The sequence below is a fragment of the Oceanimonas pelagia genome, assembly GCF_030849025.1.
Classification (GTDB): Bacteria; Pseudomonadota; Gammaproteobacteria; order Enterobacterales; family Aeromonadaceae; genus Oceanimonas; species Oceanimonas pelagia.
The window spans coordinates 2,837,300-2,932,500 of sequence record NZ_CP118224.1 but is presented as its reverse complement, the minus strand read 5'-3'; the positions used below and the strand labels follow the sequence as shown (position 1 = coordinate 2,932,500).

Sequence of the window (95,201 nt, the reverse complement as noted above, 5' to 3'; positions counted from 1 at the left end):
TAGCGCCTCGGACGAATACTACTGGGGGTAGAGCACTGTTTGGGCTAGGGGGTCATCCCGACTTACCAACCCCATGCAAACTCCGAATACCAGTAAGTACTATCCGGGAGACACACGGCGGGTGCTAACGTCCGTCGTGAAGAGGGAAACAACCCAGACCGCCGGCTAAGGTCCCCAAGTTCTGATTAAGTGGGAAACGAGGTGGGAAGGCTCAGACAGCCAGGATGTTGGCTTAGAAGCAGCCATCATTTAAAGAAAGCGTAATAGCTCACTGGTCGAGTCGGCCTGCGCGGAAGATGTAACGGGGCTAAAATCAGGCACCGAAGCCGCGGATTCACGCTATGCGTGAGTGGTAGGGGAGCGTTCTGTAAGTCTGCGAAGGTGTGTCGTGAGGCATGCTGGAGATATCAGAAGTGCGAATGCTGACATGAGTAACGATAAAGGGGGTGAAAAACCTCCTCGCCGGAAGACCAAGGGTTCCTGTCCAACGTTAATCGGGGCAGGGTGAGTCGGCCCCTAAGGCGAGGCCGAAAGGCGTAGTCGATGGGAAACGGGTTAATATTCCCGTACTGACACACATTGCGATGGGGGGACGGAGAAGGCTAGATGGGCCAGGCGTTGGTTGTCCTGGTGAAAGGGAGTAGGTGGTGACTTTAGGCAAATCCGGAGTCACAACGCTGAGACCCGAGACGAAGGTACTACGGTACCGAAGTCATTGATGCCCTGCTTCCAGGAAAAGCCTCTAAGCTTCAGATGTGTGTGAACCGTACCCCAAACCGACACAGGTGGTCGGGTAGAGAATACCAAGGCGCTTGAGAGAACTCGGGTGAAGGAACTAGGCAAAATAGTACCGTAACTTCGGGAGAAGGTACGCTGGAGCGGGTGAAGTCCTTCGCGGATGGAGCCTGAGCCAGTCGCAGTGACCAGGTGGCTGGGACTGTTTATCAAAAACACAGCACTGTGCTAACTCGCAAGAGGACGTATACGGTGTGACACCTGCCCGGTGCCGGAAGGTTAATTGATGGGGTTAGCCGCAAGGTGAAGCTCTTGATCGAAGCCCCGGTAAACGGCGGCCGTAACTATAACGGTCCTAAGGTAGCGAAATTCCTTGTCGGGTAAGTTCCGACCTGCACGAATGGTGTAACCATGGCCACGCTGTCTCCACCCGAGACTCAGTGAAATTGAAATCGCCGTGAAGATGCGGTGTACCCGCGGCTAGACGGAAAGACCCCGTGAACCTTTACTATAGCTTGGCACTGAACATTGACCCTACATGTGTAGGATAGGTGGGAGGCTGTGAAGCGGTGACGCCAGTTGCCGTGGAGCCGACCTTGAAATACCACCCTTGTATGTTTGATGTTCTAACTTGGCCCCCTTATCGGGGGTGAGGACAGTGCCTGGTGGGTAGTTTGACTGGGGCGGTCTCCTCCCAAAGCGTAACGGAGGAGCACGAAGGTTGGCTAAGTACGGTCGGACATCGTACGGTTAGTGCAATGGCATAAGCCAGCTTAACTGCGAGACAGACACGTCGAGCAGGTGCGAAAGCAGGTCATAGTGATCCGGTGGTTCTGAATGGAAGGGCCATCGCTCAACGGATAAAAGGTACTCCGGGGATAACAGGCTGATACCGCCCAAGAGTTCATATCGACGGCGGTGTTTGGCACCTCGATGTCGGCTCATCACATCCTGGGGCTGAAGTCGGTCCCAAGGGTATGGCTGTTCGCCATTTAAAGTGGTACGCGAGCTGGGTTCAGAACGTCGTGAGACAGTTCGGTCCCTATCTGCCGTGGGCGTTGGATGATTGAGAGGGGCTGCTCCTAGTACGAGAGGACCGGAGTGGACGAACCTCTGGTGTTCGGGTTGTCACGCCAGTGGCACTGCCCGGTAGCTAAGTTCGGAATCGATAACCGCTGAAAGCATCTAAGCGGGAAGCGAGCCTCGAGATGAGTCATCCCCAGAGCTTCGAGCTCTCTAAAGGGCCGTCCGAGACCAGGACGTTGATAGGCAGGGTGTGGAAGCGCTGTGAGGCGTGCAGCTAACCTGTACTAATGACCCGTGCGGCTTAACCATACAACACCCAAGAAGTGTGAGACCTTGCAGGTCGAGACTACGAATTCTTCATCAAAACGCTTTTTCCGAATTAAAGTTTTATGCCTGGCGGCCATAGCGTTGTGGAACCACCTGACTCCATGCCGAACTCAGCAGTGAAACGCAACCGCGCCGATGATAGTGTGGCAGCTGCCATGTGAAAGTAGGTCACTGCCAGGCACCCAATACCAAAAGCCCTTCACCGATGGTGAAGGGCTTTTTTCGTTGCCGGAAACAAGAGTTTTACCTTGTTCAGTCAAGGAGAATTTCGGCAGAGCACCAGCCGCTGCCTTCATTTCATTGTGAATTTCCGTCGCTTGTTTCAGCCTGTCATTGTAGAGACCGTTGGTGCCCGGGAAAGTCCTCTCCTGACGCTATACTGTGTCCATATCGTGATGCAAGGCGCCATCCGGGCGGTTTGCAAGCCTGTAGTGTCTCGAATGCTCAGCTCCTTTATCTGTATACAATCTTTGCCGCTGATCGCTCTTTCTAAGGGGGATTACGTATTGTGTGTAAAGGGGGATATAGATCACATTGGTGCTAATTTTGTGTACAAAGATTTCACATCGGTATAACACTAATGTTTTTTTTGCGGTATTATCTAATTGGCTCCGCACTAGGCCAAAGCCTTAGAAGTGGAGACTGGAGGGTAGTGCCACCGTCTCGACAGGATGTTGGCCAATAATAAAATGGCGGCTCATTCATGGGGTCGCTCATTGGCAACGATTAACAAAGGGATCTGTTATGACCCAGGATGCAAAAACCGCACAAAGCAAAAATCACGATTTGCTTTATTCACTGCACGACAAACCCGGCTTTCTGCCGTCCACCTTTGCTGCCCTGCAGCACGTTCTGGCCAGCCTCGTCGGTGTGATCACTCCCACCCTGATTGTGGGCGGCGCGCTCGGGCTGGGAGAGCATGTTCCCTATTTGATCAGTATGGCGCTGATGGTTTCCGGTGTGGGTACCTTCATTCAGTGTCGTCGTGTTGGTCCTATCGGGGCCGGTATGCTGTGTCTGCAAGGCACCAGCTTTGCCTTCCTGACGGCGGTGCTTTCTGCCGGCTTTATTGTAAAAAGCCGTGGTGGTACCCCTGAAGACATTCTGGCCACCATCTTTGGTGTCAGCTTCTGTGCTGCCTTTATCGAAATTTTCCTGAGCCGCTTTGTGCACAAGCTGCAAAAAGTAATCACCCCTGTGGTGACCGGCACCATCATCATTCTTATCGGCATTCCGCTGATCAAGGTGGCCATGACCGACATCGGTGGCGGCTTTGGCGCCCTGAACACGGAGAACTTCGGTTCTCTCGACAACCTGCTGCTGGCGGGCATCGTGCTGGTGAGTGTGATCCTGCTGAACCGTTCCAAAAACCCCATGATCCGTCTGGCCGCGGTGGTTATTGGCCTGGCTTTGGGGATGCTGGCCGCCTTCTTTATGGGGCGTCTGGACTTCTCTCATATCGCCAGCCTGCCGGTCATTTCCATTCCGGTGCCGTTCAAGTTCGGTTTCCAGTTTGATTTGGCCGCCTTTATTCCGCTGGCCATCCTGTTCTGCGTGAGCGCGATGGAAACCACCGGTGACCTGACCGCCAACTCCACCATTTCCCGTGAGCCGGTAAAAGGCCCGGTTTACATCAACCGCATTCGTGGTGGTGTGCTGGGTGATGGTGTGAACTCCATGATTGCGGCCGTGTTCAACAGCATGCCGTCCACTACCTTCAGCCAGAATAACGGTGTTATCGCCCTGACCGGGGTAGCCAGCCGCTTCGTCGGCATCTACATCGCCGCCATCCTGTTTATCATGGGCCTGTTCCCCATCATAGGTGGTGTACTGCAAACCATGCCCAAGCCGGTATTGGGTGGCGCTACTCTGATCATGTTCGGCACCGTGGCCGTGGCCGGTATTCGTGTGCTGTCCCAGGCCAACCTGGATCGTCGCAACATGATGATCATCGCCATCTCCGTGGGCATGGGTATCGGTGTTTCCACTGTGCCGAATGTGCTGCAGGCCCTGCCGGACACCGTTGAAAACATTCTGAAGTCACCGGTTGCCATGGGGGCCATCACCGCCATTCTGTTGAGTCTGATCCTTCCCGAAGGTCCTGCCGAGGAAGAAGAAAGCGCCGCTGAAACCGCAGCCCAGGCTGACGACGGTAAAAAAAAATTAGGTGAGGTTGGTTAACGCTCACTATCTTATTGATGCCTGAACAGGCTCAATCCCCTGACGTACCTTCCCGGATTGTGCGTCAGGGGTTTTCACATCCGGGGGATGCCAACTTTCATTTGCAAATGGAGTAGAAAGTCTGATGCAAAACCCCAACACTCTCTGGATTAAAAACCCGCTTGCTACCCTGAACCTGGCCTGTGCCGGTGGTGTAGTTGTTTCTGGTAACCAAATCGTTGAGCTGGTCCCCGAAGGTCAGCAACCGACCACCCGCGTTGATGAAATCTTTGACGCCAGCCAGCATGTGATGCTGCCGGGTCTGATCAACGCCCACCATCACTTTTACCAGACACTGACTCGCGCCCATCCGGTGGCACTGAACAAGGAGCTGTTTTCCTGGCTGACCTCCCTGTACCCCGTATGGGCCAAGCTGCAGCCGGAAATGGTGGAAGTGTCTACCCAGATTGCCCTGGCCGAGCTGCTGCTGTCGGGCTGTACCACCGCCAACGATCACCACTACCTGTTCCCTCAGGGGCTGGAGCAGGCGATTGATATTCAGGTAGAGCAGTCTCGTAAACTGGGTGTGCGTGTGCACCTGACCCGCGGCTCAATGAGCCTCGGCAAAGATCAGGGTGGCCTGCCGCCTCAGTCCACGGTGCAGACCGAGGACACCATACTGACCGACAGCGAACGCCTGATCAGTCGCTACCACGATCATGCCGACGGCGCCATGGTACGGGTAGCCCTGGCGCCCTGTTCACCCTTTTCGGTCAGCGGCGAGCTGATGAAGGCCTCGGCCGAGCTGGCTGACAAACACAATGTGCAGCTGCACACGCACCTGGCCGAGACCCATGACGAGACCGAGTTCTGCCAGCGCATGTTTGGCATGCGTCCGGTGGACTATCTGGAATCGGTGGGCTGGCTAAACAACCGCACCTGGCTGGCTCATGGCATTCACTTCAACGAGGAAGAAATCGCTCGTCTGGGCAAGGCTGGCGTGGGCATCGCTCACTGTCCGTCTTCGAATATGCTGCTGGCTTCGGGCATGTGCCCGACCCTGGAGCTGGAAGCGGCGGGCTGTGCGGTGGGCATCGGCGTGGACGGCTCGGCGTCCAATGACGGCTCCAACATGATACTGGAAGTGCGACAGGCGCTGTTGCTGCAGCGACTGCGTTACGGTGCAAAACGTATTACCCATCAAAAGGTGATGGACTGGGCGACCCGGGGCTCGGCCGCCTGTCTGGGGCGTGACGATATCGGTGAGATTGCCGTGGGCAAACAGGCCGATCTGGCCCTGTTCCGGCTGCATGACATTCAGTTTGCCGGGGCCGGCGATCCCCTGGCCGCCCTGGTGCTCTGTGGCGCACAAAGGGCCGACCGGGTGATGGTGGCCGGCCGCTGGCGGGTGATCGACGGCACCATTGAAGGCCTGGACATAGAGGCCCTCAAGGCGCGGCAGCGGGCCCTGTCGGCGCAACTGCGCTGAATCGGGCGGATTAACCCTAAAAGAGTGCTTCGGCACTCTTTTTTATTACCCGCTACCTCACCGGTTACACTGACCTTTTTGCCGGTTTTGGGATAGAATCCCGGCTTTTGCAAATCGGGTTTCACTATGCGATGGGATCTCAAGGGCTGGGTTGGCCTGCAACTGCTGGCGGCGGCCCTGCTGCTTTCCTGGTGGCAGGGATACTGGCTTGAGCTGGATGAGGGGGTATTCTGGTGGTTTAATGAGCGGCTGGTGACGGTGCCGGGCTTTGCGGAGCTGGTGGCCTTTGTGAATCAGCGCTGGATAGACGGCGCGGTGGCCTTGCTGATGGCGCTGTTTGTATTTCGCCATGCCTGGCTGGCATCGGGACGTGAACGGGCACGCATCTGCTGTCTGCTGCTGATCATGGCTGCTAGCTTCTCGCTGCAGACCGCGGCAGGCAAGGCGCTGCCGGTGGAGCGGCCCAGTCCGACGCTGGTGTTTGAGCAGGCGGAACGGGTCAGCCGGCTGGTGCCGGATATCAGAGCCAAGGACGCTTCGGGCAGCTCGTTTCCCAGCGATCACGGTATTGGCTTTGCCACCTTTCTGCTGTTTGCCATTTACCGTTTTCCACGTCGTTATCTCTATGCCCTGGTGCCTCTGGTGCTGGCCCTGGCCATGCCCAGGGTGATGTCGGGGGCGCACTGGTTTACCGACTTCATCTGCGGCTCCCTGCCCCTGGCGCTGGTGACCGCCGCCTGGCTGTTTCACACCCCCCTGGCCCATTGGCTCACCGAAGCCCTGGTGGCGCCGGCGGAAAAACTGCTGCGGCGCTGGCATCTGCAGTGAATAACAGAAGGACGGCCAAAAGCCGTCCTTCTGTTTATCTTATTGCGGCAGATTAACCTGTTCGCTGCGGGGCAGAATGTCGTAATCGGCGATTACCGGCAGGCCTTCCAGCTGCCGGCGCAGCATGTCAAAGGCGGCAAAGGCCAGCAAGCGGCGGCGCATCAGCGGATCGCGAAAGTGCATCTGCAGGGTTTGTGCCTGACAGCCTTCAGGGGTCAGCAGCGCCAGTGGAATGCCCTGCGGGCCTTTGGCGCCAATGGCCAGGGTGGTGGCCCGGCCCGCGCCTTTCAGCCATTGCGCCAGCTCGCCGGCACTGTCGGGCAACCCGGCCAGATAATGGCCTTCAAACTCGGTGGTCAGGGTATGCAGGGTATCGGTCAGGCGGCCGCCGCTGGCATCCTCAAAGATCACCAGATCCCGATCGTGCAGTTGTGCCGCCAGCGCCTCGAATTTCAGCTCGTTGCGGGCCACCACATGGCTGCCGATTTGCTCCAGTAATTGCGTTTCGGCTTCGGCGATGGCGCTGCGGTCACGGGTGTCGATGATCAGTTTCAGCTCGATGGTGGGTGAGTTGGCCCGGTACCCCAGGGTAATGCCTGCCGGCCAGTTCAGGGTGTCGAGCCGGTCGCTCAGCCCCGATTCCGACAGCCCGAAGGTGAAGTAACGCCGCACCTGGCTCTGGCCCTGCTGACCCAGTCGGGTGCGCAGCCGGGGCAGAATCTCCTGATCCATCATTTTCTTCAGCTCCGACGGTACCCCCGGGGTAAAGAAAAACAGCGCCCGGTTGTGCTGCAGCGCAAAGCCGCAGGCGGTGCCGATGGGATTGTCCACCAGCTCGGCCCCCTCGGGCAGCATGGCCTGCTTGATATTGCTTTCCGGCATGGTGCGGCCGCGGCTGGCGTATTTTTCCTGCATCACCTTCAGCCACTGCCGGTTCAGCACCAGTGGCACGCCGGCGGCCTCGGCCATGGCCTCGGCGCTGATGTCGTCTGAGGTCGGCCCCAGGCCGCCGTTAACGATAACGATGTCGGCACAGTGGCTGCGCTGCTCAAACAGCTCCACCAGATCCGCCTTGTCGTCCCCCAGGGTAAAACGCCGGCGCACCTGCCAGCCCTGCTCCAGCAGCCGTTGTGACAGCCAGCCGGCATTGGTGTCGGTTATCAGGCCGGTGAGCACTTCGTCACCGGTGCTGACCAGTTCAATCACGGGTTCCATATGCAAATCCTTTAGAAAAGTTGTTTGAATTTTAACGTATCTTTTGCTCACAACCCATGAGGGAGATGACAAGCGACGGCCCTTATTGTAGATTTCTAGATGTCTAGACTTTTCTACCGTTGCAGTACATGGAGTAAGCACATGCCCATTCGAATTCCGGATCGCCTGCCGGCGGCCAATGTCCTGAGCCGGGAAAACATCTTCGTGATGACGGAGACACGCGCGATCAATCAGGATATACGTCCGATGCGGGTGTTGCTGCTCAACCTGATGCCCAAGAAAATCGAAACCGAAAACCAGCTGCTGCGCATGCTGTCGAACTCACCGCTGCAAATCGGTGTGGATCTGCTGCGCATCGACAACCGGCCGTCCAAGAATACGCCGCAGTCCCATCTGGAGCACTTTTACTACGACTTCGAGCAGATCAAGGATCAGTTTTACGATGGTCTCATCATCACGGGGGCGCCCCTGGGGCTGACCGACTTTTGCGATGTGGTGTACTGGGACAAGATCGAGCAGATCGTGGAATGGTCCAAGAGCCATGTAACCTCCACCCTGTTTCTGTGCTGGGCGGCCCAGGCCGGGCTCAAAATCCTCTATAGCCTCGACAAGCGTACCCGGCTGGAAAAGCTGTCCGGGGTCTACGAGCACCAGAACATGGGCCAGTTCGAACCGCTGGTGCGCGGCTTTGACGATGTGTTTCTGGCGCCCCATTCCCGTTACGCCGACTTTCCGCTGGAGCTGATCCGGGAAAAAACCAACCTCAAGGTGCTGGCCGGCTCCGAGCAGGTTGGCATGTATCTGGCGGTCAGTCCCGACCGGCGTCAGGTGTTTGTGACCGGCCACCCGGAGTATGATCCCGATACCCTGCATCAGGAATACATGCGGGATCTGTCGGTGGGCATAGAGCCCAACATGCCGGTGAATTATTACCCCGACAACAACCCGGACAACCCGCCCCGGGCCACCTGGCGCAGCCACGGCCACCTGCTGTTTTCCAACTGGCTGAACTACCATGTCTACCAGCTGACGCCTTACGATCTGAATACCCTCAGTGCCGCCGGCGACACCCTGACCAAGGACTGGGAAGACTGACTCTTCACCGGCCGGCCAGGGAGCCGGCCGGGCATTCCTGCCAGGTTGTCTTGACAGGCCCGCAGGCGTCGGCAAGAGTTATCAAGGCGCCGGTTTTGGTTTCAATGGAAACCCTTCTCATTATCACGAGGTTCATGGATGAACAGTGCTTTCTTCAGGGCCGGTGGCCGGCACCTTGTGCTTTGTGCCGGTGTTCTGCTTTCGCTTCCCCAGGCTCACGCCGACGATCGGGCCTCCGAGCTGACCTTTCTCACCTGGGGAGACTATATCGACGAAGGCGTGGTGGCCGATTTTGAAGCCGAGTTCAATGCCAGCATTCGGTTTGTTCATTTTGAGTCGGACGCGGCGCGCCACGAACTGCTGACCATTTCCGGCGTGCAGGGATACGATCTGATACTGGTGGACTCGGTTTCCAGAGCGCTTTATCAGCATCTGGGCTGGATCGGCGAGTTCGACCGTCAGCAAATCCCCAACCTGGGCAGGCTGCGACTGCCCGCACCCTCCGTGGGGTCGCACGGCAGCGATCTTTGTGTTCCCTATACCTGGGGCACTACCGGCATTGCCTATCGCACCGATCTGGTATCCGAGCCCGTTACCCGCTGGCAGCAGTTGTTTGAGCCCGCTGAGGAGCTGCAGGGGAAAATCCTGATGTCGGAAGCGGGCACCGAAGTGGTCGGCATGGCCCTGAAAGCCCTGGGATATTCCATGGCCAGCAGCGATCCCGATGAACTGGAGCAGGCCAGGCAGTTGCTGAATAAGCAGGCGCCACTGATTGCCGGTTATGCGCCGGTGGCGGTGGACTCGGCGGCCGCCAAGCTGGTGACCGGCGAAGTCAGTGCGGTGCTGACCTACAGCGGGGATGCCCTGATGCTGAAAGAGTTCCAGCCGAACATAGAGTATGTGTTGCCGGAAGAAGGGGGAGCGATATGGGCCGACTTTATCTGCCTGGGGGCTCAGCCGGAAAATGCCGAGCTGGCGCACCGGTTCATTGATTTTCTGAACCGGCCCGAGCAGTCTGCGCGCAACTCGCTGTATATCTACAGTGCCACGCCCAATGTGGATGCAGAAGCGTTGCTGCCGGCAGACTTTCTGACGGATCCGGTGATTTATCCGGATCGGGCCAGTCTGGATAAATCGGAGCATTATCGGGTCATTCCTCCGCGAATCGCCAGAATATACAACAACATCATGCAGGAAGTTCAGCAACTGAGCGAATAGCCATGGGGCTGGGAGGGGAGAGCGACGGATGCGGCTGAGATCCAGGATTGCGTGTTTGTTAGTTCCCTTATTGTTGCTGCAGGCCGCAATACTGATCGGGACTTCCTATCTGTTGTACCGGGATTACATCAGGGATCAGATGGAAATCCATGCGTGGGACTCGGTCACTCAGGTGGCCAACAAGTTCAGTGGCATGGTGGCTATTCTGGTGGCAGACACGAGCATCTTTGCCCGCAACCCGGTGCTGAACCGTTACCTGAAAACGGACGAGAACATCCGTGCCCACGTTATGTATTCGGTGTTGCATGATGAGTTCCAGTCCTTTCTGACGGCCTATCCCGACTACCGTGAACTGACCTTGTTGCTGCCCGACGGCGACGAGGAGATATCGCTGCGTTCGGACGGCACTGCCAGTATTCCCCGGAACCGGCAGTCCAGGCCCTATTTTCAGCAGATGGTCAATCAGAACCTGGAGGTGCTGACGACCGTTCAGCGCGAGCCCGACAGTGGCGAGTGGGTGCTGCTGTCCATTCGCCGGCTGCTGCATTTTGACCCCATTGAAAGAACGCGACAAACGGAAGCCCGGGTCAGTGGCTATCTGGTGCTCAAGTCGGTGCTGCGCCCCCTGGCCCAGCAGATGGCCAACAACCGCTTGTTCAGTCAGGGTTTCAGCCTGTTGCACAATGCCGAAGGCAGCCAGTTGCTGAGCGAAGGGCACACCCGGCTCAGTGCAACGGGATTGGGGGCCCTGGTGCAGGCGCTGAGCGGTACTGCGCAGGGCCGGATCAGCTATACGGAAGACGTCTTGCTTGATGACGACTGTTATCTGGTCGGGCAGACCGAATTGCTGCCGGGACTGTATTTCTCGGTGGGCTGGCCAGAGTCCGGGCTGAAACAGCTGTTGCTTGAGATGGGCATCAGTGCCGGCCGGGTAACGCTGCTGGTGATGCTGGTCACCATGGTGGTGCTGTTCTGGCTGTTAAACCGTATGTTGATTCGGCCCATTATGCGTCTGGGCCATGCGGCAGAGAGGCTGGGAAAAGGGGAGGAAGACTGGCATCTGCCATGCTCCGGGCGGGATGAACTGTCTGCGCTGGGGGGCACGGTCAGGGATATGGGGCAGGCGCTGTTACGGCAGCGTCAGGCGTTGCACGATATTGCCTACCGGGACAGTCTGACCCGGCTGCCCAATCGCCGTCGGTTTCTGGAAATACTGGAAAGCCACTATGACGCGGCCACCGGTGCGCCGCCCGCGATTGCGCTGATGTTCCTCGATCTGGATGAATTCAAGCATATCAACGACACCCTGGGTCATGAAACCGGGGATGTGGTGCTGGTGGAGGTGGCACGCCGCATGGAGCAGTTGCTGCGAGGCAGCGATGTTATCGGTCATGACGGCGCGGGGAGCGCTTCTGGCACCCTGGCTCGCCTTGGCGGCGATGAGTTTACCCTGCTGCTGACCGATATTGGCGAGCGGGAGCAGGCGGTGGCGGTGGCCGAGCGGCTGCTGGCGGCCTTTTCCCGACCCCTGATGGTGGCCGGAAAACCCATGCTGATAGGCATCAGCATGGGGGTGGCTCTGGCCAGGGAAACCGGAGACAGCGCCTCCGAACTGTTAAAGAATGCCGATGTGGCCATGTATGACGCCAAGCAGCATGGAAAAAACACCTACCGCTTTTTTTGCCCGGATGCAGCGCTTGCCTCTCTTAAACAGCTGGAGCTGAGGGACGATCTGCACCGTGCCATTTACCAGAAACAGCTGCGGCTGGTCTATCAGCCCCAGGTTGATGCCCGCAGCGGGCGACTGGCGGGCTGTGAAGCCCTGGTGCGCTGGAAACATCCGGAAAAGGGCTGGATTCCCCCGAATGTTTTTATTCCCATCGCCGAGCAGGCGGGCCTGATCGTGCCTCTGGGGCGCTGGGTCATGCTGGAAGCCTGCCGGCAGATCACGCTCTGGCAGTCCATGGGATATGAGGTGCCACGGGTGTCGGTCAATGTATCGTTCGTCCAGCTGTTGCGGGAGGATCTGCACCAAGTACTGCTGAGTTGCCTGGCGGCAAACCAACTCGGCCCCGACAGAATCAGTGTGGAGGTGACCGAGTCCTGCATCATGCAGGGAGTGGATGCTATTGACCAGCTGAAGCGCATTCAAAAAAGCGGTATTCGGGTGGCGCTGGATGATTTCGGGACCGGGTATTCCTCGCTCAGTGCGCTGAAAGGGCTGCCCATTGACGAGCTCAAGATAGATCGCAGTTTTATCAGCGAGATTGCCGAAGGAGACGACGCCCGCGCCATTGTGGCGGCCATTATCGCCATGGCCCAGCGCCTGGGCGTGGAAGTGGTGGCGGAGGGGGTTGAGAACGAGGTTGAGCTGAATTATCTCAGAGAGCGGGGCGCCGATATTATTCAGGGGTACTTTTTCGGCAGGCCCGTGCCGGGCAGCGAGTTCACCGGCTGGCTGGCAGACACGGCCAGCCATGCCGGTGAACATGCGGTTGCCATCTGAGATCGACCTGCCCGCCCACGGCCAGCGGGCGGGCCGTGATCAGTCGATGGGAAAACCGGCCTTTTCCGCCGCTTTGGCCTTGTTGATCATCGGGGTGATGGTCATGCCCTGCACGATAATCGAAAACAGCACGATGGCGTAGGTCATCATCAAAACCAGGTCGCGCAGATCCACCTGGCCGTCACTGCCCAGCTTCACGCCCGCCGGAATCGACAGCGCCATGGCCAGCGACAGGCCGCCCCGCAGGCCGCCCCAGGTAAGAATGCGCACCGAATACTTGTTGTAGCTGCGCACCCGGCGAAAGCCCACATAGGGCAGGGCCACGCTGGCAAAGCGGCCGGCCAGCACCAGCGGAATGGACAGCAGCACCAGGATCCAGGCCTGCCAGTGGAACTGTACCAGCAGCATGGCCAGGCCGATCAGCAGGAACAGCAGGGCGTTGAGGAACTCGTCCAGCAGGTGCCAGAAGTGATCCAGGTATTTCTGGCTCTGCTCGGAAAAGCCGGTGTAACGGGTCCAGTTGCCGATAATGATGCCGGCCACCACCATGGCCAGGGCGCCGGATACCCCCAGCACGTTGGCCATGGCAAAGCCGGCGGTGGGTACGCACAGGGTCATCAGCAGCTCCATGGAGCCGTCATCGGTGGCGCTGATCATGATGTGACACATCAGCCCCAGCAGGCCGCCGAAGATAATGCCGCCCACCGCTTCGTGGGTGAACAGCGACATCACCGAGCCGACGCTGGCCTCATTGCCGTTAAAGGCCACCGCGAAGATGGTGAGAAAGGCCACCAGGCCGATGCCGTCGTTGAACAGCGATTCACCTTCAATCTGAATGGCGATCTGCTCCGGTGCGCCCAGTTTCTTGACGATGGCCAGTACCGCAATGGGGTCGGTGGGGGAGATCAGGGCACCGAACAGCAGGCAGTAGATAAAGGGAATGGGAATGGCCGCCACATAGCCCAGCAGCCAGAGCCCGCCGGCCACCACCAGGGTGGAGATCAGCACGCCCACGATCACCAGTACCGAAATTTCCCATTTCTGGCTTTTCAGTGCCGGCAGATTGATGCCCAGGCCGCCGGCAAACAGCAAAAAGCCGAGAATGCCCTGCAGCAGAAAGGAGCCGAAGTCGACGGTCTTGACCACTTCCACCGCATGTTGCTGCAGTTCGGGCCAGGTGGTTTTGCCGAGGATCAGCATCAGAATGGAGATGGCGAGGGCGCCGGAGGTAATGGCAATGGTGGTCTGAATTTTCATGATGTACTGATTGACGAAGGCAATGGTGATCGCCATGGCCGCCAAAAAGCACAGAGTGTAATAAACGCTCATGTGAGGGCACTTCCGAAAGGTTATTTTATTATTTGCAAGCCGTGTCGGCCGAATATGTTCGGTCGCGCATAGTTTGCCCTATTGGCTGCGGCTTCACTAGCGGAAATACGGCTGATCCGTGTATTTTTCCGCCGGCTTCGTTCTTCCCCGGCGTCAGCCATGCAGATGGCCGGATTTCCGATTGGGCAAAGTGTGATAGCATGAACACCGCATACAGGAATCAGGTTGTAACAGGAGTCAGCAGTGTCCCGATCCCCCGTGTTTTCTCAGCTCGAACAGGCCCTGGCCGAACGCATTTTGATCATCGACGGGGGCATGGGCACCATGATCCAGTCCTACCGGCTGGACGAGGCCGCCTATCGTGGCGAGCGCTTTGCCGACTGGGCCAGCGATCTCAAGGGCAACAACGATCTGCTGGTACTGACTCAGCCCGAGATCATCGCCCAAATTCACAGCGATTATTTTGCCGCCGGCGCCGACATCATCGAGACCAATACCTTTAACGCCACCACCATCGCCATGGCCGACTACCACATGGAGCACCTGGCGGCGGAGATCAACCTGGAGGCGGCCCGGCTGGCGCGCAGGGTGGCCGATGAGTGGACTGCCAAAGAGCCGCACAAGCCGCGCTTTGTGGCCGGGGTGCTGGGCCCCACCAACCGCACCGCCTCCATCTCGCCGGACGTGAACGATCCCGGCTACCGCAATATCAGCTTCGATCAGCTGGTCGAGGCCTATACCGAGGCGGCCGGGGCGCTGATCGACGGCGGTGCCGATCTGCTGATGATCGAAACCATCTTCGACACCCTCAACGCCAAGGCGGCGGTGTTCGCCATCGAAGGGGTATTCGAGCAGCGTGGCCTGCGCCTGCCGGTGATGATCTCCGGCACCATTACCGATGCCTCCGGCCGTACCCTGACCGGCCAGACCACCGAAGCCTTTTATCACTCCCTGCGCCATGCCCAGCCTATCTCCTTTGGCCTGAACTGCGCTCTGGGCCCGGACGAGCTGCGCCAGTACGTGGCCGAGCTGTCGCGCATCAGCGAAACCTATGTTTCCGCCCACCCCAACGCCGGCCTGCCCAACGCCTTTGGCGAATACGATCTGGAAGCGGACGAAATGGCCGCTCATATTCGCGAATGGGCCGAAAGCGGCTTTCTCAACCTGGTGGGCGGCTGCTGCGGCTCCACCCCGGCACACATTCGCGCCATGGCCGAGGCGGTGGAGGGCCTGGCGCCGCGCAAACTGCCCGAGCTGCCGGTGGCCTGCCGGCTGTCGGGGCTGGAGCCGGTGCTGATCACCGCCGACAGCATGTTCGTCAACGTGGGTGAGCGCACCAACGTCACCGGCTCGGCCAAGTTCAAGCGGCTGATCAAGGAAGAGCAATACGACGAGGCGCTGGAAGTGGCGCTGCAGCAGGTGGAAAACGGCGCCCAGATCATCGACATCAACATGGACGAGGGCATGCTCGACGCCGAGGCCTGCATGACCCGCTTCCTCAACCTGATCGCCGGTGAGCCCGATATCTCCCGGGTGCCCATCATGATCGACTCGTCCAAGTGGGAGGTGATCGAGGCCGGACTCAAGTGCATTCAGGGCAAGGGCATCGTCAATTCCATCTCGCTGAAGGAAGGTGAGGAGAAGTTCATCGAGCAGGCCAGGCTGGTGCGCCGTTACGGGGCCGCCGTGATCGTCATGGCCTTTGACGAGGTGGGTCAGGCCGACACCCGCGCGCGCAAGTTCGAGATCTGCGAGCGCGCCTACCGCATTCTGGTGGACCAGGTGGGCTTTCCGCCGGAAGACATTATCTTCGACCCCAACATCTTTGCCGTGGCCACCGGTATCGACGAGCACAACAACTACGCGGTCGACTTCATCGAAGCGGTCAAGGACATCAAGGACAACCTGCCTCACGCCATGATCTCCGGTGGTGTGTCCAACGTGTCGTTCTCGTTTCGCGGCAACGAGCCGGTGCGGGAGGCCATTCACGCCGTGTTTCTCTACCACGCCATTCGCAACGGCATGGACATGGGCATCGTCAACGCCGGCCAGCTCGCCATCTATGAAGACATCGAGCCCGAGCTGAAGGCAAAGGTCGAGGCGGTGGTGCTCAACCTGAGCGGCGACGCCACCGAAGCCCTGCTGGAGGTGGCCGAGCGCTACCGCAACAGCGGCGGCCCGGCTAACGACGCCCGGGATCTGGAGTGGCGCAGCTGGCCGGTGAACAAGCGTCTCGAGCACGCCCTGGTCAAGGGCCTGACCGACTTCATCGAGGAAGACACCGAAGAGGCCCGCCAGCAGGCGGCCCGCCCGCTGGACGTGATCGAAGGTCCGCTGATGGACGGCATGAACGTGGTCGGCGACCTGTTCGGCGAGGGCAAGATGTTTCTGCCCCAGGTAGTAAAGTCGGCGCGGGTGATGAAGCGGGCGGTGGCCTACCTCAACCCCTATATCGAGGCCACCAAGGCGGTGGGCCAGAGCAACGGCAAAATTGTCATGGCCACGGTCAAGGGCGATGTGCACGACATCGGCAAGAACATCGTCGGCGTGGTGTTGCAGTGCAACAACTTTGAGGTGGTGGATCTGGGGGTGATGGTGCCCTGCGAGACCATTCTCAAGACCGCCCGGGAAACCAAGGCCGACATGATCGGCCTGTCGGGGCTGATCACCCCGTCGCTGGATGAAATGGTGCACGTGGCCAAGGAAATGCAGCGTCAGGGCTTCAAGATCCCGTTGCTGATTGGCGGCGCCACCACCTCCAAGGCCCACACCGCGGTCAAGATCGAGCAGAACTACGACGAGCCGGTGGTCTACGTATCCAACGCTTCACGCGCCGTGGGCGTGGTGCAGAGTCTGCTGAGTGAAACCGGCAAGCCGGCTTTTGTCGAGCGCCTCAACCAGGAATATGAAGTGGTGCGCGACCAGCACGCCCGCAAGAAACCCCGCACCCGACCGGTGACCCTGGCCGAGGCCCGGGCCAACAAGGTGGCCATCGACTGGGACGCCTACACCCCGCCGGTGCCGGCCAGGCCCGGTATTCACGAGTTTCACGATGTGCCCATCTCGGTGCTGCGGCAGTACATTGACTGGACCCCCTTCTTCCTCACCTGGTCACTGGCGGGCAAGTACCCGCGCATTCTGGAAGACGAGGTGGTGGGCGAAGAAGCCAAGCGCCTGTTCCATGATGCCAATGCCATGCTTGACAAACTGGAAGCCGAGGGCGAGCTGCGCTGCGCCGGCGTCATCGGCCTGTTCCCGGCCAACAGCGTGGGTGACGACGTGGAAATTTACGCCGACGAGAGCCGCTCACAAGTGCTGCATACCCTGCGCTTCCTGCGTCAGCAGACCGAGAAGAAGGACGGTTTTCCCAACTACTGCCTGGCCGACTATGTGGCCCCCAAAGGCAGCAAGCCCGACTACATCGGCGGTTTTGCGGTCACCGGCGGCATTGGCGAAGACGAGATCGTCAAACGCTACAAGGACGCCCAGGACGATTACAATGCCATCATGGCCAGTGCCGTGGCCGACCGGCTGGCAGAGGCCTTTGCCGAATACATGCACATGCGGGTGCGCCGGGAATACTGGGGCTATGCTCCGGACGAGGATCTCGACAACGAGGCGCTCATCCGCGAAAAGTACCAGGGCATTCGTCCGGCGCCGGGCTACCCGGCCTGCCCCGAGCACACCGAAAAGGGCACCCTGTGGCAGTGGCTGGACGTGGAAAAGCGTATCGGCATGAAGCTGACCGAGTCCTACGCCATGTGGCCGGGGGCGGCGGTGTCTGGCTTTTACTTCTCCTATCCGGACACCCGCTACTTTGCGGTGGCGCGCATTCAGGAAGATCAGCTGCTGGACTATGCCGCGCGCAAGGGCATGACCCGTGAAGAGGCGGAAAAATGGCTGGCGCCCAACCTGAGTGACTGAACATGACCAAAGGCGCCGGCGGCGCCTTTTTCGTAAAAATTTTTGTCCTTTTGTTCTGCCCCGGGCTCAAGGCATATATGCTTGATTATATAAAAGGATTTAATGCTACCGCAGCCAGCTAGGCCCTTCCGCATGTCGTCCTGTCGCCTGAGCATCAAGGTGGGACTGGACAGGCTTCGCGCCTTGGCGTAGCTTCTGCCGGTTTTCGTTCAATAGTGGGAGGAGGATCCCATGTTTGCTGTATTCCGCCCGGGAAAAACCATGGCCCACCTGTTTGGGCTGCTGTTGTTGGTTGCGCTGGCCGGACAGGCGCAGGCCAATCCACGTTATGCGGCCATTGTGATCGATGCGGAAAACGGCGCCGTGCTTCATGCCGCCAATGCCGATGCCAGTCGCTACCCGGCGTCGCTCACCAAGATGATGACCCTTTACCTGCTGTTTGAGGCCATGGAGCAGGGCCGCATGACCCTGGACACCGCCATGCCGGTATCGGCCCATGCCGCCTCCATGCCCCAGACCAATATTTCCCTTAAAAAAGGAGAAACGCTTCGAGTGCGGGATGCCATTCCGGCGCTGATCGTGCGTTCCGCCAACGATGTGGCGGTGGTGGTGGCCGAGGCCCTGGGCGGCAGTGAAAGCGCCTTTGCCCGGCGCATGACCGCCAAGGCCAAAGAACTGAAAATGTACAACACCACCTTTCGCAACGCCTCCGGGCTGCCCGACAGCCAGCAAATCTCCACCGCCCGGGATCTGGCCACGCTGTCGTTGCGGCTGATGAAGGACTATCCGGCCTATTATCATTACTTCTCCACCCCTTCGTTTACCTACAAGGGCCGTACCTACCGCAGCCACAACCGCATGGTGCAGAATCTGCCGGGTGTGGATGGCATGAAAACCGGCTATATTCGCGCTTCCGGCTTTAACGTGGCGACTTCGGCGTTGCGCGATGACCGCCGGGTGGTGGGGGTGGTGATGGGCGGCAGAACCGCCCAGTCGAGAGACAAGGAAATGGCCGGGCTGATCGATCGCAGCATTGGCCGCGCTACCCGGGTTGCCCGCACCTCCGGTGAACGCCTGGTGGCCAGCACCCGCACCGTTGCCCAGACGGTGACCCAACCGGTGCAGGTGCAGCGGGCATCACAGCCGGCGCCGCCGTCTCCGGTACGGCTGCAGCCCGCGGTGGCGTCCTTGCCCGCGGCCCAGTCCCCCACCGGCGATAACCTGGGCTGGGCGGTGCAAATCGGTTCCTTCCGCATGCCGGAGCAGGCTCAGGACCGGGCCTCCGACGCGGCCAGCCGGCTGGGTAACCTGGCCCAGGCCCGGGCGGCGGTGTCGGAAGTGGAGATCAGCAATCGCAAGCTGTTCCGCGCCCGTCTGGTAGGATTTGAAGAAAAGCAGGCCAGAAATGCCTGTCAGCACCTGTCCCGTCAGGGCATGGACTGTCTGGTGGTGCGGCTGTAACCGCTGCGGGCGGAACGGCACGAAAAAAGGGGCAACATCACTGTTGCCCCTTTTTCGGTCGTCCTGACGGCTCGATTCCGTGAACCTCATGGCTCCCTGCCATATCCCTGACTGCGTTTCACTCCGTGAAACCTTCCCCTTCCCGATCCGTCGGGGTGTCCTGGCCGTTCCTGACCGCGTGTCTTCCTGACCCGCTTTACCTCTTCAGTCCTGAAGGTGTCCTTGCCGCCTTCCTGGCGGTGTTCCTGTGCCGTTCCTGGCGGCCCTGTCTTCCCGACCGGGCCCGCTGCTTCCTGGCGGGAAAGATAATAACCCGGAGCGGCGCCGGCTCCAGCCGGCATACGCGCCTGCTCGGGTGGTCAGAATGGGGTAAAAAATAACAAGTTTTTGACTTTTAATGGAAATTTTATGGGGCTGGCGTCAATGGCGGGAGCACGAAAACGCATTGTCTGCGTGCAGCTTGAGAGATCTCGCACAGGGTGCCGGGCGTATTGTCAGCATTTTGCCTCGTGAGCCAGCAGCCAGCGTTTGCGCTCCAGGCCACCGGCATAGCCGGTGAGGCTGCCATTGGCGCCGATCACCCGGTGGCAGGGAATGAGAATGGGAATGGGGTTGCGGCCGTTGGCGGCGCCCACGGCCCGCACCGCCCGGGGGTTGCCGATGGCACTGGCAACCTCGCCATAACTGCGCTGCTCTCCCCAGGGAATGGTTAACAGCGCCTGCCATACTTGCTGTTGAAAGGCCGTGCCTGCCGGTGCCAGAGACAGGGTGAAACGTGTCAGTTGACCGGTGAAATAGGCGTTCAGCTGGCGGCAAGCTTCCGCCAGCAGGGGGGATGTCGGGGGCAGCACCGGCACGTCTTCGTCGAGAAACAGAATTCCGGTAATGGCTTGGGGTGATGCTTCAATGCGCAGCGGGCCACAGGGGCTGGGTAAAATACAGTGCATGGCGTGTTCCATGATGAAGAAACTTTCATGATTATATGACGGGAGCCTGAGACGTGGATCAGGACGAATACGTGATTTTCGCCGAGCTGGACGGGGCGTGCTTTGAACAGATTGTGGCGTCCCTGCAGGGACGCTTTGCGCGGCTGCAATTCGGTCGTCAGGGGGATGACTGGATCTGGCTGGAACATCGTCACGGTCGCATGGAGATCGACACCTTTTATTCCACCTGGCTTGAGCTGAAAGGCCGGCGAAGGGATTACGGCCTCGCCCGGGAGGTACTTGCCTGCCTGCAGCCGGCGTGGATTGAGCACATTTTTCAGCCGCCCAGAGTGGATGTGACCCGCTGATTCAGAGCCCGGCCAGAGGCCAGACGTCGTAGGCGGGCTCTTCATAGGGATGGGCGGCGCGCAGGGCGTCCAGGGCTTGCTGAATCAGGTGATCCTCACACACCAGCTCGATGCGCAGCTCCTCCACCCGCTCCAGCTCGCCGGTCTGGCCGATAAACGGGTTGGCGCCGGCCAGCGGGCGGAACTGGCCCCGGCCGCGAGTTTCAAAGCAGCACTGATCGTAGTCGCCAATTTTGCCGGCGCCGGTGGCGAACACCGCCTGCTTGACCGCTTCGGCATGGGACTCGGGAACGAAAAATACCAGTTTGTACATGATGCCTCCCGTGAAAAGTCTGTGAAATATACCATAAATACTTGCTGCAAAAGTGGTTTTATCCGGCGGGGAGGGGAATAATGAACTCTCCTGATGCGTGCGGAACCTCGTGATGAGCCAAGCAGATAACCTGATCCAGCGCCTGTTTTCGCGCCGCGCCGGCAGCCTGCTGCCGCTGGTGCTGCTGGGGGTGCTGACCGGCATTATCGCCAGCCTGGTGATGATGAGTTTTCTGTTCCTGCTCAACGCCACCCTGGGCGGCCTGAATGGCAAAAACCTGGAAGACTTTGAAGCCCTGACCTGGCACTGGCAACTGGGGCTGCCGCTGGCAGGCAGCCTGCTGCTGATCCTGCTCTACCGGCTGACGCCGCCGGCGTGTCAGTCGGTGGGGCTGGCCTATGTGCTGGAGCGGCTGCAGTTTGGCCAGGGCCGGATTCCGGCGGCCAATATCGGGTTTCAGTTTGTGGCCGCGCTCATTGCCCTGGGCTCGGGTCACAGCGTGGGACGGGAAGGCCCCACGGTGCATCTGGGCGCGGGCATTGCCAGCCAGATCGGCCAGCTCAGCGGGCGTCCGCCCAGCCAGTTGCGGCTGTTGCTCGGGTGCGGCACGGCGGCGGCCATTTCGGCGGCCTTTAACACGCCGCTGGCAGGAGTGCTGTTCGCCATGGAGGTGGTGCTGATGGAATACAGCCTGCTCGGCTTTGCGCCCATTATCGCCGCCGCCATTACCGCCTCGGCCCTCACCAATGGCCTGTTGGGTACGCACGCTATTCTGGAGCCGGTCAGCCTGTCGCTGGCCTCCTATCGGGAGTTGCCCGGTCTGCTGCTTACCGGACTCTGGGTTGGATTGCTGGCGGCGCTGTTTCAGCGGCTGGTGCTGGTATTTATTCGACTGCCGCTCACATCCCGTGCCGTTCGCCTGTTGCTGGCGGGCGCCATAACCGGGGGGCTGGCGCTGGTCACGCCCCAGATCCTCGGCTCCGGTTACGACACCATCAATCTTGCACTGAGCGACGGGCTGCCCTGGCCGTTGCTGCTGGGCATACTGGCGGCCAAGCTGCTGGCCACGGCGGCGGCCATCGGTCTGGGGGTGCCCGGGGGCCAGATTGCGCCCACCCTGATGCTGGGGGTGTGTGCCGGCAGTGTGGCCGGGGCCTTGTTGCCGGGTGCTTCCGATCCGGCCCTGTACGCCCTGCTGGGCATGGCCGCCATGATGAGCGCCGTGCTGCACGCTCCGCTGGCGGCCATCGCCACCGTGCTGGAGCTGTCCCTCAGTGCCGAGGCCATGCTGCCGGCCATGGTGGTGGTGCTGGGCGCCAACCTGCTGTGCCAGCATGGATTTCATCTGCCGTCCCTGGTGATCACCCAGCTTCGGGTGCGCGGCCAGGAGTTACAGACCCATCCGCTGCGCACCGCTCTGGCGCAGCGCTATCTGTCGGAGCTGGCCGACATGAGCCTGGTGGAGTGGAGCGGAGAGGGCGCCCCGCCCCGCAGCAAGGCCACGGCCCTGGTGGTGAAGCGGGATCAGCACTATTACCTGCTCAACCCTGCGCAGCTGGAGCAACGGATGGCGCCGGACACCCTCGACGCCTTGCTCACCCCGGAGCGCCGGCTGCAGCGGCTGGAGCGGGACATGTCGTTGCTGGATGCCCTGCGCACGCTGCAGGACGACACCGGCGCCGGTTTTCTGGTGCCGGTGCGTCGCGGCCGGGGGCTGGTGACCCGGGCCCGGCTGGTGCACATGCTGACCGAAGAAGGGGGACTGTATTGAGCAAGCACGAGAGTGGCTGGCAGCTCAGTGATGGCCGGCTGCTGCTGAATGGCGACTGGACCCTGGCCCACCACGATCGGCTTTACGCCGCGCTGGGCTCCCTGCCGGTGCGAGGCATAGTGGCTCTGGACGGCAGCGGGCTGACCCGGCTAGACACCGCCGGTGCCGGTCTGCTGTGGCAACGGCTGGGGGCACCCTTGCTGGCGCTGGCCCGCGAGGCCACCGGCCTGAGCGACGGCCAGCGGGCCCTGCTGCTGGCGGTGGCCGGGACCATGAGCGGCCGCGAGCCGGCGCCCGCGCCCCGGGCCCACTGGAGTGATGGCCTGGCCCGGCTGGGTGAATACGCCCATTCCGGCTGGCGGCAGGGCCGGCTGCTGCTTGGCTTTACCGGCCTGACCCTGAGCACCGGCCTGGCACTGGCGTTTCGTCCGCGCCAGTGGCGCCTTACCGCGCTGGTGGCGCAAATGCACCAGTGTGGTCTCAATGCGGTGCCCATTGTGGCGCTGCTGACCTTTCTGGTGGGGGCGGTGGTGGCCTTTCTCGGCGCCACCGTGCTGGCCAATTTCGGCGCCACCATTTACACGGTGGATCTGGTGGCCTACAGCTTTATGCGCGAATTCGGCGTGCTGCTCACCGCCATTCTGCTGGCCGGCCGCACCGCCAGCGCCTTTACCGCCCAGCTGGGCTCGATGAAGGTCAACCAGGAGCTGGATGCCCTGCGCGCCCAGGGGCTGGATCCGATTGCCCTGCTGGTGTTGCCCCGGGTGCTGGCGTTGTTGCTGACCCTGCCGCTGCTGACCGTTATCGCCATACTCAGCGGGCTGTTTGGCGGTGCCCTGGTGGGGGTGCTGTCGCTGGATATTGCCCCTGCGCGCTTTCTCGCCATCGTGCAGGAGGTGCCGGTGCGTCACCTGCTGGTGGGGCTGGGCAAGGCGCCGCTGTTTGCCATCCTGATTGCGCTGATCGGCTGCCTGGAAGGCTTCAAGGTAGCGGGCAGCGCCCGGTCGGTGGGGGAGCACACCACCTCCAGCGTGGTACAGTCGATCTTTGTGGTGATCCTGCTCGATGCCATCGCTGCCCTGTTCCTGATGGAGATGGGCTGGTGAGCGGGGCCGTCATACAGGTGCGGGATCTGCGCAACCGCTTTGGCCCCCAGGTGGTGCACGAACACCTGGATCTCGATGTGATCGAGGGCGAGATCCTCGGTCTGGTGGGCGGGTCCGGCAGCGGCAAGTCGGTGCTGCTGCGTTCCATCATCGGTCTGCACCGGCCCGACGCCGGCGAGGTGCGGCTGTGGCAGCAGGATCTGCTGACCCTGCCGGCGGCACAGCGCAGTGCCCTGGAGCGGCGCATGGGGGTGCTGTTTCAGAGCGGAGCGCTGTTTTCTTCGCTGACGGTGCTGGAAAACATCGCCCTGCCGCTGATCGAGCACGCCGGCCTGAGCCGGGCGCGGGCCAGTGAGCTCGCCGACATCAAGCTGGCGCTGGCCGGGCTGCCGGCACTGGCGGGGCAGCGCTATCCGTCCAGTCTGTCCGGGGGCATGATCAAACGGGCAGCCCTGGCCCGGGCGCTGGCACTGGATCCGCAGATCCTGTTGCTGGACGAGCCCACCGCCGGGCTGGATCCGGTGTCGGCGGCGGCCTTTGATCGTCTGCTGCTGACCCTGCGCGACGCTCTGGGGCTGACGGTGGTGCTGGTCACCCACGATCTCGACACCCTGTACGCCTGCTGCGACCGGGTGGCGGTGCTGGGGCAGCGGCGGGTGCAGGCGGCGGGCACGCTGGCCGAGGTGGTTGCCACCCAGGATCCCTGGATTCGGGATTATTTTCACGGCCCGCGGGGCAGGGCGGCGCAGCAGGCCGCTCGGGGCAACAAGGAGTAACCTATGGAAACCCGGGCACATCACGTGCTGATTGGTGCATTTACCCTGCTGGTGGCAGCCGCCGGCCTGGCCTTTGTGCTCTGGCTGGCCAAAACCGGCGACGAGCGCGAGCTGCGCCGCTACGATATTCTGTTCAGCGAGCCGGTGTCCGGGCTGTCGGTGGGCAGCCCGGTGCAATACAGCGGCATACGGGTGGGTGAGGTGGAGAGCCTGACCCTGAACCCGGAGGATCCGCGCCAGGTGCGGGCCCGGGTGCGCATTGCCACCGATGCCCCGGTCAAGACCGACACCCGGGCCCGGCTGGCCCTGGCCAACATTACCGGCGCCGCCAATATCGAGCTCAGCCACGGCTCTCCCGCCAGCCCCCTGCTGGCCGACGGCAGCGGGCAGATCCCGGTGATCCGGGCCGAGCCCTCGCCTCTGGCCCGGCTGCGGGTGAGCAGCGAGGAGCTGATGCTGAGCCTGAACACCCTGCTCGACAATGCCAACCGGCTGCTCACCCCGCAGAATGCCGCTCATGTCGGCCGCATGCTGGCCAGCCTGGACGAGGTCAGCGCCACCCTGGCGCAACAGCAGGGAAGCCTGAGCGAGGGGCTGAATGCCCTGGCCGGCGCCGCCACCCGGCTGGACGCCATGCTGGCCCGGCTCGACCGGCAACTGGCACAGCACGGCGAACCCATGCTGGCCGATACCGCTGCCACCGCTGCCAGCCTGCAGCGGCTGAGCGAACGGCTGGAGCGGCTGCTGGCGCAGCAGCAACCGGCGCTGGAAGCGGGCCTGCAGGGGCTGGCCGGGCTGGAGCCGGCGCTGCGGGAATTGCGCCGTACCCTGAGGGCGCTGGGGGACGTGACCCGGCAACTGCAACAGGATCCCGCCGCCACCCTGCTGGAGCGGGAATCCATGGAGGAATTCAAACCGTGATCAGAGGTGTTGTGATGCTGATGGCCCTGCTGGGGCTGGCGGGCTGTTCGGTGCTGCCGGCGGCGGAGCCGGTGAGCCGTTACCGCCTGCCGCCGGCGGCGCTGGTGCCGAGTGACGAGGAGGGGCGGCTCAACGGTCTGCGGCTGGCCCGGCCCAGGGCCAGCGGGGTGCTCAACGGCAACCGATTGCTGGTGCTGACCGGGCGCCAGTCCTACCAGGCCCATGGCGGTGCCCGCTGGAGCGCGCCGCTGCCGGAGCTGTGGCAGGACTGGCTGCTGGACGCCCTGGGACGGGATGCCCGCCTGGGGGGACTCAGCCGGGAAGACGAGGGCGTGCAGGCCGACTGGGAGCTGACCGGTACCCTGCGCGCCTTTGAAGCGGATCTGAGCGCCGGCCGGCAGGAAGCGGTGATTCGCTTTGACGCCCAGCTGCTGCGCACCGCCGACAGGCACATGGTGGCCAGCCGGCGCTTTGAGCAGCGCGAGCCGCTGGCAAACCTGCAGGCCGATGCCCTGGTGGCGGCGCTGGGCCGGGCCGCCGAACGGCTGGCGCCGGCGCTGAACGACTGGCTGCTGAGCCAGGCCGTGGCTGAATGACAGTGCGGCGCTGGGCAATGCTGGTGTTACTGGCACTGAGTGGCCAGGCCATGGCGGTGGAGCGGCTGACGGTGCGGGTGCTGGAGACCCTGCCTCACGACATCAATGCCTTCACTCAGGGGCTGGAGTGGCACCAGGGCCGGTTGTACGTGAGCACCGGCCTGTATGGCCAGTCCAGCCTGCGCCGGCTGAACGGACGCAACGGCGAGCTAGAGCTTCAAATGGCGCTGGCCGACAGCCTGTTTGGCGAGGGCCTGGCCCGGGTGGGAGAGCGGCTGGTACAGCTCACCTGGCGGGAAGGGCTGGCGCTGGTGTGGCGGCTGCCCGGGCTGGAGCTGGAAATGGCGCACTCCTATGAAGGCGAGGGCTGGGGCCTGTGCTTTGACGGTGACCACCTGTGGATGAGCGACGGCTCGGCCAGCCTGCAGCGGCGCAGCCCGGTGGATTTTTCACTGCAGCAACGGCTTGAGGTGCGTCTTGATGGCCGGTCCCAGCCCCGGCTCAACGCCCTGGCCTGCGCCGGGGAGCACATCTACGCCAATGTCTGGAAACAGGCGCGCATCCTGCGTATTCACAAGGCCAGTGGCGAGGTGGACGGGGTGATCGACGCTTCCCCCCTGTTGCCCCTGAGCGACCGGGTGGCGCACCGGGAAGCGGTGCTCAACGGCATTGCCCACAATCCCGAGACCGGTGAGTTTTACCTCACCGGCAAGTGGTGGCCCCGGCTGTTCCGGGTGCGCTTTGTTCAGGCGTCGGCGCCCGAGCCGGCCGACGCCGGATGGGCGGCCGCGTCCAGCGCCCGCTGAATGCGGTCGTCGTGCAGGCTTTCTTCCCTGGGGTAGTAGTAGCGGGCCCGTTGCAGCAGTCGCCGGGCTTCCTCGGGGCGGTCCAGATGGTGCAGGGCCAGTACCATGTTGCGGTAAATACCGGCCCTGGGGGTATGGCGCACAAATTCCCGGCCCCAGTCCAGGTAGGCCTGCAGCGCTTCGGTATCCTGCTGTGCTGCGGCCACCGTCAGCCGCAGCGACATGGCGCTGAACTCCAGCCGGCCCAGCCAGGCCAGGGGATTGCTGACCGCCAGCAGCAGTTCCGGCTCCTTGCCGCCGCCCCGTTCATATTGCGTGATCAGCCGAGCGCTGTGCAGCCCGGTGGCCATAAAGGGCACCACCAGCGCCGGGATCAGCAGGGCGCTAAAGCGTGCCAGCAAGCGGTGGCGATAGGGGGCTTCCCGCGGCGGCAGCAGGCGCCCGTCAATCCAGTACAGCAGCACCAGCAGGGCTACCCAGTGTGCCAGGGAATGGTAAAAGGGGTATTCGGTCTGGCTGTGCAGGGCGATGGGCCACACCAGCGCCGCCAGCGCCAGTGCCTGGCGCCAGGGCGCCCGGCACAGCCGCCGCCCAAACATCAGCGCTACCCCGATGATGGCCAGCACCGGCAGCAGGCCCCCTTCCACGCCCCAGAACAGCAGCTCGTTATGGGGATGATCCAGGTTGGGCTCCATGGGCGGCAGGGTGGCAATCTGCTCCCGCTGGGCGGCGTAAAATTCCATAAACTGGCGTTCAAAATCGCCGTAGCCGACTCCGGTCCAGGGGTGCTGGCCGATCAGCGCCAGGCTCTGCTGCCAGTAGTATTTGCGCACGCCCGGATCGCTGTAGACCTCGGCCCCCCGCTGCACTCCGTCCACCAGCGTCATGGACACCAGCGCCAGCGCCATGCCCAGCAGTACCAGCCCGAGCAGCATCAGGGTATCGCGGCGTCCTCGCTGCCAGCTCAGCGGCAACAGCAGCAGCACGCCGGTCAGACCGCCCAGCAGCCCTACCCGGGACTGCAGCACCACCAGCAGCAACGAGGTGGTGAGCAGCACGGCGCCCAGCCAGAGCCGGCGCACGGCGGGCAGCGGCCGTCTGTCTTCCAGCCACAGATACCAGGCCAGCATCAGCCCGGTGGCCATAAAACTGGCCATGACGTTGGGTTGCTGAAAAATGCCGTAGGGGCGGTTGGTTTTGGTGTTGTAACCAATGGGGTTGCCTGGCTCCAGCAGGTAGTACTGCACCAGCCCCAGCAGTATTTCCAGGGTCACCGCCGCCAGCAGCACATAGAGCAGGCGCCAGCGGCCGTGCTCGTCAAAGCGGCACTGCAGCAGGGCAAACCAGAACAGCAGGCCGCCGGCCAGCCCCGCCAGCCGGGGCAGGGCCCGATCCGCCAGCTCGGCGCCGGGATAGAGCAGGGGCACCAGCATCAGCGCAAAGGCCAGCCAGCACCCCAGATGAAACCGGCTCCAGACCACCGCCCGGTTGCGGGTCAGCTGCCACAGCCCCAGGGCAATCATCAGCGACACCAGCATCCAGCCGGTCATGTTGAACGGCAGATACAGGCCGGCGCCGCCAGGGTTGTGCATAAAAAAGTGCATGCCGCCCAGGGCCCAGGCGGCAAAACACCAGAAAAAAAGATAAGGCAGGGAAAGCCGGCTCATTCACGGGTCCTTGTGTTGTTCAGCGCCCATTGAGCATAGGCCGTAAAAAGCGGGCGGTGTGAGAATCCGGGTGTTCCGCCACCTGTTCCGGGGTGCCGGTGACCAGAATGCGGCCGCCGCCGCTGCCGCCTTCTGGACCCAGATCCACGATCCAGTCGGCGGTTTTGATCACGTCCAGATTGTGTTCGATGATCACCACGGTATTGCCGTGATCCCGCAGCCGGTGCAGCACCGTCAGCAGCAGCTGAATATCGTGAAAATGCAGACCGGTGGTGGGCTCGTCGAGAATGTACAGGGTCTGGCCGGTGTCCCGTTTCGACAGCTCCCGCGCCAGCTTGACCCGCTGGGCCTCACCGCCGGACAGGGTGGTGGCCGACTGCCCCAGACGGATATAGGACAGGCCCACGTCCATCAGGGTCTGCAGCTTGCGGGCAATGGCCGGCACCGGGGCGAAGAAGTCGCAGGCTTCCTCCACCGTCATTTCCAGCACCTCGTGAATGCTTTTGCCCTTGTACTGGATCTCCAGGGTTTCCCGGTTGTAGCGCTTGCCCTTGCACACGTCGCAGGGCACGTAAACGTCGGGCAGAAAGTGCATTTCCACCTTGATCACGCCGTCGCCCTGGCAGGCCTCGCAACGGCCGCCTTTCACGTTGAAGGAAAAGCGGCCCGGCTTGTAGCCCCGGGAGCGGGCCTCCTGGGTGCCGGAAAACAGCTCGCGAATGGGGGTGAAAATGCCGGTGTAGGTGGCCGGGTTGGAGCGGGGGGTGCGGCCGATGGGGCTCTGATCGATGTCCACCACCTTGTCCAGCCTGTCCAGGCCGTGAATGGCGGTGTAGGGGGCTGGCTGGCTCACCGTGGCCTTGTTCAGCTCCCGGTGCGCCAGCGGAAACAGGGTGTCGTTGATCAGGGTGGACTTGCCCGAGCCGGACACCCCGGTGACACAGGTCATCAGCCCCAGAGGTAATTCGAGGTTCACCTGCTTGAGATTGTTGCCGCTGGCCCCTTCCAGCTTCAGCCAGTGCTCGCCCACGGGGGTGCGTTGTGCCGGCACCGCAATGGCTTCACGGCCCGAGAGATAGGCACCGGTGAGGGATTCCGGATTGGCCATCACCTCGGCGGGGGTACCCTGGGCCACGATCTGCCCGCCGTGCACCCCGGCGCCGGGACCGATGTCGAGCACATGGTCGGCGGCGCGAATGGCGTCTTCATCGTGCTCCACCACGATCACGGTATTGCCCAGATCCCGCAGGTGGGTGAGGGTGGCCAGCAGCCGTTCGTTATCGCGCTGATGCAGGCCGATGCTGGGTTCGTCGAGCACATACATGACTCCCACCAGGCCGGCGCCGATCTGGCTGGCCAGGCGAATGCGCTGAGCCTCGCCCCCGGACAGGGTCTCGGCGCTGCGGGACAGGGTCAGGTAGTTCAGCCCCACATTCACCAGAAAGCCCAGCCGCTCGGTGATCTCCTTGAGGATTTTGTCGGCGATCTGCGCCTTCTGTCCGGCCAGTTGCAGCCCGGTGAAAAAGGCATGGGCCTCGCCGATGGCCATGTCGGACACTTGCGGCAGGTTGTGATCCGCCACAAACACGTGGCGGGCGGCCTCCTTCAGCCGGGTGCCGCCGCAGCCGGGGCAGGCCCGGTTGCTCTGGTACTTGGCCAGCTCCTCGCGCACCGAGTTGGACTCGGTTTCCCGGTAGCGCCGCTCCATGTTGTGAATAATGCCCTCAAAGGGATGCTTGCGCACCAGCACGTCGCCCCGGTCGTTCATATAGCGGAATTCGATGCTGGTGCGGCCCGAGCCGTACAGCACCGCCTTTTGCACCGGTGTCGACAGGCTTTCAAAGGGCGCCTCCAGATCGAAGTCGTAGTGGTCCGCCAGCGACTTGAGCATCTGGTAGTAGTAATAGCTGCGCTTGTCCCAGCCGCGAATGGCACCGCCGGCCAGGCTCAGCTCCGGGTTGGACACCACCTTGTCGGGGTCGACGATCTGCTGCACGCCCAGGCCGTCGCACTGTTCGCAGGCCCCCGCCGGGTTGTTGAAGGAGAAAATGCGTGGCTCCAGCTCGGCAATGGAGTGGCCGCATTCGGGGCAGGCGAAGTTGGCGGAAAACACCAGTGGCGCTTCCTGTTCGTCGTCCATGCTCACCACCGAGGCGATGCCGCCGGACAGCTCCAGCGCCGCCTCAAAGGACTCGGCCAGCCGCAGTTGCAGATCGTCCCGCACCTTGAAGCGGTCCACCACCACCTCGATGGTGTGCTTTTTCTGCAGTTCCAGTGCCGGCGGATCCGACAGATCGCACACCTCGCCGTCGATGCGGGCGCGAATAAAGCCCTGGGCGGCCAGGTTGTCGAGCAGCTTGCTGTGCTCGCCCTTGCGGTTGCGCACCACGGGGGCCAGCAGCATCAGCCGCTTGCCCTCGGGCTGTTCCAGCACCTTGTCCACCATCTGGCTGATGGTCTGGGCGGTCAGCGGCAGCTGGTGTACGGGGCAGCGGGGCTCGCCCACCCGGGCAAACAGCAGCCGCAGGTAGTCGTGAATTTCGGTAATGGTGCCCACGGTGGAGCGGGGGTTGTGGGAGGTGGACTTCTGCTCGATGGAGATGGCCGGTGACAGCCCCTCGATATGATCGACGTCGGGTTTTTCCATCAGTGACAGGAACTGGCGGGCGTAGGCGGACAGCGACTCCACGTAGCGGCGCTGGCCCTCGGCATAGAGGGTGTCAAAGGCCAGGGACGACTTGCCCGAGCCCGACAGGCCGGTGATCACGATGAGTTTGTCCCGGGGCAGTTCCAGGCTGATGTTTTTCAGGTTGTGGGTGCGCGCTCCGCGAACGTCGATTTTATCCATCTGCAGCTTGACCAAGTTTTAAACCAGACCGGCTAGTATGGCACTGGATGAATAGCCAGCCAAGAGCGCAACGGAGGGATTAATCTCGAGCGGTGCTCCGTGCTAAACTGCCGCTCTTTTGTGAACAATGACAGCGGAACCATCACTCATGAGCGATCAGCAAGGCTTCAGCCCGCGGGAGCGGCGGGCGTCCTTTACCCTGGCCAGCATTTTTGGCATGCGCATGCTGGGCCTGTTCATGATCATGCCGGTGTTTGCCCTGTACGGTAGCGGCCTGGAGGGCTATTCCCCCCTGTGGGTGGGCATCGCCATCGGCGCCTATGGTCTGACCCAGGCGGTATTGCAGATCCCCGCCGGCTGGCTGTCGGATCGCATCGGCCGCAAGCCGGTGATTTACGCCGGGCTGGCGCTGTTTGCTGCCGGCTCTGTGGTGGCGGCGCTGTCCGACTCTGTTTATGGCGTGGTGATCGGCCGGGTGCTGCAGGGCAGCGGCGCCATTGCCGGGGCCATACTGGCGCTGGCCGCCGACATCACCCGGGAAGAAAACCGCACCAAGGCCATGGCCATTATCGGGGTATGCATCGGCCTGTCGTTTGCCGCCGCCATGGTGGCGGGGCCGCTGCTGGCGTCCTGGTTCGGTCTGTCCGGGGTATTCTGGAGCACGGCGCTGCTGGCGCTGGTGGGGATCGTCATGGTGCGTCTCATGCTGCCGGACTCGGTGAGCAAGGGGCAGATCCGGGACGTGACCGCCGCTCCCGAGCTGTTCGGCCGGCTGCTGAAGGATCCGCAGTTGCTGCGGCTGGACTTTGGCATCATGCTGCTGCACATGACCCTGACCGCCGTGTTCGTGGCCTTTCCGTTGTCGCTGAAAGACGCCGGCCTGGTGGCCGAGCACCACTGGTGGCTGTATCTGCCGGCGCTGGGACTGTCGTTTGTGCTGATCATTCCCTTTCTGATCCTCGGCGCCCGGCGCAACATGAACAAGCTGCTGTTTCAGGCCTCCATTCTGGTGATGATGATGGCGCTGGTGCTGATGGCGCTGGGCCAGGGCCAGCTCTGGCTGCTGGCCCTGGCCATGGTGCTGTACTTTACCGCCTTCAACTTTATGGAAGCCTCGCTGCCGGCGTTTCTGTCGATGCTGGCGCCGGCGGGAGGCAAGGGCACCGCCATGGGCATTTATTCCACCAGCCAGTTTTTCGGGGCCTTTCTCGGCGGTGTGCTGGGGGGCCTGCTGTTCCAGCAGCTCGGCGGTCCCGGCGTGTTTTTGCTGGTGGCGCTGACCATGGTGCTGTGGTTCTGGCTGTCGGCGGGCATGGCCAATGTCAGCCGCGTGCGGTCTCATATTCTGCCCATCGGTGGTAATATAGAAAGCGAATCTGCCCGCAGTCAGTTGCTGCAGCGGCTGATGGCACTGCCGGGTGTGCACGAGGCGCTGATTATTCCCGACGAAAGCGCCGCCTACCTCAAGGTAGATGGCAACATTTTTGAACTGGATCAGGCCAAACGCCTGATCAACCTGTGAGTACGGAGCAAGTTATGGCCAATAGAGGCATCAACAAAGTCATCCTGATCGGGCACCTGGGTCAGGATCCCGAAGTGCGCTATATGCCTAACGGCAACGCCGTCGCCAACATTACCCTGGCCACCAGTGAAACCTGGCGCGACAAGCAGAGCGGAGAGCAGCGCGAGCGCACCGAATGGCACCGGGTGGTGTTCTTCGGCAAGCTGGCCGAAATTGCCGGAGAGTACCTGCGCAAGGGCTCGCAGGTGTATGTGGAAGGCCGGCTGCAGACCCGCAAGTGGCAGGATCAGGGCGGTCAGGACCGCTACACCACCGAGGTGGTGGTGGATCAGGGCGGCACCATGCAGATGCTGGGCGGTCGCCCGCAGGGCGCCGGTGGTGGCCAGGGCGGCTGGAACCAGGGCCAGCAGGGTGGCGGTCAGCAACAGGGCAACTGGGGCCAGCAGCAGGGCGGCGGCCAGTATGTCCAGCAGGGGGGCCAGTCCCAGTACGGCGGCAACAAGCCTCAGGGGCAGCCGCAACCGGCAGCCAAGCCCCAGAGCCAGCCGGTATACAACGAGCCGCCGATGGACTTCGATGACGATATTCCGTTCTGAGTTCGGAACGCGAAACGTTGTATCATCGGGGCCCCGCTCAGGCGGGGCCTTTTGCTGTTTGGGCGAGCCGATAAAACTGAACGATACTGAACAGAGGCGGGGTTGGGTTTCGCCTGAATCTTGCATAATAACAAACAGGAGATGCCGGCCACGGGTCGGCGGCAGGGACTGCGAATGAAATTCACCAATCAGTTTATTACCACCATCACCCTGTGTGTGCTGGCGGCGGTACTGATGGTGCTGGTGGGTGCCGGCATCAGCTTTTATCAGATGGGGGTGGCCTACCAGCAGCGCCAGGTCGATGCCGTGGTGCGCCTGGTCGACGAGGCCTGGCAGAGCGGCGCCGGGCGGCAGGCCACCCTGGAGCGCTGGCTGCCGGCCCTGCTCGACGTCAACGATATCATCGAATTTACGGTGCAGGACGACGCGGCGGTGCGCTACCGCTACCAGCAGGGACAGCCGCTGGCCGACAGTGAAGTGTCCCGGGAATACCAGCACCCTCTGCCGGGCGAGCCGGAGCTGCTGGTGCGGCTGGTGCTGCGTCCGCCCTTTTACGATATCGACAGCTCGCTGGCGGCGGTGTCGGGGCTGACCGGTGCCATCATGCTGGTGTTTGCCGGCCTGCTGTTCAGTTTGCGCTGGTTTCGCCGCCAGCTGCGGGGAGCCGAGCTGCTCGACCAGCGCGGCCGGCTGATCCTGGCGGGCCGGCTCAGCATGTTGCAGCACAGCCCCGGTGAGGAGTGGCCCCAGGCCGCCAGCCGGGCGCTGGACAAGCTGATGGGCGAGCTGAAGGAGGCGCGCAAGGAGCGCAGCCGTTTCGACACCTTCATTCGTGCCAATGTGTTTGTGGATCGCAAGATCGGCATCGGCAACCGGGTCTTCTTCGACAACCGGCTGGAAGCGGCGCTCAACGACTCTGCCAGTCATTCCGGCGCCCTGCTGCTGGTGGAGCTGCAGGATCTGGAGCACATCAACCACAAGCTGGGGCACGACCGGGGCGACGAGCTGCTGAGCTCGGCCTCGGTGTACCTGGGGCACCTGATCCGGCGTTATCCGGGCGCCCTGCAGGCCCGTTACACCGGCAACACCTTTGCCCTGCTGTTTCCCAATCTGGTGGAGAGTGAGGCGCTGGATGCGGCCCGCCAGGTGATGAAGCTGCTGCACCGGCTGCACTGGCCCGATACGGTGCGGGAGCCGGCGTTGTTTATCGGTGGCGTCTGCTTTCGCTTTGGCGAGCAGTTGCACCAGGTGGAGGAAGAAGCCGAGCTGGCCCTGCGCAGCGCTGCCCTGCAGGGCGGCGACGGTTATTTCATGTATTACAAGGGCCTGACCGAGGAAAGCAGCGGCAAGGGCACGGTGCGCTGGCGCACCCTGCTGAGCCGGCTGCTGGAGCAGGACGCGGTGCTGCTCGATCGCCAGGGCATTTACCGGGCCCGGGGCGGTGAGCCGGAAAGCCATGAACTGCTGGCGCGCATTCACGACGAGCAGGGCCGGGAGCTGGCGGCGGGGCATTTTCTGCCCATGGCGGAAAAATGCGGCCTGTTGCAGGAGCTGGATCGCTGCATCATGCTGCGCTGCCTGACCCTGCTGCAGGAAAGCGATCGCCGCGCCACCCTGGCCATCAACCTGTCGGTGGACAGCCTGCTCAACCGGGGCTTTCACCGCTGGCTGGTGTTTGAGCTGATCCAGCTGCCCAAGGCCCTGCTCAACGAGTTGGTGATCGAGCTGTCGGAAGCCGGTGTCAGCCGTCATTTTCAGGATCTGGTCAAGCCGCTGCGGGCGCTCAAGGCGCTGGGCTGCGGGCTGGCGGTGGATCATGCGGGTCAGGACGTGGTCAGTACCCAGTACATCAAGGACTATGATCTCGACTATCTCAAGCTGCATCCCAGCCTGGTGCGGGACATCGAAAAAAAGCCCAATAACCAGATGGCGGTGCGCAGTCTGCTGGGCAACTGCATGGGCAACCGCACACAGGTGATTGCCGTGGGGGTGGAAACCGAGGCGGAGTGGGAATGCCTGCAACAGCTGGGCGTGCACGCCGGCCAGGGCTATTATTTCTCCTGCCCCGAGCGCTTTGCGCTGGTCTAGCTTCTGGCGCCCTGCAGCCCGCCGGTATGCAGAAAAATCAGCCGGCTGCCGGGAGCGTAGTGGCCGGCTTCAATGTCCCGAAACAGGCCGAGCAGGGCCTTGCCGCTGTATACCGGCTCCAGCGGCACTGCCAGCGCCTCGCTTAATTCGGTGATGGCGGCCCGGTCTGCCGGGGAACATTTGGCATAACCGCCGCCGTGATGGTTCAGCCGCAGTTGCCAGCCGGGGTCATGGGCGGCGGGCGCGTACAGCCCGTGCACGGTGTCGGCAAGCCAGCCCTGGCCCTTGAGTACGGCGTAGCCGGTAACGCGGGTGCGGCCGGGGCGAGCCGACAGCAGCCCGGCCAGGGTGCCGCCGCTGGCCACCGGCAATATCAGCTCCTCGCAGGGGGGCAGTTCCCGCCACAGCTCGGCCACGCCGGGCAGGGCCAGGACGCAGCTGCCCCCTTCGGGAATGATGTAAAAGCCGGGATGGCGGGCGGCCAGCCCGGCGAGAAAGTCCGCCTCGTGGCGGCGGCGGTAGCTCTGCCGGTCCACAAATTCCAGCGTCATGCCCCAGGCTCGCGCATCGGACAGGGTGGGGTTGCCGGCGTATTCGGGCTCGCCCCGCACTATGCCTGCGGTGGGCACGCCCAGCGCCTGGCCGGCGGCGGCCAGGGCGTGCAGGTGATTGGACCAGGCGCCGCCAAAACTGAGCAGGCCGGCGGCCCGTTCCGACAGCGCCTGGCGCAACACATATTTCAGTTTTCGCCACTTGTTGCCGGAAATAAAGGCATGCAGCCGGTCGTCCCGCTTGATGTGCAGGGTCAGGCCATGATGGTCGAGCAAGGCATGCCGTACCGGCTGCAGCACGGAGGCGCCGGCCCGGTCGTAGAGCTGTTGCCAGCGATGCAGTGAAGGCACGGAAAGACCGAGAAAAGTAAAGTTCTGGCGCAAGTGTAGGGAACTTATCGATTTATTGAAACTCGTATTCGTTCGTGACCGGTTTCGCCCGGGGTTGCGCCTTGCGGGGGGCCGGTTGCGTTGGTAAAGTTAGCCGAATTTTCCGGTTTCTCAACCCAGGACCCCCTTCAGCATATGTTCAAGAAGCTCAGAGGCATGTTTTCCAACGATCTGTCGATCGATCTGGGAACGGCCAATACCCTTATCTACGTCAAGGATCAGGGCATAGTTCTGAACGAGCCCTCCGTCGTGGCCATTCGCCAGGAAAGAGCCGGTTCGGCCCAGAGCGTTGCCGCCGTCGGCCATGCCGCCAAACAGATGCTGGGGCGTACGCCCGGCAATATCGCCGCCATTCGTCCGATGAAGGACGGCGTGATCGCCGATTTCTACGTCACCGAGAAAATGCTGCAGCATTTCATCAAGCAGGTGCACGACAACAACTTTTTCCGCCCCAGCCCCCGCGTGCTGGTGTGCGTGCCCTGCGGCTCCACCCAGGTGGAACGCCGGGCCATCAAGGAATCCGCCCTGGGTGCCGGCGCCCGTGAGGTATATCTGATCGACGAGCCGATGGCGGCCGCCATCGGGGCCGGCCTGCCGGTGTCCGAGGCCACCGGCTCCATGGTGGTGGACATCGGTGGGGGCACCACCGAAGTGGCCATCATCTCGCTGAATGGTGTGGTCTATTCCCAGTCGGTACGTATCGGCGGTGACCGCTTTGATGAAGCCATCATCAATTATGTGCGCCGCAACTACGGTTCGCTGATCGGTGAGGCGACCGCCGAGCGCATCAAGCACGAGGTGGGCTCGGCCTACCCGGGCGACGAGGTGCTGGAAATCGAGGTGCGCGGCCGCAACCTGGCCGAAGGGGTGCCGCGCAGCTTTACCCTCAACTCCAACGAGATTCTGGAAGCCCTGCAGGAGCCGCTGTCGGGCATTGTCAGCGCCGTCATGGTAGCGCTGGAGCAGTCCCCGCCCGAGCTGGCCTCCGATATTTCCGAGCGGGGCATGGTGCTCACCGGCGGTGGCGCCCTGCTGCGCGATCTGGATCGCCTGCTGATGGAAGAAACCGGTATTCCCGTGGTGGTGGCTGATGATCCCATGACCTGTGTGGCCCGTGGTGGCGGCAAGGCGCTGGAGATGATCGACATGCACGGCGGTGACCTGTTCCATTACGACTGATGAATCGGGCCGGGTGACCGGCCTGCCTTTTTTGTGATGAAACCCATATTTGGTCGCGGCCCTTCCCTGCCCATTCGCCTGACCCTGGCGGTGCTGGCCAGCCTTGCCCTGATGGTGGCCGACAGCCGCTACCAGTCCTTTACCGATATCAAGCTTTACCTCAACTCCCTGGTCAGCCCGCTGCAGTACATGGCCAACAGTCCGCGGCTGTTGCTGGACTCCGCCTCTACCCAGTTGATGTCGCGCCAGGCGCTGCTGAACCAGACCGAGCGCATGGAACGGGAGCTGTTTCTGCTGCGGGATGACCTGCTGCGCCTGCGCCATCTGGAGCAGGAAAACCAGCGCCTGCGCGAGCTGCTGGGCTCGCCGGTGCAGCGCGACGCCCGGCGCATGGTGGCCGAGATCATGGCGGTGGACACGGATCCCTTTTCTCACCAGGTGGTGATCGACAAGGGCAGCCGGCAGGGGGTGTTTGAAGGCCAGCCGGTGCTCAACGAGCAGGGCGTGGTGGGCCAGGTGATCTCGGTGGGGCAGACCACCAGCCGGGTGCTGCTGATCACCGACATCAGCCACGGCATTCCGGTGCGGGTGGCGCGCAATGATTTGCGCGCCATTGCCAGCGGCAGCGGCCGGCTGGACCGGCTGGTGCTCGACAACATTACCCGCAATACCGACATTCAGGAAGGCGACGTGCTGCTCAGCTCGGGCCTGGCCGGGCGTTTTCCCGAGGGCTATCCGGTGGGTCGGGTCACTCACGTGGGCTATGAGGAAGGCCATGCCTTTGCCGATATTCGGGTGACGCCCTTTGCCGCCCTCGGCCGGGTGCGCTACCTGCTGCTGTTGTGGCCCGAGCCCAGGGTTACCGAGCCGGAACCGGCCACGGCCAACGACAAGGAGAGCTCATGAGCGCCTTTCCCCTGCGCAGTCGGGTGGGCATCATGGCCAGCCTGGCGCTGGCGCTGATGCTGTCGATTCTGCCACTGCCGGATCTGATCGCGCCGTTTCGCCCCGACTGGCTGCTGATCACCCTGATCTACTGGGCCATCGCCCTGCCGCACCGGGCCAATGTGGGCACCGCCTTTGTGGCTGGCCTGCTGCTGGATCTGCTGCTGGGCTCGGTGCTGGGAGTGCGCGCCCTGGCGCTGGTGATTCCGGTGTATCTGGCCGCCTCCCAGTTTCAGCGTATGCGCAACTACTCGGTGTGGCAGCAGGCCTTTGTGGTGGGGGGCCTGGTGATGCTCAACAAGCTGCTGATCTTCTGGACCGCCTACCTCAATCGGGATATCCAGGTGGATTACCACTACTTCTGGTCCATCGTCAGCAGCATGGTGTTCTGGCCCTGGATCTTTTTGCTGTTGCGCAAGTGCCGGCGCCAGTTTGCCCTGACCTGAGGAAACTCGATGACCACCGCCCTGTACCTGGCCTCGGCCTCCCCCCGCCGCCGTGAACTGCTGGCCCAGCTGGGAGTAAGCTTTGAGCTGGTGCGCCCCGAGGTGGAAGAGCGGCAGCGGCCGGGTGAGGCCGCCACCGACTATGTGCAGCGACTGGCGCAAAGCAAGGCGCAGGCGGGGGCGGCGCTGGCGCCGCGGCCGTTGCCGGTGCTGGGCGGTGACACCATCGTAGTGGTGGACGGCGAGGTGCTGGAAAAGCCGCAGAGTGAGGCCCACGGCAAGGCCATGCTGCGCCGGCTGTCGGGGCGATGCCATGAAGTGATGACCGCCATGGCGCTGGCCACCGGCGGCGGCTGCGAGGTGGTGCTGGTCACCACGGAAGTGACCTTTCGTGCCCTGAGCGAAGCCGATATCGACCGTTACTGGCGCACCGGCGAGCCCGCCGACAAGGCCGGTGGCTACGGCATCCAGGGGCTGGGCGGACGCTTTGTGGCGCGCATTCACGGCAGTTACAGCGCCGTGGTGGGTCTGCCGCTGGTGGAAACCGAGGCGCTGCTGCAGCGTGGCGGGGTGGTCACCGGCTGATCCGGACACCGGAAAACCGCCATTCTGTGTTAGCTTAAGACTTTCCCTACTTTCTCACTGGCGGAGCCATCATGTCTGCAGAGCTGATTATCAATATGACCCCGGCAGAGACCCGGGTCGCCCTGGTGGAAAACGGTATCCTGCAGGAAGTGCACATCGAGCGTCAGGCCCGGCGCGGCATTGTCGGCAACATCTACAAGGGCAAGGTCAGCCGGGTGCTGCCGGGCATGCAGGCGGCCTTTGTGGACATCGGCGGCGAGCGCGCCGCCTTTCTGCACGCCTCCGACATCGTGCCGCACACCGAATGTGTCGACACCCGTGAGCAGGCCCATTTTCAGGCGGGCAACATCGCCGAACTGGTGCGCCAGGGCCAGGACATCATGGTGCAGGTGGTGAAAGATCCGCTCGGCACCAAGGGTGCCCGCCTCACCACCGACATCACCCTGCCGTCCCGCTATCTGGTGTTCATGCCCGGCAGCGCCTATGTGGGGGTGTCCCAGCGCATCGACTCCGAGCAGGAGCGGGACCGGCTCAAGCGGCTGGCCGCCGAGCATGTGGATGAACAGGGCGGCTTTATCATTCGCACCGCCGCCGAGGGCATCGGCGAGCAGGAGCTGGCCCAGGACGCCGCCTTTCTCAAGCGGCTGTGGCGCAAAATCCAGGAGCGCCGGGGCAAGTATCCGTCCTGCTCCATGCTCTACGAGGATCTGCGGCTGGCGTTTCGCATCGTGCGCGATTTTGTCGGCGCCGAGCTGGATCGCATTCGTGTGGACTCCCGGGAAACCTGCGATGCCCTGCGCACCTTTGTGGACGAGTTTGTGCCCGAGCTGTCCGGGCGCATCGAATACTACCAGGGCAATGCGCCCATCTTCGATCTCTACGATGTGGAAAACGAAATTCAGCGCGCGCTGGATCGCAAGGTGGAGCTCAAGTCGGGAGGATATCTGATCATCGATCAGACCGAGGCCATGACCACCATCGACATCAACACCGGCGCCTTTGTCGGCCACCGTAACCTCGAAGAAACCATCTTCAACACCAACATCGAGGCCACCCAGGCCATTGCCCGCCAGTTGCGGCTGCGCAATCTGGGGGGCATCATCATCATCGATTTCATCGACATGTACGATGACGATCACAAGCGCCGGGTGCTGCACAGCCTGGAGCTGGCGCTGTCCAGGGACAGGGCCAAGACCAACGTCAACGGTTTTTCCCAGCTGGGGCTGGTGGAGATGACCCGCAAGCGCACCCGGGAAAGCCTGGAGCACGTGCTCTGTGACGCCTGCCCCGAGTGTAACGGCCGGGCCCGGGTCAAAACCGTGGAAACCGTCAGCTACGAAATCCTGCGGGAGATCCTGCGGGTCAACAAGGCCTACGACGCCGACAAGTTCGTGGTCTATGCCTCCACCGCCGTGGCCGATGCGCTGCAGGAAGACGAGTCCCACATGCTGGCCGAGCTGGAGGTGTTTATCGGCAAGCAGGTCAGGGTCAACAGTGAGCCCCTGTATAATCAGGAGCAGTTCGACGTGGTAATGATGTAGTGTTGAGACGCAGCCTGAGCTGGGCCTGGTTCGGCCTGGCCGCCGGCGCGGTGATGCTGGCCCTGCTGGTCACCCTGCTGCGCTTCGGCTCACCCTGGCTGGCCTCCCTGCAACAACAGTGGCTCGACCGGCTGCTGAGTGAACACCAGCTCACCCTGAACATCGGTGGCCTGGGGCTGGACTGGCAGGATTACGGGCCGGTGCTGGTGCTGGAAAAGGTGCGCCTGCAGCGCCCGGCACATCCGGATCTGACCCTGCGCCGGGCGCTGATCGACGTGCAGCTGTGGCAGAGCCTGCGCCAGTGGCGGCCGGTGCTCAACGAGGTCACCCTCGACGGCCTGCGGCTGCCGCTGGGTCCGTCGCAAAATCCTGAATCCGGCAACACCGATCTCGAGGCCCTGCGCACCCTGGCGCTGCAGGGGGTGGCCCGGTTCACCCTGGTGGATGCGCAACTGGAGCTGAACAGCCCGAACCGGCCGCTGCTGGCGCTGCATATTCCTTCCCTGCGCTGGCGCAACCAGCCCGGCCTGCATCAGGGCGAAGGACGTCTCGGTTTTGGCACCGGTGACGGCCAGCAATTTGTGTTCAAGGGCCGGCTGGAAGGCGACCCCGAGCACCTGAGCGGCGGCATTTACCTGCAGGCCGACGGCGTGGACGCCAGTCCGCTGCTGGCCCGGGTGCGTCCCGCCGATAAGGGCGTTGTGGCCGAGCTGTCGTTTGAGGCCTGGCTGGAGTGGCAGCAGGGTGAACTGCAGGCGGCCCTGCTCACCCTGGGGCGTAACCGCGCCGGCTGGGGTGACGGCCATACCATAGCGGTGGACGGCGGCCGCATTCAGTGGCAGCCCACCGGCAGCGGCTGGCAACTGGCCAGCAGCGACATCGACATCAGCGTCGACGGCGAGGCCTGGCCCCGCTGGCGGGTACGGCTTGATCGCCATGACGATCAGCTCAGTGGCTATCTGGACAGGCTCAGCCTGACCGATCTGGCGCTGCTGGCCCAGTGGGGCGAATACTACTGGCCCGGGGCGGCTCACCAGTTGGCCGGGATCGCCCCGGAAGGGCAGCTGGCGGGGCTGCGCCTTGCCGCCAGCGCCGATGGCAGCGACTGGCGGCTGGACGGTGAACTGCATGACGTCAGTACCCGGGCCTTTGGCTGGGTGCCGCAAACCCGGGGCATTCACGGTCGCTTTGCGGTGGCCGCCGACGGCGGCCGGCTGACCCTGACGCAGGCGGCACCGGCCGACTGGCAGTGGGACAAGGCCTTTCGCGCCCCCTGGCCCATTAAGGCATGGAACGCCGAGCTGCAATGGCAACAGCGGCCCGAGGGCTGGTGGCTGTGGAGCGACCGGCTGGAAATAGAGGGCGACGATCTGAGCCTGGACGCCTGGTTCAGCCTGCAATTGCCTGCCGGCGAGTCGCCTCTGCTCAGCGCCTCGGCCCGGGTGGATCTGCACCGTGCCGGCCGTGCCGGCCATTACCTGCCCGAGCCGGTAATGGGCACCCGGCTGGTGGACTACCTGCAGGGCGCCATTCGCGATGGTCATGCCGAGCACGCCGAGGTGCTCTGGTATGGCCGGCTCAACCGCTTTCCCTACCGCGACGGCAGCGGCATTTTTCAGGCCCGGGTGCCCCTGCGCGACGCCGAATTCCGTTTTGATCCCCGCTGGCAGCCGCTGACCGACCTCGATCTGGACCTGCTGTTTGAAAACGACGGCCTGTACATGCGCGGCCCTCACGGGCGCCTGGGCGAGGCCCGGGCGGAAAACATCGACGCCCGCATTGTGCCCCTCAACCGCAGTGCCCGGCTCAAGCTCGAGGCCGGTGTTGCCGGCGCCGGCGAGGCGGTGACCGCCTATCTGCAGAGCTCCCCCCTGGCCGGCTCGGTGGGCACCACCCTGAGGCAGGTGCAGGTATCCGGGCCGCTGACCGGCCGGCTGGGCCTGGATATTCCCCTGAGCGGTGGGCCCGTGGGCGTGCAGGGCGAGGTGAGCTTTGCCGGCAACGAGGTGCGGGTGGTGCCTCTGGCCATGCCCCTGAGTCAGGTGCACGGCACCCTGTATTTTGATGAAAAGCAGACGGAGCTGCAGCAGCTTAAGGCCCGCTGGCTGGGCCAGCCACTGACGGTGGAGTATACGGGCCGGGTGACCGAGGCCGGTTACCGGGCCGATATCGGCCTGGCCGGCCGGCTGCAGGCTCAGGCCCTGAGCCGGGCGCGGCCCCGGCTGGCCGGCCTGAACGGCGAGACCGGCTGGCAGGGCAAGGTCCGGCTGAACCTGACGCAGGGCACAGTGCATTACGAGGCCGATCTGGGTTCCAATCTGGCCGGCCTGGGCAGCCGTCTGCCCACTCCCCTGGGCAAGGCGGCACAGCGGGAGCGGCCATTACAACTTAGCCTGTCCGGTGATGTGACCCAGGCTCAGGCGCGGCTGAACCTGGCGCCGGATATTGATGCCGATGTCAGGCTGGCCTTTGCCGCCGACGGCGTGCATGTGAAGCGGTTGTGGCTGAACGCCGGCGGTGCCCTGGCCAAACCGCCCCGGGCACCGCTGGATGTGGCCGCGCACCTGGCCGAGCTGAAACTGGACGACTGGCTGGCTTTGGCCAGTGGCGGTGCCAATGGCAAGCAGGTTTCCGGGCTGGCGCTGCACTGGCCCGCGCGCTACCGGGCGCTGGTGCGGGCCGACCGCGGCGAGCTGTGGCGTCAGCCGCTCAGCGATCTGCGGCTGAACCTGAGCCCCGCCGAGGCGGGGCGGCAGCGGCTGGAAGTGAATGCCCGGCAGGCCAAAGGGGAAGTGGCCTGGGGCAATCACGAGCCGGTTACCGCTCGCTTTGAGCGCTTGTGGCTGAGCCCCGGGTTGGGTGAAAACGGGCCCGCGGTGGGCCGGTTGGCGCCGGCGCAGATACCGGCGCTGGTGTTTCGCTGCGACGACTGTCGCTGGCACGAGCTGTCCCTGGGCAAGGCCGGCTTTCAGCTGACCCCGCTTGCCGATGAAAACGGCGTGCAGCTCGACGATCTCTGGCTCGACGGCCCCCAGTTGCAGGGCCGGGCCCAGGGACGCTGGCTGCAGCATGAGGGGGGCGACATCAGCCGGTTGCAGTGGCAGGGCGGCGCCCGGTCGTTGCAGGCGCTGTGGCAGGCCATGGGCCGGTCATCACCGTTCCGGGACACCCAGGCGCTGCTGGAAGGGGAGCTGAGCTGGCCCGGATTGCCCTGGCAGCCGAACCCCGCCACCCTGAACGGCCGCGTCAGCGTGGAAACCGGCGCCGGCGTGCTCACCGGGGTCAGCGACAAGGGCGCCGGCCTGCTGTCGGTGCTGAGCATGGAGTCGGTGCTGCGCCGGCTGCGGCTGGACTTTCGCGATGTGTTTGAAGACGGTTTTTACTTTGACAGCATTACCGCTCACGGCGAGTTCAGCAACGGTGTGCTGCACAACGATGATTTTCTGCTGAAAGGCGCCGCCGGGGATCTGGCCGGACGCGGGCGGGTGGATCTGGCGGCGGAGCGGCTGGATTACCGCTTTGACTTTACCCCCAATCTCACCGGCAACCTGCCGGTGCTGGCGGCCTTTGCGGTGACCCCGGTGACCGGGTTGTATGTGCTGGCTCTGTCCAAGGTACTGGGCCCCGTGGTAGATGTATTTACCCGTATTCGTTACGGTGTGAGTGGCCCGCTGGCCAGCCCGCAGGTCAGCGAGCTGGGCCGGGAGCGAAACCGAATACGCCTGCCGCAAACCGACAAGGAGTGATGAATGGAACTGGTAGCCCTGCAACTGAATGCCGGCGCCGACTGGCCCGCCAACCGTGAGCGCATAGCGGCCCTGCTGGCGCAATTGCCCGCCACCCGGCCGCTGCTGGTGCTGTTGCCGGAAAACGCTGTGGCATTTGGCGGCCGCGAGGCGGTGCAGCGTGTGGCCGAGCCTCTGGGGGAAGGCCCGGTGCAGGACTGGCTGGCAGCGCAGGCGCAACGCCTGGGCATCTGGCTGGTGGCGGGCTCCCTGCCCACCCGTATTGACGGCAGCGACAAACTGCACACCAGTTGCCTGGTGTATGATGATCGGGGGCAGCGGGTTGCACACTATCACAAGCTGCACCTGTTTGATGTGGACGTGGCCGACGGCCACGGCCGTTACCGGGAGTCGGACAGCTTCAGCCCGGGCAGTGAACTGTGCGTGGTGGACAGTCCCTTTGGTCGCCTGGGCCTGTCTATCTGTTATGATCTGCGTTTTCCCGAGTTGTATCGCGCCCTGCGCGAGCAGGGGGCCGAAATTTTAATGGTGCCGGCGGCCTTTACCCGGGTGACCGGACAGGCGCACTGGCTGCCGCTGTTGCAGGCCAGGGCCATTGAGAACCAGTGCTACGTGCTGGCCGCCGATCAGGTGGGCGTGCACGCCGGCGGGCGTCAGACCTGGGGGCATTCGGTGATTCTGGATCCCTGGGGTGAGGTGTGTGCCTGCCTGCCCGATGAGGAAGGGCTGGTGTGTGCCCCCCTAGAGCGTGAACGCCTCGAGCGCGTGCGTCGTGACATGCCAGTGGCCCAACATGCCCGCCTGCGGGCGGTGTGGAGAGACAACGAATGAGTATTGAACAGATCAACCAAAGCCTGCTGGTGCCCAACGAGCTGGACATGGCTCTGCTGGATGCCCAGCTGGCGCGGCTCAGCCGCCACCAGATCGACTTTGCCGATCTGTATTTTCAGAACAGCGTGCACGAGTCCTGGGTGCTGGAAGACGGCATCGTCAAGGACGGCAGCTACAACATCGAGCAGGGCGTGGGGGTGCGCGCCGTGAGCGGCGAGAAGACCGGCTTTGCCTATTCCGACGAGCTCACCGCCGCCGCCCTGGATCAGGCGGTGAGCGCCGCCCGGGGCATTGCCGCTCACGGTGGCGACGGCCGTTTCAAGGTGGGCCGGCAGCAGCCGGTGACTGCCCGCTATGCGGGGGTAAACCCCCTCGACAGCCTGCCCCGGGAGCAGAAAATTGCCCTGCTGCAGCAGATGGACGCCTTTGCCCGCAGTCTGGATCCCGCCGTGACCCAGGTGATCGCCTCCATTTCCGGCGTGTACGAAGAGGTGCTGGTGCTGGCCACCGACGGTACCCTGGCCACGGATCTGCGCCCGCTGGTACGGCTCAACTGCTCGGTGCTGGCCGAGCGCAACGGCCGCCGTGAGCGCGGCAGCAGCGGCGGCGGCGGCCGCTTCGGCTACGACTATTTTCTGGAAGAGCTAGACGGCCAGCCCCGCGCCATGGGCTATGTAAAGGAAGCGGTACGTCAGGCGCTGGTAAACCTGGAGGCGGTGGACGCCCCCGCCGGCACCATGCCGGTGGTGCTGGGGGCCGGCTGGCCCGGTGTGCTGCTGCACGAGGCGGTGGGCCATGGCCTGGAAGGGGACTTCAACCGCAAGGGCTCCTCCGCCTATTCCGGCCGCATTGGTGAAAAGGTGGCGTCCTCCCTGTGTACCATAGTGGACGACGGCACCCTGTCCGATCGCCGTGGTTCGTTGACCATAGACGACGAGGGTACCCCCAGCGGCTATAACGTGCTGATCGAAAACGGTGTGCTCAAGGGCTATATGCAGGACAAGCTCAATGCCCGGCTGATGGGCATGGCGCCCACCGGCAACGGCCGGCGCGAGTCCTATGCCCACCTGCCCATGCCGCGCATGACCAACACCTACATGCTGGCCGGCGAGACGCCACCGGAAGAGATCATTCGCAGCGTGAAGAAGGGTATTTACGCCCCCAATTTCGGCGGTGGTCAGGTGGACATCACCTCGGGCCGGTTCGTATTCTCCGCCTCGGAAGCCTACCTGATCGAGGACGGCAAGCTGACCGCGCCGATCAAGGGCGCGACCCTGATCGGCAACGGCCCCGAGGCCATGAGCCAGGTGTCCATGGTGGGCAACGATCTGAGCCTGGACGCCGGTGTGGGCGTGTGTGGCAAGGACGGCCAGAGCGTGCCGGTCGGGGTGGGCCAGCCTACCCTCAAGCTGGATCGTATGACGGTGGGCGGCACCCAGTAAGCCGCCCCTGAAAGCAAAAAACGCCGGCATAATGCCGGCGTTGTTATTGGGAGCGCGGGTCTTGTCCCTGAATAGGGACAGCCTGCCCGCAAATTGCCGCGCAGCGGCAACCAGATTCTTACGGCTCCAGGTTTTGTTTCAGGTACTGGAACAGCTCCCGGTAGGCCTTGGGTGGCAGGCCGGCGGCCTGCTCCTTGCGGCCGGTGCGGGCGAGCTGGCGCAGTTTCTGCCGGTCCAGGCCACGGTGCTCGGCCAGCAGCGCGTCCACGGCCTTGTCGCCCTCGCGGATAAGCCTGTCCCGCCACTGCTCCAGCCGGTGAAAGTGGGCATTGACCACGGCGTTCTTCTGATCAAAGGCATTCAGCGCCTCGCGAATGGCGGTGACGTCGCGGCTGCGCATCAGCTTGCCGATAAACTGCAGGTGGCGGCGCAGGGCCTCGCGCTTGTTGGACAGCTTGTGCGCCAGGGCGATGGCGTCCTTCAGCTCTTCATCCAGCGGCACCTTGGCCAGATCGCTGGCCTTGAGCCTGACCAGGTCCATGCCCAGTTGCTGCAGGGCGTGGCTTTCCCGCTTCATTTCACTCTTGCTGACCCACTCGATGTCGTCGTCGTGGTCGGGATGGTCGTCGTGATGGCGCATGGCATTTCTCTTGCAGATCGTGGATTGCGATTATTCTACCAGCTTCTCCCAAGGGGCGCAGGGGTCTGTTATGCTAACTGCAAACGGAACCAGCGAATTCATTATGACTCCCGAAGAGATTCAAACCGAACAGCGCCAGCTTGAGCTGGCGGTAGAGCAGGCGCTGGAAAGCGCCAGACGCCTGGGTGCCGAGGCGGCGGAAGTGTCCATCAGCAAGCAGACCGGGCTGTCGGTCAATACCCGTAATGCCGAGCTGGAAAACATTGAATTCAACAAGGATGGTGCCCTGGGCATCGCCGTGTACCGGGACGGCCGCAAGGGCTCGGCCTCCACCTCGGATCTGCGTCCCGACGCCATTGCCCGCACCGTGGCGGCGGCGCTGGATATTTCCCGTTACACCACCGCCGATCCTCACGCCGGCCTGGCCGATGCCGATCAGCTGGCCTGGGAGGCGCCCGCGCTTGAGCTGTGTTTTCCCCGCGCCATGGAGCCCGCCGAGGGCATCGAGCTGGCACTGCGCTGTGAGCGCGCGGCACTGGGCCGGGACAAGCGCATCAAGCAGTCGGACGGCGCCAGCTTTTCCGCCAATGTGGGCATTCGGGTCTATGGCAACAGCCACGGCTTTATCAAGGGCTATGCCGGCTCCCGCTACGGCATGAGCTGTGTGCTCATCGGCGAGCAGGATGGCGACATGCAGCGGGAATACGGTTATACCTCGGCCCGCCACTTTGACGATCTGTGGGCGCCAGAAAAGGTGGCCGACGAGGCGGTGAGCCGCACCCTCGGTCGTCTGGGGGGCCGCAAGATCGGCACCACCCAGGCGCCGGTACTGTTTCATCCGGACGTGGCCTCGGGCCTGTTTGGCCATCTGGTGATGGCCATCAGTGGCGGCAACCTGTATCGCAAGTCATCCTTTCTGCTCGACGCCTGCGGCGAGCAACTGTTTCCCGACTGGCTCACCATTCATGAGCAGCCGCACCTCCACAAGGGGCTGGCCAGTGCTCCGTTCGACAACGAAGGGGTGCGTACCCTTGAGCGCAACATCATCGAAAACGGCGTGTTGCAGACCTACCTGCTGACCAGTTATTCGGCGCGCAAGCTGGGCCTGCCGGTCACCGGCCATGCCGGCGGTATTCACAACTGGACGGTGTCGAGCAGCGGCCAGAGCCATGACGAACTGTTGAAGCAAATGGGCACCGGCCTGCTGGTGACCGAAATGATGGGGCAGGGGGTGAACATCGTCACCGGCGACTATTCCCGGGGCGCCGCCGGCTTCTGGGTAGAGAACGGCGAAATTGCCTACCCGGTGGAAGAGATCACCATTGCCGGTAACCTGAAAACCATGTTCGCCGGCATTCAGGCCATCGGCACCGACGTGGAAACCCGCTCCAGCCTGCATACCGGCTCCGTGCTGATCGACAATATGAAGATTGCAGGACAGTAAAAACCGGGATCGGGGACGGGTGACTGGGGATTGGAACCCATACAGTCAGTCCCTAGTCCCGGTCAGTGCAACAGGATAAGTGTGGCCAGGCCGAGGAAGGAGAGCAGGCCCACGGTGTCGGTGATGGTGGTCAGGGCCATGGAGCCGGCCAGGGCCGGGTCGATATTAAAGCGTTTCATAATAAGCGGAATGCTGGCGCCGGCCAGGCCTGCCACCGACAGGTTGATAAACATGGCGGCGGCGATCACCAGGCCGATTTCCCAGCTGCCTTTCCACAGTGCCACCACCACCGAAATGGCCAGGGCCCACAGCATGCCGTTGATCAGCCCCACCAGGGCTTCCTTGGTGAGCAGCCAGCGGGCGTTGCTGTCGCCGATATGGCCTACCGCCATGCCCCGGATCACCAGCGCCAGGGTCTGGTTGCCGGCAATGCCTCCCATGGAGGGCACTATGGTCATCAGAATGGCCAGGGTGGCCAGCTGGGACAGGGTTTCCTCGAACATGTTGGACACGCTGGCGGCCACCAGCGCCGAGCCCAGGTTGATGGTCAGCCAGAAGGAGCGACGGCGGGCACTGGTGAGCACGGGGGCAAAGGTGTCCTCGTCGTCGTCCATCTTGGCCATGCCCATCATGGAGTGTTCGCCTTCCTCGCGAATGATGTCGACCACGTCGTCGATGGTGATGCGCCCCAGCAGCTGGTTGTTTTCGTCCACCACCGGCGCCGACAGCCAGTCGTGGCGTTCAAACAGGTTGGCGACGTCGGTGTCGGTCATGGTCAGGGGAATGGCTTCCACCGAGGTGTCCATGGCCTCCGCCACCGTGGTGGTGGGAGACTGCACCACCAGGCTGGCGAGGGAAATGTCCCCCAGCAGCCGGTTGTCGTTATCCACCACATAGAGGGTGTCGGTGCCTTCCGGCAGCTCGGTGTGCCGCCGCAGGTAGCGCAGCACCACATCGATGGTGACGTCCGGGCGCAGGGTGATGAACTCGGTGTTCATCAGCGAGCCGGCGGTGTCTTCCGGGTAGGACAGGGCCAGTTCGGCGCGGTGCCGGTCCTGCTCGTCCATTTCGGTGAGCACCTGATTGAACAGCTGCTCGGGCAGATCCCGAAGCACATAGGCCAGATCGTCCGACTCCATGTCTTCCAGGGCGCTGGCGAGTTTTTCCGGCTCCATCAGCCGAATAATGCCGTCGCGTACTTCTTCCGACAGCTCTTCCAGAATTTCACCGTAATCGTCGGGATCGATCAACTGCCACAGCACCTTGCGGCTGGGGCTGGGCGAGGCTTCCAGCAGCCAGGCCACGTCGCCCGGGCGCATTTGCTGCAGCATTCGGCGCACGTGCACGAACATGCCGCTGTTCAGCGCCTGGGTAATGGTCTCCAGGTGATCCGGCGTGCTGCTTTGTTCCTGTGGTTCTGTCATTCGGCGTCCGGCTGAGGGTTATTCCGATTCGTTGAAACGATCCGCCACCAGCCGGGCCACGGCGTTCATGGCCGCTTCCGCATCCGGCCCGTCCGCCACCACGCGAATGGCGTGACCCTGGGCGGTTTCCAGCATCAGCAGGCCCATCACGCTGTTGGCGGGGGCCTGTTTTTGCTGGTTGCACACGGTGACCTCGGCGTCGAACTGCTGGGTCAGTTGCACCAGCTGAATGGCGGCCCGGGCGTGCAGCCCCAGTTTGTTGACGATCTGCAGGTTGCGTTCAATTTTCGGCATGGCGTTTTTCCAGGGTGCGGTGGCGCAACTGCACGCTCTTGCCCAGTTGTGTAAAGACCCGGGCCAGCTGCTCGGCAATGAACACGGATCTGTGCTGGCCACCGGTGCAGCCGATGGCCACGGTGACATAGCTGCGGTTGTTGCGCTCCAGGTGGGGCATCCAGGTGATCAGCAGGTTTTCCAGCTGCCACAGGTATTTCATGACCTCGGGCTGGCTGCCCAGGTAGTCGGCCACCGGCTGATCCCGGCCGGTGTAGGGGCGCAGCTCGGCAATCCAGTGGGGATTGGGCAGAAAGCGGGCGTCAAACACGAAGTCGGCGTCCTTGGAGACGCCGTACTTGTAGCCAAAGGACTCGAACACCCAGTTCAGCTCCTTTTCCTTTTTGCCCAGAATGCGCTCGCGAATGATTTCGCTCAGGTCGTGAATGCTCAAGCTTGAGGTGTCGATGCGCAGATCCGCGTCCGACGACAGCGGCGCCAGCAGGTGGGTTTCCTCGCGAATGGCCTCGTCCAGGGTCAGGCTGTGGCGGGACAGCGGATGCAGCCGGCGGGTATCGCCAAAGCGGCGGATCAGCACCGAGTTGTCGGCATCGATGAAAATGCTGGAAAGCTGAACCTCATTCATGGCCCGTACTTCGGCCAGAAAGGCTTCCAGCTGCTCGGCACTGTCGGGCAGGTTGCGCACGTCTATGCTCACCGCCACCGCGCCGGGCTTGTCCCGGCGCAGCCGCACCAGCTCCGGCAGCAGCGCCACCGGCAGGTTGTCGACGCAGTAGTGGCCGAGATCTTCGAGCACCCGCAAGGCCACGGTCTTACCCGACCCGGAACGACCACTGACGATCACCAGCTGCATGTTGACTCCTCAGGCTGAAATCATGATCTGGTAGAGTTCTTCGTCGCTGCCGGCCTGACGCAATTGCCGGCATACCTGTTTGTTGCTGAGCTTCTCGGCGATCAGCGACAGGGTTTTCAGGTGCTGCTTGCATTCCTGCTCCGGCACCAGCAGGGCAAACACCAGGCCGACCGGCTGATTGTCGATGGCGTCGAACTCCACCGGCTCGGCAAAGGTGAGCAAAACGGCCGTCGCCTTGTTGTCGTTGCCGATGCGGCCGTGGGGAATGGCGATACCGTTGCCAATGCCGGTACTGCCCATTTTTTCCCGGGCCAGCAGACAGTCAAAAAGCGGCTGGCTGCCGATGTGGAGATGTTCGGCAGCCAGCTCGCTGATGATTTCCAGAGCACGTTTTTTGCTCGTGCAGGGAACCGCACTGCGCGTGCAGCCCCTGCTCAGTATGTCGGCGACTTCCATGGTTATTTTTGCTTGAGCTTCTCTTTGTGTTTGATGATCTGACGATCCAGCTTGTCGATGAGGCCATCGATGGCGGCATACATGTTTTCGTGCTGGGCGTTGGCAAACAGCTCGCCGCCGCTCACATGCAGCTTGGCCTCGGCGATTTGCTGCATTTTTTCCACATTGAGGATGACGTGCGCATTGGTGATGTGATCGAAATGGCGTTCCAGCCGGGAAAACTTGCTGTTTACATAATCACGGAGTGCATCGGTGATTTCGACATGGTGTCCGGTCAGGTTGATTTGCATAACGTCTTCCTTCTGTCGTTGCCTTTAAACCAGGCGTTTGCGCTGATTGGAAGGGGGAATGGCCAGTGACTCCCTGTACTTGGCGATGGTTCGCCTGGCCACCTGAATCCCCTGGTCGGCCAGCAACTGGGCGATTTTGCTGTCGCTCAGCGGCTTGGCCGGGTTTTCCGCCCCGACCAGTTTCTTGATCAGGGCGCGAATTGCCGTGGAAGAACACTCACCGCCATCGTCGGTGCCCACATGGCTGGAGAAGAAATACTTGAGTTCAAACACGCCTCTGGGAGTGTGCATGAACTTCTGGGTGGTCACCCGGGAGATGGTGGACTCGTGCATCTCCACCGCTTCGGCCACATGGTTCAGCACCATGGGCTTCATGGCCTCTTCTCCATGCTCAAAGAATGCCTGTTGTTGTTCAACAATACAATTGGCAACCTTGAGCAGCGTCTCATTTCGGCTTTCAAGGCTTTTGAGAAACCACTTGGCGTCCTGCAGGTGGTTGCGGATAAACTGGCCGTCCTCGCTGTTGCGGGGCTTGCTGGCCAGGGCCGCATAGGTCTGGTTGAGGCGTATTTTGGGCATGGCCTCGGGGTTGAGCTCCGCCACCCAGACGCCGCTGCGTTTGGTGACCACCACATCGGGGATCACGTATTCGGAATCGCCCTGAATGATACTGCTGCCGGGTCTGGGTTCGAGCTGCTGAATGAGTGCCAGCACCTCACGCAGTTCGTCTTCCTTGAGTTTGGTCTTGCGCTGCAGGCTGCGGTAGTCCCGGTTGCCGAGCAGGTCCATGTGCTGGGCCAGCAGATTGCGGGCCTCGGCCAGCCAGGGCGTGTCGGGGGGAAACTGCTCGAGCTGAATGCTCAGGCACTCCTGCACGCTGCGGGCGGCCACGCCGATGGGGTCGAAGTGCTGAATGCGCTTGAGTACCGCTTCCACCTCATCGGCCTCGATGCCCAGCTCCTCCGCCGATACCGCCTGCAGCAGGTCATCGATGCTGGCGGTGAGGTAGCCGGCGTCGTCCACGGCGTCGATAATGGCCAGGGCAATGGCCTGATCGGTGTCGCTGAAGGGGGTCAGGTTCATCTGCCAGGTCAGGTAATCCTGCAGGCTCTCGGTGGTTTCGCCCTGGTAGACGGTGTCTTCCAGCCCTTCCGGCAGGCCCGCGCCGCCGCTGACCGGAGAGGCGGTGTACACCTCTTCCCAGCTGGTGTCCATGGGCAGCTCTTCGGACAGCTGGTTGCGCTCCATGGCGGTGTCGGAGGCCATCTGCTCTTCGTTGCGGTTGTCGTCAACCCTGATGCTGTCCGGCTCTTCCTGCTCCAGCAGGGGATTGCTGTCCAGTGCCATCTGGATTTCCTGTTGCAGTTCCATGCTGGACAGTTGCAGCAGGCGAATGGCCTGTTGCAACTGGGGGGTCATGGTCAGCTGCTGGCCCAGGCGTAACTGAAGAGTTGGCTTCATTTCGTTGCAGCATCCTTCCTGATAAACCGCATTGCGGTGCCGTCAAAGGCTGAATTGTTCGCCGAGATAGACCTTTTTGACCTGTTCATTGGCCAGGATTTCCGCCGGCGTGCCGGCGGCGATGCGGTGGCCATGACTGACAATATAGGCTTTTTCGCACACGTCCAGGGTTTCGCGTACGTTGTGGTCGGTGATCAGCACACCCAGGCCCCGATCCTTCAGGTGCAGAATGATCTTCTTGATGTCTATCACAGAAATGGGATCCACACCGGCAAAGGGCTCGTCGAGCAGAATAAAGCGTGGATCTGCCGCCAGCGCCCGGGCGATCTCCACCCGCCGGCGCTCGCCGCCGGACAGGCTCATGCCCAGGCTGTCGCGAATGTGGGTGATGTTGAACTCTTCCAGCAGCTGTTCCATTTTCTCGTTACGGCCGTCGGCGTTGAGATCCTTGCGGGTCTGCAATACCGCCATCAGGTTGTCGGCCACGCTCAGGCGGCGGAAAATGGACGCCTCCTGAGGCAGGTAGCCAATGCCGGCGCGGGCGCGCGCGTGCATGGGCTCGTGGCTGATGTCCTGGCCGTCTATGGTGATGCTGCCCGCATCCCGTTGCACCAGGCCCACTATCATGTAAAAGGAAGTGGTCTTGCCGGCGCCGTTGGGGCCGAGCAGGCCCACGATCTGGCCGGTGTTGACGGTCAGGCTGACGTCGGCCACCACCTTGCGGCCCTTGTAGCTTTTCTGCAGCCCACGCGCTTTCAGTATCGCCATGCTCAGTTGTTATCCTGCTTGTCGAACTCCTGCACCTGGTCGGGCAGGAAGATGGTGGTGACCCTGTCCTTGCCGCCCTGGCTTTCGGCTTCCATCTGTTCCTTGTCGATAAAGTAGCGAATGCGGTAGCCGGTGACGATATTGTCGTTCTGCTTGAGCTTGGCGTCCCGGATCAGGGTGATGGTACGGGCACGCATGTCGTAGTGAATTTCCCGGGCCTCGGCATGCACCGGCTTGCCGTTGTTGAGGATCTGCTCATAGGTGGCCGGGCTGCCCTTGGCGGTCATCGACTGCAGGCCCTGCTCGTTGCGGATCACCACCAGCTCGTTGGCACGCACGTCTATACTGCCCTGCTTGACCACCACCTTGTCGATAAAGGTGACCTTGTTGTCGGCCAGCTCTACCAGCTGACGGCCGGCGTCTATGGTCACCGGCTGGCGAAAGTCGCTGTCTCTGGCCTGTGCCTGACCCAGGCCCAGCAGGCCGCCAAGACTAAGGATTGAAATAAGTTGCCCGGGTTTCATTCAGTAATTCCACCGTTTGTTGATCCAGCTTGCCTCGCAGGCCCGTGCCTTCCGCCTGGTATTGCGGGCTTTCCAGCCGCACTCTCTGGTTGGAGCGCAGTCGATTGTTGATAAAGTCCATTTCCAGATATTCGGTGGTCAGGGTTTCCACCAGGGCATCCGGTTGCAGCCCCTTGCCCACCACGTTGCCGGTCAGCACGGCGTTGTCGCCGGTGTTGATGGTGCCGTTATTTCCGCTCAGCCGCCACTGGGGCCGGCCGTCGGGGGAATAAAGCAAGATAACAGGTTTTTTCATCAGGGTCATGGACAGGGATTCGTAGTACTCCGCGTGCTCCGCCTGCATGCCCCGGTAGGGCAGCCCCAACCGGTTATACTGCACGCTGGTGAGGTTGGTGGCGACGAAGTCCGGCTGAAAATCCTGCTCGCTGGCGGGCGCATTGCGGTCGGTGCCAAACCATTGCCAGGTGGCCAGGGCCACCACGAACAGGCCGCCAAACAGCCAGGTCTGGCGGCTCATACGCTCATGCCCTCGGCCTGATCCAGCAGGCCACGGGCATCGAGCAGCAGATCGCACAGTTCACGTACCGCGCCGTGTCCTCCCGGAGTGCGGGTGGTGTAGCCGGCCCGCTGCAGTACCAGCGGGTGGGCATCGGCCACCGCCACGCCCAGGCCACAGTGCTGCATGACCGGCAGATCGACCACGTCGTCGCCGATGTAGGCCACCTGTTGCGGCGTGAGCACCAGGCGGTCCAGCAGTTCGCCGTAGCTGTGCAGCTTGTCGCTCTGGCCCTGATAAATGTGACGCACGCCCAGGGCGCTCATGCGATCACTGACGATGCGCGAGCTGCGTCCGGTGATCACCGCCACCTCGATGCCGGCGTTGAGCACCGCCTTGATGCCGAAACCGTCCCGGGTGCAAAAGCTCTTGTATTCTTCGCCCTCGTCGCCGAGGTAGATCATGCCGTCGGACAGCACGCCGTCCACATCGCAGATCAGCAGGCGAATGTCCTTGAGCCGCTGCCAGACGTCCCTGGTTACGGCGCCGTACAGGGTTTGTACCGTCATCAGATCACTCCCGCGCGCAGCAAATCGTGCATGTTAAAGGCCCCGACCGGGCGCTGGTCGTCGTCCAGCACCAGCAGGCCGCTGATTTTTTTCTCTTCCATCAGTTTGACCGCCTCCGCCGCCAGCATGCCGGCAGGCACAGTGGTGCAGCCGCGGGTCATCACCTGAGCGATGCGGGTGTTGTGCACATCTATCTTGTGGTCCAGGGTGCGGCGCAGGTCACCGTCAGTATAGATGCCGGCCAGCCGGCCTTCGCCATCGACCACGGCGGTAAAGCCCATGCCGCTGCGGCCGATCTCCAGCAGGGCGTCGATAACCAGGGTATCCAGGCTTACTCTGGGCACCCGCTCTTCCTTGTGCATCACGTCGGCTACCCGTAGCAGCAGCCGCTTGCCCAGGGCCCCGCCGGGGTGACTGAGGGCAAAGTCGTCGGCGGTAAAGCCGCGGGCTTCCAGCAGCGCCACCGCCAGGGCATCGCCCATGGCCAGGGTGGCGGTGGTGCTGGCGGTGGGCGCCAGGCCCAACGGGCAGGCTTCCCGTTCAACCCGGGTGCACAGGTGTACATCGGCTTCCCGCGCCATGGTGGACTCGGGCTTGCCGGTCATGCAAATGAGTTTGAGCCCGCGGCGCTTGAGCACCGGCAGCAGGGCGATAATTTCCTCGCTTTCCCCGGAGTTGGACAGGGCCAGCACCACGTCCTTGCTGTCGATCATGCCCAGATCGCCATGGCTGGCCTCGCCCGGATGCACGTAAAAGGCGGGGGTGCCGGTGCTGGCCAGGGTGGCGGCGATTTTGTTGGCGATATGGCCCGATTTGCCCATGCCGGTGACAATCACCTTGCCGGGGCAGTCAAACATCAGCCGGCAGGCGTGATTGAAGGACTCATCCAAATATTGATAAAGGCCGTCCAGGGCCGCCTTTTCAATATCAAGAACGCGTTGGGCGGTGGTACGATAATCAAATTCTGCTGACATGGCTTTCTCCACACTGAGGCGGCGCCATTATAGAAAAGCCCGGCCCGAGAAGCGACCGGCTTGATGGGAGAGGGGCGATCGCGTCCGGTCAGGGGGTGGCGCAAATTCGGTGTCATTCGGTTGCCGATGTTCAGCCGAACCCCTACAATCCTTTCTTTTTTGCGGGGACAGAGTGTGAGTCAAAGCCTTGTCGAGATACGGGACCTTTGCTTCAGCCATGGTGATCGCACCCTTTACCAGGGCATCAGCATGGACATTCCGCGCGGAAAGATCACCGCCATCATGGGCCCCAGCGGCATTGGCAAGACCACTCTGCTGCGCCTGATCGGCGGCCAGATCAAGCCCGACAGCGGCGAGGTGCGCTTTGACGGCGAGTCGATACCGTCCCTGGGGCGCCGCCGGTTGTACGAAGTGCGCCGGCGCATGGGCATGCTGTTTCAGAGCGGGGCCCTGTTTACCGGCCTGTCGGTGTTCGACAATGTGGCCTTTCCCCTGCGGGAGCACAGCGGCCTGCCGGAAGCCATTATTCACACCCTGGTGATGATGAAGCTGGAGGCGGTGGGCCTGCGCGGCGCGGCGCAGTTGTTTCCGTCCGAACTCTCCGGCGGCATGGCCCGGCGCGCGGCCCTGGCCCGCAGCATTGCCCTGGATCCGGAGCTGATCATGTATGACGAGCCTTTTGCCGGCCAGGATCCCATCAGCATGGGCGTGCTGGTGCGGCTGATCGCCGAGCTCAACCGGGCCCAGCAGCTGACCTCCATCGTGGTAACCCACGACGTCGACGAGGTGATGACCATTGCCGATTACGCCTACATCATCGCCAATAAAAAGGTGATCGCCGCCGGCACCCCCGAAGAGCTGAAAGCCCACCAGGATCCCCAGGTGATCCAGTTTTTGCGGGGCGAAGCGGACGGCCCGGTGCCGTTCCACTATCCGGCCCCGGACTACAGGGAGTCTCTGGCTTATGTTGATTGACGTGATTGGCCGCCTCGGCCGCCAGGGTGTGTCCGGGCTCACCGCCCTGGGCCGGGCCGGCATTATGCTGACCCATGCTCTGGTGGGGCGGCCGCAACCGCAAAAGCACTTTCCGTTGCTGGTTCAGCAGTTGCATGTGGTGGGCGTGCAGTCGGTGCTGATTATTCTGGTGTCGGGCATGTTTATCGGCATGGTGCTGGCGCTGCAGGGACATAATGTGCTGGTGGACTTTGGCGCCGAGGGCAGTCTGGGGCCGCTGGTGTCGCTGTCGTTGCTGCGGGAGCTGGGGCCTGTGGTCACCGCCCTGCTGTTTGCCGGCCGGGCCGGCTCGGCGCTGACCGCCGAGCTGGGGCTGATGAAGGCCACCGAGCAGTTGTCCAGCCTGGAAATGATGGGCGTGGATCCGCTGCGCCGGGTGGTGGCGCCCCGGTTCTGGGCCGGGTTCATCAGCATGCCGCTGCTGGCGTTTTTGTTCAACATGATCGGCATCTGGGGGGCCAAGCTGGTGGGCGTGGACTGGCTGGGGGTGGACGAGGGCGGTTTCTGGTCCGCCATGCAGGCGGCGGTGGACTGGCACGAAGACATCATGCAGGGCTTTATCAAGAGCCTGGTGTTCGCCCTGGTGGTCACCTGGATTGCGCTGTTCAACGGGTTTGATGCCAGGCCCACGGCGGCGGGCATCAGTCAGGCGACCACCCGTACCGTGGTTCATTCTTCTCTGGCGGTACTGGGGCTCGACTTCGTGCTCACCGCCATCATGTTCGGGTAAGCGATAATGAAATACAGCAAACTGGAATTCAGCGTCGGCTGCTTTATGCTGGCCGGTATCGGCGCCCTGCTGCTGCTGGCGTTCAAGGTGGCCGGAGTGAGTGTGAACGGACAGGGTGAAACCTATACCCTGTATGCCCGCTTCGACAACATCGGCGGTCTCAAGGTGCGCTCTCCCATCAAGGTGGGCGGCGTGGTGGTGGGCCGGGTAGCCAACATCAGCCTGGATGCCGAGAGCCAGGTGCCGGTAGTCACGCTGGCGATGAACAAGGACGCGGGCGAGTTTGCCGAGAGCAGCACCGCCGCCATTCTGACCTCGGGCCTGCTGGGAGAGCAGTATCTGGGCATTACCCCGGGCTTTGCCGATGAGGACATGGGCATCGGCATGCTCAGGGACGGCGACACCATCGCCGACACCCAGTCCGCTCTGGTGCTGGAAGAATTGATTGGCAAGTTTATTTATTCCATCGGTAAAGACTGAACCGGCGCATTCCCCGAGGAGGAATCATGAAAAAACAACTGATGTCCTGGCTGCTGGTGCTGACCGGCCTGTTTGCCCTGCCGGCCCTGGCCGCCACCGATCCCTACCTGCTGGTGGATCAGGTGGCCCAGCGCACCTTTGACCGGCTGGAGCAGGAACAAGGCAAAATCTCGGCCAACCCCGAACATCTGCGCACCATAGTGCGGGAAGAAATGCTGCCGGCGGTGGACGTGCGTTTTTCCGCCTTCCGGGTAATCGGCAGCCAGCTCAACAAGACCACTGCCGAGCAGCGCGAGCGTTTCGTTGAGGCCTTCAGCGATTATCTGGTGGTGACCTATGCCGACGCTCTGGCTGCCTACAAGCAGCAGACCGTGAACATCGGCAAGGGCGCGGTGGGGCCGGAAGACAAACTGGCCACGGTGCCGGTGACGGTGCTGGAGCCGAACAAACCCGAAATTCGCCTGGAGTTCAAGCTGCGTAAAAACGGCCGTACCGGCGAATGGAAGGTGTTTGACATGATTGCCGAAGGCATCAGCCTGCTTTCCGCCAAGCAGTCGGAGCTGAGCGGCCTGATCCGCCAGAAGGGCATCGATGCGGTCAGCCGCCAGCTGCGCGAGCTGACCAGCAAGCCGGTGACCCCGCTGGACACCGCCCAATGAAACTGACCCGTCCGCTGACCCGGGAGCAGTTGCCCGCCTGGTGGGCGGAGCGTGATACCCTGTTCGCCGCATCCACGGCCGATCTGAGCACCGTGGAGCGTATCGACTCGGTGGGACTGGCACTGCTGGTGCAGTGGAGCCAGGCCCTGGCGGCCCGAAACCAGCGGCTGACGCTGTGTTCGCCCCCCGACAGTTTTTATCCTCTTGCCGACTTGTATGGGGTAGGCTCGCTGTTTGAGCTGCCCGAAACCGATTCCCGGAGCCAACATGGATCTGAATAACGAAGTAGAACGCCGGCTGCGTGAAGCGCTGGAACTGGACGAACTGTATGTGAAAAGCGAAGGTGACCACTTTCAGGTGATCGCCGTGTCCGGAATCTTTGCCGACATGAGCCGGGTCAAGCGTCAGCAGGCCATCAATGGTCCGTTGATGGACTTGATTGCCCAGAACGCCATTCATGCCCTGAGCATCAAGACCTTTACTCCCGAGCAGTGGGCCCGGGAGCGCAAATTTATTATGCCGTCCTGACAGGAGCACGAATGGACAAATTCAGAATTCAGGGCCCCTGCCGTCTGGCCGGTGAAGTGACCATTTCCGGTGCCAAGAACGCCGCCCTGCCGATACTGTTCGGCACCCTGTTGTGCGACGAGGCCGTGCACCTGTCCAACGTGCCAAGGCTGAAGGATGTGGACACCACCCTGCAGCTGCTGGCCTCCATGGGGTTGAACGTCAAGGTCAACGGCGATGTCACCGTGCTGGCCGGTGCCGTCAACAGTCACATTGCGCCCTACGAGCTGGTGCGCACCATGCGCGCCTCCATTCTGGCGCTGGGGCCGCTGGTGGCCAAATTCGGCAAGGCCGATGTGTCCCTGCCCGGCGGCTGCGCCATCGGTGCCCGTCCGGTCAACCTGCATATTCACGGCCTGGAGCAAATGGGCGCGAAAATAAAGGTGGAAGACGGCTACATCAAGGCCCGGGTCGACGGCCGCCTCAAGGGTGCCCATATTCTGATGGACATGGTCAGCGTCACCGGCACCGAAAACCTGATGATGGCGGCGGTGCTGGCGGAAGGCCGCACCATTATCGAAAACGCCGCCCGGGAGCCGGAAGTGGTGGATCTGGCGCACTTTCTCAATGCCCTGGGCGCCAGCATTCAGGGCATTGGTCAGGACACCCTGATCATCGACGGCGTCGAGGCCCTGCACGGCGGCAGCTACAGCGTGCAGCCGGATCGCATTGAGACCGGCACCTTCCTGGTGGGGGCGGCGGTCACCGGCGGTGACATTACCTGCCGCAATACCGATCCGCACCTGCTGGAAGCGGTACTGGTGAAACTGCGGGAAGCCGGCGCCCTGGTGGAAACCGGTGAAGACTGGATTCGTCTCGACATGACCGGCCGCACCCTGAAGCCGGTGGACATCAAGACCGCGCCCTATCCGGCCTTTCCCACCGACATGCAGGCCCAGTTCACCGTGCTCAACGCGGTGGCCAAGGGCGTGGGCCGGGTCACCGAAACCATCTTTGAAAACCGCTTCATGCACGTGCCCGAGCTGAACCGCATGGGCGCCAACATTGAGCTGAACGGCAACCTGGCGATTTGCGGCGACACCGAGCAGCTCACCGGCGCTACCGTGATGGCCACGGATCTGCGCGCGTCCGCCAGTCTGGTGCTGGCCGGTTTCGTGGCGGAGGGCACCACTATCGTGGATCGCATTTACCACATCGATCGTGGCTACGAAGTGATTGAAGCCAAGCTGTCCGCCCTGGGCGGCCAGATAGAGCGTATTAAAGGCTAACCCCGTGACTGGGGACTGGGGACTGGGGATTAGCCTGGTTTCCAGCCCCATTCATTACGTTTTACCAATCCCTAATCCCTAATTCCTAATCCCTTGCTTCACCGCAAGCGCTGAAAACGCCTGTCTTCCTCGATCTGTACCGGCAGGGTCAGGGTTTTGCCCGCCCGCAGCAGGGTCACGCGAATTTCCGTGCCCGGCCGGGTTTCAGCCACCATGTCCATGGCCTGGCGGGTGTTGGCGATCTCCTTGCCGTCGATGGCCAGCAGTACGTCACCGCTTTCAATGCCGGCCTTGGCGGCAGGGGCATTGGGGCTGACGCTGTCCACATAGATGCCGGCCTGTTGCTCCAGGTTGAGCAGCCGGGCCATGACCGGCGGAATGTCGGCACCGCCAATGCCCAGATAACCGCGGATCACCCGGCCATTGGCGATCAGCTCCTGCATGATGCGGGTGGCCAGGGCATAGGGAATGGCAAAACTGATGCCATAGCTTTCCTGATGGGCCACGCTCTGAAAGGACGCGGTATTGATGCCCACCAGTTCGCCGTAGACATTGACCAGGGCGCCGCCGGAATTGCCGGCATTGATGGCGGCATCGGTCTGCAGCAGATCCTGACGGCCGTTGCTGTCGGGGCCCATGCTCGACAGGCCGGTGCGGCCGGTGGCGCTGATGATGCCCTGCGTAATGGTCTGGCCCACGTTGTAGGGATTGCCGATGGCCAGCACGATATCACCCACCTGCGGAGCGAGATCCTGGCTCTGGGGGATCACCGGCAGCCGGTCGGCGTCGATTTTCAGCACCGCCAGATCCGTGGGCACGTCAAAGCCGATCACCTTGCCGGCGATGATGCGGCCATCCTGCAGGGCGACGATCACCTGATCCGCCTCGGCGATCACATGATAGTTGGTCAGCACATAGCCCCGGGCCGACATGATCACCCCCGAGCCCAGGCCGGTGGCGCTCAGCTCCGGGCTGGTGCCGCCATGCTGAAAGCTGCGGGTGTAGATATTGACCACGGCGGGCCCGGCCCGGGCGGCGGCGTAGGCAAAACTGGTGACATTGACCTGAGGATTGCGCCACCAGTGCTCAATGGACTGGGTGCGTAACTGAGGAAACAGCAGCAGCAGCAACACGGCCATCAGCACGCCGTAGAGCACGCCCTGTAGACCGTATTTGAAAAGGGTGGTTGGCCGCATGGCTTGAGGTGGTGGCTGTTGAATCCACCAAGCATAACATAAAGGGGCAGGGAAGGGAGTCGGCCGGCGGCAGACTCCCTTTGTGGTCAGAGGGTTATCTCAGTACCAGGTAGATGGAGGAATTGCCGCGCTGAATGTTCAGGGCCAGTACTTCCGGCTTGGCCTCGATGATTCTGCGCAGCTCGCCCAGCTCCTTCACCCGCTGGCGGTTCACGCCGATGATCAGATCCCCTTCCTCCAGGCCGGACAGGGCGGCGGGCGAGCGGGGAGTCACCTCGGTGACCTTGACGCCACGCACGCCGTCGCTGCGGTCACTGTTGGCCAGGGAGGCGCCTTCCAGGGCCCGGTGCAGGGTGTTGGCCGCCACTTTCTGCTCACTGGCGTGATCCAGGGTGACCTTCACGGTTTTCTCCTTGCCGTCCCGGAACAGCCCCAGCTCCACGGTGCGGTCGGCGCCCATGGTGGCCACCTTGGCACGCAGCTCGCCAAAGGAGCGAATGGGCTTGCCGTCCAGGCTGATGATGATGTCACCGGCCTTGAGCCCGGCCTTGGCGGCGGCGGAGTCTTCCAGCACCTGACTGACAAAGGCGCCGTGCTGGCTGCGGTAGCCAAAGGTGCGGGCCAGCTCGGAGGTCAGCTCGCCGCCCATCACGCCCAGCACGCCCCGGCGTACTTCACCGTATTCCAGGATCTGATCCGCCAGGTTTTTCACCATATTGGCGGGAATGGCAAAACCGATGCCGATGTTGCCGCCGCCCGGGCCGAGAATGGCGGTGTTGATGCCCACCAGCTTGCCTTCCATGTCCAGCAGGGCGCCGCCGGAGTTGCCGGAGTTGATGGCAGCGTCGGTCTGAATAAAGTTTTCCAGATTCTCCACGTTCAGGCCGGTGCGGCCGAGGGCGCTGATCACGCCGGTGGTCACCGTCTGACCCAGACCAAAGGGGTTGCCGATGGCGATGGCGAAATCACCCACTCTGAGCTTGTCGGAGTCGGCAAACTCGATTTCCACCAGATCTTTTGCCTCCACCTTGAGCAGGGCGATGTCCGACTCCTTGTCGGCACCGATCAGCTCGGCTTCGTATTCCTGACCGTCGATCAGGGTGATCAGTATCTTGTCGGCGTCTTCAATGACGTGATTGTTGGTGATCACATAGCCCTTGTCGGCGTCGATGATGACCCCCGACCCCAGGGCCTGAAAGGGGCGCTCGCGCACCTGCTCGCCGGGCATGTTGGGGCCAAAGAAAAACCGGAACGGCTCGGGCAGCACCTGGCGGCTGATCTTGCTGCCGGAAACCGAAATATTGACCACGCCGGGGCTGACCTTTTCCACCACCGGCGCCAGGCTGTTGATCTCGGTGCCGGCGCCAAAGGGCAGGGCGGCCTGGGCCGCGGGCAGGATGGCGAGACCCATGCTCAGGGCCAGGGCGGACAACAGGGGACGTCGACCTTTCATGCAGTGCTCCTAATATTTACAGGAATTAAGACCGGAAATTGAACATTCAGACTCGCAGGGCCGAGCCGAGTTCCGTGCCGGCGTGTCAAATGGTGCTGTTTTCATTAATTGTGGTTTTTGTGTGGAAGATCAACCCTCTGCCGGCCATTGCTTGCCGTTTTCAGGGTGTCCTCGCTACACTGGCGGCCCCAGTGTTCATTCAGCGGCAGCCATGACTCCCAGCAGTAAATACCAGGCGGATCTGACCCGTTCCGATTTTGTGCACGACCCGGCCCAGGCCGAGGCGGTGGCCCATTTGCAGCGTCTGTTTGATGATCTCGTGGCGGTGCCGGCAGCGGCACCCAAGCCCAGCCTGTGGCAGCGGCTCACCGGCCGTGTTGAGGTGCCGGCCCAGTCCATTCGCGGGCTGTATTTCTGGGGCGGCGTGGGCCGGGGCAAGACCTACCTGATGGATACCTTCTACGACTGCTTGCCCTTTGAGCGCAAGCTCAGGGTGCACTTTCACCGCTTTATGGTGCGGGTACACGACGAGCTGCAAAGCCTGAAAGGCCAGGCCGATCCGCTGAAAACCGTGGCCGAGCGGCTGGCGCGGGACGCCCGGGTGATCTGCTTTGACGAATTTTTCGTGTCCGACATCACCGATGCCATGATCCTCGGCACCCTGTTTGAATACCTGTTCGGTCATGGCGTGATCCTGGTGGCCACCTCCAACATCCCCCCCGACGAGCTCTATCGCAACGGCCTGCAGCGGGCCCGCTTTTTGCCGGCCATTGCGCTTATCAAGGCCAACTGCGAGGTGGTCAATGTCGACTCGGGCACCGATTACCGGCTGCGCACCCTGCAACAGGCGGAAATTTATCACTACCCCCTCGACGCCCAGGCCGGCGCCAATCTGGAGCAGTATTTCGCTCGTCTGTGCAACGAGCCGGGCCGCTGGGGTGCCGACATCGAGGTGAACCACCGCCGGCTGAGTACCGTCGCCGAGGGCGACGGCGTGCTTTATATCGGGTTTGAGGAGCTGTGCTGCACTCCCCGCTCCCAGCTCGACTACATCGAGCTGGCCCGCTGCTACCATACCGTGCTGCTGGCGGAGGTACAGCCCATGGGGCTCGACACCGATGATGCTGCCCGGCGTTTTATCGCCATGGTGGACGAGTTCTACGAGCGCCACGTCAAACTGATCATTTCGGCGGCGGTGCCCATGGCGCAGTTATACGGCGAAGGGCGGCTCAATTTCGAGTTCCGGCGCTGCCTGTCGCGGCTGACCGAAATGCAGTCCCATGAATATCTTGCCAGAGAGCACCTTCCTTAGTCACAATATGCGCCCTCCGATCCGAGGCATGGTCGCGAGGAAAGGGCGGGCGAGCCGGCCGGTTTCAACGGGCATTGAAATTAGCAGGTGATTTTTAAGGCAACTTTACCTATAATCGCCCGGCCCACGTTACACAGCCGCCGATAAGGTGGCATCACAGTAAGCAGACAGCTACTCGAAGGGGTAGGGGGTCTGGTCGTGTTTTGCGCATGTGCGCAAGTGTAGGATTCATTTTCAGTAATTTGGGTTCATCCATGAAAACTTTTGTTGCTAAGCCAGAAACCGTCAAGCGTGACTGGTATGTTGTTGATGCAGAGGGCAAAACTCTGGGTCGTCTGGCCACCGAGATCGCCCGCCGCCTGCGCGGTAAGCACAAGCCGGAATTCACTCCTCACGTTGACTGCGGTGACTACATCATCGTAATCAATGCCGAGAAGGTACAGGTAACCGGTAAGAAAGCGTCCGACAAGATTTACTACTCTCACTCCGGCTTCCCGGGTGGCATCAAGTCCATCAGCTTCGAAAAGCTGATCGACCGCAAGCCCGAGATGGTGATCGAGTCTGCCGTACGCGGCATGCTGCCCCGCGGCCCCCTGGGTCGTGCCATGTACCGCAAGATGAAAGTCTATGCGGGCAGCCAGCACAACCATGCTGCGCAACAACCTCAAGTACTTGACATCTAAGGCGGGATTAGGCAAATGGCAGAAACTCAATACTACGGTACTGGCCGTCGCAAAAGCTCCACTGCGCGCGTATTCGTAAAGGCGGGCAGCGGTAACATCGTTATCAACCAGCGTTCCCTGGATCAGTACTTCGGTCGTGAAACCGCCCGCATGGTGGTTCGTCAGCCGCTGGAACTGACCGAGCTGAGCGAGAAGCTGGACCTGTACATCACCGTTTCCGGTGGTGGTATCTCCGGTCAGGCTGGCGCCATCCGTCACGGCATTACCCGTGCCCTGATGCAGTATGACGAGACCCTGCGCGGTGCCCTGCGCAAGGCCGGCTTCGTGACCCGTGACGCCCGTCGCGTTGAGCGTAAGAAAGTTGGTCTGCACAAGGCGCGCAAGCGTCCCCAGTTCTCCAAGCGTTAATTGGGACAGCAGTCTTGTATATCAAAAAGCCCGGTTTACCCGGGCTTTTTTATTGTTGAAAGGCGGTTTTGGCACATCAATGTCTTTTTGCTTAGGCATTGATTTGAAACAAGTTGTGGCGCCATATATGCGGGCTTCGGCACAGCGGGCGTCCTTGTAAAAGACCGCACTTTTCATTAGAATTTCCGGGTTTTTTTGTGGCAATTGAAACCATGATATCCGCCGCGGTTGCCACATCGCAGTATCAATGCATGGAACGAAAAATAAATGCGCGGAGACCAAATGGGAGAGTTTTTGGATGAGCAATGCGCCAGTTGATACCGGTCGCCGCAGATTTCTGACCTGGTCAACCACAGTTGTGGGTGGGGTCGGAGCTGCCTTTGCCGCTGTGCCCTTCATAGCATCGTGGAACCCCAGCGCCAAGGCGAAAGCCGCCGGTGCGCCGGTAGAAGTCGACATCAGCAAAATGGAGCCCGGTCAGTTGATCCGGGTGGAGTGGCGTGGCAAGCCGGTGTGGGTCGTGCGCCGCAGCCAGGAGATCCTGGACGGTCTGCCCAAGCATGACAATCAGCTGCGGGATCCTGCCTCCGAGCAGCCGCAACAGCCCGGTTATGCCCAGAACGCCTACCGTTCCATCAAGCCCGAGGTGTTCGTGGCCGTGGGCCTGTGTACCCACCTGGGCTGTTCGCCCACCTACCTGCCCGACAGCTTCGGTGAGCAGGTGCAGGGTGTGAGCGCCGGCTTCTTCTGCCCCTGTCACGGCTCCAAGTTTGACATGGCCGGCCGCGTGTTCCAGGGGGTTCCGGCTCCGCTGAACCTGGTCATTCCCCCTTATTACTATGTCAACGACACCACCATTCTGGTGGGTGAAGACAAGGAAGGAGCCTAACACCATGCTGGGTAAACTCGTAAGCTGGATCGACGAACGCATTCCGATGACGGCGACCTACAACAAGCACGTAGGTCAGTATCCCGCACCCAAAAACTTCAACTTTTGGTACTTCTTTGGCTCCCTGGCCATGCTGGTACTGGTGAACCAGATCCTTACCGGTATCTGGCTGACCATGAACTACAACCCGTCCGGCGAAGGCGCCTTTGCCTCCATCGAATACATCATGCGGGACGTGGAATACGGCTGGCTGCTGCGCTACATGCACAGCACCGGTGCCTCCGCCTTCTTTGTGGTGGTGTACCTGCACATGTTCCGTGGCCTGATCTACGGCTCCTACCAGAAGCCCCGTGAACTGCTGTGGCTGTTCGGCATGCTGATCTTCCTGGTGCTGATGGCGGAAGCCTTCATGGGCTACCTGCTGCCCTGGGGGCAGATGTCCTACTGGGGGGCCCAGGTCATCATCTCGCTGTTCGGTGCCATTCCGGTGATCGGCGACGATCTGACCCTGTGGATTCGGGGTGACTACGTCATCTCCGGTGCCACCCTGAACCGCTTTTTCGCGCTGCACGTGATTGCCCTGCCGCTGGTGCTGGTGATCCTGGTGTTCCTGCATATTGTGGCGCTGCACGAAGTGGGCTCCAACAACCCCGACGGTATCGACATCAAGAAAAACAAGGACGAGAACGGCTGGCCGAAAGACGCCATTCCCTTCCACCCCTACTACACCGTGAAAGACATCGTCGGTGTGGCGGGCTTCCTGTTCTTCTTCAGCTTCGTGATCTTCTTTATGCCCGAAGGCGGCGGCTACTTCCTGGAAGCGCCGAACTTTGAAGCGGCCAACGGCCTGAAGACCCCCGAGCACATTGCCCCGGTATGGTACTTCACTCCGTTCTACGCCATTCTGCGGGCGGTACCCGACAAGCTGATGGGCGTTATTCTGATGGGCCTGTCCATTGCCGTGCTGTTCGTGCTGCCCTGGCTGGATCGCTGCAAGGTGCGTTCGTTCCGCTACCGCAGCAAGCTGCACCTGCTGAACATCGTTCAGTTCGTGGTCTGCTTCATCATTCTGGGTGTGCTGGGCGCGCTGCCTTCTACCCCGACCCTGACGCTGCTGGCTCAGGTATGTTCCTTCGGCTATTTTGCCTTCTTCGTGCTGTTGTTCTTCTACAGCAAAAACGAAAAAACCAAGCCGCTGCCAGAGAGGGTAACGTTCAAATGAAAAGGATAGTTGTTGCATTGTTTGCGCTGTTGCCGGCCCTGACCTTTGCCGCCGGCGGCAATGTTCACCTGGATGAGGCGAACTACGATCTGACCGACAAGGCCTCGCTGCAGAACGGCGCCAAGTTGTTCATGAACTACTGCTCCGGCTGTCACAGCACCCAGTACCAGCGCTACAACCGTGTGGCCGAGGATCTGGGCATTCCGGAAGACGTGATGCAGGCCAACCTGAACTTCACCGGTGTGGCCATCGGTGACCTGATGGAAAACGCCATTCCGGAAAGCGACGCCGCCAACTGGTTTGGCGCCGCGCCGCCGGATCTGACCCTGGTGGCCCGGGTACGTGGCGCCGACTGGCTGTACACCTACCTGCGTTCCTTCTACAAGGACGACAGCCGCCCGTTCGGTGTGAACAACCTGGTGTTCCCGTCCGTGGGCATGCCCCATGTGCTGGAGCCGCTGCAGGGCACTGCCCGGCTGGAAACCGAAACCCACACCGTTGACGGGGTGGAAGTGGTCACGCCGGTGGGCATTCAGACCGACGGCAACGGCGAGCTGACCACTGCCGAATACGACCAGGCGGTGCTGGATATCGTCAACTTCCTGGTGTACTCCGGCGAGCCGGTCAAGCTGGAGCGTCAGCGCCTGGGCTACTGGGTACTGGGCTTCCTGGCGATCTTCTTCGTCATTGCCTACCTGCTGAAGAAAGAATACTGGCGGGACGTACACTGAGCAGACGTCGTCTAAGCTGAACAGGTGAACGGCAATGGGGGTATACTGCTTCCATTGCCGTTCCCATTTTTGATTTGTGGAGGATTCAATGGCAGTTGCGGCCAACAAACGTTCCATTATGACGCTGTTTTCCGGTGCTGATGACATCTACAGCCACCAGGTGCGTATTGTGCTGGCGGAAAAGGGTGTCAGCGTGGAGATCAGCCAGGTCGAGCCTGACAGCCTGCCCGAGGACATGCTGGAGCTGAACCCCTACGGCACGGTGCCGACCCTGGTCGACCGTGAGCTGGTGCTTTACGAGTCTCGCATCATCATGGAATACCTGGACGAGCGCTTTCCCCACCCGCCGCTGATGCCGGTGTATCCGGTGGCCCGGGGCAACAGCCGGCTGATGATGCACCGCATCGATCAGGACTGGTATTCGCTGGTGGCGCGTATTCAGCGCGGTGACAAGGCCGACGAAGCCCGCAAGGAGCTGCGCGAGGCGCTGCTGGCCATAGCGCCGGTATTTGCCGAGTTCCCCTTCTTCATGAGCGAAGAGTTCAGCCTGGTCGACTGCTACATGGCCCCGCTGCTGTGGCGGCTGCCGTCCCTGGGCATTGAGCTGTCCGGCCGTGGTGCCAAGGAGCTCAAGGCCTACATGGTGCGCCTGTTTGAACGCGAGTCGTTTCAGGCCTCGCTCACCGAAGCCGAGCGCGACCTGGGCGGCAAGGTGTGACCATGGACGAAATGACCCCCAGTCGTCCCTATGTGCTGCGGGCGTTTTACGACTGGTTGCTGGACAACGAGCTGACCCCGCACCTGCTGGTGAACGCCGAGGTGCCTCACACCGAGGTGCCGCGTCAGTATGTGAACGACGGCCAGATCGTGCTCAATATTTCGCCCAGCGCCGTGGTCGGCCTGCACATGGACAACGAAGCGGTCAGCTTTAACGCCCGTTTTGGCGGCCAGCCGCTGCAGGTGTACATTCCCATGGCGGCGGTGGTGGCCATTCAGGCCCGTGAGAACGGTGCCGGCACCTTTTTCCCGCCGGAGCAGGCCTATGAGGCCTGGCTGGAAGCCAGCAGCCAGGAAGACGAGCCGGCGGAACCGCCCGAGATGGAGCCGTCCCGGCCCGCACCGAAAAAGGGCAGACCCAATCTCAAGGTCATCAAGTAATAAAAAACGCAGCCACCGGCTGCGTTTTTTGATTATGTCTCACGTCTCAGGGCGCATCCTGTACGTATTCAAAGGCGGTCACCACCCGGGATACGCCGGCTACGTTGCGGGTCAGCTGCACCGCGATGTCGGCTTCCCTGCGGGTCACCAGGCCGATCAGGAACACCTCGGTGTTTTCGGTGACCACCTTGAGCTTGCTGCCGTCGATGTTCTTTTCCGCCAGCAGGGTGCTCTTGACCTTGGAGGTCAGCCAGGTGTCCCGGCTTTGCTGGGTCAGGGTCAGCGGCTGGCCGATACGGACCTCGTTGAACACCTCGGTGACGCCGGGCACTCCCCGTACTATTTCCTCGGCCCGGGTCCGGTGGGCCTCGGTGGGGGTCTGGCCGATCAGCAGGGTCTTGCCGTTGGTGGTGATCACCGCAAAGCGGCTTTCGCTCCACATTGGCTTTTCCTCGCCGAGCCGGTGCAGGGCACGCATCTCAATGGTCTGATCGCTGAGCTGGGTGCCGATGGTGCGTCTGTCGGTAATCATATTGGCACCGGTGGCGCCGCCGGCGGCCACCAGGCCGGCACAGCCCTGCAGCAGGGCGAGAGAAGTCAGTAACACGACCAGTGTCTTGTTCATGCAGTCAGTCCTCCTGGCTGGGAAACAGGGTGCGGTCAATCAGATCGCACAGGCAGTGCAGGGTGAGCAGGTTCACCTCGTGAATGCGCGGTGCCCGCAGCGCCGGCACGCGAATTTCCACGTCGTTGGGCCCCAGCAGGCCGGCCAGCTCGCCGCCGTCGCCGCCGCTCAGTGCCACTATGGTCATGTCCCGGCTCAGCGCCGCCTCGGCGGCCTTGATCAGGTTGCGGCTGTGGCCGCTGGTGGAGATCACCACCAGTACGTCGCCGGCCTGACCCAGGGCCCGTATCTGGCGGGCGTAGGCATCGTCGAAGTGGTGATCCACGGCAATGGCGCTGATGCTGCTGGTGTCCAGGGTCAGGCAGATGGCCGGCAGCGCCGGACGTTCGGTTTCGTAGCGGTTAATCAGCTCGCTGACAAACAGCTGGGCCAGGGCGTTGGAGCCGCCGTTACCGCACACCAGCAGCTTGTTGCCGTTGAGCAGGCACATCACCATCATCTGGGCCGCGGCCAGAATGTCGTCGGGCAGGGCTTCGGCGGCGGCGATCTTGGTCTGAATGCTTTCGGTGAAGCTGGCTTTGATTTCTTCCTGCATGAGGCTCCTTAAAAGGCGTTGGGTATCCAGTTGATCTGGTCACCGTCGCAGGCAACCAGGTCGAAACGGCAGGGCTGGTGTGCTTCGTTCAGCCCCTTCATGTGCAGATAGCTGAGGGCGGCGCGGCGCAGCCGCTGCTGTTTGGCGGCGGTCACCGACACGGCGGCGCCGCCAAAGCGCCGATCGTGGCGGTAACGCACCTCCACAAACACCAGAGTGGCGCCCTGGCGCATGATGAGATCGATTTCACCCAGTTTGCACTGGTAGTTGCGGGCCACCGGCTGCAACCCCTGAGTGCGCAGGTACGCTTCGGCCCGGCGTTCATGCAGGGCGCCGTGAGCGCGCTTATTGTGGTTCGGTTTGTTGTCCGATGGAAAGCCAGTCGCCATTAACGTACTCCCTCCATTGCAGGCGGCGCTGCACCACCCCCTCGGGTGAGACCGTCAGCTCGCCGGTCAGCCCCGGCACGGCGGGCGCGCCCTGACGCAGGGCCGGCAGCTGCATCACCAGGGCCCGGGCATCGTAACCCAGGGCAAACAGCCGCAGCCATCCGGCGTTGGCCTCGGGCCAGAGGCTCAGTACCTCTTCCTTCAGCTGGGGCGCGCCGTCAAACATCCACGGCATGTCGGACAGGCGCAGGCCCGCCAGCTCGCCCATGGGGGCTTCGCCGGCGGGAATATAGCTGCGGGAGATCACATAGGTGGGCAGGCGGGCGGCCCGGCTGTCCCGCACAAAGTCGAAGTAAGGCAGAATATAGCGGGTTTCGGCGGCGTTGGTGACCATAAATACCGAATCGGCGGGGCGGGCTTCGGGCACCAGGCCGGGCGTAGAGCCCTCCAGCGTCTGTACCTGACCGGCGGCTGCGGCGGCCGGCCGGCTGTTCAGGGCGCGACGCACGTCGTTTTCGATGCTGGCCTGATTGTTGAAATAGGCCAGGATGGCCGGACGGCCGCTCTGGGCCTGCCACTGACGGTTGAATTCGGCCGCCACCCGGCGACCCAGCTCGTTGGCCGGGGCAAATACCAGCGGCTGCTGGTGGCCGTCGTCCCACATGCGGCGGGCGGCATCGGCGGCCTCGCCCTCGGGCGACAGGGAAAAATAGTAAAAGGCGGCCAGCTGCGGCTGGTAGGCGGGCTGGTTCAGGGCCAGCACCGGCATGGCCGGATCCTGCTTGAGCAGGGCGTCGACGTTTTCCTTCAGCAGCGGGCCCAGAATAAAGTCGGCGCCTTGCTGGGCGGCCTGCCGGTAGAGGGCGGCCATGTCGGCCCCTTGCGTGTCGAGGAAGCTGATGCGGGTGGTCTGGCCCTGGCCGGCACTGAGAATGCCGTTGCGAATGGCTTCGCCCTGCTCGGCCAGACGGCCGGACAGGGGCAGCATCACGGCGATATGGGACGGCTCGAAGGCCTGTGGTTGTGCCACGTCCTGAGCGTCGGGCAGATAGACCCGGCCCGGGTGATCCGGGTAGCTGCCGCTCCAGGACTGCAGCTGCCAGCTGCGCCGGGCGGCGGGCTGATCGCCGGCGTTGAGAATGGCCATCAGCCGGAACCAGCCATTGGCCTCGGGGCTGTTGTGTTCACCCTGAGCCCGGCGCAGACTCGCTACGTCCACCTGGGCCAGCAGCCGGTAAATGCGCTCGCGGTTGTTGTTCTGCGCGGGACCGGCCAGCAGGTCATGGCGGGCAATCAGGGCCCGGGCGGCGTCCAGCGGCTGTTGCTGTTGCTCGTACCCATTGGCCTCCAGCAGCCGCAGGTAGGCCCGGGCCGAGGGCGCCAGGCGTTGTCCGTCTATGCCGCGCAGCCGCTGCAGGCTTTGCCCCGGTTGCTGTTCCGTCAGCAGCACGGCGGCCTCGAGCAGGGTAACCACCGGTTGTTGTGACAGGCTGGCCCCGGTGCGCAGGCCGGTGAGCCGCTCTCTGGCCTCGGCACTGTTGCCCTGTTGCAGCAGGGCGCGTACCGCCAGTACGTTCCAGGCAAAGACATCGTCGCCGGCGGCGACGTTGGCCTGGGCCGAGTACTGTTCGGCGGGCCGGTCAAGGGGGCTGAACATGTCCGGTGCCGGTTCGGGCTCCACGGTGGGTTGCAGCAGGCCACTGCCGCAGGCCGTCAGCGCGGATGAAAGCACCAGGGTGCACAGCAGTCGTGTTACACTGGCCCATTGAAGTTGAGTTGCCAATCCCTTATTTCCCATGCTGAGTCATTCTGGTCCTAAGTGTAATCGGGCCGGGACGGTGAAACAATTGCTTGCACAGGAGTTGCCATGAGCCCGGCTGCCGCCCTTTATATCGTGCCCACCCCCATCGGAAACCTCGCCGACATCAGCCAGCGCGCGCTGGATACCCTGCGCCAGGTGGACGTAATCGCCTGCGAGGACACCCGCCATACCGGCAAGCTGCTGTCTCACTACCAGATTGGCACACCCACCTGGGCGCTGCACGACCACAACGAACAGCACAAGGCCGAGCAGCTGGTTGGCCGCCTGTTGGAAGGCAAGAGCATCGCCCTGGTATCGGATGCGGGCACGCCGCTGATCAGCGATCCCGGTTACCATCTGGTCAACCGCTGTCGCGAGGCCGGTGTACAGGTGGTGGCCCTGCCGGGACCCTGTGCCGCGGTCACCGCCCTGTCGGCGGCCGGGTTGCCCACGGATCGTTTTGTGTTCGAAGGCTTTTTGCCGGCAAAAGACAAGGCGCGTACCGACAAGCTGGAAAGCCTGAAGGACGAGCCCAGGACCATGGTGTTTTACGAATCCCCCCGCCGTCTGCTCGACACCATGGCGGCGCTGGTGGCGGTGATGGGCCCGGAACGCCACGTGGTAGTGGCCCGGGAGCTGACCAAGGCCTTTGAGACCATTCACAGCCTGCCGGCGGGCGAGATGCTCGGCTGGCTGAAGGAGGACGCCAACCGTAGTCGGGGCGAGATCGTGCTGATGGTGGCCGGGCACAAGGCCGAGGCCGATGACCTGCCGGTGCCGGCGCTGAAGACCCTGGCGCTGCTCAGCGCCGACCTGGGGCTGAAAAAGGCGGCCGCCCTGACTGCCGAAATCCACGGCCTGAAAAAGAACGCCCTGTACAAATACGGTCTGGAAGCGGGGCTCTGAGCCGGCAAGAATAGCGCTGGCGCCGGTGGCCCGGCTGGGGTACACTGCGCGCCGAGCTGGCCGGACAATCGCTGCCTCGTCGTTGTGCCTTTGGCAGACGGGCGAGGGGGAGGAAAGTCCGGGCTCCACAGGGCAGGGTGCCAGGTAACGCCTGGGGGGCGCGAGCCCACGACCAGTGCAGCAGAGAGCAGACCGCCGATGGCCTTCGGGCACAGGTAAGGGTGAAAGGGTGCGGTAAGAGCGCACCGCGCGGCTGGCAACAGTCCGTGGCACGGTAAACTCCACCCGGAGCAAGACCAAATAGGCCTCCTACAGGCGCGGCCCGCGCTGGAGGCGGGTAGGTTGCTGGAGCCGGCGAGCGATCGCCGGCCTAGAGGAATGATTGTCAATCGGGCTTGCCCGATACAGAACCCGGCTTACAGGCCAGCTCACCGTATTTACCCCCAACGCAGCCACAAGGCTGCGTTGTTTCATTATGCCGCCGGCATTTGTGCACTTTTCTTTTCGCCCGTTCTTTTAGGGGCCGTCGCCGCTTTTTAAATATTCCCGCCAACAGCGCCCTTTGTCGTGAGCAACTATTTCCTTGCTTGAAATGCCTGTATTCGCTCCTTACACTTGGTGCGGTGGGAAAAAGTGGATCTTTGTGGAACAAAGTAGAATTTCAGGGACTCTGAATGTTGCGTGGTGCCCATGCCATCAGCCTGGACAGCAAGGGGCGGCTGGCCATACCAACCCGATATCGTGAACCGTTGCGTGATGAATGCGACGGCCTGTTGGTATGCACCATCGATATCAGTCATCCCTGTCTGCTGCTGTATCCCCTGAACGAATGGGAGCTGGTAGAGAAAACCCTGCGCAGCCTGTCGAGTACCCATCCCCAGGAGCGGCGCCTGCAGCGGCTGTTGCTGGGCCATGCCGCCGAGTGCGAGCTGGATGGCAACGGCCGTTTTCTGGTGCCGGGGCCGCTGCGGCAACACGCGGGGCTGGATAAAAAAATCATGCTGGTAGGGCAGCTCAATCGCTTTGAAATCTGGAGCGAGCCCCGCTGGCAACAACAAATAAACGATGACTTGCAGGCCCTTCCCGACGAAGGCTGGGATTCATCGGAACGATTGCGGGACTTTTCGCTATAACAATGAGTGAACAACAGGCACACATTACCGTTCTGCTGGAAGAAGCAGTGGCCGGTCTGAATATTCGCCCCGACGGCATTTATGTGGACGGCACCTTTGGCCGGGGCGGACACTCGCGCCATATTCTGTCCAGACTGGGGCCGAATGGCCGGCTGCTGGCCATTGACCGGGATCCGGCGGCCATTGCCGAAGCCGAAAACATCACCGACCCGCGTTTTACCATTTTGCACGGCCCCTTTTCCCGGCTGGCCGACATGATGGAAGCCGAAGGCCTCACCGGCCGGGTGGACGGCGTGCTGCTCGATCTGGGGGTGTCATCGCCCCAGCTGGATGATGCCGAGCGCGGCTTCAGTTTTCAGAAGGATGGCCCCCTCGACATGCGCATGGATCCCACCAGCGGCCAGAGTGCCGCCGACTGGCTCAACCATGCCGACATGGACGACATCGCCTGGGTGCTGAAGACCTTTGGCGAGGAGCGTCATGCCCGCAAAATTGCCCGCGCCATCGTGCACGACCGCCAGATCACGCCCTGGACCCGCACCCGTCAGCTGGCGGAGATGATCGCCCGGGTCAACCCCAGCAAGGAAAAGAACAAGCACGCCGCCACCCGCAGTTTTCAGGCCATTCGCATCTACATCAACAGTGAGCTGGACGAAATCGAGCAGGCGCTGAACGGTGCCCTGACGGTACTGGCACCCGGTGGCCGGCTGTCGGTGATCAGTTTTCATTCCCTGGAAGACAGGCTGGTCAAACATTTTATTCGCAAGCATGAAAAGGGACCCGAAGTGCCGCCCGGCCTGCCCCTGACCGAGGCCCAGCTGGCCGGTGGCCGCTCGCTCAGAAGCGTGGGCAAGGCGCAGAAGCCTTCCGCACAGGAGGTGGCCGCCAACCCCCGGGCCCGCAGCTCGGTGCTGCGGGTGGCCGAGCGACTGGAGCGCAGCGAGTAATGGAAAGCCGCATCAACCTGGCCCGGGAAATCGGGCGGGATCTGTGGCGTTACAAATGGCTGTTGCTGCTGGCCATCCTGACTGTGGTGTCGGCCATGACGGTGATCGTGGTGACCCACAGCACCCGGCAAAAAACCAGTGAATACAACGAGCTGATGGCCGAGCAGGACCGGCTCGACATTGAATGGCGCAACCTGCTGCTGGAGCAGAATACCCTGATGGAGCACAGCCGTGTCGAAGCCCTGGCCCGGGAAAAGCTGGGTATGAAGCGGCCCGAACCGGGTAAGGAAAAACTGGTGATGCAACCATGAGCTGGCGCAAAAAACTGAAAAAGGAACCCATGCTGGCCCGCGGTCGGTTTTACTTCACCTGCGGCGTGATCCTGCTGGCCTTTTTCGCGCTCTTTGCCCGGGCTGCCTGGATCCAGGTGATCTCGCCGGATCGGTTGCGGCTGGAGGGGGATCTGCGCTCCCTGCGTTCCACCGCGGTCAGCAACACCGCCCGGGGCATGATCATGGATCGCAACGGCGAGGAGCTGGCGGTGTCGGTGCCGGTGCAGGCGGTATGGGCGGATCCCAAGCAGATCCACGCCGAGCACAGCCTCGACAAGCAACAGGCCTGGCAGGCCCTGGCCGAGGTACTGGGGGTGCCCCACGACAAGCTGCTGGCCCGAGTGCAGGATCCCAAACGTCGCTTCGTTTACCTGCAACGCCAGGTGACCCCGGCGGTGGCCGAATACATTCGCAAGCTGCGCCTGCCCGGAGTGCACCTGCGGCCGGAAGAGCGGCGCTTTTATCCCACCGGTGAGATCAATGCTCACCTGGTGGGCATGACCAATATCGACGGTGCCGGCATCGAGGGCATAGAGCGGGCCTTTAACGACTGGCTTACCGCCCAGCCCGGCGAGCGCAAGGTGCGCAAGGACCGCATGGGCCGGGTGATCGAGGACCTGGGGGTGGTGTCGGAAGCCCGTCAGGCCAACAATATCGAGCTGACCATCGACCAGCGCATACAGGCCCTGGCCTACCGCTCGCTCAAGCGCGCGTTTGAATATCACAGAGCCACCTCGGCCTCGCTGGTGATGCTGGACGTGAAAACCGGCGAGGTGCTGGCCATGGTCAACGCGCCCTCGTTCAATCCCAACAACCGCAGCCAGTATCAGGGCTTTCGTGCCCGTAACCGGGCGGTGACCGATGCCTACGAGCCGGGCTCCACCCTCAAGCCGATGATCGTCGTGAGTGCCCTGGAAAACGGCGTGGTCAATGCCGACAGCATGATCGACACCAATCCGGGCTGGATGCGTCTGGGTGGCAAGCGCGTATCGGATCACCGCAACCTGGGCAAGATCAGCGTGGAAACCGTGCTGCAGCGCTCGTCCAACATGGGCATGGTGCTGATGGCCATGGAAGAAACCCCGGAGCAGATGCTGGACACCCTGTACCGTTTCGGGCTCGGCATCGACTCCGGCATGGGGCTGGTGGGCGAAAGCACCGGCATGGTGCCCCAGCGCCGGCGCTGGTCCGATATCGAACAGGCGACCCTGTCCTTTGGCTACGGCGTGACCGTGACCCCGCTGCAACTGGCCCAGGCCTACGCCATTCTGGCCAACGGCGGCGTGCGCCATCCGCTGACCATTATCAAGCGCAGTCAGCCGCCCGCGGGTGAGCAGGTGATCCCCCGCCGTCATGCCGAGGCGGTGCTGCACATGCTGGAAAGCGTGGTGCGGCCGGGTGGCACCGCCACCAATGCCGCCATTGCCGGCTACCGCGTGGGAGGCAAGACCGGCACCTCGCGCAAGGCCATCGCCGGCGGCTACGGCAGTGATTATGTGGGACTGTTTGCCGGGGTGGCGCCCTTGAGCGATCCGCGCCTGGCCATGGTGGTGGTGATCAACGAGCCTCAGGGCGATCAGTATTACGGTGGCCAGGTGGCGGCCCCGGTGTTTGCCGAGGTGATGAGCGGCGCCCTGCAGTTGCTCAACATTCGCCCCGATGCGGCCACCGAAGAACAATTCCAGCTGGCAGGACAGGAGGCAGCCGTTGTCCCTCACACTTAGAGAGCTGGCGATTCCCCTGGGGCACTCGGCCCCGGCCATCGCCATTGAGCGCATCACCCTCGACAGCCGGAGCGTGACTCCCGGTTGCCTGTTTGTGGCCGTTAAAGGCCATCAGACCGACGGTCGTCAGTATATCGGCAGTGCCCTGGCGCAGGGGGCGGCGGCGGTGCTTTATCAGGCCGACACCCCCGAGCAGGCCGGACTGGATCCGCAGGATCATCGTCTGCTGGGGGTGCACCGGCTGCCGGAGCAGTTGTCACGGCTGGCCGGCGCCTTTTACGGCGAGCCCTCGCGCCGGCTGCAATTGGTGGGGGTGACCGGCACCAACGGCAAGAGCACGGTTTCCCAGCTGATCGCTCACTGGAGCCTGCTGCTGGGAGTGCGCAGCGGGGTCATGGGCACGCTGGGCAACGGCCTGTGCGGCCAGCTGACCCCGGCGGCCAACACCACCGGCTCGGCGCTGGAAGTGCAGCAGCAGCTGTCGACCATGCTCGACGCTGGTGCCGCCCGCGTGGCGATGGAGGTATCGTCCCACGGCCTGCACCAGCACCGTGTGGCCGCGCTCGATTTTGACGTGGCGGTGTTCACCAACCTGAGCCGGGATCACCTGGACTATCACGGCACCATGGCCGCATACGGTGAAGTCAAACGGAGCCTTTTTGAGCAGTGCCGCAAGGGCCGGGTGATCAATGCCGACGACGTGTACGGCCGGCGCTGGCTGGGCCATTATGCCGACGCCGTGGCCTACAGCCTGCACGGCCGGCTGGCGGATTTTCCCGGTCGTCAGCTGGTGGCGGAAACGGTGCATTTTTATGGCGACGGGGTGAAAGTGACCATTAACTCCGACTGGGGGAATGGTGTATTATCCGCCCCCCTGATCGGCCGCTTCAACGTGGCCAATCTGCTGGCGGCCATGGGAGCGCTATTGGTTTTGGGTGAGTCCTTTGAGCGGCTGCTGGCCACGGCCCCCAAACTGGTGGGCGTGGCCGGGCGCATGGAGCCCTTTACCGCCCCGGGCAAGCCTCTGGTGGTGGTGGACTACGCCCACACCCCGGATGCGCTGGAACAGGTGCTGCAGGCCTTGCGCCAGCACTGCCGGGGCCGGCTCTGGTGCCTGGTGGGCTGTGGCGGCGATCGGGACCGGGGCAAACGGCCGCTGATGGCGGCGGCGGCGGAAAACGGCGCCGACGAGGTGATCCTCACCGACGACAATCCGCGCACCGAGTCGCCCGCGGCCATTATCGCCGACATGCAGGCCGGCCTGAGTGCGCCGAATGCTGCCAGGGTGATTCATTCCCGGGCCGAGGCCATTGCCTGCGCCATTGGCGCGGCAAATGAACAGGACATTATTTTGGTGGCTGGCAAGGGCCACGAGGATTATCAGATAGTGGGCACGCAAACATCACATTACAGCGATCGGGAAACCGTGGCCGCCGCCTTGGGGGCAGGCCGGTGATCGCCGTATCCCTGAGCCGGCTGGCCGAGGCCTCCGGCGGCGAGTTGCGCGGCGCGGATCGCGACATTCTGGCGGTGTCCACCGACAGCCGCCAGCCCATGCATGACGGCTGCCTGTTTGTGGCGCTGTCGGGTGAGCGCTTTGACGCCCACGACTTTGCCGCCCAGGCGGTGGAGCAGGGCGCCGCGGCGCTGCTGGTGGAGCGCTGGCTGGAGCTGGATTTGCCGCAGATCCGTGTGGCCGACACCCGGCTGGCCCTGGGCGTGCTCGGTGGCCTGGTGCGTGCGGCCAGTCAGGCCCGGGTGCTGGCTATTACCGGCAGTTGCGGCAAGACCACGGTGAAGGAAATGGCCGCCAGCATACTGCGCCAGAAGGGCGAGGTGCTGGCCACCCGGGGCAACCTCAACAACGAGATTGGCGTGCCCCTGACCCTGTGCGAGCTGACCGAGCACACCGACTACGCGGTGATCGAGCTCGGTGCCAACCACATCGGTGAAATCGCCTGGACCAGCTCGCTGACCAGGCCTCACGTGGCCTTGATCAACAACGTGGAGGCCTCGCACCTGGAAGGCTTTGGCTCGCTGGAGGGCATTGCCCAGGCCAAGGGCGAAATCTACGGTGGCCTGGAGCCCGGTGGGGTGGCCATCGCCAATGGCGACAGCCCTTTCTGCAGCCTGTGGAAACAATCCCATGAGCTTACCTATTTCGGCGACCGCCGCGACTATCAGGCCCGTCAGGTGACCCTGGACGCCGCCGGCTGCGCCCGTTTTCGGCTGCTGACGCCCCAGGGGGAAATCGATATTCGGTTGCCGGTGCCCGGCAAACACAATGTGGCCAACGCCCTGGCCGCCGCCGCCGGCACCGAGCAGCTGGGCGCCAGCCTGGAAGAGATTGCGGCCGGTCTGGCCGCCTTTAATCAGGCCAGGGGCCGCCTGCAGGTGTGGACGCGTCCCGGTCTGACGGTGCTGGATGATACCTATAACGCCAGCGTCGCCTCGGTGCTGGCCGGTCTCGATACCCTGGCCAGTCTGCCGGGGTATCGCATTTTCGTGTTTGGCGACATGGCCGAGCTCGGTGACTACAGCCGCGAGATGCACGTCAAGGTGGGCGAGCATGCCCGCCGGCTCGGCATTGACGCCGTGCTCACCGTGGGGGAAGACAGCCGGCACACGGCCACGGCGGCCCAGGGCCGTCATTTCGACAACAAGCAACAATTGTGGCCAGCGCTGAAGGAAGCGCTGGCGGCACACAACAAGGTGGTGGTTTTGGTCAAGGGTGCACGCAGTGCCCGGATGGAACAACTGGTCCGGGCCATTCAGGAGGGAGAGCTATGCTAGTCTGGCTGGCGGAATGGCTGACTCCCCATTTCGGATTTTTCAACGTCTTTTCCTATCTGACCTTTCGGGCCATCGTCTCCATTCTGACCGGTCTGCTGGTGTCGCTGTGGATCGGCCCCCGCCTTATTCGCCGGCTGCAGAAGCTGCAGATTGGCCAGGTGGTGCGCAACGACGGCCCCGAGTCCCACTTCAGCAAGGCGGGCACGCCCACCATGGGCGGCCTGATGATCCTGATTGCCATCTTCGTGTCGGTGCTGCTGTGGGCCCGGCTGTCCAACCCCTATGTGTGGGTGGTGTTGTTCGTGCTGGGCGCCTTCGGTGCCATCGGCTTTGTCGATGACTACCGCAAGGTGGTGCGCAAGAACACCGACGGCCTGATCGCCCGCTGGAAGTACTTCTGGCAGTCGGCGGCGGCGCTGGCGGCGGCGATCTTTGTTTATGCCATCGCGAAGGATCCTGCCCAGACCCAGCTGGTGGTGCCCTTCTTCAAGGACGTCATGCCCCAGCTCGGCCTGTTCTTTATCGTGCTCAGCTATTTCGTGATCGTGGGCTCCAGCAATGCGGTCAACCTCACCGACGGCCTCGATGGCCTGGCCATCATGCCCACCGTGATGGTGGCGGCGGGCTTTGCCCTGGTGGCCTGGGCCACCGGCAACGTCAATTTCGCCGAGTATCTGCACATTCCCTACGTGGCCAATGCCGGAGAGCTGACCGTGGTGTGTACCGCCATCGTCGGCGCCGGTCTGGGCTTTTTGTGGTTCAACACCTTTCCGGCCCAGGTGTTTATGGGCGATGTAGGCTCCCTGGCGCTGGGCGCGACCCTGGGCGTCATTGCCGTGCTGGTACGTCAGGAATTCCTGCTGGTGATCATGGGCGGCATTTTCGTGATCGAGACCCTGTCGGTGATCCTGCAGGTGGGATCCTACAAGCTGCGGGGCCAGCGTATTTTCCGCATGGCGCCCATTCATCACCATTACGAGCTGAAAGGCTGGCCCGAGCCCAGAGTGATCGTCCGTTTCTGGATCATTACCCTGATGCTGGTGCTCACCGGTCTGGCCACCCTCAAGCTGAGATAATGTCATGATCCCTGCGCGCACTGTGATTATCGGACTGGGACAAACGGGACTTTCCTGTGTGCGCCACTGCCTGCGCCTGGGGGTACGCCCGCTGGTGATGGACACCCGCGCCCGGCCGCCGGGGGCCGAGCAGCTGCCCGAGGGGCTGGAGTGTTATTTCGGCGGGCTGCACGGCGAAATACTTGGTGCCGCCGAGCTGATTATCGCCAGCCCGGGCGTGCCTCTGGCCACGCCGGAGCTGCGGCAGGCGGCGGCCGCCGGGGTGGAGATCATCGGTGACGTCGAACTGTTTCTGCGTGAGTGCACGGCTCCCGTGATCGCCATTACCGGCTCCAACGGCAAAAGTACCGTTACCAGCCTGGTGGGCGAGATGGCCGCCGAGGCGGGGCTGTCGGTGGGCGTGGGCGGCAATATCGGCACGCCGGCGCTGGAGCTGCTGAACCAGCCGCTGGAGCTGGCGGTGCTGGAGCTGTCCAGCTTTCAGCTGGAAACCACACCGGGCCTCAGGGCGCTGGCCGCCACCGTGCTCAACATCAGCGAGGATCATCTGGATCGCTACGACTCCCTGGCCCATTACCGGGATACCAAGCTGGGCATTTACCGGGGCGCCGGGCTGTGCGTGTACAGCCGGGAAGACGATGAAACCCGGCCGCCGGCGGATAGCCGGGCGGTCAGCTTTGGCCTGAACCAAGGGGAGTACGGCCGCGTTGAGCACAATGGCGAGCGCTGGCTCAGCGTGTACGGCGAGCCGGTATTGCCGGTGCGTGAGCTGCGCATCGTCGGTGCCCACAATCAGCTGAACGCCCTGGCCGCGATGGCGCTGGCGGACGAAGCGGGTATTCCCCGCGCCGCCCAGCTGGCGGTATTGCGCCGTTTTGCCGGCCTGGCGCATCGCTGCCAGTTTGTGGCCGAGAAACAGGGCGTGCGCTGGATCAACGACTCCAAGGCCACCAATGTGGGCGCCACCCTGGCGGCCATCGACGGCATCGCCGATGGCCTGACCGGCCGGCTGTGGCTGATCGCCGGCGGCCAGGGCAAGGGCCAGGACTTTTCTCCGCTGGTGCCGCTGCTCAACACCTGCATTGCCGGTATGGCCTGCCTGGGCCAGGACAAGCAACAACTGCTGGCACTGGGTGACAATACCCATGAAGTGGCCGACATGGCCGAGGCGGTGGCCTGGTGCGCACAGCAGGCCGGGCCCGGCGACTGGGTGTTGCTGGCGCCGGCCTGTGCCAGCCTTGACATGTACCCCAATTATCTGGCCCGCGGGGAGCATTTCGCGACCCTGGTGGAGGCGCTATGAGGCTGCTGCCCTCATTCAGCTTCGACTGGCTGCTGCGGCCGTCCCAGGGCCATATCTACGACCGCCAGCTGGTGATTCTGTCGCTGGCGCTGATGGTGATCGGCCTGGTAATGGTGTCGTCCGCCTCCATTGCCGAAGGCATTGCGGTGGGGGACGATCCCTTTTACTTCGTCAAGCGCCACGCCAGCTTTCTGCTGATCTGTCTGGTTCTCAGCGCCCTGGTGCTGCAGGTGCCCATGGAGCGCTGGCAGCAGTACAACGGCAGCTTTCTGCTCCTGGCGCTGATCATGCTGGTGCTGGTGCTGGTGGCCGGCCGGGAGATCAACGGCAGTAAGCGCTGGCTGGCGCTGGGGCTGTTCAACGTGCAGCCGGCGGAGATCGCCAAGCTGGCGCTGTTTACCTTTCTCGCCGGCTTTCTGGTGCGCAAGCAGGACGAGGTGCGTGGCCACTGGAAGGGCTTTCTCAAGCCCCTGGCGGTGATGGGCATGTTGTCGGTGCTGCTGCTGCTGCAGCCGGATCTGGGCTCGGTGGTGGTGCTGTTTGTGACCACCCTGGGCATGCTGTTTATCGCCGGCGCCCGCATGGGCCAGTTTATCAGCCTGGTGACCCTGGGCATGGCGCTGGTGGCGGGGCTGATCGCCATGGCGCCCTACCGGGTGAAGCGGGTGACCTCGTTTCTCAACCCCTGGGACGATCCCTTTGGCAGCGGCTACCAGCTCACTCAGTCGCTGATGGCCTTTGGCCGGGGCGGCTGGTTTGGCGAAGGGCTGGGCAACTCCATTCAGAAACTGGAATACCTGCCCGAGGCGCACACCGACTTCGTGTTCGCCATTCTCGGCGAGGAGCTGGGCTTTTCCGGGGTCATGCTGGTGCTGCTGCTGCAGTGCTGGCTGGCGTTCAAGGCGCTGCGCATCGGCCAGAAGGTGCTGAATGGCGGTCGCCAGTATGAAGGTTATCTGGCCGTGGGTATCGGCATCTGGTTCAGTTTTCAGACCGTGGTCAATGTGGGCGCGGCCTCGGGCATGCTGCCCACCAAGGGCCTGACCCTGCCCCTGGTGAGCTACGGCGGCTCCAGCCTGCTGGTGATGAGCGCCGCGGTGGCCATTCTGGTGCGCATCGACTTTGAATGGCGCCGTGACCATATGCAGGCCAGACAGCGGGAGGCACTATGAGCAACAACAAGACCCTGCTGGTGATGGCCGGCGGCACCGGCGGCCATGTGTTCCCCGGGCTGGCGGTGGCGGATCTGTTGCGGGAGGAAGGCTGGACCATTCACTGGCTGGGCACCGCCGAGCGCATGGAAGCCCAGCTGGTGCCGAAACACGGCTACCCGCTGCATACCATCAGCATTGCCGGCGTGCGCGGCAACGGCCTCAAACGGCTGCTGGCGGCGCCCTTTAAAATCGCCAACGCCGTGCGTCAGGCCCGGCGAGTGCTGAAACAGACGCAACCCGATGTGGTGCTGGGCATGGGCGGTTTTGCCGCCGGCCCGGGCGGGGTGGCGGCCAGGCTGGCGGGCATTCCGCTGGTGCTGCACGAGCAGAATGCCGCCGCCGGCATGACCAACCGGCTGCTGGCGCGCATTGCCAGCCGCGTGCTGATGGCCTTTCCCGGCGCCTTTGAGCAGGGCGAAGTGGTGGGCAACCCGGTGCGTCCGGACGTGGTGGCGCTGCCGGCCCCGGCCGAGCGTATTGGCCTTGAGCCTCAGCCACTGCGGCTGCTGGTGGTGGGTGGCAGCCTGGGGGCCAAGGTGCTCAACGATACCCTGCCCGCAGCCCTGGCGCAGGTGAATGCGCAGGTAGCGGTGCGTCACCAGTGCGGCCGGGGCAACAGCGAGGCGGTGCGCTCCGCCTATGCCGCCCACGGTGTTGACGCTGAGGTGAGCGATTTTATTACCGACATGGCCGCCGCCTACGGCGAGGCCGATCTGGTGGTGTGCCGGGCCGGCGCACTGACGGTGTCGGAAGTGGCGGCGGCGGGCCTGGGCGCCATTTTCGTGCCGCTGCCTCATGCGGTGGACGATCACCAGACCAAAAACGCGCAGGCGCTGGTGGATCGGGGCGCGGCCCTGCTGATGCCGCAGGCCACCCTGACCCCGGCGGCGCTGGCACACCAGCTGGAACAGCTGGCCGGCAGCCGCGCACGGCTGCGGGACATGGCCGGCAAGGCCCGGCAACAGGCGATTACCGATGCGGCGGCGCAGGTGGCACACTGCCTGCGCACCCTGGCGAAATAAACGAGAGACTGGCATGACCAAGGTTGAACTGGCAAAACTGAGAAGCATGATCCCCGAGATGAGACGGGTCAGGCGCATTCACTTTATCGGCATCGGCGGTGCCGGTATGGGCGGTATTGCCGAAGTGCTGGCCAACGAGGGCTATGCCATTTCCGGCTCCGACATCGCCTACAACCCGGTCACCGACCGGCTGCAGGCCATGGGCGCCACCATTTTTCTGGGTCATGATGCCCAGCAGGTGGCCGGTGCCAGCGTGGTGGTGGTATCGACCGCCATCAAGGCCGACAACCCCGAACTGCTGGCGGCGAGGGATCTGCGCATTCCGGTGGTGCGCCGGGCCGAAATGCTGGCGGAGCTGATGCGCTTTCGCCACGGCGTGGCGGTGGCCGGCACCCACGGCAAGACCACCACCACCAGCCTGGTGGCCAGCATCTATGGTGAGGCCGGACTGGATCCCACTTTCGTGATCGGCGGCCTGCTCAACAGCGCCGGCTGTAATGCCCGGCTGGGCTCCAGTCGCTACCTGATCGCCGAGGCGGACGAGAGCGATGCCTCCTTCCTGCACCTGCAGCCCATGGTGTCTATCGTCACCAATATCGAAGCGGATCACATGGACACCTACGGCGGTGATTTCAGCAAGCTGGAAGGCACCTTTATCGAGTTCCTGCACAACCTGCCGTTTTACGGCCTGGCGGTGCTGTGCATCGATGACGAGGTGGTGCGCGGCCTGCTGCCGCGCATCGGTCGTCAGTTTGTCAGCTACGGCTTTCACCCCGAGGCCGACTACCGGGTGGAAGACTTTCACCAGCAGGCGGATCACAGCACCTTTCGCGTGTGCCGCCCCGACGGCAGCTGCCTGGACGTGCAGCTCAACCTGCCGGGCCGGCACAATGCCCAGAACGCGGCGGCGGCCATCGCCGTGGCCTGCGAGGACGGCATCGAAGACGGGGCCATTCTGGCGGCGCTGAAGAAATTCGAGGGCGTGGGCCGGCGCTTTCAGCAATACGGCGAGTTCGACACCGGCCGTGGCCGGGTCAAGCTGGTGGACGACTACGGCCATCACCCGAGCGAGGTGCGCGCCACCCAGAATGCGGTGCGTGCCGGCTGGCCCGAACGCCGGCTGGTGACCATTTACCAGCCCCACCGCTACACCCGTACCCGGGATCTGTACGAAGACTTTGTCGACGTGCTGTCGAAAAGCGATGTGCTGATCCTGCTGGAAGTGTACAGTGCGGGCGAGGCGCCCATTCCCGGCGCCGACAGCCGCGCCCTGTGCCGCACCATTCGCAGCCGGGGCCAGGAGCCCATTTACGTGGCCAGTCCCGACGAGGTGCCCATGGTGCTGGCGGAACTGATGCAGGACGGCGACATCGTGCTGACTCAGGGGGCCGGCAACGTGGGTGCCCTGGCGCGCAAGCTGGGTGGCTGCAAACTTTCGGTTGAGGCAATGAAACAGCAAGGAGGCCAGTAATGGAACAATTCGGCAAGGTAGCAGTGCTGTTTGGCGGCCGCTCCGCCGAGCGGGAAGTGTCATTGCGCTCCGGCGCCGCCGTGCTGGCCGGGCTGCAGCGGGCCGGGGTGAACGCCCACGGCATCGACACCAGGGACTATCCGCTGGCGCAGCTGAAGGAAGACGGCTTTGACCGGGCCTTTATCGTGGTGCACGGCCGGGGTGGTGAAGACGGCACCCTGCAGGGGGCACTGGAGCACCTGGGGCTTCCCTATACCGGCTCCCGGGTGCTGGGGGCGGCCCTGGCCATGGACAAGATCCGCACCAAGCAGGTATGGCGCGCCACGGGGCTGCCCACCGCCGACTTCGAGATCGTGCGCCGCAAGGACTACCAGCCGGCGCAGGCCGCCGCACTGATGGCGCGCTTTGCCGGTCCGGTGTTCGTCAAGCCCTCTCACGAAGGTTCCAGCATCGGTATGGCCCGGGCGGAGAATGAATCCGAGCTGGCTGCCGCCATTGAAGCGGCCTTTGAATTCGACGACGAGGTGCTGCTGGAGCGTTTTATCGACGGCGACGAGTATACCGTCAGCATTCTGGGTGAGCGGGCGCTGCCGGCCATTCGCCTGCGCACGCCCCACACCTTTTACGACTACTCGGCCAAGTACCAGTCGGGGGATACCGAATACCTGTGCCCCTGTGGCCTGAGCGAGCAGGAAGAGCAGGCGCTGGGCGAGCTGTGCCTGCGCGCCTTTGAGGCCGTGGCTGCCAGCGGCTGGGGCCGGGTGGATCTGATGCGCGACCGGGCCGGCCAGTGGTGGCTGCTGGAGGTCAATACGGTACCGGGTATGACTGAAACCAGCCTGGTGCCCAAGGCGGCCCGGGTGGCCGGCCTCGACTTCGACCAGCTGGTGGTGCGCGTGCTGGACATGGCGGACTGATATGAGCGAGGCCGCGGTCAGCCGTACCCGGCTGGGCTTTTTGTCCGGCCTGCTGTTTTTCCTGCTGGTGCTGGGCACCCTGATCTGGGGCCTGTGGCAGGCGGTGATGTGGGCCACGGCGGCCAACCAGGTGCCGGTGAACAGCCTGATTGTTCAGGGGGAACACCGCTTTGTGAGCCAGGACGAAATTCGTCAGTCGGTGCTGGCGTTGCCCGAGGTGGGCAACTTTTTCACCCTGGAGGTGGATCGGGTGCAGCAACAGTTGCAGGCACTGCCCTGGGTGTATCAGGCCTCGGTGCGCAAGCAGTGGCCCGACAGCCTGCGGGTGTACATTGTCGAGCAGCCGGTGGCGGCGTTCTGGAACGAGGATGCCCTGGTCAACACCCATGGCGAGGTGTTTGAGGCCCACCGGGGCGAGCTGGATCTGGTGCGCCTGTCGGGGCCGGATCAGGAAGCTCCCCGGGTGTTGGAAGAATACCGGCGGCTGCAGCCGTTGCTGGCGGGCAAGGGCTACGATATTCGCCGGTTGCACCTGACGCCGCGATTTTCCTGGGAACTGACCCTGAGCGATGGTGTCAGGCTGATACTGGGGCGGGACGACATCGAAGCCCGCCTGAAACGATTTGTGAATGTCTATCCGGGCATTGTGGGGCGCGAGCGAGTGGCTTATCTCGACCTGCGTTACGATACCGGACTGGCAGTGGGATGGAAGCAGGACGAAGAGAATGACCAAGAGCGCGGAACGAAATCTGATCGTCGGGCTTGATATCGGCACGGCCAAGGTCACCGCCCTGGTGGGCGAAGTGCTGCCGGACGGTGATCTCAATATCATCGGCCTGGGCAGCCATGCCGCCAAGGGCATGGACAAGGGCGGCGTGAACGATCTCGAGTCGGTGGTCAAGTCCCTCAAGCGGGCGGTGGACGAGGCCGAAATGATGGCCGATTGCCAGATTACCTCCGTGTATCTGGGGCTGTCGGGCAAACACATCGAGTGCCGCAACGAAACCGGCATGGTGCCGGTGTCGGACGAGGAAGTCACCCAGGAAGACATGGACAACGTGATCCACACCGCCAAGTCGGTGCGCTTGTCCGACGAGCACCGGGTGCTGCACGTGATCCCCCAGGAGTACTCCATCGATTTTCAGGAGGGGATCAAGAACCCCATCGGCCTGTCGGGGGTGCGCATGCACGCCAAGGTGCACCTGATCACCTGCCACAACGACATGGCGCGCAACATCGAAAAGTGCGTGGAGCGTCTGGGACTGCGGGTAGACCAGCTTATTTTCAGCGCCCTGGCCTCTAGCTATGCGGTGCTGACCGAAGATGAAAAGGAGCTGGGTGTATGCGTAGTGGATATCGGCGGCGGCACCATGGACATGGCGGTGTTCACCGGCGGCGCCCTGCGCCATACCAAGGTGATCCCCTATGCCGGCAGCACGGTGACCAGTGACATCGCCTACGCCTTTGGCACGCCGCCGCTGGACGCGGAGGCGATCAAGGTGCGCCATGGCTGCGCCTTCAGCCGGCTGGTGAGCAAGGAAGACAGTATTGAAGTGCCCAGCGTGGGGGGACGGCCGGCGCGCAGCCTGCAGCGCCAGACCCTGGCGGAAGTGATCGAGCCCCGTTACAGCGAGTTGCTCGGCATGATCAATCAGGAGCTGGCCCGGGTGCAGACCGAGCTGAAAAAGGCCGGGGTCAAGCATCAACTGGCCGCCGGCCTGGTGCTCACCGGTGGTGCCGCCCAGATCGAAGGCCTGGTGGAATGTGCCGAGCAGATCTTTCAGTGCCAGGTGCGCATCGGCCAGCCCGCCGGCATCAAGGGCTTATCGGATTATGTTGAGACGCCGGTGTATTCCACCGCCGTGGGGCTGCTGCAATACGGCAAAGAGCATCAGTCCATGCCTCAACAGGAATACAACAGCAAGTCCAGTGTTACCAGCCTGTTCAAGCGGGTCGGCAACTGGCTGCGTGGTGAATTTTAATCCTGGCAGGAAACCAGGAACCAAGCGGAGAGAGGGTGAATCCTATGTTTGAACTGATGAATGATCACGAGCAGGAAGCCGTCATTAAAGTGGTCGGTGTGGGTGGCGGCGGCGGTAACGCCGTGGAGCACATGGTGCGGGAAAACCTCGAAGGGGTTGAATTCCTGGCCATTAACACCGATGCCCAGGCGCTGCGCAACGCCAGCGCCCACCACACCCTGCAGGTCGGCAGCGCCATTACGAAAGGCCTGGGCGCGGGTGCCAATCCGGAAGTGGGACGGGATGCGGCGCTGGAGGACAAGGACGCCATCCGCGATCTGCTCGACGGCGCCGACATGGTGTTTATCGCCGCCGGCATGGGCGGTGGCACCGGCACCGGCGCCGCCCCCGTGGTGGCCGAGGTGGCCAAGGAGCTGGGCATTCTGACCGTGGCGGTGGTGACCAAGCCCTTTGCCTTTGAAGGCAAGAAACGCATGAACTACGCCCAGCAGGGCATCAACGAGCTGGCCAAGCACGTCGACTCCCTGATCACCATTCCCAACGACAAGCTGCTCAAGGTGCTGGGCCGGGGCATTTCCCTGCTGGACGCCTTCAAGGCCGCCAACAACGTGCTGCTGGGGGCGGTGCAGGGCATTGCCGAGCTGATTACCCGTCCGGGCCTGATCAACGTGGATTTCGCCGACGTGCGCACCGTGATGCGTGAAATGGGCACCGCCATGATGGGAACCGGCTGTGCCACCGGTGAAGACCGTGCCGAGGAGGCCGCCGAGAAGGCCATCTCCAGCCCGCTGCTGGAAGACGTGGATCTGGCCGGTGCCCGGGGCATTCTGGTGAACATCACCGCCGGCCTCGACATGAGCATTGAAGAGTTCGAAACCGTGGGCAACGCGGTCAAGGCCTTTGCCTCCGAGAACGCCACCGTGGTGGTGGGTACCGTGCTGGATCCGGAGATCACCGACGAACTGCGGGTGACCGTGGTGGCCACCGGCATCGGCGCCGAGCGCAAGCCCGACATCACCCTGGTGAAATCCGGCAACAGCCGCGACGACAACGGCCTGCGCCGTGCCGACAGCGGCCACGACGAACAGCCCGGCAAGCTGGCGGTGGGCGGCGACAATGCCCAGGTGAAAACCGATCTGGATTACCTGGACATTCCGGCGTTTCTGCGCAAGCAGGCTGACTAAAAACGCGCCGGATTGGCGCGGGCGAGGAAAAATGTGTTAGCATGTATGGCCATTTTATATGGTTCGAATCGGGCTATCTGACTGACGGACAATCCTATGATTAGACAACGAACTCTCAAGAATACCGTGCAGGCCACCGGAATCGGTCTGCATTCCGGTCACAAGGTGCAGTTGCGCTTTGTTCCTGCGCCGGCCAACACAGGTATCGTGTTTCGTCGTACCGATCTGGAGCCGCAGGTCGAGATTCGGGCCGACGCCGACCTGGTGAAGGACACCATGCTGTGCACCGCGCTGGTCAACGATCAGGGCGTGCGGGTGTCTACCATTGAGCACCTGTCTGCCGCTCTGGCGGGGCTGGGCATCGACAACCTCTATATCGAGGTGGATGCCCCCGAGGTACCGGTGATGGACGGCAGCTCCCATCCCTTCATCTACCTGCTGCAGTCCGGCGGCATTCGCGAGCTGAACGCGCTCAAGCGCTTCATTCGCATCAAGCAGCCGGTACGGGTGGAAGACGGCGACAAATGGGCCGAGCTGCGTCCCTTCAACAAGGGCTTTCGCATGGACCTGACCATCGACTTCAAGCACCCGGTGTTTGAAGGCCAGAGTCAGCATCTGGTACTGGACTTTTCCGGTGCTGCCTTTGTGAAAGAGCTGAGCCGGGCCCGTACCTTTGGCTTTATGCGCGACATCGAGTACCTGCACTCCCAGAACCTGGCGCTGGGCGGCAGCCTGGAAAACGCCGTGGTGCTGGATGAATACAAGGTGCTCAACGAAGACGGATTGCGTTACCCCAACGAGTTTGTGAAGCACAAGATGCTGGACGCCATCGGCGACCTGTACATGTGCAACCACAGCATTCTGGGCGAGTTCCGGGCCTACAAGACCGGCCACGCCCTGAACAACAACCTGTTGCGGGCGCTGCTGGCGCAGACCGAGGCCTGGGAAATGGTCACCTTCGGTGACGAGGGCGCCGAATCGCCGATCCGTTACTACGACACCGCGTTTCAGCCCGCCTGATTCTCGTGCACACACGCCGGCATCTCTCCGCGCCGGCGTGTTTTATGCTGTTTCCCCCTGCTGTGTGCACGATTTTTGCGCCACTGGCGTCGGTTTTTATCATGCTCCCTGGTCGTGCAAGCCCTTTTGGTGGCCGCCGCCCTTGAATATTGCCCGCTTCGTCACCATATAATTCCCGGTTCGCGCATTCACCTGCCTCTTTTTCTTGCTGCCCCAACGGGTTACATTTGCATGATGAAATGCTGAAAGCGCAGGGCCGGCAGCATGGGGCATATCGTCTTTTCCGGCACTATTTTCGTTATGGCTCCGCGGTGCGCGGGGCGGTCTTTTTCAACATCACAATTGGCCAAGCATGATCACCAAACTCTTCACTCGAATCATTGGCAGTCGCAACGACCGAACCCTCAAGCGACTGCGCAAGGTAGTAAACGAAATCAATGCCATGGAGCCGAAGTTCGAGGCCCTGTCGGACGCCGAGCTGCAGGGCAAGACGGTGGAATTCCGCAGCCGCCTGGAGCAGGGGGAAACCCTGGAGCAGATTTTGCCCGAGGCCTTTGCGGTGGTGCGCGAGGCGTCCAAACGGGTGTTTGGCATGCGTCATTTCGACGTGCAGCTGATCGGCGGCATGGTGCTCAACAATAACCAGATCGCCGAAATGAAAACCGGTGAGGGTAAAACCCTGACCGGCACCCTGCCGGTCTATCTGAACGCCCTTAGCGGCCGGGGCGTGCACGTGGTGACGGTGAACGACTACCTGGCCCGGCGTGACGCCGAGGGCAACCGGCCGTTGTTTGAATTCCTGGGCCTGACCGTGGGCTGCAACCTGCCGGGCATGAGCCATCAGGAAAAACAGGCCGCCTATGCCTGCGACATCACCTACGGCACCAACAACGAATTCGGCTTTGACTACCTGCGCGACAACATGGCGTTCTCGCCCCAGCAGCGGGTGCAGCGGCCCCTGAACTACGCCTTGGTGGACGAGGTGGACTCGGTGCTGATCGACGAGGCCCGTACACCGCTGATCATCTCGGGGCCGGCGGAAGACAGCTCCGAGCTGTACAAGCGCATCGATACCCTGATCCCCAAACTGGTGAAGCAGGACAAGGAAGACACCGAAGAATATACCGGCGACGGCCACTACACGGTGGACGAAAAGAACAAGCAGGCGCTGCTCACCGAGAACGGCCAGATCTTCGTGGAAGAAGAACTCAAGCGCATGGGCCTGCTGGACGAGAACGACTCCCTGTTCTCCGCCGGCAACATCACTCTGCTGTCTCACGTCAACGCCGGCCTGCGCGCCCATACCCTGTTTGAACGCAACGTCGACTACATAGTGCAGAACGACGAGGTGGTAATCGTGGACGAGCACACCGGCCGCACCATGCCGGGCCGGCGCTGGTCCGAGGGGCTGCATCAGGCGGTGGAAGCCAAGGAAGGGGTGAAAATCCAGAACGAAAACCAGACCCTGGCCTCGATCACCTTCCAGAACTACTTCCGCCTGTACGACAAGCTGGCGGGCATGACCGGTACCGCCGATACCGAAGCCTTTGAATTTCAGCATATCTATGGC

Annotated in this window: 86 protein-coding genes, 2 rRNA genes and 1 other RNA gene (2 of these 89 running past the window's edge); 63 read left to right on the top strand and 26 right to left on the bottom strand. The window is 62.8% G+C overall.

The window, feature by feature from the left end; genetic code table 11:
• The 5 genes from PU634_RS14030 to PU634_RS14010 form a co-directional block, all read left to right on the top strand.
• Positions 1-2,070 (top strand): 23S ribosomal RNA (locus PU634_RS14030); it begins 819 nt to the left of the window's first position.
• A gap of 83 nt (positions 2,071-2,153) precedes the next feature.
• Positions 2,154-2,268, top strand: a 5S ribosomal RNA gene (gene rrf, locus PU634_RS14025).
• 564 nt (positions 2,269-2,832) lie between these two features.
• Positions 2,833-4,269: a nucleobase:cation symporter-2 family protein gene (locus tag PU634_RS14020; protein WP_306761397.1), complete on the top strand. Its 1,437-nt coding sequence runs from the start codon at positions 2,833-2,835 to the stop codon at positions 4,267-4,269.
• Between the two features lie 124 nt (positions 4,270-4,393).
• Entirely contained in the window at positions 4,394-5,737 is a 1,344-nt protein-coding gene (locus tag PU634_RS14015) for an 8-oxoguanine deaminase (RefSeq protein WP_306761396.1), read from the top strand.
• 126 nt (positions 5,738-5,863) lie between these two features.
• Positions 5,864-6,565: a phosphatase PAP2 family protein gene (locus PU634_RS14010; RefSeq protein ID WP_306761395.1), complete on the top strand. Its 702-nt coding sequence runs from the start codon at positions 5,864-5,866 to the stop codon at positions 6,563-6,565.
• A 39-nt stretch (positions 6,566-6,604) separates the two neighbouring features.
• On the opposite strand, the gene PU634_RS14005 is transcribed toward PU634_RS14010, so the two are convergent.
• Complete coding sequence (locus PU634_RS14005; RefSeq protein ID WP_306761394.1) at positions 6,605-7,780, bottom strand: CinA family nicotinamide mononucleotide deamidase-related protein; 1,176 nt, start codon at positions 7,778-7,780, stop codon at positions 6,605-6,607.
• Between the two features lie 141 nt (positions 7,781-7,921).
• On the opposite strand from PU634_RS14005, the gene metA reads away from it, so the two are divergent.
• From metA to PU634_RS13990, 3 genes are all read left to right on the top strand, one after another.
• Entirely contained in the window at positions 7,922-8,875 is a 954-nt protein-coding gene (gene metA, locus PU634_RS14000) for a homoserine O-acetyltransferase MetA (RefSeq protein WP_306761393.1), read from the top strand.
• Positions 8,876-9,013: 138 nt separating this feature from the next.
• Positions 9,014-10,093, top strand: a complete 1,080-nt coding sequence (locus PU634_RS13995; protein WP_306761392.1) for a polyamine ABC transporter substrate-binding protein — start codon at positions 9,014-9,016, stop codon at positions 10,091-10,093.
• A 55-nt stretch (positions 10,094-10,148) separates the two neighbouring features.
• Positions 10,149-12,599: a bifunctional diguanylate cyclase/phosphodiesterase gene (locus tag PU634_RS13990; RefSeq protein ID WP_306761391.1), complete on the top strand. Its 2,451-nt coding sequence runs from the start codon at positions 10,149-10,151 to the stop codon at positions 12,597-12,599.
• A gap of 39 nt (positions 12,600-12,638) precedes the next feature.
• Here PU634_RS13990 and PU634_RS13985 read toward each other — a convergent pair whose 3' ends face one another.
• Positions 12,639-13,928, bottom strand: coding sequence for a cation:proton antiporter (locus PU634_RS13985; RefSeq protein ID WP_306761390.1), 1,290 nt, complete (start codon positions 13,926-13,928; stop codon positions 12,639-12,641).
• 243 nt (positions 13,929-14,171) lie between these two features.
• Here PU634_RS13985 and metH point away from each other — a divergent pair, with 243 nt between their 5' ends.
• A complete protein-coding gene (gene metH, locus PU634_RS13980) occupies positions 14,172-17,852 on the top strand; it encodes a methionine synthase (protein WP_306761389.1) in 3,681 nt (1,226 codons plus the stop codon).
• Between the two features lie 231 nt (positions 17,853-18,083).
• On the top strand, positions 18,084-19,313 hold the full coding sequence (locus PU634_RS13975) for a serine hydrolase (RefSeq protein WP_306761388.1): 1,230 nt from the start codon (positions 18,084-18,086) through the stop codon (positions 19,311-19,313).
• A 494-nt stretch (positions 19,314-19,807) separates the two neighbouring features.
• Here PU634_RS13975 and PU634_RS13970 read toward each other — a convergent pair whose 3' ends face one another.
• On the bottom strand, positions 19,808-20,260 hold the full coding sequence (locus PU634_RS13970) for a methylated-DNA--[protein]-cysteine S-methyltransferase (protein WP_306761387.1): 453 nt from the start codon (positions 20,258-20,260) through the stop codon (positions 19,808-19,810).
• A gap of 53 nt (positions 20,261-20,313) precedes the next feature.
• Between PU634_RS13970 and PU634_RS13965 the strand changes: the two genes are divergently transcribed.
• Positions 20,314-20,607, top strand: a complete 294-nt coding sequence (locus tag PU634_RS13965; RefSeq protein ID WP_306761386.1) for a hypothetical protein — start codon at positions 20,314-20,316, stop codon at positions 20,605-20,607.
• A 1-nt stretch (position 20,608) separates the two neighbouring features.
• Here the strand turns inward: PU634_RS13965 and PU634_RS13960 are convergent, their stop codons facing one another.
• Complete coding sequence (locus tag PU634_RS13960) at positions 20,609-20,920, bottom strand: YqfO family protein (RefSeq protein ID WP_306761385.1); 312 nt, start codon at positions 20,918-20,920, stop codon at positions 20,609-20,611.
• Between the two features lie 112 nt (positions 20,921-21,032).
• Between PU634_RS13960 and PU634_RS13955 the strand changes: the two genes are divergently transcribed.
• Genes PU634_RS13955 through PU634_RS13930 form a run of 6 tightly spaced genes read left to right on the top strand, consistent with a single transcriptional unit; the run spans position 21,033 to position 26,896 of the window.
• On the top strand, positions 21,033-22,691 hold the full coding sequence (locus tag PU634_RS13955) for a chloride channel protein (RefSeq protein WP_306761384.1): 1,659 nt from the start codon (positions 21,033-21,035) through the stop codon (positions 22,689-22,691).
• Positions 22,688-23,797, top strand: coding sequence for an ABC transporter permease (locus PU634_RS13950; protein ID WP_306761383.1), 1,110 nt, complete (start codon positions 22,688-22,690; stop codon positions 23,795-23,797). The genes PU634_RS13955 and PU634_RS13950 overlap by 4 nt, the downstream gene beginning before the upstream one ends.
• A complete protein-coding gene (locus PU634_RS13945; protein ID WP_306761382.1) occupies positions 23,794-24,573 on the top strand; it encodes an ABC transporter ATP-binding protein in 780 nt (259 codons plus the stop codon). Before PU634_RS13950 ends, PU634_RS13945 begins: the two co-directional genes overlap by 4 nt.
• 3 nt (positions 24,574-24,576) lie before the next feature.
• Positions 24,577-25,494 carry an MlaD family protein gene (locus tag PU634_RS13940; protein WP_306761381.1) on the top strand — a complete coding sequence of 306 codons (918 nt, stop codon included), beginning with the start codon at positions 24,577-24,579 and terminating at the stop codon, positions 25,492-25,494.
• Positions 25,491-26,090, top strand: coding sequence for an ABC-type transport auxiliary lipoprotein family protein (locus PU634_RS13935; protein ID WP_306761380.1), 600 nt, complete (start codon positions 25,491-25,493; stop codon positions 26,088-26,090). Before PU634_RS13940 ends, PU634_RS13935 begins: the two co-directional genes overlap by 4 nt.
• Before the next feature lie 17 nt (positions 26,091-26,107).
• A complete protein-coding gene (locus PU634_RS13930) occupies positions 26,108-26,896 on the top strand; it encodes a glutaminyl-peptide cyclotransferase (protein ID WP_306761379.1) in 789 nt (262 codons plus the stop codon).
• Here PU634_RS13930 and PU634_RS13925 read toward each other — a convergent pair.
• Positions 26,836-28,563 carry a PglL family O-oligosaccharyltransferase gene (locus PU634_RS13925; RefSeq protein WP_306761378.1) on the bottom strand — a complete coding sequence of 576 codons (1,728 nt, stop codon included), beginning with the start codon at positions 28,561-28,563 and terminating at the stop codon, positions 26,836-26,838. The genes PU634_RS13930 and PU634_RS13925 overlap by 61 nt on opposite strands.
• Before the next feature lie 19 nt (positions 28,564-28,582).
• On the bottom strand, positions 28,583-31,411 hold the full coding sequence (gene uvrA / locus PU634_RS13920) for an excinuclease ABC subunit UvrA (protein WP_306763700.1): 2,829 nt from the start codon (positions 31,409-31,411) through the stop codon (positions 28,583-28,585).
• 148 nt (positions 31,412-31,559) lie between these two features.
• On the opposite strand from uvrA, the gene PU634_RS13915 reads away from it, so the two are divergent.
• The 3 genes from PU634_RS13915 to PU634_RS13905 all read left to right on the top strand — a co-directional run bounded on the left by PU634_RS13915 (position 31,560) and on the right by PU634_RS13905 (position 35,617).
• A complete protein-coding gene (locus tag PU634_RS13915) occupies positions 31,560-32,933 on the top strand; it encodes an MFS transporter (RefSeq protein WP_306761377.1) in 1,374 nt (457 codons plus the stop codon).
• A gap of 14 nt (positions 32,934-32,947) precedes the next feature.
• Entirely contained in the window at positions 32,948-33,529 is a 582-nt protein-coding gene (locus PU634_RS13910; RefSeq protein WP_306761376.1) for a single-stranded DNA-binding protein, read from the top strand.
• Between the two features lie 174 nt (positions 33,530-33,703).
• Entirely contained in the window at positions 33,704-35,617 is a 1,914-nt protein-coding gene (locus PU634_RS13905; RefSeq protein WP_306761375.1) for an EAL domain-containing protein, read from the top strand.
• On the opposite strand, the gene PU634_RS13900 is transcribed toward PU634_RS13905, so the two are convergent.
• The gene (locus PU634_RS13900; RefSeq protein ID WP_371319607.1) at positions 35,614-36,519 is read right to left on the bottom strand and encodes a 1-aminocyclopropane-1-carboxylate deaminase/D-cysteine desulfhydrase; all 906 of its coding nucleotides are present in this window, start codon (positions 36,517-36,519) and stop codon (positions 35,614-35,616) included. The genes PU634_RS13905 and PU634_RS13900 overlap by 4 nt on opposite strands.
• Positions 36,520-36,693: 174 nt before the next feature.
• On the opposite strand from PU634_RS13900, the gene PU634_RS13895 reads away from it, so the two are divergent.
• From PU634_RS13895 to tldD, 8 genes are all read left to right on the top strand, one after another.
• Positions 36,694-37,737, top strand: a complete 1,044-nt coding sequence (locus PU634_RS13895; RefSeq protein WP_306761374.1) for a rod shape-determining protein — start codon at positions 36,694-36,696, stop codon at positions 37,735-37,737.
• Positions 37,738-37,773: 36 nt separating this feature from the next.
• Positions 37,774-38,643 carry a rod shape-determining protein MreC gene (gene mreC / locus PU634_RS13890; protein WP_306761373.1) on the top strand — a complete coding sequence of 290 codons (870 nt, stop codon included), beginning with the start codon at positions 37,774-37,776 and terminating at the stop codon, positions 38,641-38,643.
• Complete coding sequence (gene mreD / locus PU634_RS13885) at positions 38,640-39,128, top strand: rod shape-determining protein MreD (RefSeq protein WP_306761372.1); 489 nt, start codon at positions 38,640-38,642, stop codon at positions 39,126-39,128. The genes mreC and mreD overlap by 4 nt, the downstream gene beginning before the upstream one ends.
• Before the next feature lie 9 nt (positions 39,129-39,137).
• Positions 39,138-39,713, top strand: a complete 576-nt coding sequence (locus PU634_RS13880) for a Maf family protein (RefSeq protein WP_306761371.1) — start codon at positions 39,138-39,140, stop codon at positions 39,711-39,713.
• A gap of 71 nt (positions 39,714-39,784) precedes the next feature.
• Positions 39,785-41,254, top strand: coding sequence for a ribonuclease G (gene rng, locus PU634_RS13875; protein WP_306761370.1), 1,470 nt, complete (start codon positions 39,785-39,787; stop codon positions 41,252-41,254).
• Positions 41,254-45,000: a YhdP family protein gene (locus PU634_RS13870; protein ID WP_306761369.1), complete on the top strand. Its 3,747-nt coding sequence runs from the start codon at positions 41,254-41,256 to the stop codon at positions 44,998-45,000. Before rng ends, PU634_RS13870 begins: the two co-directional genes overlap by 1 nt.
• A 3-nt stretch (positions 45,001-45,003) precedes the next feature.
• The gene (locus PU634_RS13865) at positions 45,004-45,831 is read left to right on the top strand and encodes a carbon-nitrogen hydrolase family protein (RefSeq protein WP_306761368.1); all 828 of its coding nucleotides are present in this window, start codon (positions 45,004-45,006) and stop codon (positions 45,829-45,831) included.
• Positions 45,828-47,273 carry a metalloprotease TldD gene (tldD, locus tag PU634_RS13860; protein WP_306761367.1) on the top strand — a complete coding sequence of 482 codons (1,446 nt, stop codon included), beginning with the start codon at positions 45,828-45,830 and terminating at the stop codon, positions 47,271-47,273. The genes PU634_RS13865 and tldD overlap by 4 nt, the downstream gene beginning before the upstream one ends.
• A 118-nt stretch (positions 47,274-47,391) precedes the next feature.
• Here the strand turns inward: tldD and yjgA are convergent, their stop codons facing one another.
• A complete protein-coding gene (yjgA, locus tag PU634_RS13855; RefSeq protein ID WP_306761366.1) occupies positions 47,392-47,913 on the bottom strand; it encodes a ribosome biogenesis factor YjgA in 522 nt (173 codons plus the stop codon).
• 103 nt (positions 47,914-48,016) lie between these two features.
• Between yjgA and pmbA the strand changes: the two genes are divergently transcribed.
• A complete protein-coding gene (gene pmbA / locus PU634_RS13850) occupies positions 48,017-49,357 on the top strand; it encodes a metalloprotease PmbA (protein WP_371319606.1) in 1,341 nt (446 codons plus the stop codon).
• Between the two features lie 62 nt (positions 49,358-49,419).
• Here pmbA and mgtE read toward each other — a convergent pair whose 3' ends face one another.
• Genes mgtE through PU634_RS13795 form a run of 11 tightly spaced genes read right to left on the bottom strand, consistent with a single transcriptional unit; the run spans position 49,420 to position 57,466 of the window.
• Positions 49,420-50,781: a magnesium transporter gene (gene mgtE / locus PU634_RS13845; protein WP_306761365.1), complete on the bottom strand. Its 1,362-nt coding sequence runs from the start codon at positions 50,779-50,781 to the stop codon at positions 49,420-49,422.
• Between the two features lie 18 nt (positions 50,782-50,799).
• The gene (locus tag PU634_RS13840) at positions 50,800-51,075 is read right to left on the bottom strand and encodes an HPr family phosphocarrier protein (protein WP_306761364.1); all 276 of its coding nucleotides are present in this window, start codon (positions 51,073-51,075) and stop codon (positions 50,800-50,802) included.
• A complete protein-coding gene (gene rapZ / locus PU634_RS13835; RefSeq protein ID WP_306761363.1) occupies positions 51,062-51,928 on the bottom strand; it encodes an RNase adapter RapZ in 867 nt (288 codons plus the stop codon). The genes PU634_RS13840 and rapZ overlap by 14 nt, the downstream gene beginning before the upstream one ends.
• Before the next feature lie 9 nt (positions 51,929-51,937).
• Positions 51,938-52,384, bottom strand: coding sequence for a PTS IIA-like nitrogen regulatory protein PtsN (gene ptsN, locus PU634_RS13830; RefSeq protein ID WP_306761362.1), 447 nt, complete (start codon positions 52,382-52,384; stop codon positions 51,938-51,940).
• A gap of 2 nt (positions 52,385-52,386) precedes the next feature.
• Positions 52,387-52,674: a ribosome hibernation promoting factor gene (gene hpf / locus PU634_RS13825; protein ID WP_014291323.1), complete on the bottom strand. Its 288-nt coding sequence runs from the start codon at positions 52,672-52,674 to the stop codon at positions 52,387-52,389.
• 24 nt (positions 52,675-52,698) lie between these two features.
• Complete coding sequence (locus PU634_RS13820; protein ID WP_306761361.1) at positions 52,699-54,135, bottom strand: RNA polymerase factor sigma-54; 1,437 nt, start codon at positions 54,133-54,135, stop codon at positions 52,699-52,701.
• A gap of 42 nt (positions 54,136-54,177) precedes the next feature.
• Positions 54,178-54,903 carry an LPS export ABC transporter ATP-binding protein gene (gene lptB / locus PU634_RS13815; RefSeq protein WP_306761360.1) on the bottom strand — a complete coding sequence of 242 codons (726 nt, stop codon included), beginning with the start codon at positions 54,901-54,903 and terminating at the stop codon, positions 54,178-54,180.
• 2 nt (positions 54,904-54,905) lie between these two features.
• Positions 54,906-55,427, bottom strand: a complete 522-nt coding sequence (gene lptA / locus PU634_RS13810) for a lipopolysaccharide transport periplasmic protein LptA (protein ID WP_306761359.1) — start codon at positions 55,425-55,427, stop codon at positions 54,906-54,908.
• Positions 55,396-55,944, bottom strand: a complete 549-nt coding sequence (gene lptC / locus PU634_RS13805; RefSeq protein WP_306761358.1) for an LPS export ABC transporter periplasmic protein LptC — start codon at positions 55,942-55,944, stop codon at positions 55,396-55,398. The genes lptA and lptC overlap by 32 nt, the downstream gene beginning before the upstream one ends.
• Positions 55,941-56,495 carry a 3-deoxy-manno-octulosonate-8-phosphatase KdsC gene (kdsC, locus tag PU634_RS13800; RefSeq protein ID WP_306763697.1) on the bottom strand — a complete coding sequence of 185 codons (555 nt, stop codon included), beginning with the start codon at positions 56,493-56,495 and terminating at the stop codon, positions 55,941-55,943. The genes lptC and kdsC overlap by 4 nt, the downstream gene beginning before the upstream one ends.
• Positions 56,492-57,466, bottom strand: coding sequence for a KpsF/GutQ family sugar-phosphate isomerase (locus PU634_RS13795; protein WP_306761357.1), 975 nt, complete (start codon positions 57,464-57,466; stop codon positions 56,492-56,494). The genes kdsC and PU634_RS13795 overlap by 4 nt, the downstream gene beginning before the upstream one ends.
• 174 nt (positions 57,467-57,640) lie before the next feature.
• Between PU634_RS13795 and mlaF the strand changes: the two genes are divergently transcribed.
• The 7 genes from mlaF to murA are packed head-to-tail and all read left to right on the top strand — an operon-like array spanning position 57,641 to position 62,145.
• On the top strand, positions 57,641-58,441 hold the full coding sequence (mlaF, locus tag PU634_RS13790) for a phospholipid ABC transporter ATP-binding protein MlaF (protein ID WP_306761356.1): 801 nt from the start codon (positions 57,641-57,643) through the stop codon (positions 58,439-58,441).
• Positions 58,431-59,210 (top strand): lipid asymmetry maintenance ABC transporter permease subunit MlaE, encoded by a 780-nt coding sequence (mlaE, locus tag PU634_RS13785; RefSeq protein ID WP_306761355.1) that lies wholly within the window; start codon positions 58,431-58,433, stop codon positions 59,208-59,210. Before mlaF ends, mlaE begins: the two co-directional genes overlap by 11 nt.
• A 6-nt stretch (positions 59,211-59,216) precedes the next feature.
• On the top strand, positions 59,217-59,690 hold the full coding sequence (gene mlaD, locus PU634_RS13780) for an outer membrane lipid asymmetry maintenance protein MlaD (RefSeq protein WP_306761354.1): 474 nt from the start codon (positions 59,217-59,219) through the stop codon (positions 59,688-59,690).
• Positions 59,691-59,713: 23 nt separating this feature from the next.
• A complete protein-coding gene (mlaC, locus tag PU634_RS13775; protein WP_371319648.1) occupies positions 59,714-60,349 on the top strand; it encodes a phospholipid-binding protein MlaC in 636 nt (211 codons plus the stop codon).
• Positions 60,346-60,630 carry an STAS domain-containing protein gene (locus PU634_RS13770; protein WP_306761352.1) on the top strand — a complete coding sequence of 95 codons (285 nt, stop codon included), beginning with the start codon at positions 60,346-60,348 and terminating at the stop codon, positions 60,628-60,630. Before mlaC ends, PU634_RS13770 begins: the two co-directional genes overlap by 4 nt.
• Entirely contained in the window at positions 60,617-60,877 is a 261-nt protein-coding gene (locus tag PU634_RS13765) for a BolA family protein (RefSeq protein ID WP_306761351.1), read from the top strand. Before PU634_RS13770 ends, PU634_RS13765 begins: the two co-directional genes overlap by 14 nt.
• Positions 60,878-60,888: 11 nt before the next feature.
• Complete coding sequence (gene murA / locus PU634_RS13760) at positions 60,889-62,145, top strand: UDP-N-acetylglucosamine 1-carboxyvinyltransferase (protein ID WP_306761350.1); 1,257 nt, start codon at positions 60,889-60,891, stop codon at positions 62,143-62,145.
• 98 nt (positions 62,146-62,243) lie between these two features.
• Here the strand turns inward: murA and degS are convergent, their stop codons facing one another.
• Positions 62,244-63,341 carry an outer membrane-stress sensor serine endopeptidase DegS gene (degS, locus tag PU634_RS13755; RefSeq protein ID WP_306761349.1) on the bottom strand — a complete coding sequence of 366 codons (1,098 nt, stop codon included), beginning with the start codon at positions 63,339-63,341 and terminating at the stop codon, positions 62,244-62,246.
• Between the two features lie 94 nt (positions 63,342-63,435).
• The gene (locus PU634_RS13750; RefSeq protein ID WP_306761348.1) at positions 63,436-64,794 is read right to left on the bottom strand and encodes a Do family serine endopeptidase; all 1,359 of its coding nucleotides are present in this window, start codon (positions 64,792-64,794) and stop codon (positions 63,436-63,438) included.
• Positions 64,795-65,005: 211 nt separating this feature from the next.
• On the opposite strand from PU634_RS13750, the gene zapE reads away from it, so the two are divergent.
• From zapE to rpsI, 3 genes are all read left to right on the top strand, one after another.
• Positions 65,006-66,106, top strand: coding sequence for a cell division protein ZapE (zapE, locus tag PU634_RS13745; RefSeq protein ID WP_306761347.1), 1,101 nt, complete (start codon positions 65,006-65,008; stop codon positions 66,104-66,106).
• A 254-nt stretch (positions 66,107-66,360) separates the two neighbouring features.
• Positions 66,361-66,789, top strand: a complete 429-nt coding sequence (rplM, locus tag PU634_RS13740) for a 50S ribosomal protein L13 (protein ID WP_094201429.1) — start codon at positions 66,361-66,363, stop codon at positions 66,787-66,789.
• A 15-nt stretch (positions 66,790-66,804) separates the two neighbouring features.
• Positions 66,805-67,197 carry a 30S ribosomal protein S9 gene (rpsI, locus tag PU634_RS13735; RefSeq protein WP_094278007.1) on the top strand — a complete coding sequence of 131 codons (393 nt, stop codon included), beginning with the start codon at positions 66,805-66,807 and terminating at the stop codon, positions 67,195-67,197.
• Positions 67,198-67,218: 21 nt separating this feature from the next.
• On the opposite strand, the gene PU634_RS13730 is transcribed toward rpsI, so the two are convergent.
• Positions 67,219-67,656 carry a hypothetical protein gene (locus tag PU634_RS13730; protein WP_306763717.1) on the bottom strand — a complete coding sequence of 146 codons (438 nt, stop codon included), beginning with the start codon at positions 67,654-67,656 and terminating at the stop codon, positions 67,219-67,221.
• On the opposite strand from PU634_RS13730, the gene petA reads away from it, so the two are divergent.
• The 5 genes from petA to PU634_RS13705 all read left to right on the top strand — a co-directional run bounded on the left by petA (position 67,556) and on the right by PU634_RS13705 (position 71,197).
• The gene (petA, locus tag PU634_RS13725) at positions 67,556-68,086 is read left to right on the top strand and encodes a ubiquinol-cytochrome c reductase iron-sulfur subunit (protein WP_306761346.1); all 531 of its coding nucleotides are present in this window, start codon (positions 67,556-67,558) and stop codon (positions 68,084-68,086) included. The genes PU634_RS13730 and petA overlap by 101 nt on opposite strands.
• Before the next feature lie 4 nt (positions 68,087-68,090).
• Positions 68,091-69,308 (top strand): cytochrome b, encoded by a 1,218-nt coding sequence (locus PU634_RS13720; protein WP_306761345.1) that lies wholly within the window; start codon positions 68,091-68,093, stop codon positions 69,306-69,308.
• Positions 69,305-70,039, top strand: a complete 735-nt coding sequence (locus PU634_RS13715) for a cytochrome c1 (protein ID WP_306761344.1) — start codon at positions 69,305-69,307, stop codon at positions 70,037-70,039. Before PU634_RS13720 ends, PU634_RS13715 begins: the two co-directional genes overlap by 4 nt.
• An 88-nt stretch (positions 70,040-70,127) precedes the next feature.
• Positions 70,128-70,757: a stringent starvation protein SspA gene (sspA, locus tag PU634_RS13710; protein ID WP_306761343.1), complete on the top strand. Its 630-nt coding sequence runs from the start codon at positions 70,128-70,130 to the stop codon at positions 70,755-70,757.
• 11 nt (positions 70,758-70,768) lie between these two features.
• Positions 70,769-71,197: a ClpXP protease specificity-enhancing factor gene (locus PU634_RS13705; protein WP_371319647.1), complete on the top strand. Its 429-nt coding sequence runs from the start codon at positions 70,769-70,771 to the stop codon at positions 71,195-71,197.
• A gap of 46 nt (positions 71,198-71,243) precedes the next feature.
• Here PU634_RS13705 and dolP read toward each other — a convergent pair whose 3' ends face one another.
• From dolP to PU634_RS13685, 4 genes are read right to left on the bottom strand one after another with little or no spacing between them, the layout of a single operon-like run.
• Positions 71,244-71,822: a division/outer membrane stress-associated lipid-binding lipoprotein gene (gene dolP / locus PU634_RS13700; protein ID WP_306761341.1), complete on the bottom strand. Its 579-nt coding sequence runs from the start codon at positions 71,820-71,822 to the stop codon at positions 71,244-71,246.
• 4 nt (positions 71,823-71,826) lie between these two features.
• Positions 71,827-72,417 carry a D-sedoheptulose-7-phosphate isomerase gene (locus PU634_RS13695; RefSeq protein ID WP_306761340.1) on the bottom strand — a complete coding sequence of 197 codons (591 nt, stop codon included), beginning with the start codon at positions 72,415-72,417 and terminating at the stop codon, positions 71,827-71,829.
• Positions 72,418-72,425: 8 nt separating this feature from the next.
• On the bottom strand, positions 72,426-72,806 hold the full coding sequence (locus tag PU634_RS13690) for a YraN family protein (RefSeq protein ID WP_306761339.1): 381 nt from the start codon (positions 72,804-72,806) through the stop codon (positions 72,426-72,428).
• Positions 72,763-74,589, bottom strand: coding sequence for a penicillin-binding protein activator (locus PU634_RS13685; protein WP_306761338.1), 1,827 nt, complete (start codon positions 74,587-74,589; stop codon positions 72,763-72,765). The genes PU634_RS13690 and PU634_RS13685 overlap by 44 nt, the downstream gene beginning before the upstream one ends.
• A gap of 84 nt (positions 74,590-74,673) precedes the next feature.
• Between PU634_RS13685 and rsmI the strand changes: the two genes are divergently transcribed.
• The 19 genes from rsmI to secA form a co-directional block, all read left to right on the top strand.
• Entirely contained in the window at positions 74,674-75,513 is an 840-nt protein-coding gene (gene rsmI, locus PU634_RS13680; RefSeq protein WP_306761337.1) for a 16S rRNA (cytidine(1402)-2'-O)-methyltransferase, read from the top strand.
• 52 nt (positions 75,514-75,565) lie between these two features.
• Positions 75,566-75,948, top strand: an RNA gene (gene rnpB, locus PU634_RS13675) — RNase P RNA component class A.
• Between the two features lie 239 nt (positions 75,949-76,187).
• Positions 76,188-76,646, top strand: coding sequence for a division/cell wall cluster transcriptional repressor MraZ (gene mraZ, locus PU634_RS13670; protein ID WP_306761336.1), 459 nt, complete (start codon positions 76,188-76,190; stop codon positions 76,644-76,646).
• A gap of 2 nt (positions 76,647-76,648) precedes the next feature.
• Entirely contained in the window at positions 76,649-77,593 is a 945-nt protein-coding gene (rsmH, locus tag PU634_RS13665; RefSeq protein WP_306761335.1) for a 16S rRNA (cytosine(1402)-N(4))-methyltransferase RsmH, read from the top strand.
• Entirely contained in the window at positions 77,593-77,904 is a 312-nt protein-coding gene (gene ftsL / locus PU634_RS13660) for a cell division protein FtsL (protein ID WP_306761334.1), read from the top strand. The genes rsmH and ftsL overlap by 1 nt, the downstream gene beginning before the upstream one ends.
• Positions 77,901-79,649, top strand: coding sequence for a penicillin-binding transpeptidase domain-containing protein (locus PU634_RS13655; RefSeq protein ID WP_371319605.1), 1,749 nt, complete (start codon positions 77,901-77,903; stop codon positions 79,647-79,649). Before ftsL ends, PU634_RS13655 begins: the two co-directional genes overlap by 4 nt.
• The gene (gene murE, locus PU634_RS13650; protein WP_306761333.1) at positions 79,633-81,105 is read left to right on the top strand and encodes a UDP-N-acetylmuramoyl-L-alanyl-D-glutamate--2,6-diaminopimelate ligase; all 1,473 of its coding nucleotides are present in this window, start codon (positions 79,633-79,635) and stop codon (positions 81,103-81,105) included. The genes PU634_RS13655 and murE overlap by 17 nt, the downstream gene beginning before the upstream one ends.
• Positions 81,102-82,442 carry a UDP-N-acetylmuramoyl-tripeptide--D-alanyl-D-alanine ligase gene (locus PU634_RS13645; RefSeq protein ID WP_371319604.1) on the top strand — a complete coding sequence of 447 codons (1,341 nt, stop codon included), beginning with the start codon at positions 81,102-81,104 and terminating at the stop codon, positions 82,440-82,442. Before murE ends, PU634_RS13645 begins: the two co-directional genes overlap by 4 nt.
• Complete coding sequence (gene mraY, locus PU634_RS13640; RefSeq protein ID WP_306761332.1) at positions 82,436-83,518, top strand: phospho-N-acetylmuramoyl-pentapeptide-transferase; 1,083 nt, start codon at positions 82,436-82,438, stop codon at positions 83,516-83,518. Before PU634_RS13645 ends, mraY begins: the two co-directional genes overlap by 7 nt.
• A gap of 4 nt (positions 83,519-83,522) precedes the next feature.
• The gene (gene murD, locus PU634_RS13635; RefSeq protein WP_306761331.1) at positions 83,523-84,821 is read left to right on the top strand and encodes a UDP-N-acetylmuramoyl-L-alanine--D-glutamate ligase; all 1,299 of its coding nucleotides are present in this window, start codon (positions 83,523-83,525) and stop codon (positions 84,819-84,821) included.
• Positions 84,818-85,993 carry a cell division protein FtsW gene (gene ftsW / locus PU634_RS13630; protein WP_306761330.1) on the top strand — a complete coding sequence of 392 codons (1,176 nt, stop codon included), beginning with the start codon at positions 84,818-84,820 and terminating at the stop codon, positions 85,991-85,993. Before murD ends, ftsW begins: the two co-directional genes overlap by 4 nt.
• Complete coding sequence (gene murG, locus PU634_RS13625) at positions 85,990-87,057, top strand: undecaprenyldiphospho-muramoylpentapeptide beta-N-acetylglucosaminyltransferase (protein ID WP_306761329.1); 1,068 nt, start codon at positions 85,990-85,992, stop codon at positions 87,055-87,057. The genes ftsW and murG overlap by 4 nt, the downstream gene beginning before the upstream one ends.
• A 13-nt stretch (positions 87,058-87,070) precedes the next feature.
• Positions 87,071-88,528: a UDP-N-acetylmuramate--L-alanine ligase gene (gene murC / locus PU634_RS13620; protein ID WP_306761328.1), complete on the top strand. Its 1,458-nt coding sequence runs from the start codon at positions 87,071-87,073 to the stop codon at positions 88,526-88,528.
• Positions 88,528-89,445, top strand: coding sequence for a D-alanine--D-alanine ligase (locus PU634_RS13615; protein WP_306761327.1), 918 nt, complete (start codon positions 88,528-88,530; stop codon positions 89,443-89,445). Before murC ends, PU634_RS13615 begins: the two co-directional genes overlap by 1 nt.
• Position 89,446: 1 nt before the next feature.
• Positions 89,447-90,211 (top strand): cell division protein FtsQ/DivIB, encoded by a 765-nt coding sequence (locus tag PU634_RS13610; RefSeq protein WP_306761326.1) that lies wholly within the window; start codon positions 89,447-89,449, stop codon positions 90,209-90,211.
• Positions 90,171-91,427: a cell division protein FtsA gene (gene ftsA / locus PU634_RS13605; protein ID WP_306761325.1), complete on the top strand. Its 1,257-nt coding sequence runs from the start codon at positions 90,171-90,173 to the stop codon at positions 91,425-91,427. The genes PU634_RS13610 and ftsA overlap by 41 nt, the downstream gene beginning before the upstream one ends.
• Before the next feature lie 44 nt (positions 91,428-91,471).
• Positions 91,472-92,611: a cell division protein FtsZ gene (gene ftsZ / locus PU634_RS13600; protein ID WP_306761324.1), complete on the top strand. Its 1,140-nt coding sequence runs from the start codon at positions 91,472-91,474 to the stop codon at positions 92,609-92,611.
• 96 nt (positions 92,612-92,707) lie between these two features.
• Positions 92,708-93,631 carry a UDP-3-O-acyl-N-acetylglucosamine deacetylase gene (gene lpxC, locus PU634_RS13595; RefSeq protein ID WP_306761323.1) on the top strand — a complete coding sequence of 308 codons (924 nt, stop codon included), beginning with the start codon at positions 92,708-92,710 and terminating at the stop codon, positions 93,629-93,631.
• A gap of 352 nt (positions 93,632-93,983) precedes the next feature.
• On the top strand, positions 93,984-95,201 hold the 5' portion of the coding sequence (secA, locus tag PU634_RS13590) for a preprotein translocase subunit SecA (protein WP_306761322.1). Its footprint extends 1,509 nt past the window's final position; 1,218 of the gene's 2,727 nt are visible here — the first part of the coding sequence; its start codon is at positions 93,984-93,986; the stop codon falls past the right edge of the window.

Coding starts and splice junctions, on each gene's coding strand:
- PU634_RS13615 (WP_306761327.1), top strand. CDS start 88,528: ATGGAACAATTCGGCAAGGTAGCAGTGCTGTTTGGCGGCCGCTCCGCC.
- PU634_RS13985 (WP_306761390.1), bottom strand. CDS start 13,928: ATGAGCGTTTATTACACTCTGTGCTTTTTGGCGGCCATGGCGATCACC.
- PU634_RS13880 (WP_306761371.1), top strand. CDS start 39,138: ATGACCACCGCCCTGTACCTGGCCTCGGCCTCCCCCCGCCGCCGTGAA.
- mraY (WP_306761332.1), top strand. CDS start 82,436: ATGCTAGTCTGGCTGGCGGAATGGCTGACTCCCCATTTCGGATTTTTC.
- PU634_RS13915 (WP_306761377.1), top strand. CDS start 31,560: ATGAGCGATCAGCAAGGCTTCAGCCCGCGGGAGCGGCGGGCGTCCTTT.
- PU634_RS13940 (WP_306761381.1), top strand. CDS start 24,577: ATGGAAACCCGGGCACATCACGTGCTGATTGGTGCATTTACCCTGCTG.
- mreD (WP_306761372.1), top strand. CDS start 38,640: ATGAGCGCCTTTCCCCTGCGCAGTCGGGTGGGCATCATGGCCAGCCTG.
- rpsI (WP_094278007.1), top strand. CDS start 66,805: ATGGCAGAAACTCAATACTACGGTACTGGCCGTCGCAAAAGCTCCACT.
- PU634_RS13955 (WP_306761384.1), top strand. CDS start 21,033: ATGAGCCAAGCAGATAACCTGATCCAGCGCCTGTTTTCGCGCCGCGCC.
- zapE (WP_306761347.1), top strand. CDS start 65,006: ATGACTCCCAGCAGTAAATACCAGGCGGATCTGACCCGTTCCGATTTT.
- PU634_RS13720 (WP_306761345.1), top strand. CDS start 68,091: ATGCTGGGTAAACTCGTAAGCTGGATCGACGAACGCATTCCGATGACG.
- degS (WP_306761349.1), bottom strand. CDS start 63,341: ATGCGGCCAACCACCCTTTTCAAATACGGTCTACAGGGCGTGCTCTAC.
- PU634_RS14010 (WP_306761395.1), top strand. CDS start 5,864: ATGCGATGGGATCTCAAGGGCTGGGTTGGCCTGCAACTGCTGGCGGCG.
- PU634_RS13995 (WP_306761392.1), top strand. CDS start 9,014: ATGAACAGTGCTTTCTTCAGGGCCGGTGGCCGGCACCTTGTGCTTTGT.
- ftsA (WP_306761325.1), top strand. CDS start 90,171: ATGACCAAGAGCGCGGAACGAAATCTGATCGTCGGGCTTGATATCGGC.
- mreC (WP_306761373.1), top strand. CDS start 37,774: ATGAAACCCATATTTGGTCGCGGCCCTTCCCTGCCCATTCGCCTGACC.
- murC (WP_306761328.1), top strand. CDS start 87,071: ATGACCAAGGTTGAACTGGCAAAACTGAGAAGCATGATCCCCGAGATG.
- ftsW (WP_306761330.1), top strand. CDS start 84,818: ATGAGGCTGCTGCCCTCATTCAGCTTCGACTGGCTGCTGCGGCCGTCC.
- pmbA (WP_371319606.1), top strand. CDS start 48,017: ATGACTCCCGAAGAGATTCAAACCGAACAGCGCCAGCTTGAGCTGGCG.
- hpf (WP_014291323.1), bottom strand. CDS start 52,674: ATGCAAATCAACCTGACCGGACACCATGTCGAAATCACCGATGCACTC.
- mlaD (WP_306761354.1), top strand. CDS start 59,217: ATGAAATACAGCAAACTGGAATTCAGCGTCGGCTGCTTTATGCTGGCC.
- PU634_RS13925 (WP_306761378.1), bottom strand. CDS start 28,563: ATGAGCCGGCTTTCCCTGCCTTATCTTTTTTTCTGGTGTTTTGCCGCC.
- yjgA (WP_306761366.1), bottom strand. CDS start 47,913: ATGCGCCATCACGACGACCATCCCGACCACGACGACGACATCGAGTGG.
- lptA (WP_306761359.1), bottom strand. CDS start 55,427: ATGAAACCCGGGCAACTTATTTCAATCCTTAGTCTTGGCGGCCTGCTG.
- PU634_RS13960 (WP_306761385.1), bottom strand. CDS start 20,920: ATGTACAAACTGGTATTTTTCGTTCCCGAGTCCCATGCCGAAGCGGTC.
- mraZ (WP_306761336.1), top strand. CDS start 76,188: ATGTTGCGTGGTGCCCATGCCATCAGCCTGGACAGCAAGGGGCGGCTG.
- PU634_RS13895 (WP_306761374.1), top strand. CDS start 36,694: ATGTTCAAGAAGCTCAGAGGCATGTTTTCCAACGATCTGTCGATCGAT.
- PU634_RS13865 (WP_306761368.1), top strand. CDS start 45,004: ATGGAACTGGTAGCCCTGCAACTGAATGCCGGCGCCGACTGGCCCGCC.
- ptsN (WP_306761362.1), bottom strand. CDS start 52,384: ATGGAAGTCGCCGACATACTGAGCAGGGGCTGCACGCGCAGTGCGGTT.
- PU634_RS14005 (WP_306761394.1), bottom strand. CDS start 7,780: ATGGAACCCGTGATTGAACTGGTCAGCACCGGTGACGAAGTGCTCACC.
- murG (WP_306761329.1), top strand. CDS start 85,990: ATGAGCAACAACAAGACCCTGCTGGTGATGGCCGGCGGCACCGGCGGC.
- PU634_RS13705 (WP_371319647.1), top strand. CDS start 70,769: ATGACCCCCAGTCGTCCCTATGTGCTGCGGGCGTTTTACGACTGGTTG.
- PU634_RS13730 (WP_306763717.1), bottom strand. CDS start 67,656: ATGTCGACTTCTACCGGCGCACCGGCGGCTTTCGCCTTGGCGCTGGGG.
- rng (WP_306761370.1), top strand. CDS start 39,785: ATGTCTGCAGAGCTGATTATCAATATGACCCCGGCAGAGACCCGGGTC.
- lptB (WP_306761360.1), bottom strand. CDS start 54,903: ATGGCGATACTGAAAGCGCGTGGGCTGCAGAAAAGCTACAAGGGCCGC.
- lptC (WP_306761358.1), bottom strand. CDS start 55,944: ATGAGCCGCCAGACCTGGCTGTTTGGCGGCCTGTTCGTGGTGGCCCTG.
- PU634_RS13905 (WP_306761375.1), top strand. CDS start 33,704: ATGAAATTCACCAATCAGTTTATTACCACCATCACCCTGTGTGTGCTG.
- PU634_RS13840 (WP_306761364.1), bottom strand. CDS start 51,075: ATGCCGAAAATTGAACGCAACCTGCAGATCGTCAACAAACTGGGGCTG.
- PU634_RS13695 (WP_306761340.1), bottom strand. CDS start 72,417: ATGCAGGAAGAAATCAAAGCCAGCTTCACCGAAAGCATTCAGACCAAG.
- tldD (WP_306761367.1), top strand. CDS start 45,828: ATGAGTATTGAACAGATCAACCAAAGCCTGCTGGTGCCCAACGAGCTG.
- sspA (WP_306761343.1), top strand. CDS start 70,128: ATGGCAGTTGCGGCCAACAAACGTTCCATTATGACGCTGTTTTCCGGT.
- ftsZ (WP_306761324.1), top strand. CDS start 91,472: ATGTTTGAACTGATGAATGATCACGAGCAGGAAGCCGTCATTAAAGTG.
- dolP (WP_306761341.1), bottom strand. CDS start 71,822: ATGAACAAGACACTGGTCGTGTTACTGACTTCTCTCGCCCTGCTGCAG.
- PU634_RS13715 (WP_306761344.1), top strand. CDS start 69,305: ATGAAAAGGATAGTTGTTGCATTGTTTGCGCTGTTGCCGGCCCTGACC.
- rsmI (WP_306761337.1), top strand. CDS start 74,674: ATGAGCCCGGCTGCCGCCCTTTATATCGTGCCCACCCCCATCGGAAAC.
- mlaE (WP_306761355.1), top strand. CDS start 58,431: ATGTTGATTGACGTGATTGGCCGCCTCGGCCGCCAGGGTGTGTCCGGG.
- rapZ (WP_306761363.1), bottom strand. CDS start 51,928: ATGCAGCTGGTGATCGTCAGTGGTCGTTCCGGGTCGGGTAAGACCGTG.
- PU634_RS13770 (WP_306761352.1), top strand. CDS start 60,346: ATGAAACTGACCCGTCCGCTGACCCGGGAGCAGTTGCCCGCCTGGTGG.
- mgtE (WP_306761365.1), bottom strand. CDS start 50,781: ATGACAGAACCACAGGAACAAAGCAGCACGCCGGATCACCTGGAGACC.
- PU634_RS14015 (WP_306761396.1), top strand. CDS start 4,394: ATGCAAAACCCCAACACTCTCTGGATTAAAAACCCGCTTGCTACCCTG.
- PU634_RS13820 (WP_306761361.1), bottom strand. CDS start 54,135: ATGAAGCCAACTCTTCAGTTACGCCTGGGCCAGCAGCTGACCATGACC.
- rsmH (WP_306761335.1), top strand. CDS start 76,649: ATGAGTGAACAACAGGCACACATTACCGTTCTGCTGGAAGAAGCAGTG.
- PU634_RS13975 (WP_306761388.1), top strand. CDS start 18,084: ATGTTTGCTGTATTCCGCCCGGGAAAAACCATGGCCCACCTGTTTGGG.
- PU634_RS13930 (WP_306761379.1), top strand. CDS start 26,108: ATGCTGGTGTTACTGGCACTGAGTGGCCAGGCCATGGCGGTGGAGCGG.
- PU634_RS13765 (WP_306761351.1), top strand. CDS start 60,617: ATGGATCTGAATAACGAAGTAGAACGCCGGCTGCGTGAAGCGCTGGAA.
- uvrA (WP_306763700.1), bottom strand. CDS start 31,411: ATGGATAAAATCGACGTTCGCGGAGCGCGCACCCACAACCTGAAAAAC.
- lpxC (WP_306761323.1), top strand. CDS start 92,708: ATGATTAGACAACGAACTCTCAAGAATACCGTGCAGGCCACCGGAATC.
- PU634_RS13690 (WP_306761339.1), bottom strand. CDS start 72,806: ATGGCGACTGGCTTTCCATCGGACAACAAACCGAACCACAATAAGCGC.
- PU634_RS13910 (WP_306761376.1), top strand. CDS start 32,948: ATGGCCAATAGAGGCATCAACAAAGTCATCCTGATCGGGCACCTGGGT.
- murD (WP_306761331.1), top strand. CDS start 83,523: ATGATCCCTGCGCGCACTGTGATTATCGGACTGGGACAAACGGGACTT.
- PU634_RS13610 (WP_306761326.1), top strand. CDS start 89,447: ATGAGCGAGGCCGCGGTCAGCCGTACCCGGCTGGGCTTTTTGTCCGGC.
- rplM (WP_094201429.1), top strand. CDS start 66,361: ATGAAAACTTTTGTTGCTAAGCCAGAAACCGTCAAGCGTGACTGGTAT.
- PU634_RS14020 (WP_306761397.1), top strand. CDS start 2,833: ATGACCCAGGATGCAAAAACCGCACAAAGCAAAAATCACGATTTGCTT.
- PU634_RS13750 (WP_306761348.1), bottom strand. CDS start 64,794: ATGAAAGGTCGACGTCCCCTGTTGTCCGCCCTGGCCCTGAGCATGGGT.
- murA (WP_306761350.1), top strand. CDS start 60,889: ATGGACAAATTCAGAATTCAGGGCCCCTGCCGTCTGGCCGGTGAAGTG.
- PU634_RS13795 (WP_306761357.1), bottom strand. CDS start 57,466: ATGTCAGCAGAATTTGATTATCGTACCACCGCCCAACGCGTTCTTGAT.
- PU634_RS13655 (WP_371319605.1), top strand. CDS start 77,901: ATGAGCTGGCGCAAAAAACTGAAAAAGGAACCCATGCTGGCCCGCGGT.
- ftsL (WP_306761334.1), top strand. CDS start 77,593: ATGGAAAGCCGCATCAACCTGGCCCGGGAAATCGGGCGGGATCTGTGG.
- PU634_RS13970 (WP_306761387.1), bottom strand. CDS start 20,260: ATGCACTGTATTTTACCCAGCCCCTGTGGCCCGCTGCGCATTGAAGCA.
- metA (WP_306761393.1), top strand. CDS start 7,922: ATGCCCATTCGAATTCCGGATCGCCTGCCGGCGGCCAATGTCCTGAGC.